The organism is Micromonospora sp. CA-259024, assembly GCF_050936255.1.
Classification (GTDB): Bacteria; Actinomycetota; Actinomycetes; order Mycobacteriales; family Micromonosporaceae; genus Micromonospora.
In genome coordinates this window covers 1476178-1588572 of sequence record NZ_JBNJND010000002.1, presented here as the reverse complement: position 1 = coordinate 1588572, position 112395 = coordinate 1476178, and the positions used below count along the sequence as shown (strand labels likewise).

The 112395-nt window shown below is 69.3% G+C and carries 105 protein-coding genes, 2 tRNA genes, 3 rRNA genes and 1 other RNA gene (2 of these 111 cut by a window edge); 55 read left to right on the top strand and 56 right to left on the bottom strand.

Translation table 11 applies throughout. The features are described from left to right. Window positions 1-193, bottom strand: the 5' portion of a protein-coding gene (locus ACQEUX_RS26825) for a DUF4259 domain-containing protein (RefSeq protein WP_433053914.1). The gene continues 182 nt to the left of window position 1, outside the view; the window shows 193 of its 375 coding nt (coding positions 1-193); it begins with the start codon at window positions 191-193; its stop codon lies beyond the left edge, outside the window. Between the two features lie 599 nt (window positions 194-792). Between ACQEUX_RS26825 and ACQEUX_RS26820 the strand changes: the two genes are divergently transcribed. The 3 genes from ACQEUX_RS26820 (at window position 793) to ACQEUX_RS26810 (ending at window position 3779) form a co-directional block, all read left to right on the top strand. Then, window positions 793-1224, top strand: coding sequence for a hypothetical protein (locus tag ACQEUX_RS26820; protein ID WP_433053911.1), 432 nt, complete (start codon window positions 793-795; stop codon window positions 1222-1224). Window positions 1225-1564: 340 nt separating this feature from the next. Continuing rightward, entirely contained in the window at window positions 1565-2170 is a 606-nt protein-coding gene (locus ACQEUX_RS26815; protein WP_433053908.1) for a hypothetical protein, read from the top strand. Window positions 2171-2531: 361 nt separating this feature from the next. Beyond that, complete coding sequence (locus ACQEUX_RS26810; protein WP_433053905.1) at window positions 2532-3779, top strand: epoxide hydrolase family protein; 1248 nt, start codon at window positions 2532-2534, stop codon at window positions 3777-3779. 88 nt (window positions 3780-3867) lie between these two features. On the opposite strand, the gene ACQEUX_RS26805 is transcribed toward ACQEUX_RS26810, so the two are convergent. The 3 genes from ACQEUX_RS26805 to ACQEUX_RS26795 all read right to left on the bottom strand — a co-directional run bounded on the left by ACQEUX_RS26805 (window position 3868) and on the right by ACQEUX_RS26795 (window position 6300). Next, window positions 3868-4914 (bottom strand): hypothetical protein, encoded by a 1047-nt coding sequence (locus tag ACQEUX_RS26805; RefSeq protein ID WP_433053902.1) that lies wholly within the window; start codon window positions 4912-4914, stop codon window positions 3868-3870. A 95-nt stretch (window positions 4915-5009) separates the two neighbouring features. After that, window positions 5010-5384: a cupin domain-containing protein gene (locus ACQEUX_RS26800; RefSeq protein WP_433053899.1), complete on the bottom strand. Its 375-nt coding sequence runs from the start codon at window positions 5382-5384 to the stop codon at window positions 5010-5012. A gap of 157 nt (window positions 5385-5541) precedes the next feature. Continuing rightward, the gene (locus ACQEUX_RS26795) at window positions 5542-6300 is read right to left on the bottom strand and encodes a class I SAM-dependent methyltransferase (RefSeq protein ID WP_433053896.1); all 759 of its coding nucleotides are present in this window, start codon (window positions 6298-6300) and stop codon (window positions 5542-5544) included. A 560-nt stretch (window positions 6301-6860) separates the two neighbouring features. Between ACQEUX_RS26795 and ACQEUX_RS26790 the strand changes: the two genes are divergently transcribed. Next, window positions 6861-8387 (top strand): non-reducing end alpha-L-arabinofuranosidase family hydrolase, encoded by a 1527-nt coding sequence (locus tag ACQEUX_RS26790; protein ID WP_433053893.1) that lies wholly within the window; start codon window positions 6861-6863, stop codon window positions 8385-8387. 158 nt (window positions 8388-8545) lie between these two features. Here the strand turns inward: ACQEUX_RS26790 and ACQEUX_RS26785 are convergent, their stop codons facing one another. Both ACQEUX_RS26785 and ACQEUX_RS26780 read right to left on the bottom strand, forming a co-directional pair. Then, the gene (locus ACQEUX_RS26785) at window positions 8546-9037 is read right to left on the bottom strand and encodes a class I SAM-dependent methyltransferase (protein ID WP_433053890.1); all 492 of its coding nucleotides are present in this window, start codon (window positions 9035-9037) and stop codon (window positions 8546-8548) included. Window positions 9038-9305: 268 nt separating this feature from the next. Continuing rightward, entirely contained in the window at window positions 9306-10793 is a 1488-nt protein-coding gene (locus ACQEUX_RS26780) for an MFS transporter (RefSeq protein WP_433053887.1), read from the bottom strand. 360 nt (window positions 10794-11153) lie between these two features. Here ACQEUX_RS26780 and ACQEUX_RS26775 point away from each other — a divergent pair, with 360 nt between their 5' ends. Then, a complete protein-coding gene (locus ACQEUX_RS26775; RefSeq protein WP_433053884.1) occupies window positions 11154-11909 on the top strand; it encodes an SDR family NAD(P)-dependent oxidoreductase in 756 nt (251 codons plus the stop codon). A gap of 77 nt (window positions 11910-11986) precedes the next feature. Here ACQEUX_RS26775 and ACQEUX_RS26770 read toward each other — a convergent pair whose 3' ends face one another. Continuing rightward, window positions 11987-15217 (bottom strand): S8 family peptidase, encoded by a 3231-nt coding sequence (locus ACQEUX_RS26770; protein WP_433053881.1) that lies wholly within the window; start codon window positions 15215-15217, stop codon window positions 11987-11989. 180 nt (window positions 15218-15397) lie between these two features. Here ACQEUX_RS26770 and ACQEUX_RS26765 point away from each other — a divergent pair, with 180 nt between their 5' ends. Together ACQEUX_RS26765 and ACQEUX_RS26760 are read left to right on the top strand one after the other, a co-directional pair. Beyond that, entirely contained in the window at window positions 15398-15898 is a 501-nt protein-coding gene (locus tag ACQEUX_RS26765) for a sigma-70 family RNA polymerase sigma factor (protein ID WP_433053878.1), read from the top strand. Next, window positions 15891-16592 carry a hypothetical protein gene (locus ACQEUX_RS26760; protein WP_433053875.1) on the top strand — a complete coding sequence of 234 codons (702 nt, stop codon included), beginning with the start codon at window positions 15891-15893 and terminating at the stop codon, window positions 16590-16592. Before ACQEUX_RS26765 ends, ACQEUX_RS26760 begins: the two co-directional genes overlap by 8 nt. Window positions 16593-16748: 156 nt before the next feature. Here ACQEUX_RS26760 and ACQEUX_RS26755 read toward each other — a convergent pair whose 3' ends face one another. After that, window positions 16749-17411: a hypothetical protein gene (locus ACQEUX_RS26755; RefSeq protein ID WP_433053872.1), complete on the bottom strand. Its 663-nt coding sequence runs from the start codon at window positions 17409-17411 to the stop codon at window positions 16749-16751. A gap of 121 nt (window positions 17412-17532) precedes the next feature. Between ACQEUX_RS26755 and ACQEUX_RS26750 the strand changes: the two genes are divergently transcribed. From ACQEUX_RS26750 to ACQEUX_RS26740, 3 genes are all read left to right on the top strand, one after another. Beyond that, entirely contained in the window at window positions 17533-18810 is a 1278-nt protein-coding gene (locus ACQEUX_RS26750) for a HupE/UreJ family protein (RefSeq protein WP_433053869.1), read from the top strand. A 144-nt stretch (window positions 18811-18954) separates the two neighbouring features. Then, window positions 18955-20928, top strand: a complete 1974-nt coding sequence (locus ACQEUX_RS26745) for a fibronectin type III domain-containing protein (protein WP_433053866.1) — start codon at window positions 18955-18957, stop codon at window positions 20926-20928. 91 nt (window positions 20929-21019) lie between these two features. Beyond that, window positions 21020-22087 (top strand): WxL protein peptidoglycan domain-containing protein, encoded by a 1068-nt coding sequence (locus tag ACQEUX_RS26740; RefSeq protein ID WP_433053863.1) that lies wholly within the window; start codon window positions 21020-21022, stop codon window positions 22085-22087. A 12-nt stretch (window positions 22088-22099) separates the two neighbouring features. Here ACQEUX_RS26740 and ACQEUX_RS26735 read toward each other — a convergent pair whose 3' ends face one another. Continuing rightward, complete coding sequence (locus ACQEUX_RS26735) at window positions 22100-22792, bottom strand: YoaK family protein (RefSeq protein WP_433053860.1); 693 nt, start codon at window positions 22790-22792, stop codon at window positions 22100-22102. Window positions 22793-23016: 224 nt separating this feature from the next. Here ACQEUX_RS26735 and ACQEUX_RS26730 point away from each other — a divergent pair, with 224 nt between their 5' ends. Continuing rightward, on the top strand, window positions 23017-23988 hold the full coding sequence (locus ACQEUX_RS26730) for an NADP-dependent oxidoreductase (RefSeq protein ID WP_433053857.1): 972 nt from the start codon (window positions 23017-23019) through the stop codon (window positions 23986-23988). Between the two features lie 4 nt (window positions 23989-23992). Here the strand turns inward: ACQEUX_RS26730 and ACQEUX_RS26725 are convergent, their stop codons facing one another. The 5 genes from ACQEUX_RS26725 to ACQEUX_RS26705 all read right to left on the bottom strand — a co-directional run bounded on the left by ACQEUX_RS26725 (window position 23993) and on the right by ACQEUX_RS26705 (window position 28265). Further along, window positions 23993-24583 carry an HAD family hydrolase gene (locus ACQEUX_RS26725; RefSeq protein ID WP_433053854.1) on the bottom strand — a complete coding sequence of 197 codons (591 nt, stop codon included), beginning with the start codon at window positions 24581-24583 and terminating at the stop codon, window positions 23993-23995. A gap of 44 nt (window positions 24584-24627) precedes the next feature. Further along, window positions 24628-25884 (bottom strand): RNA polymerase sigma factor, encoded by a 1257-nt coding sequence (locus tag ACQEUX_RS26720; protein ID WP_433053851.1) that lies wholly within the window; start codon window positions 25882-25884, stop codon window positions 24628-24630. Window positions 25885-25886: 2 nt separating this feature from the next. Continuing rightward, window positions 25887-26234, bottom strand: a complete 348-nt coding sequence (locus ACQEUX_RS26715; RefSeq protein WP_433057155.1) for a YciI family protein — start codon at window positions 26232-26234, stop codon at window positions 25887-25889. Between the two features lie 116 nt (window positions 26235-26350). Further along, window positions 26351-27562 carry a low temperature requirement protein A gene (locus tag ACQEUX_RS26710; protein WP_433053848.1) on the bottom strand — a complete coding sequence of 404 codons (1212 nt, stop codon included), beginning with the start codon at window positions 27560-27562 and terminating at the stop codon, window positions 26351-26353. A gap of 43 nt (window positions 27563-27605) precedes the next feature. Beyond that, window positions 27606-28265 carry a winged helix-turn-helix transcriptional regulator gene (locus tag ACQEUX_RS26705; protein ID WP_433053845.1) on the bottom strand — a complete coding sequence of 220 codons (660 nt, stop codon included), beginning with the start codon at window positions 28263-28265 and terminating at the stop codon, window positions 27606-27608. A 72-nt stretch (window positions 28266-28337) separates the two neighbouring features. On the opposite strand from ACQEUX_RS26705, the gene ACQEUX_RS26700 reads away from it, so the two are divergent. Further along, entirely contained in the window at window positions 28338-29060 is a 723-nt protein-coding gene (locus ACQEUX_RS26700) for a hypothetical protein (RefSeq protein WP_433053842.1), read from the top strand. A 58-nt stretch (window positions 29061-29118) separates the two neighbouring features. Here ACQEUX_RS26700 and trpS read toward each other — a convergent pair whose 3' ends face one another. From trpS to ACQEUX_RS26685, 3 genes are all read right to left on the bottom strand, one after another. After that, on the bottom strand, window positions 29119-30177 hold the full coding sequence (gene trpS, locus ACQEUX_RS26695; protein ID WP_433053839.1) for a tryptophan--tRNA ligase: 1059 nt from the start codon (window positions 30175-30177) through the stop codon (window positions 29119-29121). A gap of 89 nt (window positions 30178-30266) precedes the next feature. Further along, entirely contained in the window at window positions 30267-30443 is a 177-nt protein-coding gene (locus ACQEUX_RS26690; RefSeq protein WP_433057327.1) for a hypothetical protein, read from the bottom strand. A 4-nt stretch (window positions 30444-30447) separates the two neighbouring features. Beyond that, window positions 30448-30918 carry a PRC-barrel domain-containing protein gene (locus tag ACQEUX_RS26685; RefSeq protein WP_433053836.1) on the bottom strand — a complete coding sequence of 157 codons (471 nt, stop codon included), beginning with the start codon at window positions 30916-30918 and terminating at the stop codon, window positions 30448-30450. Between the two features lie 175 nt (window positions 30919-31093). On the opposite strand from ACQEUX_RS26685, the gene ACQEUX_RS26680 reads away from it, so the two are divergent. The 4 genes from ACQEUX_RS26680 (at window position 31094) to rrf (ending at window position 37281) form a co-directional block, all read left to right on the top strand. Further along, window positions 31094-31348 (top strand): SCO4848 family membrane protein, encoded by a 255-nt coding sequence (locus ACQEUX_RS26680; RefSeq protein WP_433053833.1) that lies wholly within the window; start codon window positions 31094-31096, stop codon window positions 31346-31348. Window positions 31349-32076: 728 nt separating this feature from the next. Beyond that, window positions 32077-33591, top strand: a 16S ribosomal RNA gene (locus ACQEUX_RS26675). Window positions 33592-33968: 377 nt separating this feature from the next. Further along, window positions 33969-37079, top strand: a 23S ribosomal RNA gene (locus ACQEUX_RS26670). 85 nt (window positions 37080-37164) lie between these two features. Continuing rightward, a 5S ribosomal RNA gene (gene rrf / locus ACQEUX_RS26665) occupies window positions 37165-37281 on the top strand. The 16S, 23S and 5S rRNA genes sit together here, the layout of an rRNA operon. 494 nt (window positions 37282-37775) lie before the next feature. On the opposite strand, the gene ACQEUX_RS26660 is transcribed toward rrf, so the two are convergent. Next, a complete protein-coding gene (locus ACQEUX_RS26660) occupies window positions 37776-39596 on the bottom strand; it encodes a VanW family protein (protein ID WP_433053830.1) in 1821 nt (606 codons plus the stop codon). A gap of 182 nt (window positions 39597-39778) precedes the next feature. On the opposite strand from ACQEUX_RS26660, the gene nudC reads away from it, so the two are divergent. Together nudC and ACQEUX_RS26650 are read left to right on the top strand one after the other, a co-directional pair. Beyond that, window positions 39779-40699: an NAD(+) diphosphatase gene (gene nudC / locus ACQEUX_RS26655; protein ID WP_433053827.1), complete on the top strand. Its 921-nt coding sequence runs from the start codon at window positions 39779-39781 to the stop codon at window positions 40697-40699. A gap of 116 nt (window positions 40700-40815) precedes the next feature. Next, complete coding sequence (locus ACQEUX_RS26650; protein WP_433053824.1) at window positions 40816-41535, top strand: FkbM family methyltransferase; 720 nt, start codon at window positions 40816-40818, stop codon at window positions 41533-41535. Here ACQEUX_RS26650 and ACQEUX_RS26645 read toward each other — a convergent pair. Then, window positions 41528-42814, bottom strand: coding sequence for a lipopolysaccharide biosynthesis protein (locus tag ACQEUX_RS26645; protein ID WP_433053821.1), 1287 nt, complete (start codon window positions 42812-42814; stop codon window positions 41528-41530). The genes ACQEUX_RS26650 and ACQEUX_RS26645 overlap by 8 nt on opposite strands. A 245-nt stretch (window positions 42815-43059) precedes the next feature. Here ACQEUX_RS26645 and ACQEUX_RS26640 point away from each other — a divergent pair, with 245 nt between their 5' ends. The 3 genes from ACQEUX_RS26640 (at window position 43060) to ACQEUX_RS26630 (ending at window position 45700) form a co-directional block, all read left to right on the top strand. Next, the gene (locus tag ACQEUX_RS26640; protein ID WP_433053818.1) at window positions 43060-43797 is read left to right on the top strand and encodes a methyltransferase domain-containing protein; all 738 of its coding nucleotides are present in this window, start codon (window positions 43060-43062) and stop codon (window positions 43795-43797) included. Window positions 43798-43891: 94 nt separating this feature from the next. Next, entirely contained in the window at window positions 43892-45505 is a 1614-nt protein-coding gene (locus ACQEUX_RS26635; protein ID WP_433053815.1) for a hypothetical protein, read from the top strand. 36 nt (window positions 45506-45541) lie between these two features. Continuing rightward, window positions 45542-45700, top strand: coding sequence for a hypothetical protein (locus tag ACQEUX_RS26630; RefSeq protein ID WP_157563198.1), 159 nt, complete (start codon window positions 45542-45544; stop codon window positions 45698-45700). On the opposite strand, the gene ACQEUX_RS26625 is transcribed toward ACQEUX_RS26630, so the two are convergent. Further along, a complete protein-coding gene (locus tag ACQEUX_RS26625) occupies window positions 45685-46872 on the bottom strand; it encodes a glycosyltransferase family 4 protein (RefSeq protein ID WP_433053812.1) in 1188 nt (395 codons plus the stop codon). The genes ACQEUX_RS26630 and ACQEUX_RS26625 overlap by 16 nt on opposite strands. A 128-nt stretch (window positions 46873-47000) precedes the next feature. On the opposite strand from ACQEUX_RS26625, the gene ACQEUX_RS26620 reads away from it, so the two are divergent. After that, window positions 47001-51215: an alpha-(1->3)-arabinofuranosyltransferase gene (locus ACQEUX_RS26620; RefSeq protein ID WP_433053810.1), complete on the top strand. Its 4215-nt coding sequence runs from the start codon at window positions 47001-47003 to the stop codon at window positions 51213-51215. On the opposite strand, the gene ACQEUX_RS26615 is transcribed toward ACQEUX_RS26620, so the two are convergent. Beyond that, window positions 51104-52303 (bottom strand): acyltransferase family protein, encoded by a 1200-nt coding sequence (locus ACQEUX_RS26615; RefSeq protein WP_433053808.1) that lies wholly within the window; start codon window positions 52301-52303, stop codon window positions 51104-51106. The two genes, ACQEUX_RS26620 and ACQEUX_RS26615, sit on opposite strands and share 112 nt — an antisense overlap. 79 nt (window positions 52304-52382) lie before the next feature. Here ACQEUX_RS26615 and ACQEUX_RS26610 point away from each other — a divergent pair, with 79 nt between their 5' ends. Further along, window positions 52383-53546: a DUF3068 domain-containing protein gene (locus ACQEUX_RS26610; protein ID WP_433057153.1), complete on the top strand. Its 1164-nt coding sequence runs from the start codon at window positions 52383-52385 to the stop codon at window positions 53544-53546. 53 nt (window positions 53547-53599) lie between these two features. On the opposite strand, the gene ACQEUX_RS26605 is transcribed toward ACQEUX_RS26610, so the two are convergent. Further along, the gene (locus ACQEUX_RS26605) at window positions 53600-54343 is read right to left on the bottom strand and encodes a class I SAM-dependent methyltransferase (protein WP_433053805.1); all 744 of its coding nucleotides are present in this window, start codon (window positions 54341-54343) and stop codon (window positions 53600-53602) included. Window positions 54344-54726: 383 nt separating this feature from the next. Between ACQEUX_RS26605 and ACQEUX_RS26600 the strand changes: the two genes are divergently transcribed. Then, the gene (locus ACQEUX_RS26600) at window positions 54727-55350 is read left to right on the top strand and encodes a DUF6230 family protein (protein WP_433053802.1); all 624 of its coding nucleotides are present in this window, start codon (window positions 54727-54729) and stop codon (window positions 55348-55350) included. A gap of 79 nt (window positions 55351-55429) precedes the next feature. Beyond that, a complete protein-coding gene (locus tag ACQEUX_RS26595) occupies window positions 55430-56806 on the top strand; it encodes a DUF6114 domain-containing protein (RefSeq protein WP_433053799.1) in 1377 nt (458 codons plus the stop codon). Window positions 56807-56866: 60 nt separating this feature from the next. Here the strand turns inward: ACQEUX_RS26595 and ACQEUX_RS26590 are convergent, their stop codons facing one another. After that, a complete protein-coding gene (locus ACQEUX_RS26590) occupies window positions 56867-58537 on the bottom strand; it encodes a DUF885 domain-containing protein (protein WP_433053796.1) in 1671 nt (556 codons plus the stop codon). A 128-nt stretch (window positions 58538-58665) separates the two neighbouring features. Here ACQEUX_RS26590 and ACQEUX_RS26585 point away from each other — a divergent pair, with 128 nt between their 5' ends. Next, entirely contained in the window at window positions 58666-59646 is a 981-nt protein-coding gene (locus tag ACQEUX_RS26585; protein WP_433053793.1) for a DMT family transporter, read from the top strand. Between the two features lie 363 nt (window positions 59647-60009). Here the strand turns inward: ACQEUX_RS26585 and ACQEUX_RS26580 are convergent, their stop codons facing one another. Together ACQEUX_RS26580 and ACQEUX_RS26575 are read right to left on the bottom strand one after the other, a co-directional pair. Further along, window positions 60010-61080 (bottom strand): PHP domain-containing protein, encoded by a 1071-nt coding sequence (locus ACQEUX_RS26580; protein ID WP_433053790.1) that lies wholly within the window; start codon window positions 61078-61080, stop codon window positions 60010-60012. Window positions 61081-61109: 29 nt separating this feature from the next. Next, the gene (locus ACQEUX_RS26575) at window positions 61110-61871 is read right to left on the bottom strand and encodes a M23 family metallopeptidase (RefSeq protein WP_433053787.1); all 762 of its coding nucleotides are present in this window, start codon (window positions 61869-61871) and stop codon (window positions 61110-61112) included. A 62-nt stretch (window positions 61872-61933) separates the two neighbouring features. Here ACQEUX_RS26575 and ACQEUX_RS26570 point away from each other — a divergent pair, with 62 nt between their 5' ends. From ACQEUX_RS26570 to ACQEUX_RS26555, 4 genes are all read left to right on the top strand, one after another. Further along, complete coding sequence (locus tag ACQEUX_RS26570; RefSeq protein WP_433053784.1) at window positions 61934-62326, top strand: hypothetical protein; 393 nt, start codon at window positions 61934-61936, stop codon at window positions 62324-62326. Window positions 62327-62437: 111 nt separating this feature from the next. Continuing rightward, on the top strand, window positions 62438-62605 hold the full coding sequence (locus tag ACQEUX_RS26565; protein ID WP_167454701.1) for a hypothetical protein: 168 nt from the start codon (window positions 62438-62440) through the stop codon (window positions 62603-62605). Between the two features lie 117 nt (window positions 62606-62722). Then, complete coding sequence (locus ACQEUX_RS26560; RefSeq protein WP_433053778.1) at window positions 62723-63250, top strand: tRNA adenosine deaminase-associated protein; 528 nt, start codon at window positions 62723-62725, stop codon at window positions 63248-63250. 145 nt (window positions 63251-63395) lie between these two features. Beyond that, window positions 63396-63842, top strand: a complete 447-nt coding sequence (locus ACQEUX_RS26555; RefSeq protein WP_433057151.1) for a nucleoside deaminase — start codon at window positions 63396-63398, stop codon at window positions 63840-63842. Between the two features lie 14 nt (window positions 63843-63856). On the opposite strand, the gene ACQEUX_RS26550 is transcribed toward ACQEUX_RS26555, so the two are convergent. Both ACQEUX_RS26550 and ACQEUX_RS26545 read right to left on the bottom strand, forming a co-directional pair. Then, entirely contained in the window at window positions 63857-65011 is a 1155-nt protein-coding gene (locus ACQEUX_RS26550) for a sensor histidine kinase (RefSeq protein WP_433053775.1), read from the bottom strand. Then, window positions 65008-65664: a response regulator transcription factor gene (locus ACQEUX_RS26545; protein ID WP_433053772.1), complete on the bottom strand. Its 657-nt coding sequence runs from the start codon at window positions 65662-65664 to the stop codon at window positions 65008-65010. The genes ACQEUX_RS26550 and ACQEUX_RS26545 overlap by 4 nt, the downstream gene beginning before the upstream one ends. A 186-nt stretch (window positions 65665-65850) precedes the next feature. On the opposite strand from ACQEUX_RS26545, the gene ACQEUX_RS26540 reads away from it, so the two are divergent. Genes ACQEUX_RS26540 through ACQEUX_RS26525 form a run of 4 tightly spaced genes read left to right on the top strand, consistent with a single transcriptional unit; the run spans window position 65851 to window position 69387 of the window. Next, window positions 65851-66375: a hypothetical protein gene (locus ACQEUX_RS26540; protein ID WP_433053770.1), complete on the top strand. Its 525-nt coding sequence runs from the start codon at window positions 65851-65853 to the stop codon at window positions 66373-66375. Beyond that, window positions 66372-67454 (top strand): peptidoglycan-binding protein, encoded by a 1083-nt coding sequence (locus ACQEUX_RS26535; protein WP_433053767.1) that lies wholly within the window; start codon window positions 66372-66374, stop codon window positions 67452-67454. Before ACQEUX_RS26540 ends, ACQEUX_RS26535 begins: the two co-directional genes overlap by 4 nt. After that, entirely contained in the window at window positions 67451-68152 is a 702-nt protein-coding gene (locus ACQEUX_RS26530; protein ID WP_433053764.1) for an ABC transporter ATP-binding protein, read from the top strand. The genes ACQEUX_RS26535 and ACQEUX_RS26530 overlap by 4 nt, the downstream gene beginning before the upstream one ends. Before the next feature lie 32 nt (window positions 68153-68184). Beyond that, complete coding sequence (locus ACQEUX_RS26525) at window positions 68185-69387, top strand: ABC transporter permease (protein WP_433057149.1); 1203 nt, start codon at window positions 68185-68187, stop codon at window positions 69385-69387. An 84-nt stretch (window positions 69388-69471) separates the two neighbouring features. Here the strand turns inward: ACQEUX_RS26525 and ACQEUX_RS26520 are convergent, their stop codons facing one another. From ACQEUX_RS26520 to deoD, 3 genes are all read right to left on the bottom strand, one after another. Continuing rightward, complete coding sequence (locus tag ACQEUX_RS26520) at window positions 69472-69927, bottom strand: acyl-CoA thioesterase (protein ID WP_433053761.1); 456 nt, start codon at window positions 69925-69927, stop codon at window positions 69472-69474. Then, window positions 69924-70562 carry a TetR family transcriptional regulator C-terminal domain-containing protein gene (locus tag ACQEUX_RS26515; RefSeq protein ID WP_433053758.1) on the bottom strand — a complete coding sequence of 213 codons (639 nt, stop codon included), beginning with the start codon at window positions 70560-70562 and terminating at the stop codon, window positions 69924-69926. Before ACQEUX_RS26515 ends, ACQEUX_RS26520 begins: the two co-directional genes overlap by 4 nt. 133 nt (window positions 70563-70695) lie before the next feature. Further along, the gene (gene deoD, locus ACQEUX_RS26510; RefSeq protein WP_030328147.1) at window positions 70696-71403 is read right to left on the bottom strand and encodes a purine-nucleoside phosphorylase; all 708 of its coding nucleotides are present in this window, start codon (window positions 71401-71403) and stop codon (window positions 70696-70698) included. 75 nt (window positions 71404-71478) lie between these two features. Here deoD and ACQEUX_RS26505 point away from each other — a divergent pair. From ACQEUX_RS26505 to ACQEUX_RS26495, 3 genes are all read left to right on the top strand, one after another. Then, a tRNA-Ser gene (locus tag ACQEUX_RS26505) sits at window positions 71479-71565 on the top strand. A gap of 213 nt (window positions 71566-71778) precedes the next feature. Beyond that, the gene (locus ACQEUX_RS26500) at window positions 71779-72624 is read left to right on the top strand and encodes a DUF5131 family protein (RefSeq protein ID WP_433053754.1); all 846 of its coding nucleotides are present in this window, start codon (window positions 71779-71781) and stop codon (window positions 72622-72624) included. 82 nt (window positions 72625-72706) lie between these two features. Beyond that, on the top strand, window positions 72707-73801 hold the full coding sequence (locus tag ACQEUX_RS26495; protein ID WP_433053751.1) for a three-Cys-motif partner protein TcmP: 1095 nt from the start codon (window positions 72707-72709) through the stop codon (window positions 73799-73801). Between the two features lie 66 nt (window positions 73802-73867). On the opposite strand, the gene ACQEUX_RS26490 is transcribed toward ACQEUX_RS26495, so the two are convergent. The 12 genes from ACQEUX_RS26490 to ACQEUX_RS26435 all read right to left on the bottom strand — a co-directional run bounded on the left by ACQEUX_RS26490 (window position 73868) and on the right by ACQEUX_RS26435 (window position 83788). Then, window positions 73868-75085 carry a tyrosine-type recombinase/integrase gene (locus tag ACQEUX_RS26490; RefSeq protein ID WP_433053748.1) on the bottom strand — a complete coding sequence of 406 codons (1218 nt, stop codon included), beginning with the start codon at window positions 75083-75085 and terminating at the stop codon, window positions 73868-73870. A 16-nt stretch (window positions 75086-75101) separates the two neighbouring features. Next, window positions 75102-75311, bottom strand: a complete 210-nt coding sequence (locus ACQEUX_RS26485) for a helix-turn-helix domain-containing protein (RefSeq protein WP_210885060.1) — start codon at window positions 75309-75311, stop codon at window positions 75102-75104. Window positions 75312-75792: 481 nt separating this feature from the next. Beyond that, complete coding sequence (locus ACQEUX_RS26480) at window positions 75793-77352, bottom strand: hypothetical protein (RefSeq protein WP_433053745.1); 1560 nt, start codon at window positions 77350-77352, stop codon at window positions 75793-75795. Continuing rightward, the gene (locus ACQEUX_RS26475) at window positions 77349-78326 is read right to left on the bottom strand and encodes a bifunctional DNA primase/polymerase (RefSeq protein WP_433053742.1); all 978 of its coding nucleotides are present in this window, start codon (window positions 78324-78326) and stop codon (window positions 77349-77351) included. The genes ACQEUX_RS26480 and ACQEUX_RS26475 overlap by 4 nt, the downstream gene beginning before the upstream one ends. A 30-nt stretch (window positions 78327-78356) precedes the next feature. After that, window positions 78357-78656 (bottom strand): hypothetical protein, encoded by a 300-nt coding sequence (locus ACQEUX_RS26470; protein ID WP_433053739.1) that lies wholly within the window; start codon window positions 78654-78656, stop codon window positions 78357-78359. Then, on the bottom strand, window positions 78656-78952 hold the full coding sequence (locus ACQEUX_RS26465; RefSeq protein WP_433053736.1) for a hypothetical protein: 297 nt from the start codon (window positions 78950-78952) through the stop codon (window positions 78656-78658). The genes ACQEUX_RS26470 and ACQEUX_RS26465 overlap by 1 nt, the downstream gene beginning before the upstream one ends. After that, window positions 78949-79188 (bottom strand): hypothetical protein, encoded by a 240-nt coding sequence (locus tag ACQEUX_RS26460; RefSeq protein WP_433053733.1) that lies wholly within the window; start codon window positions 79186-79188, stop codon window positions 78949-78951. Before ACQEUX_RS26460 ends, ACQEUX_RS26465 begins: the two co-directional genes overlap by 4 nt. Before the next feature lie 147 nt (window positions 79189-79335). Beyond that, entirely contained in the window at window positions 79336-81516 is a 2181-nt protein-coding gene (locus ACQEUX_RS26455) for a cell division protein FtsK (protein ID WP_433053730.1), read from the bottom strand. A gap of 304 nt (window positions 81517-81820) precedes the next feature. Next, window positions 81821-82288, bottom strand: coding sequence for a DUF3307 domain-containing protein (locus ACQEUX_RS26450; protein ID WP_433053727.1), 468 nt, complete (start codon window positions 82286-82288; stop codon window positions 81821-81823). 92 nt (window positions 82289-82380) lie between these two features. Further along, window positions 82381-83172: an ABC transporter permease gene (locus ACQEUX_RS26445; RefSeq protein ID WP_433053724.1), complete on the bottom strand. Its 792-nt coding sequence runs from the start codon at window positions 83170-83172 to the stop codon at window positions 82381-82383. Then, window positions 83169-83543, bottom strand: coding sequence for an RRQRL motif-containing zinc-binding protein (locus tag ACQEUX_RS26440; protein WP_433053721.1), 375 nt, complete (start codon window positions 83541-83543; stop codon window positions 83169-83171). The genes ACQEUX_RS26445 and ACQEUX_RS26440 overlap by 4 nt, the downstream gene beginning before the upstream one ends. Further along, a complete protein-coding gene (locus tag ACQEUX_RS26435; RefSeq protein ID WP_433053718.1) occupies window positions 83543-83788 on the bottom strand; it encodes a DUF6284 family protein in 246 nt (81 codons plus the stop codon). The genes ACQEUX_RS26440 and ACQEUX_RS26435 overlap by 1 nt, the downstream gene beginning before the upstream one ends. A gap of 402 nt (window positions 83789-84190) precedes the next feature. Here ACQEUX_RS26435 and ACQEUX_RS26430 point away from each other — a divergent pair, with 402 nt between their 5' ends. Together ACQEUX_RS26430 and ACQEUX_RS26425 are read left to right on the top strand one after the other, a co-directional pair. Beyond that, window positions 84191-85057 (top strand): GntR family transcriptional regulator, encoded by an 867-nt coding sequence (locus tag ACQEUX_RS26430; RefSeq protein ID WP_433053715.1) that lies wholly within the window; start codon window positions 84191-84193, stop codon window positions 85055-85057. Then, complete coding sequence (locus ACQEUX_RS26425) at window positions 85054-85794, top strand: HAD family hydrolase (protein WP_433053712.1); 741 nt, start codon at window positions 85054-85056, stop codon at window positions 85792-85794. The genes ACQEUX_RS26430 and ACQEUX_RS26425 overlap by 4 nt, the downstream gene beginning before the upstream one ends. Window positions 85795-85866: 72 nt before the next feature. Here the strand turns inward: ACQEUX_RS26425 and ACQEUX_RS26420 are convergent, their stop codons facing one another. The 4 genes from ACQEUX_RS26420 to ACQEUX_RS26405 all read right to left on the bottom strand — a co-directional run bounded on the left by ACQEUX_RS26420 (window position 85867) and on the right by ACQEUX_RS26405 (window position 89608). After that, window positions 85867-86520 (bottom strand): hypothetical protein, encoded by a 654-nt coding sequence (locus ACQEUX_RS26420; RefSeq protein ID WP_433053710.1) that lies wholly within the window; start codon window positions 86518-86520, stop codon window positions 85867-85869. Between the two features lie 28 nt (window positions 86521-86548). Further along, window positions 86549-87553 carry a hypothetical protein gene (locus ACQEUX_RS26415; RefSeq protein WP_433053707.1) on the bottom strand — a complete coding sequence of 335 codons (1005 nt, stop codon included), beginning with the start codon at window positions 87551-87553 and terminating at the stop codon, window positions 86549-86551. A 268-nt stretch (window positions 87554-87821) separates the two neighbouring features. After that, complete coding sequence (locus tag ACQEUX_RS26410) at window positions 87822-88694, bottom strand: YDG/SRA domain-containing protein (protein WP_433053704.1); 873 nt, start codon at window positions 88692-88694, stop codon at window positions 87822-87824. Between the two features lie 338 nt (window positions 88695-89032). After that, entirely contained in the window at window positions 89033-89608 is a 576-nt protein-coding gene (locus ACQEUX_RS26405; RefSeq protein ID WP_433053701.1) for a TetR/AcrR family transcriptional regulator, read from the bottom strand. Window positions 89609-89692: 84 nt separating this feature from the next. On the opposite strand from ACQEUX_RS26405, the gene ACQEUX_RS26400 reads away from it, so the two are divergent. The 4 genes from ACQEUX_RS26400 to ACQEUX_RS26385 all read left to right on the top strand — a co-directional run bounded on the left by ACQEUX_RS26400 (window position 89693) and on the right by ACQEUX_RS26385 (window position 93007). After that, window positions 89693-90325, top strand: a complete 633-nt coding sequence (locus ACQEUX_RS26400) for an NAD(P)-dependent oxidoreductase (protein ID WP_433053698.1) — start codon at window positions 89693-89695, stop codon at window positions 90323-90325. A 2-nt stretch (window positions 90326-90327) separates the two neighbouring features. Then, on the top strand, window positions 90328-91146 hold the full coding sequence (locus tag ACQEUX_RS26395; protein ID WP_433053695.1) for an SGNH/GDSL hydrolase family protein: 819 nt from the start codon (window positions 90328-90330) through the stop codon (window positions 91144-91146). A gap of 101 nt (window positions 91147-91247) precedes the next feature. Continuing rightward, window positions 91248-91895, top strand: coding sequence for a hypothetical protein (locus ACQEUX_RS26390; protein WP_433053692.1), 648 nt, complete (start codon window positions 91248-91250; stop codon window positions 91893-91895). Next, complete coding sequence (locus ACQEUX_RS26385) at window positions 91892-93007, top strand: NYN domain-containing protein (RefSeq protein ID WP_433053689.1); 1116 nt, start codon at window positions 91892-91894, stop codon at window positions 93005-93007. Before ACQEUX_RS26390 ends, ACQEUX_RS26385 begins: the two co-directional genes overlap by 4 nt. A gap of 288 nt (window positions 93008-93295) precedes the next feature. Here ACQEUX_RS26385 and ACQEUX_RS26380 read toward each other — a convergent pair whose 3' ends face one another. From ACQEUX_RS26380 to ACQEUX_RS26365, 4 genes are all read right to left on the bottom strand, one after another. Next, window positions 93296-93790: a hypothetical protein gene (locus tag ACQEUX_RS26380; RefSeq protein ID WP_433053686.1), complete on the bottom strand. Its 495-nt coding sequence runs from the start codon at window positions 93788-93790 to the stop codon at window positions 93296-93298. 32 nt (window positions 93791-93822) lie between these two features. Beyond that, complete coding sequence (locus tag ACQEUX_RS26375) at window positions 93823-94437, bottom strand: hypothetical protein (RefSeq protein WP_433057147.1); 615 nt, start codon at window positions 94435-94437, stop codon at window positions 93823-93825. 175 nt (window positions 94438-94612) lie between these two features. Continuing rightward, a complete protein-coding gene (locus tag ACQEUX_RS26370) occupies window positions 94613-94807 on the bottom strand; it encodes a DUF397 domain-containing protein (protein ID WP_433053683.1) in 195 nt (64 codons plus the stop codon). Then, window positions 94798-95565, bottom strand: coding sequence for a helix-turn-helix domain-containing protein (locus ACQEUX_RS26365; RefSeq protein WP_433053680.1), 768 nt, complete (start codon window positions 95563-95565; stop codon window positions 94798-94800). The genes ACQEUX_RS26370 and ACQEUX_RS26365 overlap by 10 nt, the downstream gene beginning before the upstream one ends. 199 nt (window positions 95566-95764) lie before the next feature. Here ACQEUX_RS26365 and ACQEUX_RS26360 point away from each other — a divergent pair, with 199 nt between their 5' ends. Next, window positions 95765-96007: a flavin reductase gene (locus ACQEUX_RS26360; RefSeq protein ID WP_433053677.1), complete on the top strand. Its 243-nt coding sequence runs from the start codon at window positions 95765-95767 to the stop codon at window positions 96005-96007. Window positions 96008-96014: 7 nt separating this feature from the next. On the opposite strand, the gene ACQEUX_RS26355 is transcribed toward ACQEUX_RS26360, so the two are convergent. Then, on the bottom strand, window positions 96015-96845 hold the full coding sequence (locus tag ACQEUX_RS26355; protein ID WP_433053674.1) for a class I SAM-dependent methyltransferase: 831 nt from the start codon (window positions 96843-96845) through the stop codon (window positions 96015-96017). 130 nt (window positions 96846-96975) lie between these two features. Here ACQEUX_RS26355 and ACQEUX_RS26350 point away from each other — a divergent pair, with 130 nt between their 5' ends. After that, a complete protein-coding gene (locus ACQEUX_RS26350; RefSeq protein WP_433053671.1) occupies window positions 96976-97380 on the top strand; it encodes a YbaB/EbfC family nucleoid-associated protein in 405 nt (134 codons plus the stop codon). An 84-nt stretch (window positions 97381-97464) separates the two neighbouring features. Here ACQEUX_RS26350 and ACQEUX_RS26345 read toward each other — a convergent pair. Beyond that, window positions 97465-97549 (bottom strand) — tRNA-Ser (locus ACQEUX_RS26345). Window positions 97550-97631: 82 nt separating this feature from the next. On the opposite strand from ACQEUX_RS26345, the gene ffs reads away from it, so the two are divergent. Both ffs and ACQEUX_RS26335 read left to right on the top strand, forming a co-directional pair. Further along, window positions 97632-97721, top strand: an RNA gene (gene ffs, locus ACQEUX_RS26340) — signal recognition particle sRNA small type. A gap of 181 nt (window positions 97722-97902) precedes the next feature. Beyond that, window positions 97903-100674, top strand: a complete 2772-nt coding sequence (locus ACQEUX_RS26335) for a DNA polymerase III subunit gamma and tau (RefSeq protein WP_433053668.1) — start codon at window positions 97903-97905, stop codon at window positions 100672-100674. On the opposite strand, the gene ACQEUX_RS26330 is transcribed toward ACQEUX_RS26335, so the two are convergent. Beyond that, complete coding sequence (locus ACQEUX_RS26330) at window positions 100671-101348, bottom strand: DUF998 domain-containing protein (protein ID WP_433053665.1); 678 nt, start codon at window positions 101346-101348, stop codon at window positions 100671-100673. The two genes, ACQEUX_RS26335 and ACQEUX_RS26330, sit on opposite strands and share 4 nt — an antisense overlap. Before the next feature lie 202 nt (window positions 101349-101550). Here ACQEUX_RS26330 and ACQEUX_RS26325 point away from each other — a divergent pair, with 202 nt between their 5' ends. The 7 genes from ACQEUX_RS26325 to ACQEUX_RS26295 all read left to right on the top strand — a co-directional run bounded on the left by ACQEUX_RS26325 (window position 101551) and on the right by ACQEUX_RS26295 (window position 108835). Next, on the top strand, window positions 101551-101859 hold the full coding sequence (locus ACQEUX_RS26325; protein ID WP_238433593.1) for a YbaB/EbfC family nucleoid-associated protein: 309 nt from the start codon (window positions 101551-101553) through the stop codon (window positions 101857-101859). An 8-nt stretch (window positions 101860-101867) separates the two neighbouring features. Further along, a complete protein-coding gene (gene recR / locus ACQEUX_RS26320) occupies window positions 101868-102461 on the top strand; it encodes a recombination mediator RecR (protein WP_433053662.1) in 594 nt (197 codons plus the stop codon). Between the two features lie 324 nt (window positions 102462-102785). After that, the gene (locus tag ACQEUX_RS26315; protein ID WP_433053659.1) at window positions 102786-104447 is read left to right on the top strand and encodes an ABC transporter substrate-binding protein; all 1662 of its coding nucleotides are present in this window, start codon (window positions 102786-102788) and stop codon (window positions 104445-104447) included. An 85-nt stretch (window positions 104448-104532) separates the two neighbouring features. Next, window positions 104533-105537, top strand: coding sequence for an ABC transporter permease (locus tag ACQEUX_RS26310; RefSeq protein ID WP_433053656.1), 1005 nt, complete (start codon window positions 104533-104535; stop codon window positions 105535-105537). Then, window positions 105534-106496: an ABC transporter permease gene (locus ACQEUX_RS26305; protein ID WP_433053653.1), complete on the top strand. Its 963-nt coding sequence runs from the start codon at window positions 105534-105536 to the stop codon at window positions 106494-106496. The genes ACQEUX_RS26310 and ACQEUX_RS26305 overlap by 4 nt, the downstream gene beginning before the upstream one ends. Window positions 106497-106561: 65 nt before the next feature. Then, the gene (locus ACQEUX_RS26300; protein WP_433053650.1) at window positions 106562-107575 is read left to right on the top strand and encodes an ABC transporter ATP-binding protein; all 1014 of its coding nucleotides are present in this window, start codon (window positions 106562-106564) and stop codon (window positions 107573-107575) included. 156 nt (window positions 107576-107731) lie between these two features. After that, complete coding sequence (locus ACQEUX_RS26295) at window positions 107732-108835, top strand: ABC transporter ATP-binding protein (protein ID WP_433053647.1); 1104 nt, start codon at window positions 107732-107734, stop codon at window positions 108833-108835. Window positions 108836-108868: 33 nt separating this feature from the next. Here ACQEUX_RS26295 and ACQEUX_RS26290 read toward each other — a convergent pair whose 3' ends face one another. Beyond that, complete coding sequence (locus tag ACQEUX_RS26290; protein WP_433057145.1) at window positions 108869-109258, bottom strand: hypothetical protein; 390 nt, start codon at window positions 109256-109258, stop codon at window positions 108869-108871. Next, complete coding sequence (locus tag ACQEUX_RS26285; RefSeq protein WP_433053644.1) at window positions 109234-109890, bottom strand: HNH endonuclease family protein; 657 nt, start codon at window positions 109888-109890, stop codon at window positions 109234-109236. The genes ACQEUX_RS26290 and ACQEUX_RS26285 overlap by 25 nt, the downstream gene beginning before the upstream one ends. Before the next feature lie 107 nt (window positions 109891-109997). Here ACQEUX_RS26285 and ACQEUX_RS26280 point away from each other — a divergent pair, with 107 nt between their 5' ends. Continuing rightward, window positions 109998-111497 (top strand): MFS transporter, encoded by a 1500-nt coding sequence (locus ACQEUX_RS26280; protein WP_433053641.1) that lies wholly within the window; start codon window positions 109998-110000, stop codon window positions 111495-111497. Between the two features lie 41 nt (window positions 111498-111538). On the opposite strand, the gene leuA is transcribed toward ACQEUX_RS26280, so the two are convergent. Next, a protein-coding gene (gene leuA / locus ACQEUX_RS26275) for a 2-isopropylmalate synthase (RefSeq protein ID WP_433053638.1) crosses the window boundary here: on the bottom strand, window positions 111539-112395 show its final stretch. 895 nt of this gene lie beyond the right edge of the window; 857 of the gene's 1752 nt are visible here — the last part of the coding sequence; the start codon falls outside the window, past its right edge — the gene reads right to left on this strand; the stop codon is at window positions 111539-111541.

Below are 112395 nucleotides of genomic sequence, written 5' to 3'. Positions count from 1 at the left end.
AGTTCTGTTGTGCAATGAGGTGGAGCAGTTCGAGGTTGCAGGGCACGGCGACGCCCCAGTACTCGTCGGGCTCGATCTCGACGGGGTCGCCGGACATCGCCTGGGCGACTTCGGTGATGAGTCGGTCGGTCACGATCCCCAGATGGTCGGCCGCGGTGTCGTTGTCGAAGTTGCCGTTTCCCCAGTTTCCCATTGGTCCTCCGCCTGTCGTGCCCGCTTGTCCTGGGATTGAACCAGGCCGGTACGACCCGTGGCAGCGGCGGAGTGGGGCCCGCGCAACGACTAACTTGATCAACGGGGCGACGTAGTCGGCCAATTCGCCACAAGACTGCGCTCTTCAAGGGGTGGATCGAACCGGCCACGCCTTTGTTCAGAACCTCCGACGCGGACACTACGAACTCGGACTCGACGCGTCACCCGCGACCCGGGTGGCTGCCGCGTTCACCGATCTGGCCCGAGCGATCTGACCAGTGCCCGCTGACGCGGCTCGGCGTGCCCACCGATCCGCCAACACAACAGCGCCGCTTTTCCTGGGGCGATCACCAGATCGCCGCGCGGGCGGACGGCTCGTCAGGCGGGGGATCGCGGCGCTCGGGGTCGAGGTGGACGAACGAATGGCGACCGTGGCCAGGACGATTCCGTACGCGCCCACCACGAGACATACCTATGGCTCGCTCGACGGATATGAGCGCGGCGCCGGCGCGCTGTCGCACCGCCCGAACCAGTGCTGGGTCGATCGGTGCGCAGGCGAGAGATCCGTGTCGGGAGCTCCGTCGTCTCGCGTCTGCGATCATGCTCTTCGTGCGGGACGAGAACCTTGTGGGATTCTGGGACAGCAGTCCGTACGACTACGGTTCGATGGAGTCGAGCTGGGTCTGTCTTCGGCGGGACGGCACTGGCTGGACAGCGGTTGCCAACACCGGCAGTGCGGCGGTAAGCCAACTCACCTGGGATTGCCCCCGCGACGGCGAGGTCGAGCTGCGGTACACCTGGACAGCCTCCGGGAGCTGGGCTCCCGGCACACCGTTCATCCTCGCCGAGATCGACGAGGAGGGCCCGTACGACGAACTGGTGCGTACGCGTTATTCGGTCGGCACCGAGACGCCGCCGCTGGAGGATGCGCCAGTCACCGCCCTGCACCTGGACGAGAAGGTCGAGTTCACCCACCGCTTCGCGCTTGCGAGCCGGGAAACCGACCACCCGGGCCCGGCAGCCGAGGATTGAGCGGGATCGGCCAGGGGCTGACCGCCTGCTTGGGGTCATAGGCACTCGTCAAGCAGCGCGGCGATGAACGACCTGGGTTCGATGTTGGTTGGCCGGTCGCTGACCTGACCGTCACCGAGCTCGACGACCCTCCAGGTCCACGGTCACGAAGGGCGGGCCCAGCGCGCGATCAGAGGTATGACCTGACGAGGCCGGTTCGCCACTTCCCAGGCAGCTGTCCGGCCGTCGCGTTCGGGAACGAACCCGACCTCTCCACGCTCCCCTAACCAACTCCTCGACGCCCGAGTTGAGTGCGCTCGGTCATGCCGATTGGTGAATGCGTTCGAGTTAGCATTTCCGTATGGAATCAGGGGCCGGTGCGATTGCCGCAGGAGTACCGGACCCCGCCGACCTTCGACGGCGGGTCGCCCGCGGTCGCGGTCTGGTCGTCGTCCTTGACGAGACCGTCACGATGCCGGCTGCCACGGCCGCTGCGCGGGCGTTACGGGTTGCGCTCCAGCCCGATATGGCCGTCTTTGCCTCCGCGGGACGCCAGGGGCCGATCGTCACTGTGCTGCAGCTTGTCAGCGACTCGGAAGCCGCCACCGTACGCCCGGCTCTGGAGAACCTTGTCGCCGAGTTCCGCCGGGTAGCAGCCGCGCTCGTCGAGCAGATGGAGGCTGGTTCGTCACCTGTGAGCGACGTCGACGCGGACCCCCCGGAGTCTGTGCGATATCACGGCGCGACCTGGTACCTGTACCCGCACGGAGAGCACTGCCAGTTCGAGAATTCGGCAAGCGGCGAGGTCGTCGAGGCCAACATCTATGCCCCCGACCTCGTCGATCCGTACTTCCTGTTGCAGTACGCGAAGACCTCCGGCCGGCATGGTGCTGTCGTCGATGCCTGCGTGGAGGGTTTCCACGATATGTGTCGTCTACTCGATCACGCTGGAATTGCCTACGGCTAATGGCCATGGTCGACTGGCTGTCTGGAGCACGCATCCTCGCGGCCAGCACCCCAGCGGTTGTGCTCAGCTGCAGACCATGACAGCGGGTACGGCGCAAGGCGAAACTCCAGTCGCTGGAGGTGCCGGTCCGTCCCGGAAGGCCATGCGGAATTGCTTGTATGGCATCGGACATGGGGAAAGGCGTCCTACGCTCTGGGCAGGCGGGGCCGCGTACGCCTGCTGGCCTGGCACACGTTCGGGCAGTGTCTTTGTCGATGCCTCTCGGCACGCAGGAGCCGGGGCATGCCATTCGTCCGGCGGTATGCGGGCAGGAGGGCACCCGGTCGACCTCAGAGGCATTCAAAGCGGAAGGGAGACCCGCGTGGCCGTCAAGACGGAAGCGCGAACGGGCGCCGCAGAAGTGCGCCCATTCAATATCGAGGTCCCTGAGGCGGATCTTGAGGATCTGCGCGCCCGCATCAGGGCCACGCGCTGGCCGAACAAAGAGACCGTCAAGGATGACTCGCAGGGTGTGCCGCTCGCGCTCATGCAGGACCTCGCTCGGTACTGGGCGACCGACTACGACTGGCGCAAGTGCGAGGCACGGCTGAAAGCTCTCCCCCACTTCGTCACCGAGATCGACGGCGTGGAAATCCACTTCATCCACGTTCGCTCGAAGCACGAGGACGCGCTCCCGCTGGTCGTCTGCCACGGCTGGCCCGGGTCGGTCATCGAGCAGTTGAAGATCATCGACCCTCTCACGAATCCGACGGCGCACGGCGCCGGCGCATCGGACGCCTTCCACGTCGTGATCCCGTCAATGCCCGGTTACGGGTTCTCCGGTCAGCCGATCACGACTGGCTGGGATCCCGTGCACATCGGGAAAGCCTATGTCGAGCTGATGAAGCGGCTCGGGTACACACGGTTCGTCGCGCAGGGCGGCGACTGGGGCGCAATCGTCGTCGACGCGATGGCCGGCGGCCGCGCCGACCCGGCGGCCGCCGAGCCCGCGCCACCGGAGCTGGTCGGTATCCACACCAACATGCCCGGCGCGGTTCCGCCGGACCTCTTCCTCGCGGCCTTTGCCGGCAGCCCGGCGCCGGACGGCCTCTCCGACGAGGAGCGGGGCACCTACCAGCAGCTGCTCGGATTCTTTGGGACGCACGTGGCGTACGGTCTGATCATGGGAACGCGGCCGCAGACCCTCTACGGACTGGCCGACTCACCCATCGACCTCGCCGCGTTCATACTCGACCACGGCGACGGGACCGGTCAGCCCGGCCTGGTTCAGCAGGTCCTCGAGGGACGTCTGCAGAAGCCGAGCGACCTCACGCGCGACGACATCCTGGACAACATCACGCACTACTGGCTGACCAACAGCGGGGTGTCCTCGGCGCGGCTGTACTGGGAGAGCAAGCTCCCCTTCTTCTCCACCAAGGGCGTGACGATCCCGGTCGGCGTGAGCATCTTCCCCGACGAGATCTACCGGGTCCCGCGCAGCTGGGCGGAGCAGGCATACCCCAACCTCGTCCACTACAAGCGGCACGACAGGGGCGGGCACTTCGCAGCCTGGGAGCAGCCACAGCTGCTCTCGGAGGACGTCCGCGCGACGTTCCGATCGCTGCGCTAGCCAATGATCCAAGGAGGATCGCTGAGCGACCTCTCTATTGCGTGATCGGGCTGGGGCGCGCCGCCGCATGGTGGCGCGCCCCAGCACGTCAGGCCAGCTGCTTGGCTCGGGTAGCCGTCACCGTCGCGGTGCCGGTCGTCGAGAGGCCGGAGATCAGGTACGCCCGGTAGGTGCCGCCCGGCAGCACGGTCCACAGGTCCGGGGTGCCGTCGGCGTTGATGTCGGCGGCCTGCAGCGTGCTGATCGCGACGCCGGTGTTCCAGTTCGCCGCCACCTGGTACTGGACATGGGTCAGCGTGCCGGTGCCGTCGCCGTTGTCGACCATGGTGACCCCGGTCCACAGGTACAGGTCACCGGTGCCGGCGTTACGCAGGAAGAGTGCGACCCCCGAGGCGGTCTCGGTGCTGGCGAGGGTCCAGTTCTGCCAGTCGGTCCCACCGGTGGGCGTGGAGTTGGTCAGGCCGGTGACGCCGTAGTAGAGGCCCGGCGCGAAGTAGTTGGTGTGGTAGCCGAGCCGGTAGCCGTTGGTGGCGTCGCCGGCGATGCCGAACAGATCCGGGATGCCGGTGTCGACGCCGTCAGCCTGGAAGGCGTTCGCCAGCAGCAGGGGGATGTTGCCGTTGGCGTCGATCAGATTCTCGTATCCGATCGTGACCTGGTTGTTGTACGGGCTGGGCATCGTGCCGTCCCCGGCGCCGCGGAGGATGCCGCCGATACCGGCCGCGACGCCGGTCGGGTAGTAGTACATGAAGTCCTGGCGGTCGACACCGAAGAAGCGTCCGGTGAGGATCTGGGCGCCGTCGAAGTCGGTCGGGGATTCGTTACTGACGCCGTTGCCGAGTAGGCCGATGTTGGTGGCCGGCGTCTGCACCTGGCCGGTGCCGACGCCGGTCCGGGGGGACTTCACGCCGAGCGCCGACCACACGCCGGAGCCGAGGTCAGTGCCCGGACCGCCGCCTGCGACCAGGTCGGGGACGCCGTCACCGTTGAGGTCCTTATCGACCGGTCCGGCGTTGACGGTCGGTGTGGGCTTCACCGCTGCCTGGGCCGGCAGGGCCGGGGCGAGCGCGGTCAGCGCGAGCGCCACGGGCGCGGTCCAGGCGAGCAGGCGGCGAGAACTGAAGGAGTGCGACAAGGGTGCCCCCGTGTTGTGAGGAGTGTGCCGCTCGGACACTACTCAACGGGGGCAACGGCCACCGCCCCATTTCGTCCGGCTTCGGGGATCCACGCTCACTCCACTTTGGTGAGAAGGGGCTTGCCCTTCTCGACGACGTACGTCGCCAGTTCGACCGCAACGTCGTTGCCGACGTTGCGCGCCTGGTGGTGAACGCCGTACGGCACGGTGAGAGCGTCACCGGTATTGCACACCACCGGTGGTTGGCCCTCGATTGTGTATTCCAGAGATCCCTGAAGAACGCAGATGATTTCTTCGCCGGGATGGAAGTGCTTGAACGGGGGCGAGTCCGGCGTGAATTCCACACGAGTCTGGATGACCTCACGTCCTGGAATGCTGAGGTCGTGTCTCTGCAGATCGATGCGCCAGAGTCCGGGCGCTGCCTCTACCGCTGTTGGGCTGATGCCTTTGGGTCGGCTTCTTCCACTCATCACGGCCTCCTGTGAGCCGTCATGCGGACGGCGGCCACTCCGGTAGTGCTCGTTTTGAGGATAAGTGGCCGAAAACCCACCGGGGCGAGGATGCCGAACAGGGGCGACTGAGTGCGAAGGCGTGCGAACAGATCCTGCCGGTGCCCGGTTCCTCGCATCAGCGTAGTTCGAGCGTGAGCAGCGGCTCAGCGAACACGGGTGCTGGTGCGCCGGGGTCTGCGGCAACAGTCTGCTCCAGTCGGCGGAAGCCAGTCTCCAGTTCGTCCGGACTGAGCTGCGCGAAGAATGAGAGGGTGCGCAGGCGCAGCCGTTCGAGCATGTCCCCGTAGGTGCCCGAGGACGGCTCGGTGACCGTGTCGAAGCTGACAACGCGCCAGCCGAGCGACGTGAACCCAGCGATGACCTCGTGCAGCGGCTGAAAGAGGGCGGCGTCCACCTCGTAACCGTTGGGGAAGTGCTCCAGCCACCACGGTCGGGGGTGGTGGTCGCTGAAGTTCGCGCGCAGTAGTAGCCGCCCACCGGGCCTGAGCACCCTGGTCAGCTCCTGGGCTGCCCGGGTCTTGTCCTGGACGTGGTGCCAGGACAGGAACAGGAGAGCGTAGTCGGCGCTGTCGGACGGCACCGGCATGTCCTCGGCGGCGCCTGCCAGATACCGCACACCGGGATGCTGGGACCGCGTCCGCGCGACCTCGCGCATGCGGACCGACGGCTCGATGCCGGTGACCGGCCCGAACGCGTCTGCCAGCGCGGGGGTGAACCTGCCGGTCCCCGAGCCGATGTCCAGACCCACCAGCGGGCGTCGGTCGGGAAGTACCGCTTCAAAGGCGTTGATCCATACCCCCAGTTGCTGCTGGGTGAGGGCCCGGCCGCGCGCGTAGTCCTGGTACTGCTCCGTGTCGTAGTCGACCGACCTCATCGCACCTCCCGCGTCAGTCCGGCGAGCCGCCGGCATTGGCTTGATATATCGAGCCGATACATCGGGACGATATTCGTCGGTGCGTCACCCCACAAGGTGTCTGTGCGAACGGAGCTTCACGGAGGACCCGCTGGGCGCGGATGTGGTCATCCCCGGCCGACCGCGCGGCAGCGCCCTGTCCCGGTCGCCGATCATGGGCGGGCGTCGATGTTAGCGCCAACCAGGCGTGTTCCTCTTCAGATGCCTCGTGGCGGTCGGGGGTGCTGCCTGCGGGAATCGGTCATGAGCGGTCACGCCAGGGGCTGCGGCGGTGCATCCGCTGATGTTCCTGACAGATTACGACTTGACGAACGACATGTTATCGCTCACAGTCGATGCCTAAGGACGACGACACCATTGGCTTACCGGGCGAGCCTGCTTCGTCGATCTCGAATCAAGTGCGCGCCAGGCCATGCGGACTTCTTGTTAACGCTAACGCTTCCGACGCATGTGCCCGACCGCGCGTCGCGGTGTGCCCAGCTTCGGGTAGCCGTTCGGCTCTTGGTCACTGGAGGAGGATCATGTCTGCCCTTGATAGGTCTCCATCGATTGCGCCGCCGCCGTCGCGGCGGCGGTGGTGGTCGCTTCGGGTCTTCGCCGCCGGCGTGCTGGCGGTGGTGGTCGGTGGTGCCGCCGCGGCAGTGGTGTCGACGCCAGCAGCAGCGGCGACGGTCGACACGAGCGCGTGGTACGTGTTGATCAACCGCAACAGCGGCAAGGCCCTGGACGTGTACAACCTCGCCACGAATGACGGTGCGCGGATCACGCAGTGGGCGCGGAACAACGGCAACCAGCAGCAGTGGCAGTTCGTGGACTCGGGCGGTGGCTACTACCGGTTGAAGTCGCGGCTGTCCGGCAAGGTGCTGGACGTCTACAACTTCTCGACCGCCAACGGTGCCAGCATCGTTCAGTGGACCGACGGCAACGGGACCAACCAGCAGTTCCGGCTGGCCGACTCCGACGGTGGCTACGTCCGGCTGATCAACCGGAACAGCAACAAGGTGGTGGAGGTGCAGGGCGCCTCGACCGCCGACGGCGGAAACATCGTGCAGTACGACGACTGGAACGGTGCCAACCAGCAGTGGCAGCTCGTCCGCGTCGACGGTGGAGGCAACCCCACCACGCCGCCGCCGACGGGCACGTGTGATCTTCCGTCGACATACCGGTGGTCGTCGACGGGGTCGTTGGCGAACCCGAGGTCGGGGTGGGTGTCGTTGAAGGACTTCACCGTCGCGCCCTACAACGGCCGGCAGCTTGTCTACGCCACCACGCACGACTTCGGCACGTCGTGGGGTTCGATGAACTTCGGTCTGTTCACGAACTACTCGGAGATGGCCTCGGCCAGCCAGAACGCGATGAACTCGGCTACTGTCGCGCCGTCGTTGTTCTACTTCGCCCCGCGCAACATCTGGGTGCTGGCCTATCAGTGGGGTGGGCCGGCGTTCTCGTACCGGACGTCGAGTGACCCGACCAACCCGAATGGGTGGTCAGCGGCGCAGACGTTGTTCACCGGGAGCATCACCGGCTCCGGTACCGGGCCGATCGATCAGGCGCTCATCGGTGACGGTACGAACATGTACCTGTTCTTCGCCGGTGACAACGGCAAGATCTACCGGGCCAGCATGCCGATCGGGAACTTCCCGGGCAGCTTCGGCAGCAGCTACACGACCATCATGAGCGACACGACGAACAACCTGTTCGAGGCCGTGCAGGTCTACAAGCTGCAGAATCAGAACCGCTATCTCATGATCGTCGAGGCGATCGGCTCCCAGGGACGCTACTTCCGCTCGTTCACGGCCACCAGCCTGGGCGGGTCGTGGACCCCGCAGGCCGCGACCGAGAGCAACCCGTTCGCCGGGAAGGCCAACAGCGGCGCGACCTGGACCAACGACATCAGCCACGGCGAGTTGCTCCGTACCAACGCCGACCAGACGATGACCGTCGACCCCTGCAACCTGCAACTGCTCTACCAGGGACGTTCCCCCAGCTCGGGCGGCGACTACGGCCTGCTGCCCTACCGGCCGGGTCTGCTGACCCTGCAACGCTGACCGCATGACACAGGTCCCAACCACACGTTCCTGACGCGTACGGCCAACGGCCGCGACCAGGACCTGGTGAAACCGCTCGGGCGGGCTCGGTACGAACCGAGCCCGCCCGAGTCACGCAGCGGATGTGCGGTGCCAGAGGCATCGCGAACAGCTCAGCCTCACTCGGTGGGTGTCCCGGTGACGCAGGTGAGCACCCGCCCCCGGCCGCGGGTGGCGCTCGATCTGGTCGTGTTGAAACCGTGGGCTTCGAGGAGCAGTTCGGTCGCGGTGAGGTTCGCTGTGGCGTGTGCGGCCGTGGGTCGCTCGCCGAAGACGTAGAGCCGTCCTCCCGGTGCCAGCAGGCTCCGCATCCGATCGATCTGCTGCGTCCCGTCGCCCAGCCAGAAGAGGCTGACGTTCACCGCGAAGATCTTGGTGAAGTGGTGGGCTGGCAGGTCGGCCGACTCCAATCCGGCGTGTCGGATCTCGACCTTGCCGACGCTGATGTGGCCGCTGTTTCGTGCGGTCGCCAGCCGCACCATCGTCGCTGCTCGGTCGATCGCGACGATCCGGCCGGTCGTGAGTCGGCTGGCGACCAGGGAGACGGCCGTTCCGCGACCGCATCCGATCTCCAACACCTGGTCGTCGGGTGCGACGGCCATCGTCTCCACCGCCCATCGCTGCCGGTGGCCCGCCGTCGCGTGAACCGGTTTGTCCGGTACGGGCGTGGTGCGAGCGCCGGAGAGACCCGGATCGCGGGTCGGCAGCGTGCCCCTCACAACGTCACTCGCCGGTGCCTGCTCTGCTCACACTCCTGATTTCACCTCGCCGGAAGGATCGGTGCACCGTGTCCTCGGTCACCGGTGCAGTGATGCGAGACCTGTTGCAGAGGCTCGTCGACCCGCCGCACTCGGGATGACGGGCGCGGAGGTGCAGCGATCAGTGCACGGCCACCGGCTTGGCGTCCGGAAGGTCGTCCGCCGCCGCCGGGACATGCTTCGGCGCGCCGGCGTTCACCATGACCGCCGAGACCAGGGCTGCTGCGGCCACGAAGCCGACGGCGACCCAGTACGCGACCGAGTAGCCGTGCATCAGCGCCTCGTTCTGAGTGTGACGCTGGGCCGCCGGGCCGCCGTGGGCGACCAGGTAGGTGGCGGCCGAGCTGGTCGCGATGGTGTTGAGCAGCGCGGTGCCGATCGAGCCGCCGACCTGCTGGGACGAGCTGATCATCGCGGACGCGACACCGGCGTCCTTCGGTTCGACGCCGTGGGTGGAGATGCTCATCGCGGGCATGAACGCGGTGCCGATGCCGAGCCCGATCACCGCTTCCGCGAATGCGATCTCCAGGAAGCTGCTGTCCGCGTCGAGCAGAGCGAGCAGTACGAGACCGACCACGGTGACCAGGTAGCCGCCGACCATGATCGGCCGGGGGGCGATCCGGTGCGCGAGTCGGGCGCCGATCTGCGTGGCCCCGATGGCCTGCGGCACCGCCATCGGCATGAACGCCAGGCCGGCCATGACCGGCGACCATCCCTTGACCTGCTGGAAGTAGTAGCTGAGCAGGAGGAACATTCCGAACATGCTGACGACGGCAAGACCAACCGAGAGGTACGCGGCGGCCCGGTTGCGTTCGGTCAGGACGCGCAACGGCAGGAGTGGGGACGTGACCCGCGCCTGCACCACGATGAAGGCCGCCAGCAGCAGCACGCCACCGATGAACGATCCGATGGTGACACCCGCCGACCATCCGTGGCTCTCGGCGGCACTGAACCCGTAGACCAGGCCGACGAGCCCGAGGCTGGCCAGTACGACACCGGGGATGTCGAGCCGGGCGCGGTGGCGCTCGCCGTCGTCGTGGACGGTGCGACCGGCGCCCAGGATCCCGATGATCGCGATCGGGACGAGGACGAACATCGCGAAACGCCAGTTCAGGTACTGGGTCAGCAGGCCGCCGAGAATGAGGCCGACAGCGCCACCGGCGATCGAGACCGCGCTGAAGACACCGAAGGCCTTCGCCCGTTCCCGTGGCTGGGTGAACGACAGGGAGATCAAGGAGAGTGCGGCCGGTGCGAGCAGGGCCGCGAACACACCCTGCAGCGCCCGGGCGGTCAGCAGCATCGCCGCGTTGGCCGCCAGACCGCCGATCGCCGAGGCGATCGCGAAGCCTGCCAGCGCGATCAGGAAGGCACGCTTGCGCCCGATCATGTCACCGATCCGGCCGCCGACCAGGAGCAGGCCGCCGAAGGCCAGACCGTACGCCGTGACCACCCACTGCCGGCTTCCATCGCTGAAGTGCAGCGCCTGCTGTGCCGAGGGGAGCGCGATGTTCATGACAGCCCCGTCGAGCACCACCATCAGTTGGGCGATGGAGATGAACAACAGGGCTTTCCACCGCTGAGATCCCGGAGCGGCGTGACGTCTAGGCATGACTGTTCCTTAAAGGTGGTTTATCCGCGTTTGCTCGGTCTGCCCAACGCTAGCGACATTATGGAACGGCCACCAAAGAATGTGCGCGTGGTTACAGGACCGATGCAGCTGGACGACCCTCGCAGTTCCCCTGCAAAAGGGCGCGTTGCGAGGGTGTTTAGCGCGAAAAGCGCACGATTCGCTCGCCCAGGCGACGCTACTGTGAGGACCGTTACTTTGTCGAACGTTCCAGAAACGGATAGCGTTCCGGCTCGCGAAGCCCTGCGGGTTGCCCGGACACGATCGACCCATCCGGCTCCCCCGCGCGGATCTTCGGCCCGGCCGCGCAGCGGCTTACCAGTCGAGTGAATGTGAGACGAGATGTCCGGACGGTTGGATTCGAAGGTGCTGGTCGTGACCGGCGGTACGCAGGGCATGGGCCTGGCGTTCGCACAGCGGGCGGCCACGGAGGGTGCCCGCGTCGTCATCGGCGCCCGGGACAAGGATCGGGGCGAGGAGATCGCCGCCGAGATCAGGAAGGCGGGCGGCAACGCGCTGTTCGTACCGACCGACGTGACGGTCGAGGAGGAGATGGCGCGGCTCGTCGACACGGCGGTGTCGGAGTTCGGGCGACTGGACGGCGCCTTCAACAACGCCGGCGGCGGCCCGATGGCCAGCGTCCGCGAGACCGACAGTGACAACTGGCACCGGTCGCTCGACCTCAACCTGACGAGCGTCTTCTACGGCCTCAAGTACGAGCTCCCGGCGATCATCGCCTCCGGCGGTGGCGCGATCGTCAACAACGCCTCCGTCTCCGGCATCAAGGGCGACGCCACCCAGGCCGCCTACAACGCGGCGAAGCACGGTGTCATCGGCCTGACGCGCTCGGCGGCACTCGACGTGGCGCGTTCCGGTGTCCGGGTCAACGCCCTGGTCACCGGCCTGATCGACACCCCGCTCTGGCAGGGCGTCGTCAGTCAGGCCCCGGAGGTCGCGGAGCGCTACCTGTCGATGCAGCCGACCGGGCGTGCCGGCACGTCGGACGAGGTCGCCGCGCTCACCGCGTTCCTGCTCAGCGACGAGGCAACCTTCATCAGCGGTGCCGCCATCGCCATCGACGGTGCCTTCACCGCCTGAGGCGTTGACGACCACATCCCACCCCGGTCCGGGGTGGCGGCCGCCCCAGCAGCCGCCGCCCCGGACTCGGCGGTGAGTCAGGCGATCCGGTAGGCCCGCTGGATCGTCTGGGTGACCGTGTTGCCGGCCGTGTCGGTCGCCGTCAGTCGCAGGGAGACGAATCCCGCCCGCCGTGGATGAGTGATGAGGGCGACGTCCCGGAGCACCGGCAACGCGACCCATGTCCTGCCGTCGTCGAACGAAGCGGACGCTCTGAGCGTCCGGTTCGATGCGGCCGCGGAGCCCGCCTGCCGGTCCAGCACCACGGGGATGGCCGTGCTCCGGCCCGCTCGGGCCGTGTTGGTGTCGTCGAGCACGGGCATCGGCCGGGCCGTCGTCAGGGGCAACCGCTCGGGCGACGTCGTGTGCGCCGAGGTGAAGGTCCAGGCCACCGAGACCGACGTCGACAGGGTGTCCGGGGCGCCGCGGGTGATGGTCGCCTCCAGCCGGTAGGTGGCCTTGCCGGCCGGCACCGCGAAATCGGCCCACGGGCTGTCCGAGGTGCCGATCTCCTTACCGTTGCGCGACAGCCGGAACCGCACCGGCCGGTCGTCGCGGGTCGCGGGACGACCGGTCGCGTCACCGAACAGGGGCAGCGACGCGATCGAGATGGTGTCGCCGTCGCGGCCCGCGTACCCCAGGGGCGACAGCGTCGGTGCCTGGGCCACGGTGGGGCCGAAGGGCGCCGCGTTCCAGGTCCGGGTGTACGACCTGCCCGACGTGAAGGTCGACTCCTGCGTCGTGAGGTTGTCCCCCTCGACGAGTGTGGACGTCCAGGTGATGCCGCCGTCGGTGTTGTAGTACTCGGTGCCGTGGAACGGCAGGTCGACCGGCGTACTCGAACCGATCGGGCCCGAGCCGCCGGGCGCCGACGCGCGGTGGAGCCGGACCGCGGTCGCGGTCGCGGACTGGCTCCGGTAGGTCGCCCTGACGGTGGCGAGGTTCTTTGGCGACAGCTTCTTGGCCAGACCCGTGAACATGTCGCCCTGACGGACGTACGCCAGGTCGTACGTGTAGGGGCTGTTCCGGAAGGTGCCGTCCTTGCCCGGACGGGCGAGCCCGACGCCCAGCGTCGCGGTGAACTCGGGAGCCGCGACGACGGGCCCGATCCGGCCGAAGAAGACGTCCGTGGCGGACCCCCCGCTGAGCTGCACGCCGGGATAGCGGAAGCCGTCGTTCCAGTTCGCGCTCACGTTGATCGAGGTGGGTGCGGCGTCGCGCTCCGGCACCGTCAATGCGACCGGCCTGGCGCTATGGGCGTCGACCGCCTCGGTGATCGGCCCGCGTACGTCCAGGACCGGCTGCGCGAGCAGGGTCGACACGGAACCCTCGTGGATGGTGCTGTACAGCGCGTAACGCCCCTTCGGTAGCCGCAGGGTGCTGCCGCCCGCTGCCACGGTGAGAGTGCTGAACTCGCCGGTGGTCAGGTTCGCCGCCACGGTCGTGTACTCGGTGGCCGGCTTGCCGTCGCGTCCGGTGTGGTTGAGCCGTACGTCGTAGCTCTCGATCTCGCGGTTGAGCGCGAACGGCGTCCGTACCCGCAGGTCGCCGGCGCCGGTCGCGGTCAGCGCTCCCTGGTAGACGCCGTCGGGGGCGTCCACCCGGGTGTCCACGGTGATCGTCGCCTCGGCGCGGCCACCGGCCGGCACCACCAGCGTCGCCGGGCTGACGGTGATCATGCCGGCCGGAGCCGGTGCGACGGCCAGCGCCAGGGTGATCGGCGCGGAGCTCGTGTTGCGGTAGCCGACGACCTGGTTGACCGGGGTGTCGTCGGCGTGCGGCCAACGCTGGACCGGGAAGTCGATCGCGGCGAGGTCGGCGGCGATCGGCTGGGCGACCGCCCGGCCGATGTCCAGCCGGCCCGCGCCCTGCTCGTAGAGGCTGTCCTCACCGGTCGGCTTCGCCGAGTCCATGAGGGCGGCCTTGAGCTGCTGGCCGGTCCAGTCCGGGTGCTGTCCGGCGAGGATCGCGGCAGCGCCCGCCACGTGCGGGGTCGCCATCGACGTGCCGGACATGGTGGCGTAGCCGCCGCCGGGGGCACCCGCCACGATGTCGACGCCCGGCGCACTGATCTCGGGCTTGATGTGGTTGTCGCCGACGCGGGGACCCCTGCTGGAGAAGTACGCCCGCTGGTCGTCCGCGTCGACCGCGGCGACGGCGAGGGCGTCGTCCGCCGAGGCCGGCGAGGAGACCGATTTCGGCTTGCCCTCGTTGCCGGCCGCCGCCACGAAGAGCGTGCCGTACTGGTGACTCAGCTCCTGAACGGCGGTCTCCAACGGGTCGAGGCCCGGCGCGTCCGTGCCGCCCACGCTCATGTTGACGACCCGGGCCTGCGGCGCGACCCACTGCATGGCGGTGATGATGTCCGAGTCCTGGCACTCGGTGGTGGCGCAGACCTTGCCGACGATCAGCTTCGCGCCCGGGGCCACGCCGCGGTACCTGCCGCCGGACGCGGCGCCGCTACCCACGATGGTCGACGCCACGTGGGTGCCGTGGCCGACCGCATCACGGGGATCGTCACCGCCGGTGAAGTCACGGACCTCAGTGAGGTGCCCCGCGAAGTCGGGGTGGCTGGCGTCGATTCCGGTGTCCAGGACGCCAACGGTGACGCCGGAGCCGTCGAAACCCGCCTGCCAGGCCGCCGGGGCACCGATCTGCGGCACGCTGCGATCGAGGAACACCCGCCGCTTGCCGTCCAGCCAGAGGTGGCTGATCCCGGCGGCGAGGGTGCGCGCGGACGACGTCCCATGGGTGAGTGACCCCCAGAGCGTGACCCGGTCGTCCCGGTCCGCCCGTACCGCGAGCGCACGGGCGGCGGGCAGGTCCGCCCGCACCCGTGCGTCACCCCCGACGACCGCGGTCCGCGCCCGCGCCACCATGTTCTCCGGGTACGCGACCAGCAGCGGCAGCTCGGCTGCCCGGTCGTCGTAGCCGAACTCGCCGAGCGTGGTGAGGTCGAACAGACGTCGGTCGAGCCGCCCGTCCCGCAGCAGCGGCATCGCGTCCACCGGGATGACGTACTGGTGACCAGCCTCCCGGGTGGTCACGAACCGCATGCCGGCCCGCCCCGGTCCTCGCTGGATCTCCGGGTGACCGTCCGCGTCCACCGTCACCCGGTCACCGGTGATCAGGGTGAAGGTGCCGGGAGTGCCGGAGGTCCTGACCTCCGGTCCAGCCTGCGCACTCGCCGGTTGAGCCGTCAGGCCCGCCGCGACCAGCGCGGTCGCGAGTACGCCGGCCGTCAGGGCACGTCGTTGCCGTCGTCGCACATCGTCCTCTCCGCCACGGGCCTCTCCCGGGACGGCACGATGACGCCTGGCCAGGTCGTTGGGTTGATCACTCCGGTGTGATGGCGGCCACAAACTTCCCCCGCGCCGACACGGCCGGTCGACCCCGACGGGTTGCATGCGCGGTGACCAGGGGACACGGCATTGGGGGGCACCGGGCGGATGCGTGATGCCGAGGAGTTCGACGCCCTCTACGCGGCCTGCGCGGGTCGGGTCGTGGGCCATGTCTACGCGCTGACCGGCAACCGCGCCGAAGCAGAGGACGCCGTGGCCGAGGCGTTCATGCGGGCCTGGCAGCGTTGGCAGACGGTACGGGAGACGGACAGCCCGGAGGCCTGGGTCCGCCGGGTGGCCTCCCGGATCGCGGTGAGCAGCTGGCGCAAGGCATTCAACCGGGTACGCGCACACCGCCGGGCGGCCGTCGATCAGGGCGTGCCCGGGCTGAATGAGGACCACGTCGCCCTGTTGCAGGCGCTGCAGCGGCTGAGCGCCAACGAGCGCCGGGCCGTCGTGCTGCACCACCTCAACGACCTCAGCGTCGCAGAGGTGGCAGCCGAGATGCAGGCTCCCGTCGGAACCGTGAAGACGTACCTCGCCCGGGGTCGGAGAGCGATGGTCGGGTTGCTGACCGATGCGCACCAGGAGGGGACCTTCCATGGCTGATCCGCGCGATGACCTCACCGCGATCGTCGACGAGGTCCGGCGAGTCACCACGCTGCCGGGAGCGCAGACGTTGCGCCACCGCAGCGACCAGCGACGGCGGCGCCGGGTGACCGCCACCGCAGCGGGGCTGGCCATCGTGGCCCTTGCCACGGGCGCCACCTTTTTGCAGGTACGGGCCGACGTCGAGACTCCGGTTGTCGGTCCCGCGAGCCAGGCCCCACCCTCAGTCGTCCCATCCGTGACCGCGTCAGCCGGACCGCAGGAGATCCTCGGCGGTAAGCGCCAGGTCCAGATCGTGATGCCGGGCATGGCTGGGGCCATGTTGGCGATCGGCCGTGGCACCGACCAGGTGCGGGCCACCAGCGAGCAGGGCGCCGACGGCGGGTCGCTGTGGGTCCTGCGCCCCGAGGGGAGCAGGTACCGGATCGTCCTGGCCACACCTTCCGGTGCCGGTGCGGTCTGCATGACCGTCGTGCACGACGCTGCGCCGGGCAGCGTACGCGGCCGGGTGTGCGACACGGCCGCTTCGACCCAGCTCTTCCGGATCGAGCAGGTCGCCGACGGCAGTTACTCGATCTTTCAGGGCAAGCGCTACGTCCAGGTGGTCGACGGCACCAACGCTCTGGTCCCTGATCTGCCCGAAGGGCTGACCACCACGTACGAGTTCGAGGACCGCGGGCCCGCCCCGCGCTGAGTTGACGGGGTTCCACGCGGGCTGATCGTGACCGGGTCGACCCCACTGCAACACAGCAGGGGGTGGGCCACATCCGGCTGCGTAACTCTCAGGCCGGTGCGGAGGTCCTCGGCCTCCGCACCGGGCCCCGCGGCTCCGAGGCCGACCGCCCGATCGTCAGAGCCAGACCACGATCCCGGTCAGGTCGTTGAGGACCGCCGCCACGCCCGCCCTGATGGCGTTCGCGCAACGCTCGGCGGTGAACGAGTTCGGGTCGTACGTCGAGGACATGCCGAGCCCTTCGCCACGGAACGAGGCGCCGTCCCAGTCGACCGATGTGACGTTGTGGGTTGGCTCGGCCAGCTCCGCGCCCACCACGAGGAACTTCTCGTCCAAATGGTTCGGGGTGACCAGAGCGAGCGCGTCGATGAGGTCGTTGCCCGCGCTGACGATGAGGTCCGGACCCATCTCCATCGCCTTGGCGATGCTGGGAACGGCGTCGTGCGCATTGCCGACGACGATCGTCCTGAGGTCGACGTGCTCGTCGTCGGCCCACTCCTTGACCGCCTTCACGAGGGCCTTGGTCGGGTTGTCGTCGCCGGCGGTGAGCAGGACGACCCGGTAGTCCTTCGGCGGGTGGACGTCGGCCCACGAGCCGGGTTGCGGCGTGATGGTCGCTTCGGGAGCGGGCGTCGTCGAGGGGTCGACGAACCCTGGGCCGAGAGTGCCGATGGCGCTGGGCGCGGGGTGTGGCTGTGACCAGTCGTCGCTGGAGCTGCAAGCGGTGACCAGCGCGGCGGTCGCGGCCAGCATGGCAACGGCCCGAAGCGGGGGGCGCAAAGTGATCGTCCTCCGGGTGGTGGCGGAAAGTGCGCGTACTTCTTCGTATTCCTATCTCAATTCCGCCTGTCGGTAATCGGGGGGTGGCCGTTCAGGGCTTTTGTTTTCCGGCGGTTCGTCGGTGCGCGGGCTGGTGTTCACCCACGGCATGCAACGTGCACTGGCCAACCGAGGGAGTCGCATGTTGGGGCGCGTCCGCCGTACCGTTATCGTCGTCGCTGTCGGGATCGTCGCGGCGGTGATCCCATTTTTGGGCGCCGGAACGGCGTCCGCCCACGGTTTTTCGTCGACTGTGTACGCCAAAATCACAGCGGGAGACGAGGGTCACATTCGCACGGCGTTAGAGCTCGAATACGACCTCCTCGTCGTGTCTGCCGCCGATTCCGGTGACAACGATCCGCTCTTTCAGGCGGGAACGGCCGCATTCGAGGCGGGGGACGCCGAGGCGCAGGTCGCGGCCCTGAAGAGCCACGCATCGACGGTCCTCACGTATGTCTCCGACCGTTTCTCGGTGACCGCGCGGAGCGCGGACTGCCAGCCGACCCAGGTTGGCGACCCGACGATCGGCGGGCGCGACGGCGTGCCGTACGCGACTCTGCTGCTCGACTGGACCTGTCCCGAGCGGGTCGACGAGCACGAGGTGCGCAGCGGTCTCTTCGCTGACGACGAGGGCTACGTCAAGGGCACGAAGACGATCGTCACCTACGAGATCGACGGCCGTTCGGGAAGCGCGGCCCTCGACGCCGCCAACCCCTCCTTCTCGACCGGGCAGGCATGGTACGAGCGCTTCGGGGAGTTCTTCCTGCTGGGCGCCGAGCATCTGCTGTCCGGGATCGACCACATCCTGTTCCTGCTGGCGCTCATCGCCGGGTCGCGGCGACTTCGAGAGATCGTGCTCGCGGCCACCAGCTTCACCCTGGCGCACTCGGTGACGTTCATGCTCGCGGCCCTGGGCCTGGTCGAGGTGCCGGGAGCGATCGTCGAACCGATCATCGCGTTGTCGATCGCCGTCGTCGCCGGCTGGCACCTGTGGGGGATCTGGCGGCGCGGTGGTCACGCGACCGACCTGGAGACGGCCGGACGCGGGCACTTCAGCCTGGACCGTTCCGGCTGGATCCGCCTCGGTGTGGTGTTCTGCTTCGGCCTCGTGCACGGGCTGGGCTTCGCGGGCGCGCTGGGCATCGATGAGGCGTGGTCGTGGACGCTGCTGTGGTCCCTGCTGGTGTTCAACGTGGGCATCGAGGTCGTTCAGTTGGGCATTATCGCCGTCGTCTTCCCGCTGCTGCTCGTGCTCCGTCGCCGTGCGCCGAAAGCCGGCCTCTGGGCGACCGGCGCTGTTTCGGCGGCCGTGTCCATTATGGGGATGGTCTGGTTTGTGCAGCGCGTTTCTGGATCGTGAGTAGGGCTAAGTACCTCGGGAAGTGCAGCCATTCGCAAGATCGCGTTCATGGTCGGTTCATCGGGCAACGAAAGCTTTGGCTTGCTTCCCCAGCGTCGGGTGAAGACACAATCCATTTCTCTATTTGAAAAGGGAACAATGTCGATGACATTGAGCACCTCGACACGGGCCTCCGCGCTCGTGCGACGGCGCGTTGTCGCCGGGGTCGTAGCCGGATTCCTGGGAATGGGCGCGGCCCTCGGTAGCGGCCTGACGTCCGCCGCCAGTGCTGCCGACCCCACCACGGTGTCCGGCATCGTCCTCGGCGTCGGCGCCAACGAGACCCAGCGCATCGTGAGCTGGTACTCGTCCGCCGACACCGCGCAGAAGATCCAGCTCGCCCCGACCGCCGAGATCGTCAACGGTGAGTTCCCGGCCAGCGCTGTCAGCTTCGACGCCGTTGGTGCCGCGAACACCTCCACCACCGGCTTCAACCGGCACGCCACGATCAGCAACCTGAGCGAGAACACGGCGTACTCGTACCGGGTCGGCTCCGAGGGCAACTGGTCTCCGGCGTACGCCTTCAAGACCCAGGACTTCGAGGGCGACTACGACTTCCTGTTCTTCGGTGACCCGCAGATCGGCTCCTCCGGCGACCGGCTGAAGGACCAGGCCGGCTGGGAGGAGACCCTCAAGGTCGCCACCGCCGCCAACCCGAACGCCGAGCTGCTGGTGTCCGCTGGTGACCACGTCGAGAGCGCCAACGACGAGGGTCAGTGGACCTCGTTCCTGGCCCCCGACCAGCTGCGGCAGTACCCGCTCGTGGCCACCATCGGTAACCACGACGTCGGCGGCAAGTCCTACGAGCAGCACCACTTCACCCCGAACACCGACCGCTCGTCCCAGTACTACAACGGGGACCAGGCGACCCGGTCCGGCGGTGACTACTGGTTCATCCACAAGGACGTGCTGTTCATCGACCTGAACAGCAACAGCTACGCCAACCCGGCGGACGGCTCCCTGGGCGGCGACGCGGCGCACGTCGCGTACATCACCGACGTCATCAACAAGCACGGCTCCGAGGCCAAGTGGAAGGTGCTGGTCTTCCACCACTCCATCTACTCGCCGGCCAGCCACTCGACCGACACCGACAACAAGCAGCGGCGGGAAGATCTCACCACGACCTTCTCCAACCTCGGCGTCGACATGGTGCTGCAGGGGCACGACCACAGCTACTCCCGTAGCTACTCCATCAAGAACGGCCAGAAGGAGAACCCGGCCGAGCAGCCCGGTGCTGCCGACGTGTTCCCCGGCCCGGGCGGCGTCATCTACGTGACGGCGAACTCGGCCTCCGGCTCGAAGTACTACGACATCAAGAAGCCGGACAGCACCGGCACGGGCATCCGTGGCAACGGCCCGGACCCGCTGGACCCGGCCAAGTTCTGGTACAACTCGACCCAGAACCAGGAGCACGTCCGCAGCTACGTCAAGGTGCAGGTGCGCGGCGACAAGCTGGTCCTGGCCAACGTGCGCAGCGGCACCTGCGCGGCGCCGAACGCGGCCGTCGAGAAGGGCCTCTCCTGCGTCAACACCCCGGACGGCCAGCCGATCGGCTCGATCACCGACAAGGTCACGGTTCACCCGTACCACGGTGACGGCCAGGCCATCCAGGTCAACGTGCCGAACCCGGCTCCGGGTGAGTTCGGCTGGACCATCGACGGCTACAACGGCCTGGTCGACCTGGGCACCGCTCAGGAGCGCGACGGCACCTACTTCGAGGCGGCCGGCAAGATCAACCCGATCCTCGTGTCGGACAGCCGCCGCTCGCTCGCCCCGTGGTCGATCTCGGCCAACGTCGGCGACTTCCAGGACGCCGACAAGACGTTCTCCGGCTCCTACCTGGGCTGGACCCCGTACGTGCTCGACGGCGGCGCGGGCGCCGAGGCCGGTACCCCGGTCCTGTCGTCCTTCGACGACCAGGGCAAGGGCCTCTCGGTCTCCAGTGGCCTCGCCGCGGCCGCGCAGGGTCACCCCCGGGGCGGCGCCAAGCTCGGTGCCGACCTGGGCCTGAAGATCCCGGACAGCATCGCGAAGGGTAGCTACCGCACCACCCTCACGATCACCGCGCTGAGCAGCTGACCGACCTGTTCCACCGGGCGGGGTAGGCACCTTCGGGGGCCTACCCCGCCACCCATTTGCAGTCCTCCCAAGATCACCACAAGGAACCGACATGTACCCGTCCGTAACGCGCTGGAAGACACTCGCTCGTACGACCGCGCTGTCCCTGCTCGCCGTCATCGCGGCCGCTGGCGTCGGTGCCGGCCCTGCCCAGGCGGCGGAGGGCAACGTCGCCTGGACGGTCCGGACGGCCTCCAACGGCTACGGCGAAGCCCGGTCCAGTTACAGCTACAACGTCAACCCCGGTGGCGCCGTCGAGGACGCCATGGTCGTGGCCAACCGCGGCCCGGCGCCGCTGACCCTGTCCGTGTACGCCGCCGACGGCTTCACGACCAACGCCGGTCAGCTCGACCTGCTCACCAAGGACAAGAAGTCCGTGGCGGTCGGTGCCTGGGTGAAGGCGAACGCCAGCAGTGTCGTGATCCAGCCCGGGAAGACCGCGCAGGTCCCCTTCAAGGTCAGCGTTCCGGACAACGCCACGCCCGGTGACTACGTCGGCGGCATCCTCACCGCGCTGACCCAGGCCGACCAGGCCGAGGGCATCAACGTCGACCGGCGCCTCGGTATCCGGATCAAGTTGCGGGTCGGCGGCGAGCTGAAGCCGAACCTCGCGATCGAGGACCTCCACGTGACGTACGCGGGTTCGTTCAACCCGTTCAGCAAGGGTGACGCCACCATCACCTACAAGGTCCACAACGTCGGCAACGCCGCGCTGTCCGGGCAGCAGGCGGTGTCGGTCTCGGGCCCGTTCGGCATGCTGCGGGTGCGGGCCGGGGACATCGCCGCGCCGCCGGAGCTGCTTCCGGGTGAGAGCTGGACCGTGAAAGTACCCGTACACGGCGTCGCTCCCGCCGTCTCGCTGGCCGCGACCGCGACCCTGACGCCCCTGCTCACCGACGCTTCGGGTTCCACCACCTCGCTCAAGCCGGTCCAGGTCACCGCGCACGGCTGGGCCCTGCCGTGGATGCTGGTGCTGGCGCTCGTCGTGCTGATCGCGGTACTCGTCGGGGCGTACCTGTACCGGCGGCGCAACCGGACGCAGCGCAAGGCGCGCGAGGACGCCCGCGTACGCGACGCCGTCGAGCAGGCGCTGCGTGGTCAGGAGCCGCAGACGTCCTGATCGCGGCGCTCGTCAGCGCCGCGGTGCGGCCGGCGGCGGCACCGCGCGGCGGGTCAGGCCGACAGCGGCCGCGATCACGGCGAGGACCAGCACCGCCGCCGGCACGGGTGCCCAGGTCGGAGCCGCGCGCAGCGCCACCGTGCCGAGCACGGCGCCGACCACCAGCCCCGCCAACCGGCCGACACCGCCCAGGTCGGCGAACCGGTGCGGGTCGACGACGCGGCGCCGGACCAGCTCGGTCAACGAGCCGGTCAGGTAGGTGGTCGACGCACCCCGGATGCCGGCGCCAACGGTGATCACGCTCTGCACGCCGCTCGCCATGGCCGCCATCCCCAGCAGCACGAGCCCGAAGCCGTACCCGGGCCGTGCCGCGCAGGCGACCCAGCCGACCGTGAACCCGAGCAGCAGCACCGCCTCGACCCCCGTCACCACGGCGGTACGGCGATTCCACCCTGGCGGGGTGTGGCGCAACGGCACCGTCGCACCGGCCACCCCCACGGCGTAGCCACCAACCGCCACCACCGCACCCGCGAGCGAGCGGGCGTCCGCCGTGGCGAGCGCGTGGCCGAAGTGCACCAGGTTGCCGGTGATCACGCTGGCGAAATACCCGTTGAGCCTGGTCAGGCAGATCACGTCGATGCATCCGGAGGCCGCGGCCAGCGCCACCAGGAGCCAGTCCGTGGCGCGCGTCGACGGTGCGTGCACGCTGCCCCTTCCCGTCGGTCCCGCTGCCGGTGCGACTGCCGCGCCCGCCGGCGTCGACTGACTCCGGGTACGCGCCATTCCCGTGCCAGCCCCGGCTACTCCCCTTCGGGGGGCACCGGGAGCGGACGGTCGCCCTTGTGGGTGAACGGCGCTCAGCCTCGGGCCACGCCAGTCCCCGAGCCGGCATGCTGCGACGGTGACGCCGGCGCGGAGAGGGAATCCACATGGTTGACGGGGATGTGCCAGAGCGGATGCAGGCCGCCGCCTTCGACGAGTTCGGTGGACCGGAGGTGATCACCCTGCGGAAGCTGCCGGTGCCGGAGATCGCCGACGACGAGGTGCTGATCAAGGTCTGGAGCGCCGGCGTGGGGGTGTGGGACGCGTACGAGCGGCAGGGTGTGCTGGTGCCGGAGGGCTCCTCCCTCCCAATCGTGCCCGGCTCGGACGGCGCCGGAACCGTCATCGCGGCGGGCAGCCAGGTGACCAACGTGGCGGTGGGTGACCTCGTCTACGTCTCCGCCACCACCCGGCCGAAGGGCGGCTTCTACGCCGAGTACGCGGCAACCAAGGCGCAGTACGCGGCGAAGCTGCCCGACGGTGTACCGGCGGAGCACGCCGGTGCCATGCCCACCGACGCGCTGACCGCGCTCGCCGGGCTCGACGTCCTCAGCCTGTCGGCCGGTGCCTGGTTGCTGATCTTCGGTGCGAGCGGCGGTCAGGGCCACCTGGCCCTGCAGTTGGCCAAGCGGCAGGGGCTCAACGTGGTCGCGGTTGCCTCCGGGGCGGACGGCGTGGCGCTGGTGACCCGGCTCGGTGCCGACGTGTCCCTCGACGGCCACGGCGACCTGACCGACGTGCTCGCCCGGATCCGGGACGCGGCACCGGGCGGGGTGAACGCCATCCTCGCGATGGCCGGTGGCAAGACGCTGGACCGGCTCACCGAGGCGCTGGCCGACGGCGGCGTCGTCGCGTACGCCCACGGGGTGCAGCCGGAGCCGCGCGAGCGGCCCGGCGTCGTGGTCCGGGCGTACGACGGGGTAGCGAACCCCCAACAGTTGCAGCGCCTCAACGAACTCATCGAGGCGGGGCCGTTCGTGGTGCACGTCGCGGAGACGTTCCCACTGGGCAAGGTGCGGGAGGCGCACCAGCGCCTGCAGACCTCCTTCCCGGGCAAGCTCCTGCTGACGGTGGCCTGAGACCTCAGCTCGTGCGCTGTTGCGGCACGCGTACCGATGCCATGCCGGCCGCGGTCGCGGCCTGGATGCCCAGGTCGGTGTCCTCGAAGACCAGGCAGGACCCCGGGGGTACGCCGAGGTGCTCCGCCGCGAGCAGGAACGCCTCCGGGTCGGGCTTGGCGCGCGTGTAGTCGTCGGCACAGACCAGCACGTCGAACCGGTCCAGCAGGCCGAGCGCGTCGAGGGACGCGGTGACCGAGGCGCGGGTGCTGCCCGAGACGACGGCGAACGGGACCCGCCGGTGCGCGTCGTGGATGTGCGCGAGCACCTCGGGTACGGCGGCGAGCTGCGGCAGCAACTCCTGGTAGTAGCTCTCCCGGCGCTCGACCACGGTCGCCACCGGCATGCTCAGGCCGTGCTGCTCGTTCAGGGCGACGATGATGTCGGCGGTCGGCCGCCCACCCCAGGCGTAGAAGAGGTCCTCCGGGAACTCGCAGCCCCACTCGTCCAGGGCCCGCTGCCAGGCCACGTAGTGCAGTGGCATCGAGTCGACGATGGTGCCGTCGCAGTCGAACAGGTACGCGGCGAACTCACCCGGAGGCAGAGGCAGACTCACCCGGGGAAGGCTACAGCGCGCCGCCGCCCCACCGGGAGCTCCGCTCACTCGGTCGTGACGGATCTCAGCTGACTGAGCAGGTACGCCTTCTCCGGTTCGGTGCCGACCAGCGCCAACGCGCTGCGGTACGCCGCTGCGGCCTCGTCGTGTCGGCCGAGCCGGCGCAGCAGGTCGGCCCGGGTCGCCGGATAGGGGTGGTAGCCGCGAAGCCGCGGGTCGTCGGCCAGCTCGTCGAGCAGGGCGAGCCCAGCCTCCGGCCCGTCCCGCATGGCCACCGCGGCGGCCCGGTTGAGTGCGACGATCGGCGAGGGCACCAGGCTGAGCAGCACGTCGTAGAGCGCCACCACCTGGGGCCAGTCGGTGCCGGCCACGTCGGCGGCCTCGTCGTGCAGCGCGGCGATGGCGGCCTGCACCCCGTACGGCCCAGGCGCTCGGCCGGTCAGCGCGACCACCACCAGCCCACGCCCCTCCTCGATCATGGGACGGTCCCAGCGTCCGCGATCCTGGTCGTCGAGAAGGATCATGGTGCCGTCCGGCCCGGTACGCGCGTCGCGTCGAGCGTGGATGAGCAGCATCAACCCGAGCAGCCCGGCGACCTCCCGCTCGGCGGGCAGCAGCCGACGCAGGATCCGGCCCAGCCGGACGGCCTCCTCGGCGAGGTCGATCCGTTGCAGATCCGGGCCGGAACTGGCGGCGTACCCCTCGGTGAAGACCGAGTAGATGGCCTGGAGCACCGTGGGTAGGCGATCGGGCAGCTCGTCGGCGCCGGGCACCCGGAACGGGATGCGCGCGTCGCGAATCTTCCGTTTGGCGCGGACGAGTCGCTGGGCCATGGTCGCGGGTGGCACCAGGAAGGCCCGCGCGACCTCGGTCGTGGTGAGGCCGGCGAGGAATCGCAGGGTGAGAGCACCGCGGTCCTGCGCGGCCAGAGCCGGGTGCGCACAGGTGAAGAAGAGCGCCAGCCGGTCGTCGGGCAGGTCGCGGTCCGCGTCGGCGGGTGGGGCGGGGTCGGCCCGCTCGGCCTCCGCCCGGAGTACGGCGAGCCGGGTCGCCAGCACCTGGTCACGGCGCAGCCGGTCCACGGCGCGACGCCGGGCTGTGGTGAGCAACCAGGCGCCCGGCCGACTCGGGACGCCGTCGGTCGGCCAGTGCACCAGCGCCGCCTCGATGGCCTCGGAGGCGACCTCCTCCGCCAGGTCGAGATCGCCGAAGCGCTGCACGAGCGAGGCGAGCAGTCGGCCGCGCTCCTCCCGGAACACCGCCTCCACCGAGGACCCGACGGTTGCCCCCGCACCCGACACGGTCAGACCCGCACCTCGATGTCGGCGATCGGGCGGACCTGGACCGACCCGCCGCCGGTGGCACCGGGACTGCGGGCCGCCCAGTCCAGCGCGGCGTCGAGGTCCGGCACGTCGATGATGTCGTACCCGCCGAGCAGTTCACGGGTCTCGGCGAACGGCCCGTCGGTGATCGTGCGCTCCCCTGCGGGGCCGACCTGCACCGTCGTGCAGGTGGTCAGGTCCTGCAGGGGATGCCCCGAGACCCAGATGCCGGCGTCCTTCATCTCCCGGTCGTAGCGGATCCAATCCTCGAAGGTGCACCCGTTGTCGACGGCTTCCCCGTCGGTCGCGGGACTCATGAACAGCAGCATGTACTTCACGTCTCGGCTCCTCTCGGTGCGGCGTGTCGCCGTACAGCATGACGACGAACGAGGCTTGGGGATATCGACACGGCCTCAGGACTTTTCCTGGCCCGGACCCCGTGAGTTCACGGAAGGAGTGGCTGCGCCGGGGCGGTCCGCTCGTCGCGCCGGTCCATCCGCCGCTCGTACCAGGTCACCCCGATCAGGAAGACGGTCAGCAGGGCGAGCGCCGCCAGCGGGGGCAGGGATCGGCCGATCGGCAGCAGGGCCAACGGCAGCAACGCGGCGACGACCTGCGTCGGATACACGGCGCGAACGGTCAGCCGGCGGAAGACCAACCTGCTGAGCAGGTAGAGGGCGGTGCCGCCGTAGAGGGCGGTGGCGGCCGTCCAGCCCAGCCGATCGGGATGGGACGGCTCCTCGGTGAGCTGACCGATCACCTCCTCGATGCCGAGCGCGACGTAGATGGCACCGATGATCAGTGGGGAGTGCCCGAGGCCGTACGCGTCGCCGGCCACATCGGCCCGCCGTTCACCCGGCACGTTGGTGACGGCCTCCCGTGCGGCCGGCGCCAGCCGATCGAAGTAGAGCCACCACAGGCAGACCGTGCTGGTGAGGCCGAGCAGTGCGGCTGTCACGGCTGCGCCCACCGGTGCCATCGCCCGTGGCCCTGCGCCGGCGGAGATCAGCGACTCACCCAGCGCGATGATGAGCACCAGGCCGAACCGCTCGGTGAAGTGGTCCACACTGCGCAGCTGCCACGGCCGGTAGGCAGACGCGATCCGGGCACCGCCGATGTCCACCAGAAAGGCGACCGTCCAGAGCAGCGTCTGGGCGACGCCGCCGAGCAGCGCGCCGCCGATCAGCGGGAGCCAGGCCAGCACCACCGGCACGGTGAAGAACCGCAGCGTCGAGCGCAGCGGTGGGTTCGCCGTGCTCACCCAGAACAGGATCACGAGCTGCACCGCGCGGCCGACCACGTAGGCAAGCGCGAGCGTGAACGGCGCGTCGAAGAGCCCCGGCCCCTGCTGCCACGCGTCCGGCAGCACCAGTGCGGCCACGAAGATCGCCGCCATCGCGACCAGGGTGGCCGCGCGGACCACGCCGACGTCCGGGCGGACCAGGTTTCCCAACCAGGTGTACGGCCCCCAGGAGTAGAGCAACAGCAGCAGGAGGAGGAGCCCCTGGGCCAGGGTGAGCGCGGTCGGCGACCCGGCCATGAACGTGATGACCCGAGTGAGCGCGAAAACGAAGACCAGGTCGAAGAAGATCTCGAACATCGTGGTCCGGTGCGTCTCCGCAGCCGGAACGGGACGAACGCCGGAAATCCCCCTCATCCTCGCATTCTGCGCCATGATTGATGGCGAGCCGGCCGACGGTTCACCCGGTCCCCCCGCCGGGGGCTGCCGCGAAGAGCTGGAAGAACCGTTCGGCCGTCGGGACGTCGCCGTGTACCTCGATCTCACCCGCCGACATCGCGGACCGCAGCGGCGTGCCGTCGAACATCAGGTGCCGCAGAACCGTCACCGCGCCGGTGACCGTGACGTCGGCGTGGCCCGTCCGGCCCCGGGCCACGCTGATCCCGCTCGGCGTCACCTCGACCTCGAACGCGTCGGTGCCCACCTGCAACCGGAGTCGAGCGGTCACCGGCGCGACGGCTGGCGGACGGTAGAGAGCCTTGAGGAGCAGCATGAAGGCGTCCGTGCTCATCTCGCCGTCCGACTCTGCGGGCAGGCCGGCGCCCCACCGCGACAGCTCGATCAGCGTCGACTCCAGTTGCTGACCGCGTCCCGTCAGCTCGTACGCGTGCACGCTGGCCGGCGGCCCGAGCTGCACCCGCCGTACGATGCCGGACTGCTCCAGCTCCCGCAGTCGCTGGCTGAGCACGTTTTGGCTGGCCTTCGGCAGGCCGGCCTTCAGGTCGCCGAACCGCTTCGGGCCGAAGATCAGCTCTCGGACGATCAGCAGCGCCCAGCGCTCGCCGACGATGTCCATCGCTCGCGCCGCCCCGCAGGCGTCCTGGTAAGTCCGCTGAGTCACCGCTTCATCGTAGTCGGCGTTGACTGGTCGGTGCTAATGTCGGATCATCTGGTCCTAACCTAGGAGTAAATCGTGGATGCACTTCTCGCCCGGGTGATCGAGCGACACGGCGGCCTCGACCGGTGGAACGCCGCGTCGACCGTCACCACCCGGATCACCTACGGCGGCCCGTTCTGGGCATTCAAGGGCCGGCCCGACTTCGACGGCACCGAACTGGTCGAGGCCGACCTGCACAGGGAGCAGATCCGGCACGTCCACGAGGGCACCGGCCGGGTCACCGAGTACGACCGTCAGGCCGACCGGGTCACCGTCACCGCGGCGGACGGCAGCCTGATCGAGGAGCTGACGAATCCCCGGGCCTCCTTCGCCGGCTACACCCCGGAGAGCCAGTGGACGCTCGTTCAGGCCGCCTACTTCCGCGGCTACGCCACCTGGCACTACCTCGTCGAGCCGTTCCTGTTCACCTGGCCGGGCGTCGAGGCGCACGAGGTCGAGCCGTGGAAGGAGGGCGACGAGGTGTGGCGCGGGCTGCGCGTCACGTTCCCCGAGAACGTGGACACCCACAACGACACCCAGCTGTACTACTTCGACGACAGCTGGCTGCTGCGGCGCATCGACTACCAGCCGGTGGTCAACGGCTTCTCCCCGACCGCGCACTACGTCAGTGGGGCGGTCGAGGTCGACGGGCTGGTCGTACCGACGCGACGCCGGATCCACATCCGCCAGGAGGACCGCACTCCGGACCTCTCCTGGACGCCGATCACGCTGGACCTGGCGGACATCCGCATCCACTGAGGCCCCCGGTGGTGCGGCGGCGAATCCGGCGTTACGTCGCTTTCCGGACGCCTCGGCCTCAGGTCGAGGCGTCCGTTCGGCGTCGGCTCCGCTCAGCCCGCCGCCGCACCTGCTGGTACGCGCCGGTCAACCCCATCGCCCGGCGTACCTCGATCAAGGTCTGGCGAACCTCCTGGCGGGTGCGCTCGGTGCCCTCGACGATCAGCCGGTCGACCAACCCCGGGTCAGCCTCGATCTCCGCCCGGCGCTGCCGGATCGGAGCCAGGAACCCCTCGAGTGCGACGACCAGGCGTTCCTTGACCTCCACGTCGCCGACGCGCCCAGCTCGGTAACGCCGGGCCAGGTCGGCCACCTCCTCCCGGTCCGGATTGAAAACCTCGTGGTACGCGAACACCGGGTTGCCCTCCACCGTGCCCGGCACATCGGCCCGCACCCGGTTCGGGTCGGTGTACATGCCGAGGACCTTGCGACGCACCGTGGCCGCATCGTCGGACAGAGCGATCGTGTTGCCCCGGCTCTTGCTCATCTTGGCCGCGCCATCGGTGCCCACCAGGCTCGGCGTCTCCGCCGCGATCAGCTCGGGCACCGGGAAGACCGGGCCGTACAGGTGGTTGAACCGCCGGGCGATCTCCCGGGTGACCTCGACGTGCGCGGCGTTGTCCCGGCCGACCGGGACCACCTCGCCCTTGACACAGAGGATGTCCGCTGCCTGGAGCACCGGGTAACCCAGCAGCCCGTACGGCATCTCCTCCTTGCCGGCATCGCGAGCCATGTCCTTGAGTGAGGGCACCCGTTCCAGCCGGGGAACGCTCACCAGGTTCTGTAGGAGGGTGTTGAGGTCACCGACCTCCGGGATCGCCGACTGGAGGTAGAAGGTGGCCCGTTGCGGGTCGACGCCGGCAGCGAGGATGTCGGTCACCATCTCGCGGGCGTTGCCGGAGACCCGGTCGATGTCCTCGCGGCGGTTGCGAGTGGTGAGCATGTGCAGGTCGGCGATGATGAAGAAACTCTCGTAGCGCCGGTGCAGCCGCACCCGGTTGGCGATGCTGCCGACGTAGTGGCCGAGATGCAGGCGGCCGGTGGGCCGGTCGCCGGTGAGCATTCGTGCGACGGACATGGTGGTGTGCCTCTCGTATCCGAAAGTGGGTCACGCGTGGGCGCGCGCCGAGCGGGGCGGATTCAGCCCCCTCGGTCAGCGGGATCGACTCAGCGAGCCGTCCGCCATCGCGCGCCGGCGCGGAACCGCAGACCACCGGCACGGAGGACCTTCAGGAGTTGCTCACGGCCATCGCCGGAGCTGGTCGGGATCCGGGGCGCCGCACCGAGCGGAAGGCCGTCGACCATGTCGATCGCCTCCTGCGCACAGTTGCCCATCCGGACCACGACCTCACATTACCCGCGGTACCGCGGCGGGAGGGGGCACGTGGGTGTCGGCGTAGTAGGTGCCGACGCGTTCCCGATACGCCGGGTCGGCTGAATCCGTATCGAACGGCGGCGCGTCCTTGATCTCCTGCCGGGTCCGGTCCACGTGCACGACGCGCTCCTGGTGGTCCACCTGGGCCACCGTGCCGGCCGGCAGCAGCACCTTCTGGCCGAAGATCCATGTCCCGGTGTCCACCACCAGGTACCCCGCGTCGGCCTCGTCGCTCGCCTCGTCGATGGTGCCGACGCGGCCGTCGCTCGCCTGCACCTGGTAGCCCACCAGGTCCACCGGCGTGCCGGGGCCGGGTGCGTCCGGGCCGTCGTGTCCACCGTCCTCGCCGTCCGGCGGTGTGACCGAGGGGGTGGTCTGGGCGTACCCGCCAGCGAGGGCGGACGGATCACGCCAGGCCCAGGGATTGAAGATCGAGGGTTGCACGGGGCACCTCCGGGGAACGGTCCTCAGCTGTCCTCTTTCGCAGTGCCCACCCCGCTGCCGACGGAAACAGACTGCTGAGGGGGACGCGCCACCCCGGCGGCCCGGTTGAGGGGTGTCGCCGGTTCGCGTCCGGGACGGGCCTGGTGAACAGCTGGCGCTGGCATACTCGGCTGCCATGGTGCTGTCGCGAGGGTGGGCTTTCTTCCTGGTCGGAGTCGGGATCTGGACCTGGGTGATCTGGCCGAGGTTCGCGGTCGCCATCTGGCAGGACCCGCGGTCCTGGTCGTCCGGCACGGTGGCCGACGGCGCCACGACGAGCTTCCTGTGGGTGCACGCGCTCCTGATCGCCGCCTCCCTGGCCATCGGGACCACCGTCGGTGTCCTTGGTGTTCGGGCCTGGTTCGCCGCCCGTCGGCGGCAGACGTCCTGACATCCCCCGCTGGGGTCTGGGCTGGTTTCCGGTGGCGCCGCCGATGGCAAAGCTGGCCCGGACCGTCCTGAGCTGCGGAAACGGTTCAGGACCCCGAGTGTGACGCGGGACGCTACCCACGGATTTGACGATCAAACCCACGGACGCGTAACTTTCTCTCTGCCAGCGCGGAACGGGGCAAACGGGACGAAAGTTCTGGAGCACCGAAATGGGCTGGCAGCCGGGTCACGGAGGGGTTCGCTCCTGCGAGACACGGTCCGGGCGGGGCTCGCCTGATCGGCCGCGAGGCGGATTTGGTGCGGCGAAGCCGACCGGGTAAGGTTCACGACCGGCAGGGAACCGGGCGAGACTGCGGGACACCGCAGCGGCCGGCCTGCCGAATCCGACGACCTGACGCAGCGGTTCGCTGCTGCGTGAGTGCGCCGGTGCCAACCCGTACGAAGCATGACAGACCGGGACACACGGTTTGACACAGCGAAGACGGTGAGGTAACGTAGTAAAAGTGCCCGGCGCGAGAGCGACGGGGACGCGGTACGAAAAGCCCCGAGATGGGGTTCCACTGAGGTGGGGCTTTTGATCGGTGTGTGGTTGTTCTTTGAGAACTCAACAGGGTGCTTGTAAAGCCAGTGCCAATTATGATTTATACCCCGGACTGGTCAGTTTTTCTGGCTGGTTGGGATTCCTTTGGCAACATTTGTTTGTTGTCAGGATGCTGTTCAACTAATTTTTTGTTGGAGAGTTTGATCCTGGCTCAGGACGAACGCTGGCGGCGTGCTTAACACATGCAAGTCGAGCGGAAAGGCCCTTCGGGGTACTCGAGCGGCGAACGGGTGAGTAACACGTGAGCAACCTGCCCCAAGCTTTGGGATAACCCCGGGAAACCGGGGCTAATACCGAATAGGACCTTCGGCCGCATGGCTGGGGGTGGAAAGTTTTTCGGCTTGGGATGGGCTCGCGGCCTATCAGCTTGTTGGTGGGGTGATGGCCTACCAAGGCGACGACGGGTAGCCGGCCTGAGAGGGCGACCGGCCACACTGGGACTGAGACACGGCCCAGACTCCTACGGGAGGCAGCAGTGGGGAATATTGCACAATGGGCGGAAGCCTGATGCAGCGACGCCGCGTGAGGGATGACGGCCTTCGGGTTGTAAACCTCTTTCAGCAGGGACGAAGCGAGAGTGACGGTACCTGCAGAAGAAGCACCGGCCAACTACGTGCCAGCAGCCGCGGTAAGACGTAGGGTGCGAGCGTTGTCCGGATTTATTGGGCGTAAAGAGCTCGTAGGCGGCTTGTCGCGTCGACCGTGAAAACTTGGGGCTCAACTCCAAGCCTGCGGTCGATACGGGCAGGCTAGAGTTCGGTAGGGGAGACTGGAATTCCTGGTGTAGCGGTGAAATGCGCAGATATCAGGAGGAACACCGGTGGCGAAGGCGGGTCTCTGGGCCGATACTGACGCTGAGGAGCGAAAGCGTGGGGAGCGAACAGGATTAGATACCCTGGTAGTCCACGCTGTAAACGTTGGGCGCTAGGTGTGGGGGGCCTCTCCGGTTCCCTGTGCCGCAGCTAACGCATTAAGCGCCCCGCCTGGGGAGTACGGCCGCAAGGCTAAAACTCAAAGGAATTGACGGGGGCCCGCACAAGCGGCGGAGCATGCGGATTAATTCGATGCAACGCGAAGAACCTTACCTGGGTTTGACATGGCCGCAAAACCTCCAGAGATGGGGGGTCCTTCGGGGGCGGTCACAGGTGGTGCATGGCTGTCGTCAGCTCGTGTCGTGAGATGTTGGGTTAAGTCCCGCAACGAGCGCAACCCTCGTTCGATGTTGCCAGCGCGTTATGGCGGGGACTCATCGAAGACTGCCGGGGTCAACTCGGAGGAAGGTGGGGATGACGTCAAGTCATCATGCCCCTTATGTCCAGGGCTTCACGCATGCTACAATGGCCGGTACAATGGGCTGCGATACCGCGAGGTGGAGCGAATCCCAAAAAGCCGGTCTCAGTTCGGATCGGGGTCTGCAACTCGACCCCGTGAAGTCGGAGTCGCTAGTAATCGCAGATCAGCAACGCTGCGGTGAATACGTTCCCGGGCCTTGTACACACCGCCCGTCACGTCACGAAAGTCGGCAACACCCGAAGCCGGTGGCCCAACCCTTGTGGAGGGAGCCGTCGAAGGTGGGGCTGGCGATTGGGACGAAGTCGTAACAAGGTAGCCGTACCGGAAGGTGCGGCTGGATCACCTCCTTTCTAAGGAGCACCTTCCGACGAAAGTCGGTAAGGAGCCCGCGGCCTACGAATGTTGGGTCGGGGTGCTCAGATGGCGGAGACACTGGCAAGTTTTGCCCTGGCAACGGCCGGGTTGCGTCTAGTACAGCTGCTCTTCGGGGTGGTGGGAACGAGGTGACCGGTGCGGCTGGGGGAGAATGTAAGCACCCTGTTGGGTCCTGAAGGAACAACCGTTGGTTGTTTTTTCGGAGCCGTAGCGAGCCTGTGGGTTCGTGAGGTTGCCAGGCATGGCCTGGCCCCACATACCGCTGGTCTGAGGACTGGGTTTGGTGTGGGGCGGATCGGGTTGTGGGTTGGTCGTTTGTTGAGAATTGCACAGTGGACGCGAGCATCTTTGTGGTCAAGTTGTCAAGGGCGAACGGTGAATGCCTTGGCACCAGGAGCCGATGAAGGACGTGGGAGGCCGCGATAGGCCTGGGGGAGCTGTCAACCAAGCTGTGATCCCAGGGTGTCCGAATGGGGAAACCTGGCACCAGTCATGTGGTGTCACCCACACCTGAACACATAGGGTGTGTGGAGGGAACGCGGGGAAGTGAAACATCTCAGTACCCGTAGGAAGAGAAAACAATTTAGTGATTCCGTGAGTAGTGGCGAGCGAAAGCGGATCGAGGCTAAACCGGCTGCGTGTGATACCTGTCAGGGGTTGCGTGGTCGGGGTTGTGGGACCCCGCTGAGTGTACTGACATGCACTCGAGGAGTTACAAAGTCAGTGGCTAGTCGAACAGTCTGGAATGGCTGACCGTAGACGGTGAGAGTCCGGTAGGTGAAAGTTGCTGACCTTCTGTGGGTGTTCCCGAGTAGCGGCGGACCCCTGAAATCTGCCGTGAATCTGCCAGGACCACCTGGTAAGCCTAAATACTTCCTGGTGACCGATAGCGGACAAGTACCGTGAGGGAATGGTGAAAAGTACCCCGGGAGGGGAGTGAAATAGTACCTGAAACCGTTCGCCTACAATCCGTCGGAGCCTTGCGGGGTGACGGCGTGCCTTTTGAAGAATGAGCCTGCGAGTTAGTGGCATGTGGCGAGGTTAACCCGTGTGGGGGAGCCGTAGCGAAAGCGAGTCTGAATAGGGCGATTCAGTCGCGTGTCCTAGACCCGAAGCGGAGTGATCTAGCCATGGGCAGGCTGAAGCGCGGGTAAGACCGCGTGGAGGGCCGAACCCACCAATGTTGAAAAATTGGGGGATGACCTGTGGTTAGGGGTGAAAGGCCAATCAAACTCCGTGATAGCTGGTTCTCCCCGAAATGCATTTAGGTGCAGCGTCGCGTGTTTCTTGCCGGAGGTAGAGCACTGGATGGTCTAGGGGGCCCACAAGCTTACCGAAATCAGCCAAACTCCGAATGCCGGTAAGTGAGAGCGCGGCAGTGAGACTGCGGGGGATAAGCTTCGTAGTCGAGAGGGAAACAGCCCAGATCACCAGCTAAGGCCCCTAAGCGTGTGCTAAGTGGAAAAGGATGTGGGGTCGCATAGACAACCAGGAGGTTGGCTTAGAAGCAGCCACCCTTTAAAGAGTGCGTAATAGCTCACTGGTCAAGTGGTTCCGCGCCGACAATGTAGCGGGGCTCAAGCACACCGCCGAAGCTGTGGCATTCACATTTTATCCTCGCTTGGACTTGATTCCTTGTGCAGGTGTGTGGATGGGTAGGGGAGCGTCGTGCCGCGAGTGAAGCAGCGGGGTGACCCAGTTGTGGACGCGGCACGAGTGAGAATGCAGGCATGAGTAGCGAAAGAAGGGTGAGAAACCCTTCCGCCGGATGACCAAGGGTTCCAGGGCCAGGCTAATCCGCCCTGGGTGAGTCGGGACCTAAGGCGAGGCCGAGAGGCGTAGTCGATGGACAACGGGTTGATATTCCCGTACCCGCGAAAGAGCGTCCCTGATGAACCTCGTTGTGCTAACCACCCGATCCATCCAAGACCTTCGGGTTGAGGGTGGGGAGCGTGGGAACCTGATGGGTAGTAGTCAAGCGATGGGGTGACGCAGGAAGGTAGCTGAGCCCGGCCGGTGGTTGTGCCGGGGTAAGCGTGTAGGCCGTGTTGTAGGCAAATCCGCAACACATATAGGCTGAGACGTGATGCCGAGCCGATTCAGGTGAAGTCAGTGATCCTATGCTGCCGAGAAAAGCCTCTAGCGAGTTCTTAGCGGCCCGTACCCCAAACCGACACAGGTGGTCAGGTAGAGAATACCGAGGCGATCGGGCGAACTGTGGTTAAGGAACTCGGCAAATTGCCCCCGTAACTTAGGGAGAAGGGGGGCCGGAGACGTGAAGCCCCGCGCGGGTGGAGCGTTGTATGGCCGCAGAGAGCAGGGGGAAGCGACTGTTTACTAAAAACACAGGTCCATGCGAAGAAGTAATTCGATGTATATGGACTGACGCCTGCCCGGTGCTGGAACGTTAAGGGGACCTGTTAGCTCTTCGGGGCGAAGCGGAGAACTTAAGCGCCAGTAAACGGCGGTGGTAACTATAACCATCCTAAGGTAGCGAAATTCCTTGTCGGGTAAGTTCCGACCTGCACGAATGGCGTAACGACTTCCCCACTGTCTCAACCACAGGCCCGGCGAAATTGCAGTACGAGTAAAGATGCTCGTTACGCGCGGCAGGACGGAAAGACCCCGGGACCTTTACTATAGCTTGACATTGGTACTCGAATTAGCTTGTGTAGGATAGGTGGGAGCCGGTGAAGTCCATACGCCAGTATGGGTGGAGGCAATCTTGAAATACCACTCTGGTTGATTTGGGTATCTAACTTCGGACCGTTATCCGGTTCAGGGACAGTGTCTGGTGGGTAGTTTAACTGGGGCGGTTGCCTCCTAAAAGGTAACGGAGGCGCCCAAAGGTTCCCTCAGCCTGGTTGGCAATCAGGTGTTGAGTGCAAGTACACAAGGGAGCTTGACTGTGAGACTGACAGGTCGAGCAGGGACGAAAGTCGGGACTAGTGATCCGGCACTTGCGAGTGGAAGCGGTGTCGCTCAACGGATAAAAGGTACCCCGGGGATAACAGGCTGATCTTCCCCAAGAGTCCATATCGACGGGATGGTTTGGCACCTCGATGTCGGCTCGTCGCATCCTGGGGCTGTAGCAGGTCCCAAGGGTTGGGCTGTTCGCCCATTAAAGCGGTACGCGAGCTGGGTTTAGAACGTCGTGAGACAGTTCGGTCCCTATCCGCCGTGCGCGTAGGATACTTGAGAAGGGCTGTCCCTAGTACGAGAGGACCGGGACGGACGAACCTCTGGTGTGCCAGTTGTCCTGCCAAGGGCACGGCTGGTTAGCTACGTTCGGAAGGGATAACCGCTGAAAGCATCTAAGCGGGAAGCCTGCTTCAAGATGAGGTATCCCACCCACCTTTGGTGGGGTAAGGCCCCCAGCTAGACGACTGGGTTGATAGGCCGGAAATGTAAGCCCGGTAACGGGTTCAGTTGACCGGTACTAATAGGCCGAGGACTTGACTACTAAGCTGCTACGCGTCCACTGTGCAACTCTGAACAAGCGAACACCCGTGAGTGTGTGCCGGGGTTGTTTGATATGTTCATAGAGTTACGGCGGTCATGGCGGAGGGGAAACGCCCGGTTACATTCCGAACCCGGAAGCTAAGCCCTCCAGCGCCGATGGTACTGCACTCGTGAGGGTGTGGGAGAGTAGGACGCCGCCGGACAATCTTTCAGAAAGGGTCACCCCCAACGGGGTGGCCCTTTCTGCATATCCGGAAGTAGTCGAGTGACCCGGCATCACGGGAAAACGCGGTATCCGCGACCGTAGGACACCCCGATATCAGCAACCCGCGGGTAGATCACGGAGTTCTGGCGGCGGTGTGGCCAGTCACGGGATTGCACGTAGCACGGCTGCCACACCTCATCACCCCGCCGGCTTCCATGCCGAAGACTTGATCGACTCGACTTCGTTGATACCGGGGTGTCGGCTGCTGCAGAACACCCCGGTATCAGCGACACCGAGTCGATCACCGACGGCCAGGCCGTCGAGGGGGGCTCAGGGCGGCCTTGTCAGAGCAGGTCTGAGGACCGAGGGCGGCCTTGAGTGTCAGGGCGGGTCGACGACCGAGAGCGGGCCTGAGACCCAGGGCGGGCCTGAGGACCGAGGGGCGGCCTTGAGACCCAGGGCAGGTCTGAGGAGCGAGGGCGGGCGTGAGACTCAGGAGGGCTTCGGCCCGCAGACGTAGCGGGGCTCCGCGTCGTAGCGCCAGGTGAACTTCTCCCGCTTGACCACCACGCCACCCTTCTTGATGACCCGGAAGGCGTCCTGGGTGAAGCCGTTGATGCCGTTCGTCGCGATGCACGAGGGGCCTGGTTCGAGATGGATCAGCTTCGGCGTGGTGATGTTGCGGCGTGGCCCGTACTCCGTCTTCACGCTGTCGTAGATCTTCGTGCTCCAGATCGACACGGTAATCGTGCTCGACGTGTACGACGTGTCGATGAGCACGCCGTGCTCCGTGTTGTTGCGGAACTTGAAGTCCAGGCTCGGCCAGAAGATGGTCGACTCGATGACCGCCGGGTACCGGTCGAACCAGTACGAGTGCGGCTTGTGCTCGACGTCCTCCAGCCCCGCGTAGTAGGTCGCGTTGAACAGGGTGGTGGTGAACTGCGAGGTGCCGCCGCCGACGCCCGGCACCAGCTTGCCGTCGAGGATGACCGGTGCGTCCCGGTAACCCTGGGCGTAGCCGCGCTCGCCGGTGTGCCCGTTCAACGAGAACGTCTTCCCGGGCAGGACGATGGTGCCGTCCACCTCCTTCGCGATGGTCGCGATGTTCTGGCTTCGCGACGAGGCCATGCCACCGGTGAAACGGGTGGTGAAGGTGGACACCTGCTCCTTGATGCCCAGGCCGGCCAGCTTCTCCGCGGTCAGCTCCGGTTGCGTCGGCTTCAGCTCCCCGGTCACCTCGCGGCCGTCCGGCTTCGGCAGCACCGCCAGCAGGTCCCGGCTCAGGGTTGCCGTGTCCAGTTGCTGCCCGGGCCGCCCCTCGGTGACGGTGGGCCGGCCACCGGAGATGGTCATCGCGGCGTCCTTCGCCGGCACCTCGATAGCGGCCAGGTCGTCGCCGAGCGCCGCCCGCAGCCGCTTGACGTCCACCGACGGGCTCAGCTTGCCGGTCTTGTCGGCGGTGAACCGCAGGCTCTTCGCGATGGCGGCGGGCGGGACCTTCACCGAGCCCTTGTCGGTACGCAGGGTGACCGGTGCGGCGACCGCCGGCCTCGCCAGCTCGGCCACCAGCCGGTCCAACTCCTCCGGGGTGGTCGCCGGGTGGCTCTCCACCAGCGGCACGGTGACCGGCGTGCCGGCCAGCCAGCCGGCGCGAACCACCTCGGCGGAGCGCTGCGGATCCAGGGCCAGCCCCGGCTTGGGCCGCACCACCTTCGGCGTGGTGCCCTGATAGGTGATCGCCGGCATCGTCATCCCCTGCGCCTGGGTGCCGAGCACCTTACGGAGCGCCTCGTCCAACCGGCCCACATCAACGGTGACCACCGGGTCGACCGTGCGGGAGCCGACCAGGCGGCTGACCGGGTGCGCGTCGGCCGCCGCCGCTGCCGCGACGGTCGCGGGCACGTCGACGGCCAGCCCCACGTCCGCCGGGTTGATCTCGGCGGTGCGTCCGTCGACGCTGACCTTCAACGGCCTGGCGAGCGTCGCCGCCCGCCGGTCCAGTTCCGCCCGCAACTCCCGGTCGGCGTCCGCGCGGCTCCGGCCGCCCAGCTCGGTGCCGAGCACGCTCGTGCCGCGGGGGACGTCCCCGGCGTACGCCCAGGCGCCGGCGCCCGCCACGGCGGCGAGCACGCCACCGGTGACACCGGCGGCGAGCAGGATCCGCACCCTGCGGGGGCGGCGCGACCCGCCGCCCTGCTCGCCGGGGGCGGGTGCCGTCACCGGCCCCGGCCCGTCGTCCGGCCAGGTGACCGCGGTGACCTGCACGGTGGGCCGGTCGTCGGCGGGTGGACTCTTTTCGCCGTACAGCGTCACTGCAACCTCGATCGCCAGGGTGCCGCGGGAGGTCCGCCCTCCCGGAGGCACCTACGGTAACCAATGCCCGGCCGTCCTTGCCGGCTGCGCCCACCAGGCCCTGCTACCGCGTGTCGCCCGGCGTGTCGTACGAGCCCGGGGGCGGTGCCGGTGCCGGGGCACTGACATGGCACGGTGGCCGGGTGGACACTGCGGAGCGGGTGTTGGCGTACGGCGGCGGTTGGCTGGACCGGGCGGGCGCCCTGCGCACCGATCCCACCCGGTTGGGCGCGCTGCTCACCGAGCCGACCACCGTGGTGCTGCCGATGTGGCGGGATCGCTGTCTCGTCGACGGGGACGGCCCGGTGCGGCTCACCGCGGAGCGCGCGTCTCTGGTCCGGTCCGCTGCCGGTGACACCGTCTTCCTGGGGCTCGACGGGGACGTCGCGGTGTTCGCCGTGGACCTCTCCGCGCTCACCGAGCGGTCGGCCACCGAGATGGCCGGTGCCGTGCGGTCCGTCGACGTACGGGCACTGGTCGGGCGGCTCGAGCCGGGCGACGCGGCCGTCCAGGCGTACGCCAGGGGGTTGCTGCACTGGCACCGGCAGCAGCGCTACTGCGGGACGTGCGGTGCGCCGGCCGTCGCCGACGGTGGCGGGCACGTGCGGACATGCACCGGCGGGGAGTGCGGGCGACTCCTGTTCCCCCGGATCGAACCGGCGATCATCGTGTTGGTCGAGGCACCAGGCTCGCCCGGGCGCTGCCTGCTGGCCCGGCACGCCGGTGCACCCGAGGACGCGTACTCGACGCTGGCCGGCTTCGTCGAGGTCGGCGAGAGCCTGGAGGACGCGGTCCGTCGGGAGATGGCCGAGGAGGCCGGCGTGACCGTCACCGACGTGACCTACCAGGGATCGCAGGCATGGCCGTTCCCCGCCGGCCTGATGGTGGGCTTCCGGGCCACCGCCACGTCCGACGAGGTACGTGTCGACGGCGAGGAGCTGCTGGAGGCGCGCTGGTTCACCCGCGCGGAGCTGCGGGAGCGGGTGGCTTCCGGCCGTACGCTCGGTCGGGTGGACGCGATCGACCACCGCCTTCTGGAGGACTGGTTGTCGGCAGGGTCCTGAGCGGTTGGGCCGGTGTCGCCTCGGTGGTCCGCACACCTGTTCAGCTGTGCCGCTGACCATTACCCTTTGCGCTCATGCCGTCTTCGACCGGTCTGCTGACCGCAGTGAGTTCGCACGTGGCGTCGCTGCTGCCTGATCGGGTCGTCGCGGGAGCCATCCGGGCGGTCTATCCGCGGGTCGAGCCGGAGCTGGCACGCCTGGCGGAGTTCATGCCGAAGGGCGGCACCGCGCTCGATGTCGGCGCCTGGTACGGGCCGTGGACTCGACGCATGCGCAAGCTGGCGGACCACGTCGTCGCCATCGAGCCGAACGAGGAACTCACGCGAAGTGTCGCGGGTGCCTTCCCCGAGGTGCGGGTCATCCGGGCGGTGGCGTCCGACCACGAGGGAAGCGCCGAGCTCTTCCTGCCGGACAGTGGCCCCGCGGTGGGCACCTCGTCGCTCGAGTACGGAGCCGGTCGTACGGTGACCGTGCCCCGGGTGACGATCGACGGCCTGGGCCTCAGCGACGTGCGGTTTCTGAAGATTGATGTCGAGGGGCACGAGTTGCCGGCGTTGCGAGGCGCGGCCGAGACGATTCACCGAGATGGCCCGGTGCTGCTGGTGGAGGTCGAGGAGCGGGTCCAGCCGGTGGCCCCGATCATCGATCTGCTGGACGAGTGGGGTTACCGGGGCTATGTGCTGCCGGGCCGGGAATGGTTGCCGCTCGTTGACTTCGACATCCGCGGCCATCAGCGCGAGGCGATAGCACGGGTACACCAGAGCTTCGCGCGACGAGTCGTGTTCCCTCGGCCGCGTTACGTCAATTCGGTCCTGTTCAAGCGAGACGTCAGCTGACCCGGTCAGCGAGGTCCGGAGGTCCGACGAGGTGCGGCACCGGCTCCGACACTGGGCCGTGCCGCCGCGCCGAGGTGCGGACGACGACTGCCAGGGCGAGCGCGGAAGCCGCCGCAGCGGCGGTGGCGGTCCACATGATGCCGACGAAGGTGTGCGGCGCCACGAAGACCGCCACGAGCACGAGCACGGCCGCCGCCACCCAGAGCGGCACCGAGGGCCAGCGGGCGCCGCTCGCGATCTGCGCGTTGATCAGTACGAAGGCCAGCGCGTAGAAGGCGCCGGTGGCGGCGAAGAACGGTGCGTATCTGCCGAGAGCCGCGTAGTCCTGCCCGCCCACGAGCCGGAAGGCGAGACCGCCGGCGAGCGCGGACGCGATGACGAGTGCGGCACCGCAGATCCCGACGACGGCGTAGGCGGCCCGCCGCATCTTGCTGTCCTGGCGGGCCATCCGGGGAAGTGCCAGCACGGTGACCACCTGTGGTGCCCAGAGCGCCCCTTTGGTGAGCACGGTCCCGACGGCGTAGGCGCCGGACTCCGCCGGCGACAGCAACTGCCGGGCCAGGATGAGGTCGGCGTACGACGCGACCAGCATCGCCAGGGTGGCGCTACTGGCCGTCATGACCTGCCTCAACCCCAGGGCTGGCCTGCCTGCCGCGCGGGCTCCGGTCGCGGGACCTCCGGTTGCCGTCGTCCCCGATCCGGCTGCCAGACGCAGGATCGGCAGGGCGACATAGGAGCAGACGAGACTGGCCAGCAACGATCCGACCAGTCCGGCACCGAGGGCGAGCCCACCGATCACGCCGACGTAACGCCCGATGGCCAGCACGCCCATGCCGATCGCCAGGCGCAGGAAACGCTGGTCCCCCTGCAACTCGCCGAGCCACCTGGCGGCCAGCACGACGGGAAGCGTCATGCCCACCAGCAGGACCACCACCTCGACCGGCAGGTGCAGGGTGGTGACGATCAGGGGAATGGCCGCGACCAGGATGCCCGCGGTCACGGCCGCCGTGGTGAGGGTGACGCGCGCGGTCGGTGTGTGCGGCTGACGTGCCCGGTGCACGGCGACGGCGGTCTGGAGACCCGCGCCGGCCACGCCGGCGATGGCGACGAGAGCCTGCACGGTCGCCAGTGCTCCGAGGTCGGCGGCGGTGAGGTGGCGGGCGCCGAGCATGGGCACCAGATAGGCCAGTCCGTTGGTCATGGTCGCGGCGGCCATGACGGCGCCGCCGGTCACCGCCATCCGGGCGGCGTCGGAAGCCGGTGCGGTCGTCCCTCTCATGCCGGCCGTCTGACTCCACTTCTCCCCGCCGCCGTGACGAAGGGGTGGGCAACCGTCGGGCGCCAACAGGGTACAGAGACGAGCGGGGCGGCGTGGGGCGGTAGTAGGTCCATCTGACCAGTCGACCTGCGCCTGCGGACGGGCTAACGTCTCCCGGCATGACCGGTTCGGGTGGGGTCACCATGACCGATATCCCGGCGTTGTCAGCACACCGTCCCGTCCTGGCCCACAAGTAGGAGCCAAGCGTGAAGCTCCCCGGTGCCCACCGCGCCGACCTGGCACGATCGGTGCGCCTGTTCCGTGCGTTTCGCGTGGAGCAGACCGATCCCGATTTCTTCTACGGCCTGCTCGCGCAGGACACCGTCGACCAACTCCAGACGTACGCCGATCTGACCGGTGCCGTCGTCCTGGATGTCGGAGGAGGTGCCGGCTACTTCGCCGAAGCACTCACCCGGGTCGGTGCGCGGATTGTCTGCGTGGACTGCGACGCGGGCGAGATGTCCGCGCGGGGTGAGGTCGTGCCGGGCGGCGTGATGGGCAGCGCGCTCGAGATGCCCGTTCGCACCGGTGGGGTCGACGTCTGCTTCTCCTCCAATGTCCTGGAGCACGTGTCGCAGCCGTACGTCATGGCCGACGAGATGCTCCGGGTGACCCGCTCCGGTGGCACGATCTTCCTGTCCTTCACCAACTGGCTCTCGCCCTGGGGCGGCCACGAGACATCGCCGTGGCACTATCTGGGCGGGCACCGTGCGGCGCAGCGGTATGAACGCAAGCAGGGCCGGCGGCCGAAGAACGTCTTCGGCGAGAGCATGTACGCGGTCTCGGTCGGCGAGATGCTCCGCTGGGCCCGGCAGCAGTCCGAGGCGGAGGTCGTCGACATCCTGCCGCGCTACCTGCCGGCGTGGGCCAAGGGAGTTGTCCGCGTGCCTGGCGTACGCGAGGTCCTCACCTGGAACCTGGTCCTTGTCCTCCGTAAGCGCTGACCAGGCTGGTCCGAGCCCGGGGGCCCCGGAGAGACCGGAATCTCCGCCTGGTCGGCTGCGTCTGCACGTCGCCGCCGCAGTGACCGTGCTCCTCGTGCTGGCACCGCTGACCCGACCGGGTTACGTGCTGCGGTACGACATGGTCTTCGTGCCCCGGCAGCCGCTGCGCTGGGACCTGTTCGCCTCGGGTGACGCGCTACCGCGTGCCGTTCCGCAGGACGCGGTGGTCTCTCTGGTCAGTCTGGCGGTGCCCGGCTGGCTGCTGCAACGGATCGTGCTCGTCGCGATCATCTGGGTCGCGGTGGTGGGTGCGGGCCGGCTGGTTCCGGCGCGGCGAGAGCTGACCCGCCTCGTCGCGGCCATCGGGTACGCCTGGACGCCGTTCCTGGCCGAACGGTTGCTGTTGGGGCAGTGGGGTCTGCTGCTGGCGTACGCCGCACTGCCCTGGCTGGTCCGGGCCGCGATCGGGCTGCGCGAGGGCCGGCGCGGGGCGCTGCCGCGGGTGGTGGTGGCGGCTGCCGCCGCGGCGATCACTCCCACCGGAGGCCTGTTGGCCCTGACGACGGTCTCGGTTCTTCTCCTGGGCCGCGGTGGCCCGGGCAGACGTGCGTTCGGCGCGGCGTTCGGTGCCGTGGCCGTGCTCAACCTGCCCTGGCTGGTCGCAGCCGCGGTGACCACCGCCGGTGGCCGTTCGGATTCCGATGGTGTGGCGGCCTTCGCCGCCCGTGGCGAGAACTGGGCCGGCCCACTCGCCGCGCTCGCCGGCACGGGTGGGATTTGGAACTCGCTGACAATGCCGGCCAGCCGTGGCGCGCTGCTCGTGCCGGTCGTCACGGCCGGGCTGCTCGTCCTCGCGGCCCTCGGCTTTCCGGCGCTGCGCGACCGCTGGCCGACGGGCGCGGCGATCCGACTCGGCGTGCTGGCCGTCGGCTCGTTCGCGGCTGCCGCCACCGCGACACTGCCCGCGGGTGCGGCCGCACTGCGTTGGCTGGTGGCGGAGGTGCCCGGCGCCGGGCTGCTCCGCGACGGGCAGAAGCTCCTCATTCCGTACGCGCTCTGCCTGGTGCTCTGTGCCGCGCTCGGTGGGGAACGAGTGGTAGCGCGTCTTGAGCACCCCAGGGACCGTCTGGCCCTGATCGGGCTGGTGCTCCTGCCGGTGGCGGTCCTACCCGATCTGGCGTACGGGGTGGCCGGCCGGTTGCATCCAGTTCGGTACCCGCAGGAGTGGGACGTTGTCGCGCGGACGGTCGCCCGGGAGCCGGGGCCGACTCTCTCGTTGCCGATGAGCATGTACCGGTCGTACCGCTGGAACCAGGGCACGGTGGTGATCGATCCGCTGGCGCGCTACCTCCCGGTGGAGGTGATCACGGACGACACCCTTCTCGTTGGAGACCGGAGGGTGGACGGGGAGAGCGGCCGGGTGGCGCAGCTCCGTGGGGCGCTCGCCGAACGGCGTTCCCTGGCCGGCAGCGACCTGCGGTGGGTCGTGGTTCAGCACCGGTCGGGAGGAACAGTCCCGCCGCAGGTGCTGGACGGTCTCCAGGTCATCCACAGTGGGCCGGAGCTGACGCTCTACCGGAACGCGGCGGCGCCGGCGGCTGGCACCGAGCAGCGCGGCGGGTGGCCCCTGATTGTCGGCCTCTGTTCCGCGCTGGCGACCCTCCTGCTCGCGATCGTGAGCCTGTTGCGCCGCCCTACCGCGTGGTAACGTGCCGCCACGCATGTCGATGGAGGAGGGTGCACAATGCCAAAGCCGCTTACCTTGATGCTGGCCGCGGTGGTCGGTGCGGTGCTGGCGGTGGTGGCGCTGGGTGCCATGACCCAGCAGCTCGTCGTTTCGTCGGGCACCGCGGCGAGCACCTCCGACGACAACGGTGACCCCCAGCACTACGGCGTCAGGTAGCCTTCCGCCGACTTCGGCCCGCCGTCGACGACGGCCCGGACGAGGTCGGCGAAACGGTCTCCCGATGCCGACCAGGTGAAGCGGGCGGCGTGCGCCTGCGCCGCCTTTCCCATCTCATGACGAAATATGTCGTCGGCCAAAAGGCTCCGCACCTGTGCGACGAAGTCAGTCGTATCGTGGGCGAGTAAACCGGTCTCCCCGGCGACGATTGCCTCGGCGACACCGCCCGCGTCGTGAAATGCCACGGTGGGCGTACCGACTGTTCCCGCCTCGACAATCGTCAGGCCCCATCCCTCTTTCAGGGAAGGCGTCAGGGCAACCCAGGTCGAGCACAGCAATTCGTGTTTTTCCGGCTCCGTCACGAAGCCAGCGAATAGCACTCGGTCACCGATGTCCAAAATGTCCACGAGGTCGCGTAGCCGCGTTTCCCACCATCCCTGTCCCGCGACGGTCAGTCGCAGGCCAGGAAATTCGGGGGCGAGTCGTGCCACCGCTTCCAGGGCAATCTCCACCCGCTTGTGGGGGACGAGGCGGCACAGCACCAGGAGAGAGGGGTAAGGGGTACGAGGGGCGGTGTCGGGCGTTAATGCGGGAGTTCCGTTGTACACCACCGTGACACGGGCTGGGTCGACGCCGAGCAATGCCAGTTCGTTGCGGGTCGCGGCGGAGACGGTGACGTAACGGCACCGGCGGTAGACGCGCGTCGCCAGGTTCGACTCGATCCACCATCCGATGCGGGCGCCCCAGGTGCCGAGGACCACCGGCCACTGCTCACGGTGGACGTGGTGGACGAGGATGATGACGGCGCAGCGCGCGTACAGCGGGGAGAGGAAGGGCAGCCCGTTGCAGACGTCGACAATCAGATCGGGTCGGCCGAGCGATCGCGGCGCCAATGGGCCGAATCCGACAAGGCCGGCGAGGTAGACGAGCGCCGCCCGCAGGTAGACGGTGTGCCGGCCGCCCCGACGGACGATTCGTAAGCCGGACTCCGTCGTCTCCTCGTTGGGTGCGCCGGGATGGCTGGCGCACAATAGCGTCGCACGGTGCCCGTGTGCTATCAGCTCGCCGGCGATCCGCTCGACGTACACTTCCGAGCCGCCGCCCTCGGGATTGCGCGTGTCACGCCAGTTGAGGAACAGTACGTGCCGTCCGGGGCCGTCGAGGGTCTGCACCCGCTGCTCCTACTGCCGAGTAGTGTTCGCGATCGCGCCACCCTAAGGCGCTCGTGTGCGAACCCGCAATGGGTTGATGCAGCAGTCCGATGTGCCCCGTGCGGCCGGCAGCAGACGGGAGAGGCTAAATGCGCAAGGAATCGCAACCGGCGGGAGAGTCGGTGCCCGGCGGCGCCTCCTCGGCGGTATGGCGATTGCGCGCAGTAACGGTCTGCGTCGCGCTCACGGCGTTGGCGTTCCTTCAGGAACCTGGCAAGATCGTGATGGACACCAAGGTCGATCTTGCGACAAATCCCGTCGGATGGCTCGAACGCGCAATGCACGTCTGGGATCCAGCGGGGTCGTTCGGTCAACTACAGAACCAAACGTACGGCTACCTATGGCCGATGGGACCATTCTTCGCAGCCGGCGACGCCGTGGGTATGCCCGCATGGGTGGTGCAGCGTCTCTGGTGGGCCCTGCTGATGTGCGTCGCCTTCGTCGGGATCATCCAGCTGGCTGAGCGGCTGGCCATCGGCACGCCGGCCGCCCGGATCATCGCGGGAGTCGCGTTCGCACTCTCCCCGAGGATCGTCACCGAACTCGGCCCCATCTCGGTCGAGGCGTGGCCCAGCGCGATCGCTCCCTGGGTGCTCGTCCCCCTGATCGGGCTGGCCCGCGGCGCATCGCTGCGCCGTGCCGTCACCTGGTCCGCGCTGGCCGTGGCCTGCGCCGGCGGTGTCAACGCCACAGCCGTTCTCGCGGTCGTACCCCTGGCGGTGCTCTGGCTGGCGACGCTGCCGTCGATGCGACGTCGCCTCATCGCGATCGTCGCGTGGGGCGCGGCGGTCGCCGCCGCGACCGCCTGGTGGTTGGTGCCGTTGCTGGTGCTCGGCCGGTACAGTCCGTCGTTCCTCGACTACATCGAGACAGCCCCCGTGACCACCCGGGTGACCGATCTGGCGACGACGATGCGCGGAGCCTCGCACTGGCTCGCCTACGGTCGGTCGTGGGACGCCGGTGCCCAGCTCGCACTCGACGGCCCACTGATCATCGCCACTCTCGTGATCGCCGGCCTGGGTCTCGCCGGCCTCGCGCGAAGCGGAATGCCGCACCGGCGCTTCCTCGTCACCGGCCTGCTCGTCGGCATCGCCCTGGTCGGGATGGGGCATGTCGCCGCCGTCGACGGGCTCTTCGCCGAGTCGCAACGGTCCTTCCTCGACCGGGCGGGCGCGCCGTTGCGCAACGTGCACAAGTTCGACGTGGTGGTGCGGCTGCCGCTGATCCTCGGTCTGGCCCACCTACTGGGCACGGTGGCCCGCACCGCCGCGGTGGCCGGTCGCCGGTGGCACTCGGCGCAGAAGCGGGCGATCGTGGTGAAGGTCGTGGCGCTGACCGGGATCGCCGCCATCGCGAGCCCCGCCCTCGCCGGTCAGCTGCCGATCAAGGGCAGCTTCGACGAAATTCCCAGCTACTGGCATGCCGCGGGCAGTTGGCTGGACGCCAACCTCGGGCGCGACCGGGTGCTGGTGGCGCCGGCCGCCCGGTTTCCGAACTACCAGTGGGGCAGCCCGGCCGACGAGATCACCCAGCCGCTGCTGAAGAGCTCATGGGCGGTACGCAACTCGATCCCGCTCACCCCGCCGACGACGATCCGACTCCTCGACGCCGTCGAATCGGTGGTGGCCACCGGCGCCGGCTCGGACGGCCTGGCCGATCTGCTCGCCCGTTCCGGAGTGCGGTACGTCCTGCTCCGGTCGGACCTCGACTACGGCGCGTCCCGTGCGGCCCGTCCGGTGCAGGCTCGGCAGGCCATCGCCCGATCCCCGGGGCTGCGGTTGGTCGCCGCCTTCGGCCCGATGGTCGGCGGAGGCCAAACCTTCGGCGGCTACCGCGACCAGGGCCTGGACGTGCCCAACCGTGCGCTGGAGGTGTACGAGGTCCAGCAGGTGGTGCAACCGGTGGTGGCGTACGACGCCACGGCGATCTCGACGGTGGTCGGCGGACCGGAGTCGCTGCTGGACATCGCCGCGGCCCGCAGGCTCGACGCGGCACCCACGGTGCTCGCCGGTGACCTGCCGAACGGTCAGGTTCTGGGACCGGTGCTGCTGACCGACGGCATGCGTCGTCGGGAGGTGAGCTTCGGACTGCTGCACGACAACGCGTCGGCAACCACCGAAGCTGACCAGCGAACCCTGCTCAGCGGAGTCGCCCGCGACTACCTGCCGCCGTGGGGAGACGAGTACGCCACCGTCACGCGCTACGTCGGGATCAGCGGGGTCACCGCCTCCAGTTCCTGGGCGCAGGCGCACCCGTTGACCGGGTCCCGCCCAGCCCACCACCCGTACGCGGCGATCGACGGTGACCCGTCCACCTCCTGGCGAACCGCCCCCAGTGCCCCCACCCGCCAGTGGCTGGAGGTTGAACTCGCCGAGCCCAAGAAGGTCTCGGAGGTGCGGTTGCGGTTCGACACGGAGGCCGACGCGCTGCCCACCAGAGTGACCGTGCGCAGCGGCCCGGAGCGGGTGACTGTCAATTCCTTCGATCCGACACTGACCGTGCGGCTTCCCGGCGTGCACTCCAGCACCCGGATCAGGGTCACCATCGAAGCGGCGTTGCCGACCCGGACCGGGCAGGGTCGGATCGGTATCGCCGAGATGGAGATCCCCGGGATGCAGGCGGCCCGGACGCTCGTCACACCGCAGGGCCCCGACACCGAGCAGCCCGCGACGGTGGTGCTCACCTCGTCGCCGACCGTCGACTCCTGCTTCTTCATCGACGACGCGCCGCGTTGCGGCTCGGGCGTGGGCCGCGCGTCGGAGGACGGCGCGCGGCTCGACCGGACGGTGGTTCTGCCGACCGGTGCGTCGTACGTCCCGGCGATCTGGGCGCGACCGAAGGCCGGGCCGCAGCTCAGCGCGCTGCTGGACGCGGAGGTGGCGAAGTCGTGGCCGCTGACGTTGCCGCCGCGCGCCACCGCCTCGTCGAGCGCGGTGCCCGATCCGGCGGCCCGTCCCGGTGCCGTTCTCGACGGTGACCCAGCGACGGCCTGGCTGCCGGCGGCGGAGGACGAGGGTCCCTGGCTGAAACTCAACTGGCTGACCACTCGCACGATCAACGGGTTGCGATTGTCGTCGGCGGACTCGGTCGCCCGAGCGCGCCCCTGGCGAGTCACCGTCATCGGCGACGGGGGCGTACGCGGGGGCACCGTCGGCACGGATGGGGTGCTCAGGTTCGACCGGCCGCTGCGCACCGACGAGGTCACGATCCTCTTTCGCGCGAACACCTCGGTGAAGAGCTTCGACCCGTACAAGGGCAGGTCGGAGCGGCTGCCGCTGGGTATCGGCGAGGTGAGCGCCCTGCCCGCGGGACCGCCGATCGCGGTGAATCTCGATGAGCGCGTGTCGTTGCCGTGCGGCAGCGGACCAACGCTTCAGGTCGCCGGGGCGCAGGTGCGGACCGCCGTCACGGCAAGCCGCCGGGACCTGCTGGAGCTCAGGGAGGTACGAGCCACGGCGTGCGGCGCGACGGTGTCGAAGCCACTGGAGTTGCCTGCTGGCGAGCTGCGGGTGGTGGCCACCGGGAGTGATCTGGCCACACCGACCAGGCTCGTTCTGGACCCGGTCGGCCGCTCCGGTCCGACCGCGACGCCGAGCCCCGTACGTATCGTCGACTGGTCGGCGACCGAGCGGCGGCTGCACGTCGCCGGTAACCCGGGCGGCACGATCCTCGCGGTGCGGGAGAACCAGAACCCCGGCTGGCAGGCGACCGTGGCGGGACGCAAGCTCGCGCCCATCGTCGTCGACGGGTGGCAGCAGGGCTGGCTACTTCCACCCGGTGTGGGCGGCGACGTCGTACTCCGTTTCACACCGGACCGGGTCTTCCGGGTTGGCCTGGTGGCGGGCGCGGTGCTACTCGGGGCCGTTCTGCTGCTCGCGGTGCTGCCGACCCGCCGACCGGCGCGGCCGTTCCCGGTCGCGCCGGGGCGGCGCCGGCGAGAGTGGCTGCTACCCAGCGTCGTCGGCGCCGCGGCACTGCTGAGCTTCGGCGGACTCTGGGCCTTCGCGCTGGCGACCACCGGTGCGGCGGTGCTGGTCACCCTCGGGGTCCTCGCACCACACCTGTACCGCAGTGAGCTGCGTAGACTTCGTCGGGTCAGCCGGCTGGTGGCATGGCTGTTCCCGGTCCTCTGCTTCGCCGTGGCGGGCTGGATCTCGCTCGTGGATCCCCTCCATCACACGTCCGCAGCACCTCAGCTGGCGGCGTTGGCCGCCGTCACCGCACTGTGGTGCTCGGTCGCCTTACCCGCGCGGCGCCTTGCGGCGGCCGATCCCCAGCGCAGCGCAGGCCGCTCGACGACGTAGTAGCTGACCGCCGCGAACGCGATCGCCCCCGCGAGGGTGAGCGCGTAGACCCGCAACGGATTGCCGGTGAAGTAGGCGCGGTCTTCGACGCGGTAGATCAGGTCGAGCACCAGCGGGTGCCAGAGGAACATCCCATAGGAGAGTGTGCCGAGCCACCGGACCGGCGCGCTGCCGAGTGCGAGCGACATCAGCGTGGTAGGGCCGAAGACCAGGGGGACCATGATCATTACCGCGACGCCCACGTAGAGCCCCAGTTGCGCGGCGAACTGCCCGGCCGTCGGGGCAGCGAGGCCCCGCGGCCCGGTGACTGAGGTGCTGGCCACGGCGAGCAGCCCGAGCGCAATGCCCCAGCAGGCCAGTGGCGCGGAGCCGAGCTGGTCGAAGACCTGCCACGAGCGGGGTGCCGTCGACGTTCGAAGGGCCACGTGGATCGTGGCGAGGACGATGCCCGCGGCGAACCACAGTGCGTACGACGGGAACCACATGATGTGCAGGCCGGTGTCCAGGAGGCCCGTTCCCATCGCCACGATCCAGCCCACGGTGATCGCCAGACCGGTTCCCGCGAGCCACACCGTCCGGACGGGTCGCCACCGCCTCCCCACGAGTGCCGCCGCCGCGAACGGCAGCGCCAGGTAGAAGAGCACCTCGGTGGCGAGGCTCCAGGTCTGGCCCAGCCCGCGCCGGATCTGCCCGTGCTCGTAGATCTGGGTGAAGGTGGCGTGCCGCAACCAGTCGCCCAACGGCGCGACGCCGCCCTCCGGAAGCGCCGTGAGGCAGACGATGACCACGAGCCAGTACGCCGGCAGGATGCGCGTCGCCCGCTTCCAGTAGAAGCGTCGGGCACCTGGCGTCGCGGAACCGGTGGCGGCCGCACGCGCCCACGGGCGAAACAGCAGGAAACCGGAGAGTACGAAGAAGAGCGCGACCGCGAAATCCATCATGGCGATCCAGCCGCCCCAGGTCTCCCTGGTGGTGACGCCCGTGATGAATCCGACGTGTTGGGCAATCACCGCAGCCGCACCAATTACCCGCACCCCGTCGAGGGCCGGCAGACGCGGAAGCGCGGGGGCGGAGAGGGCAGTGAACATCAAGCTTCCCGGGGGTCGCGGAGAGAGGTGACTGGAGAGTAACGTGCCGCCATGCCAGAGGCGTCCACTCGTGACGTCGATGTCTTCAGCGCTTGGCTGGCTGGCGCCTTTTCGCCTTGTCATTGAAGGAGGAGCAGTGAAGAGGATTGTCGGCGCCATGCTGTTTGGCCTTGGCGTCCTGCTGGTCGTCGCCGCTGTGGGGCTGCCACTGTACGTCGCACCCGCGGTCAGTCAGTTGCCGTACGACCTGGATCGGTCGGAGTCCGTGGCAGAGTCGGCCAACGCCGAGTTCCTCCAGATCAAGGCGGGCGCGGCGAATGTCGAGCGGGGCGGTCTACGGTCGACTGTCGAGGTGGTCCCGCAGCCGAAGACCACCGACGAGAAGATGACCGGCGACCTCAAGGGCAAGGCGGTCGTCTGGGACGTATTCCAGTCGGTGCGGCGCATGGACAATAGCGAGATCATCAGCGAGTACAGCACAGAACTCGCCATTGACCGCGTTAGCGGTGCGGCCGCCAAGTGGGATCCTGCCTGGCTCGATGACGGCACCGGCCAGCCCGCGAACTACGCGGGCCAGGTCTACAAGTTCCCGTTCGGCACCGAGAAGAAGGACTATCCGGTCTACGACCGTGAAATTCGCAAGACGGTTCCGGCGCAGTTCAAAGAGGTCACCGAAGTGCGCGGGGTCGAGGCCTACCGCTTCGAGCAGACGGTCCCCGAGTCGCAGTTGGTGCTGGCCGAGAGCAACCTCAAGGTGCTGCTGGCACGTTTCGCCCCCGGGGCCACGACCGCCCGACTCATGTACACCAACACGCGCAGCTTCTGGGTAGAGCCGGTCACCGGCTCGTACGTGGACGTCCGCGACCAGCCGCGCAAGGTGCTGGTGCCGGACGTGGGACCGCCGACCGTGCTGCTGAACGCCGACTTCCGCTACAACGAGGCGACCGTGATCGCCAGTGCCGAGCGCGCCGCGGACAACGCGGCGTCCATCAAGCTCGTGCGCCTCTGGGGGCCGATCACGCTCGGTCTGCTCGGCCTGCTGGCGATCGCCGGCGGCGTACTGCTGGCCTTGCGCGGTGGTGTCAAGCGTGCCGACGCCGAGCAGGTCGAGGACGAGCGGGCCGGCAGTCACCGGGCCGACGACGACGGTGAGGTCGCCCAGCCGGACGCGCCAACCGCCGACTCGACCGAACGAACGGTGCCCGACCAGCGTTCCGCGGCTGAGCGTCCCGCCGCGCTCTGAACCCTGAGCTACCAGTTCGGTGGGTCCGGTTCGCCGGGCCCACCGAACTGCTGTCAGCGCTTGACGGCCAGCACCACAAGGATCGAGGCGAGCGAAGGCCGGCGGCACATGGCCGCGTCAAACCAGGCCATGCTCGACGGGACCCCGTGGAACCCGGCGCCTCGCAGGGTGACTGGCTCGAATCCTTCGCGACGTAGCAGGTCGAGCAGTGCGGTGCGGTTGAACAGGCGTAGGTGCCCGACCGGCATGGTGTCGGTCTTGAGGCGACGCAGCGCCCCGGCGCCGACCTCGGTCGACCGCGTGGAGGTCTCGTAGAAGATCGGCTGGACGCCAGCTAGGAAGAGTGCCCGGTTGTACCAGGCCTGCAGGTTTGGCGTGGTGAGGACGAGGTGGCCGCCCGGCCGAAGCACGCGCGCACACTCCTCCAGCAGGTGGTCGGGGTCGTACAGGTGCTCAAGCACCTCACCCGCGTGCACCAGGTCGATCGAAGCGTCCGGCAGGGGCAGTCCGTCGTCGAGGTCGCAGCGGTGGAACTCGAACGGCAGCTCGGCTGCCCTTGCGAGTTGGTGCTCCGAGTAGTCCACCCCGATCCAGCGGATGTTCCGCTCGGCGGACGTGGACGCGAGATGGGCCAGGAAACTGCCATCGCCGCACCCGACGTCGAGGACGGTCGCCTGCGATGCCGAGTCGGCGGCTATCGCGGAGAAGATCAGGTCGGTTGCGACGTACTGGCGCTGCCGCAACGGGGGTGACTGGCTGCCCCAGCCCTGGGGGCCGTAGTAATCGATCAGCGGCACGCCGCAGAGCATAGCCATCCAGCTGCGCTTGAGGGAGGGGTCGCGCGGCGTCGACCGAGCCCTGGCGTGGCTGCCCGCTTTACACTCGTTACTAATTTGTAATCGGTCGATGCAGTGGTGACTATCAGTTGCTGGAACTCAGGTAAATGCCGGCTTTGGTACAAATTCCACCGCCCTCACCTCTCGCCGCCTTGACGGAACGTTACGCGGCGCTGTCGTCCGATCATCGCTCTGTTACTGGCGGGTAATCGGGGGGTTGTGAGCTGCGCCTCGGCGGGTGCACCATCAGGCGCGATGGTTACCAGCCGGTAATAGATGACGGACCCGGTGGGGCCGCCAGTTCGGGACCGGCCACCCGCACGCATCCACCTGAGGAGGAACCTGTGCAGGATCGGTTTGACAGTCAGGGGCGTACCCGGTGGTGGCGGTTCGCCGCCATGATGGTGCCCGCCACCGCCGCCGCCGGCGCCATCCTGTTTGGAATGTCGACCGGCGCGATCGCATCCGACATCACGGTCTCCGGACAGACGTTCAAGATCGGCGCGGACCGCCTCGAGGGCGACGGCTTCAAGCAGTACGGCGGCATCGTCCGGGAGAAGGGCAAGGACGGGAAGTCCGGTCAGGTCCACCCGGTCGCGCTCTCCGAGATCAGCAGCGCCGAGCTGTACAGCCTCTGCCAGTCCGTCCGCGCCGATCTGCCGGGCCTGCCGGTGGTGCTCACCATCAACGCCGGTGAGGGCAAGGAGCCCGCCCGCGCCAAGGACCTGCTGATCGCGATGGACTCGCTGAACGGGAATGCGACCTTCACCAACATCAGGATCGGCCGGGACGCCACCGACCTGAACCCGACGGCGCAGGCCGGCTCGTTCGGCCAGAACTCCGACCACGTCACCATCACCAACCTGCAGCAGGTGTCCCGCTACACGACAGCGGCCACGTTCAACCTGGTCGGCCTTCGGCTGAAGGTCAACGTGGGCGACGACGCCAAGGGCAAGGAGTGCTTCTGAGGTGAGCTCGGGCCCGCGGTGTGCCCCCACCACCGCGGGTCCGACCCGTGTCCCCGTCCCGCTCGGCCAGGAGGAGCACGTGACAACCGCGAACCCGTCCCACGTCCGGCCCGGTGGCCCGGCTCAGGCGTGGCGGTTCTTCCGCCGCTGGCAGCGGAGTCGGCCGTTTTGGGGCGGACTGCTCACCGCCCTGGCCGGGCTGGAGATGTTCGCCTCCACCCGAATGACCCTCAACGGCCTCAGCTTCCACAGTGGTGCGGGCGGCCTGCTCTCGCTGCTGATCCCGGTCATCCTGGTGACCTGCGGCCTGTTGCTCTGGTTCACCCCGGCGCAGCGCCTGTTCTACTCGGTCGTCGCGGCGGTCACCGCGGTCTACTCGCTGATCGGGCTCAACCTCGGCGGCTTCTTCGTCGGTCTGCTGCTCGGCATCGTGGGCAGCGCGCTCTCCTTCGCCTGGACGCCAACCCACTCCGCACCGCCCAGCACCGAACAGGCCGACGTCGAGCAGGTCGATCACCCGGCGGTCCAGGCGTCCGACGAGGGTGCGCCGCCCGAACGGCCGGGACGGTCCGCTGATCCGCGTGCCTTCGGCATCACTCTCATGGTGCTCGGCCTGGCCGCCGCCGGCCTGGCCATCCAACCCCGAGCGGTGCAGGCCGCCCCGAGTCGGCAGCCGACCGCCTGTCCCACCCCGTCCCGGGCCGTCACTCCGTCGCCCAGCCGCAGTGCCGCCACACCCACACCGAGTCCGAGCCCGGAGCGGAGCGGCAACGTGATCACCGACATCCTGGACGGGATCGGTGATCTGCTCACGGGCGGACGGCGCGAAGAGACCGCGACACCGTCGGCGAGCCCGACCGGCACGCCCTCGGCGCAGCCGACCGGCACACCCACGGCCCGCCCCGGGGCCGCCAACTGCCCGTCGCCGGCCCCCGGCAGCGCGGCCCCGGACAGGCCGGGCACGGCGGCCCCCGACAAGCCGGGCGCGGTGGAGCCGGGCAAGCCGCTGCCGCGCATCGCCGCCGATCCGGACCTGCCGAGGGTGGCTCGGACGCCGTCCAAGCTCACCGGATCGTCGGTGCGGATGACCGGGCTGCGGTTCGAGGGCATCATCGACCTGCACACCGATAAGGGCGACCTCACGGTGCTGAAGTTCAGCATGCGGGAGGCGGTGACCGACGACTTCCTGCTGCGCGCCGACGGCCCTGCGGGGCGCAACCAGCGGTACGCGACCGACCGGCTGACCGTCACCGGTGACGTGGCCTTCTACGCCACCCGGTTCGTCGGCCGACTGCTCGGCATCAAGATCACGTTGACTCCGGATCTGCCACTACCGGACGGCATTCCGGTCACCTCACCCATTCCGATCACGTTCACCGATCCAGCCATCGACCTGGCGTACGTCACCAGTGACACGCTGACCGCCCGACCGGCGTTGGCGCTGACCCTCGGCTGAGCGCGCGGCGGCGCGCGGCGGCGGACTCGTCGTACCGCCGCGCGCGCGACCGCCGCCGGATCAGAGTCGGGCCAGCGCCCGGCGCAGCGGGTCGAGACCCAGCGCGCCCAGGTCCAACGCCTGCCGGTGGAACTCCCGCAGGTCGAAGTCCGCGCCCTTGCGGGCCTTGGCGTCGTCGCGGGCCTGGAGCCAGATCCGCTCACCCACCTTGTACGACGGTGCCTGCCCCGGCCAGCCCAGGTAGCGGTTCAGCTCGAAGCGCAGGTTCTCGTCCGGCACCCGGCAGTGCGCCCGCATGAACTCCCAGCCCAGCTCGGGCGTCCACCGCTCGCCCGGGTGGAAGCCGAAGGGGTTGTCCTTCGGGATCTCCAGCTCCAGGTGCATGCCGATGTCGACGATCACCCGTGCCGCGCGCATCGCCTGGCCGTCGAGCATGCCCAGCTTGTCGCCCGGGTCCTCCAGGTAGCCCAGCTCGTCCATCAGCCGCTCGGAGTAGAGCGCCCAGCCCTCGCCGTGCCCGGAGACCCAGCAGAGCAGCCGCTGCCAGCGGTTGAGCAGGTCCGCCCGGACGGCGGTCTGCGCCACCTGGAGGTGGTGACCCGGCACGCCCTCGTGGTAGACCGTGGTCACCTCTCGCCAGGTGGAGAAGTCGCTGATGCCCTGCGGCACCGCCCACCACATCCGGCCCGGGCGGGAGAAGTCCTCGCTGGGGCCGGTGTAGTAGATGGCACCGTCGCTGGTCGGGGCGAGGCAGCACTCGATGCGGCGAACCTGCTCCGGAATGTCGAAGTGGGTGCCGTGCAGCTCGGCGATCGCCTTGTCGGCGAGCGCCTGCATCCAGTCCCGGAACGCCTCCTTGCCCTGGATCGTCCGGGCCGGGTCGGCGTCCAACGTGGCCACCGCCTCGTCGACGGTGGCACCGGAGCCGGCGATGCGCCCGGCGACGACCCGCATCTCCGCCTCCAGGCGGGCCAGCTCCGCGAAACCCCAGGCGTACGTCTCGTCCAGGTCGACCTTGGCGCCGAGGAAGTACTGCGAGGCCAGCTCGTAGCGCTCCCGGCCGGCGGCCTGCTTGTCCCGGCCGTGCGGCGCCAGCTCGGTACGCAGGAACTGGCCGAACTCGGCGGTCGCCGCGGTCGCGGCCGCCGCACCCCGGCGCAGCTCAGCGCCGAGCGTGCCCTCCGCGCCCAACCGCTCGACCAGCCCGTGGAAGAAGTTGTCCCCGGCCGGGTCGACCCAGATGTCGCACTGCTTGGCCACCTCGACCAGCTGCACCTTCGAGCTGATCTGGCCGGCGGCGAGCGCCTCGCGCAGCGTGGTCTTGTAGCCCTCCAACGCGCCCGCGAAGCCGTTGAGCCGGGCGGCGACGTTGGCCTGCTCGTCGGTGGTCGCGGTCGGCATCAGGTCGAACACCATGCGGATCTCGTGCAGACCACTGGTGATGACGCTCACCTCGCTGGTCACCTCGCCGGCGTCGTACCGGGCCAGGTCCAGGCCGAGCCGTTCCTGCATGGCCTCCTTGGCGGTCCGTTCCGACTCGGTCGCCGGCTCGGTCACCTCCAGCTCGGCGAGCGTCCGGCGGGTGAGGTCCGCGCGTGCCCGGTAACCGTCGGGCGAGAGGTCGTCGAGCTGATCGTCATGGCCGGCGATGCCGACGAAGGTCGCGCCGGTGGGGCTCAACGGCGCCCACTCGGCCACGTATCGGTTGGCGAGTTCATCAATTCGTCCCACGCTGCGACCCTACGTGACCATCCCGCCTCCGTGTCGACGACGTTTGTCGTTCGAGCAACAGGTTGCGGCAGGGCGCGACGTCCGAAAGGGGCGCGACTTTGTCGGACGGCTACGGCAGAGTGTCAGGGGTGAACACGGACACCACTCCTGACAAATCTCCGGTCCGCGCCTGGCTGCCGGGTTTCGTCGCCCTCGCCGCGATCTGGGGTTCGAGCTTCCTCTTCATCAAGGTCGGGGTGGCCGAGCTGCACCCGGTCCAGCTCACCCTCTACCGGGTCGTCGCCGGTGCGTTGACCCTGCTGGTGGTCCTCGCCGTGCTGCGCGACCGGCTGCCCCGCGAGCCGCGGGTCTGGGCGCACCTGACGGTCGTCGCCGCGTTCGGTGTCGCCGTGCCGTTCACCCTCTTCGGCTACGGCGAGCAGCGGGTCGAGTCGATGCTGGCCGGCATCTGGAACGCCACCACCCCGCTGATCGTGCTGCCGCTGGCAGTGCTGGTCTTCCGCACCGAGCGGCTGACCGTGCGCCGCGCGGTCGGGCTCGGGCTGGGCTTCCTCGGTGTGCTGGTGGTGCTCGGGGTCTGGGAGGGCATCGGCGGGGCGCACTTCACCGGGCAGTTGATGTGCCTGGGCGCCGCTGCCTGCTACGGCGTCTCCATCCCGTACCAGAAGCGGTTCCTCGCCGGCAGCGCGCACTCCGGCCTCTCGCTCTCCGCCGCGCAACTGCTGCTCGCCGCCGGGCAACTGGCCATCGTCGCCCCGTTGGTCGCGGGCACGCCGCCGCTGCCCACCGAGTTGTCGACGGGAGTGGTGGCAAGCGTGCTGACCCTCGGCGCGCTCGGCACGGGGCTGGCGTTCGTCATCAACATGCGCAACATCCGACTCGCCGGTGCGAGCACCGCCTCCACCGTCACGTACCTGATCCCGATCTTCGCGGTGCTGATCGGTGCCGTGGCGCTGGACGAGCGACTCAACTGGCACCAGCCAGTCGGCGCACTCATCGTGTTGCTCGGGGTCGCGGTCTCGCAGGGCGTGCTCGGCCGCCGGAAGCCCCGCCCGGTGGTCGGCGTCGGCGCGCCCGCCGCGCCAGCCGCCGAGCCCGCCCGCCGCTGAGGGTGCCGCCCGCCGCTGGTCCGCACCGGACTCCGCGCCGCACGGCGGCGAATCCGTCACGGCGGAGGCCGCCGCCCGGCCGTGTCGGGGCCGCCCGGCCCGCGTCGGGGCCGCCGCCCGGCCTGCGTCGGGCGTGGCGGCGCGTCGCTGGTCGCCGGCCCATCCGGTACGTGATCGACTCGGCTTCATTGAAATCGGGGTGTCCGTCGGACCAGGATGCCCCGATTCCAGCGAAGGCGAGTCGATCAACGCCGAGGTGGTCGGCAAGGCGAGTCGATCGACGCCGAGGTGGTCGGCAAGGCGAGTCGATCGACGCCGAGGTGGTCGGCGAGGCGAGTCGATCGACGCCGAGGCCGCCGCCGATCAGGGCCGGTCGTGCGTCCAGGCCACCAGCTGCTTCGCCGACCAGGTATTGACGACGCGGTCGGCCGGGACGCCGCAGAGGGCGGCCCGCTCGCAGCCGAACCGCTGCCAGTCCAGTTGGCCGGGCGCGTGCGCGTCCGTGTTGATCGCGAACCGGCAACCGGCCTCCAGGGCGCGCCGGATCAGGCGTTTCGGCGGGTCCTGCCGCTCCGGCCGGGAGTTGATCTCGATGGCGGTGTCGTGTTCGGCGCAGGCGGCGAAGACCGCGTCCGCGTCGAAGTCACTCTCCGCCCGGGTCCGGGCCCGGTGCCCCCGATCACCCGGGCCGGTCACGCCGGCCGGGCGGGACGACACCATCCGGCCGGTGCAGTGGCCCAGAATGTCCAGGTGCGGGTTGGCGACCGCGGCCAGCATCCGCCGGGTCATCTTCGACCGCTCGTCGTTCAGGCCGCTGTGCACCGACCCGACCACCACGTCCAGCTGTGCCAGCAGCTCATCGTCCTGGTCCAGCGAACCGTCGGCGAGGATGTCCACCTCGATCCCGGTGAGGATGCGGAAACCCTCGGGCAGCGCCGCATTGACCTTCGCCACGTGGTCGAGTTGCCGGCGCAGCCGGTCCGCGGTCAGCCCCCGGGCCACCTTCAGCCGTGGCGAATGGTCGGTCAGCACCATGTACTCGTGGCCCAACTCCACCGCGGCGAGCGCCATCTCCTCGATCGGCGAACCGCCGTCGGACCAGTCCGAGTGGGTGTGACAGTCGCCCCGCAGGGCGGTGCGCAGCGCCGTCGCCTCGGCGTCCAGGTCGCTGCCCTCGGTCGCCACCAGCCGACGCAGGTAGACCGGCTCCTCACCGGCCAGCGACTCCGCCACGCAGCGGGCCGTGACATCACCGACCCCGGTCAGCTCGGTGAGCGTGCCGTTGCCGGCTCGCTCGGTCACCTCGGCCGCCGGCAGGCCGGCCAGCGCCGTCGCCGCCGACCGGAACGCTCGTACCCGATAGGTGGCCTCGTTCGCCCGTTCCAGCAGGAACGCGATCCGGCGTAGGTCGGCGATGGGGTCCCGGGCCTTCATCCCACCGAACCTAGTGGGTGCGAAGCCGGTCAGGGAGCCTTCGGACAGCCGTGTTCGCGGTGCCACGCGGCGACCTCGGCGGCCGGTTCCCGGTTGCCGCCGCGCCGCCAGGAATCCAGGTAACGCGCCGGCCAGAGCACCCCGCGCCGGATCCACCAGCCGTCCCTACCCGTACACGGCGGGGAGATGCCGAAGTGCACGTGGCAGACGTTGTTCGCGTTGCCGGTGCGCCCCACCTTGCCGAGCTGCTGCCCGGCGCGGACCCGGACGCCGGCGTCGACACCGCTGGCCACGACGCTCAGATGCGAGCCGTAGTAGCGCACCCCGTCGTCACCGAGCAGGGAGACCGACAGACCCCCGTTCTCCGGGCCCTGCGGTCCACGCTTGGTGTACCGGTCGACGCGGCTCACCTCCAGCACCGTCCCGTCGGTCACCGCGACGAACGGCTCACCGCAGTCGGCGAAGAGGTCCGTGGCCGGGTACGCCCCGTGCGTCGGGTGGTAGCTGACGTCGTCGGCGCGTACCGGAAAGACATGCCGCAGCCCGGTGCGGGGTGCCGCCGTCGACGGGCTGGTCGACGACGGTGTCGGGGTCGGGCGGGTCGCGGTCGGTGTGGCCGGCGGCGACGCCGGCTGGTCGGCGGTCGCCCCGACCGCGGGCGGCGTCGGCGTGGCGCCGTCGGGCGGCACCCCCGGCCGGGTGGTCGCGCAGCCGGCGGCCAGCACCGGGGCGAGAAGCAGCAGGATCGGGTACGCCGGACGCGCGCGGCGGCGGATCGTCGGCGACGGCATCCGGTCATCCTGGCAGAGCCGGTACCGTGGGCACGAGCGGCGCGCGTGAGGGGGCAGCCACGGTGACCATCGCCCGACCCGAGCCTGGCCCGGATCCCGGTGCCGTTCCACGCCCGGTGGCGCGTACCCCCTCGGGGCTCTTCCCCGCTGGGCCGCCGCCTCGCCCGACCTACCGTGAGCCGCACCCGATCACCGGCGGCGGTGTCGCCGCTGGCGGCGGCACGGCGGCCGGCTGGATGTTGCTGTTCGGCCTGCTCGGCACCGATGTGGCCGGCTACGCGTGGTGGACGGTGGTGGCCGGCCTTCTGGCGTGGCTGACCGCCCTGGTGCTCGTCCGCTACGGCGACCGCGGGGTCGCCACCGGAGTCGCCATCGTCACGGCCGGTGGCTGGAGCATCGCCGCCGCTGTCGTGGCGGTTCGCTGGGCGACCAGTGGTGACTGGCCGCTGTGGTAACCGTCCCGAAACGGCTCTGAAACGGCTGTCGATGACTGCGCCGCGTGCCCGGTTGGCTGCGTAGCGAACGCCGTCTTGACGTGGCCGCCGAGACTCGGCACGCTCGGCACCATGGCCTGGACCACTCCGCGACAGGACCCTGATCGCAGCCGTCGCCGCCTGCAGTTGTTGGCCGAGTTGGCGGGTGCCCGGGCGGTCCGCCAGCGCAGTCGACCACAGCGGCAACGCACCGAGCGTCTGCGCCAACTGATCGCCACCCGCCGTCGGGTAGCCGGCTGATCCGACTTTGTCAGGAATGACCGGCCCTTCGGGGCGTTGACCGGTCGCCCGCCGACCCGACCGGCTAACGTGCACGCGTAACAAGTCGACGCTGTGTCGAGGGCTATTGGGGGGACCGTGTCGTACTTCGCTGCGGCCGTGGTGCGCGACGACAGTGGCTGGACCGCCGCCGAGGTCAGCCTGCGTGGCGCCACCGACATCGATGAGGTCGCTGACCGGCTGCGTGACGTCGACCAGGAGGCCGACGTGTCGCTGCTCTTCGTCGAGGCCGACGACGCGTACCTGGTGATCCTGCGTCTCGACGAGGGTGAGGACCTGCGGGTGTTCGGTTCGGACTCCGCGTACGCCGAGGAGTCCCAACTGGGCTCCCTGCTGGTCGGTGACCTGAAGACCTCGGTCACCGGGCTCGACGGCGACGACGAGCCACGTCCGCCGACCACCGGTGACGAGGAGAGCGAGCAGCCGGTCGTCGACCCGGAGGCGGACCCGGTGGGTGATGCCGATCTGCTGGCCAACCTGGGTATCTCCGCGCAGAAGCTGCTGAGCCTGTGCGCGCACGAGGGGATGCTGCCGGCGGACGTCACCGCCGAGATCTGCCAGGTGCTCGGCTGCGCCGACGAGGTCGAGGAGCTGCGTGAGGTCTGAGCCGGCCGACGCCACCGATCCGTCACTGGAGACGATCCGGCCCGGGCAGCCCACCCCCGGCGCCGTGGGGCGCGCCGGGCCGGGCGCCCACGAGGGCCTGGCCGACCCGGGCGAGGTCGGTCGGCGGCAGCGACATGAGCTGTGGATGCGACGGGCTCTGGAGGTCGCGGTCACCGGCCCCGCCGTCGACGCCGCGGGCGCTGCCGACGTGGACGACGTACCGGTGGGTGCGGTGCTCTACGGCCCGGACGGGACCGAGCTGGCGACCGGCCGCAACGAGCGGGAGTTGACCGGTGACCCCACCGGGCACGCCGAGGTGCTGGCGCTGCGCCGGGGCGCCGAGCGGGCCGGCCGGTGGCGGCTGGACGGCTGCACCCTGGTGGTCACCCTGGAGCCCTGCACCATGTGCGCGGGAGCGCTGGTGCTGGCCCGGGTCTCCACCGTCGTCTTCGGCGCCTGGGAGCCGAAGACCGGCGCGGCCGGCTCGCTGTGGGACGTGCTGCGCGACCGCCGGCTCAACCATCGCCCCGAGGTCTACGGCGGCGTGCTGGAGGCCGAGACCGCAGCCGTTCTGCGTGCCTTCTTTCGCTGACCCGCCAGGCGGACTCAGGCCGGGGGCAGGCTGACCGTGACCTCCAGCCCGCCGCCGTCGCGCGGTCGGGCGGTCACCGTGCCGCCGTGTGCCCGGGCCACCGCCCGGACGATGGAGAGCCCCAGGCCGAACCCGCGCCCGCCGCCGATCCGCTCCCCGGAGAGCCTGCGGAACGGCTCGAAGATGGCCTCCACGTCGTAGCCGGGCACCACCGGGCCGGTGTTCCGGACGGTCAGCGTCGGGCGGCCGTCCCGCAGCCCGGTGCTCACCCGGACCCAGCCGCCGGACGACACGTTGTGCCGCAGCGCGTTCTCCACCAGGTTGGTGGTGAGTCGTTCCAGCAGCACCGGGTCGCCGTGGACCATCGCCGGCGCCAGCTCCCGGGTCACCGTCGGCCCGCCCGCACCCACGCCGGCCTGGTCCAGCACGTGGTCGGCCAGGTCGGCCAGGTCCACCCGGGACCGGGCGGTCACCTCGTTCTCCGAGTCGGCCAGGGTGAGCAGCCCGTCGATCAGCCGTTCGTGCCGCTCGTTCACCGCCAGCAGCGACTCGCCCAGCCGGCGTACGTCCTCGGAGGCGCCGGTCCGGGTGACGGCCAGCTCGATGAGCGACCGGTTCAGCGCCAGCGGCGTACGCAGCTCGTGCGAGGCGTTCGCGACGAAGCGGCGCTGCCCGTCGAAGGAGCGGTCCAGCCGTTCCAGCATCTCGTCGAAGGTGTCGGCCAGCTCGCGTACCTCGTCGGGCGGGCCGGGGAGCGAGATCCGTTCGTGCAGGCCGCGACCGCCCACGGCGATCCGCCGGGCCGTCCCGGTGATCTGGTGCAGCGGTTGCAGCGCCCGGCCGGCGATCAGCCAGCCGAAGGCGATGGCCACCACGGAGACCAGGCCGAGTGCGATCCCGCCCTGGGTGAGCAGCGAGTAGAGCGTCTGGTCCCGGGCGTCGCCCTGGGCCTTGTTGATGATGAGGCGTAGTTGCTCGGCCTGGTTGCCGGAGAGCTTCGTTCCCACCTCGGGGATGATGGGCTTGACGTCGCGCAGCGCCACCCCGAACGGCTGCGCCGTCCGCTGTTCGACGAGCACGTAGGTGACCGCGAGCAGGACCAGCCCGGCGACCAGGAAGAGGCCGCCGTAGATCAGGGTGAGCCGGGCCCGGAGCGAGAAGCGCTTCACGGTACCCGGTATCCCACACCGGGCACGGTCTCGACCACCGGCGGTTCGCCCAGCTTGCGGCGCAGCTTCATGACGGTGACCCGGACGACGTTGGTGAACGGGTCGATGTGCTCGTCCCAGGCACGCTCCAACAGTTCCTCGGCGGAGACCACCGCGCCGTCGGCCCGCAGCAACTCGACCAGCACGGCGAACTCCTTGCGGGACAGCGGCACGTACCGGCCGTCGCGGTGCACCTCGCGACGGGCCGGGTCGACCAGGACGCCGGCCCGGGTCAGGGTGGGCGGTGCCGCCCGCCGGGTCCGCCGGCTCAGCGCGTGCACCCGGGCGGAGAGTTCCACCAGGGCGAACGGCTTGGTCAGGTAGTCGTCGGCACCGAGCGCCAGGCCGGCCACCCGCTCCCGCACGGCCGCCGCCGCGGTGAGCATCAGCACCCGGGTCTGCCCTCCGCTGTCCACGATCGCCCGGCACACCTCGTCGCCGTGCACCACCGGCAGGTCCCGGTCCAGGACGACCACGTCGTAGTCGTTGACGCCGAGCCGTTCCAGCGCCGCGTCGCCGTCGTACGCCACGTCCACCGCGAACGCCTCGCGGCGCAGCCACTCGGCGATGCTCTCGGCGAGCAGGCTCTCGTCCTCGACTACCAGCACTCTCACTCGGCAATAGTGCCCCGGGCCCGGATAACGCCACCGTAAACGTTGGTGGTTACGCCCGGGATACGCCCCTTGTCGTCAACTGACCGGGACGCCCGACGGGTTCCTTTGGGCGTCCCGGTCGGCGGGTTCCGTCGGCCGGATCGCAGTGCCCGGCGGTTGCGCCGGGCCCGGGAGAGGAAGCGTGCGATGCGACGAGGACTGTTCGCGCTGCCGCTGCTGCTCGTGTTGGCCGTCGCCGGCTGCGGGCCGTCGAGCGACGAACCAGCGGTGGCGACCGCCGGCGGCGGCGGGGCGCAACCGGCGTCCGCCAGCCCGGCGGCCCAGCTCAGCGACGACGAACGGCAGCTCAAGTTCAGCGAGTGCATGCGGGAGAACGGGGTGGAGATGCCGGATCCGGAGCCGGGCGGCGGTCGCCTGTTCCAGTTCGGCAAGGACACCGACCCGCAGAAGGTGCAGGCGGCGATGGAGCAGTGCCGCCAGTACCTGCCCAACGGTGGGGAGAAGCTCAAGCCCGGCCCGGAGCAGGTGGAGCGGCTGCGCAAGCTCGCCGTCTGCATGCGCGAGAACGGCGTGCCGGAGTTCCCGGACCCGTCGGCGGACGGTGGGATCCAGCTGCAGCGCGACCAGATGAACCTCAAGGACCCGAAGGTGAAGGCCGCATTGGAGAAGTGCCAGCAGTACGCACCGAAGATCGCCGGAGCCACCCGATGAGGGCTCGCCGCCTTCGGCTCCGGACGGTCGCGCTGACCGTCGCCGTCGTGGTCGCGGCGGCGGCCGGCATCGCTGCCGCGGTCGGTTTCGGCGGCACGGACCGGGGTACGGCAGCGGCCAGCACCACCCCGCCGAGCACCGCCACGGTCACCCGCCAGACGCTGACCGACGCGCAGGACGTGGACGGGGAGCTGGGCTACGGCAGCACCCGGACCGCCACCGCCCGGTTCGGCGGAACGATCACCGGCTTGCCGGAGACGGGCACGGTCGTGAAGCGGGGCGGCCGGCTGTACGCGGCGGACGACGACCCGGTGCTGCTGCTCTACGGATCGCTGCCGGCGTACCGGGTGCTCGAACCGGGCGTGGAGGGGGCGGACGTCGCGCAGTTCGAGCGGAACCTGCGAGCGCTCGGCCACGACGGCTTCACCGTCGACGACGAGTACACCGGCAGCACCGCCGACGCCGTCCGGGAGTGGCAGGAGGATCTCGGGCTGCCCGAGACGGGCCGGGTCGAGCCGGGCCGGATCGTCTACGCCGACGGCGCGGTGCGGGTGGAGAGCCACCAGGCGGCGACCGGGGACGTGGCGCAGCCCGGCGAGGCGGTACTCACGTACACCGGCACCAGCCGGCTGGTCACCGTCGAGCTGGACGTGGACGACCAGCGGCTGGCGAAGGAGGGCGGCGCGGTGAGCGTCGCCCTGCCGGACGGCGACCCGCTGGCCGGAAAGGTCGAGTCGGTGCAGACGGTGATCGAGGCCGGCTCAACCGGCGCGACCGGGCAGTCCACCGAGGCCGAGACGAAGATCGAGGTGACCGTCTCGGTGACCGACCCGGCGAAGCTCGCCGGGTACGACCAGGCGAGTGTCGAGGTCACCTTCACCGCCGCCGAACGCCCCGACGTGCTCACCGTGCCGGTGGCGGCGCTGCTCGCGCTCGCCGAGGGCGGCTACGGGGTCGAGGTGGTCGACGACGGCCGGAGCCGGATCGTCGCGGTGACCACCGGGCTTTTCGCCGCCGGCCGGGTCGAGGTCAGTGGCCCGGAGATCGCCGAGGGCATGACCGTGGGGGTGCCGGCGTGACCGGTGACGCCGTGGTGCTGGACGGGGTGAGCCGGACGTACCCGGGCGGGGTCGCCGCGTTGCGCGAGGTCTCGCTGCGGATCGGGTACGGCGAGCTGGTGGCGATCGTCGGCCCGTCCGGTTCCGGCAAGTCGACGATGCTGCACCTGATCGGCACCCTGGACCGCCCCTCCGCCGGCCGGGTACGAATCGACGGGTACGACGTGGCGACCCTGCCGGACCGGCAGCTCTCCGCGCTGCGGGCCCGCCGGATCGGCTTCGTCTTCCAGCAGTTCCACCTGGCCGCCGGCACGCCGGTGCTGGACAACGTGGCCGACGGGCTGCTCTACGCGGGCGTACCCCGAAGGGAGCGGCGACGGCGCGCGGAGGCGGCGTTGAACCGGGTCGGGCTGGGCCACCGGCTGACCCACCGACCGCACGAACTCTCCGGCGGTGAGCGGCAGCGGGTGGCGGTGGCCCGGGCGGTGGTCGGCGAGCCGGCGGTGCTGCTCGCCGACGAGCCCACCGGCAACCTCGACTCGGTCGCCGGCGCGGCGGTGCTCGCCCTTCTGCATGACCTGCACGCGGCCGGCACCACGGTCCTGGTGATCACTCACGACCGGGAGATCGCCGACGGTCTGCCCCGGCAGGTGCGGATGCGCGACGGCCGGGTGGTGGCCGACCCGGTCGCCGGCCCGTTCGTCGAGGAGGTGCGCTGATGGCGACCGACACCCACCTACGGCTGGTGCCGGTGGACGCGCGACCACGGCTGACGCCGGCCCGGCTTGGCCCGGGCGACGTGTTCCGGGTCGGCGGGGTGGGGCTGCGCACCCGGCCGCTGCGCGCGTTCCTCTCCGCGCTGGGCATCGCGATCGGCATCGCCGCGATGGTCGCGGTGGTCGGTCTCTCGTCGTCGTCCCGCGCCGACCTGGACCGCACGCTGGACCGGCTCGGCACCAACCTGCTGACCGTGGCACCCGGGAACACGCTCTTCGGTGATCAGGCGAAGCTGCCGGTGGAGTCGGTGGCCATGATCGGCCGGATCGCGCCGGTGACCAGCGTGGCCGCCACCGGCCAACTGCCGGACACCCCGGTCTACCGCAGTGATCGCATCCCGTCCGGCGAGACGGGCGGCATCGCCACCCGGGCCGCCCAGCTCGGGCTGCTCGGCACGGTCGGCGCGACGGTACGCAGCGGCACCTGGCTGAACGAGGCCACCGAGCGCTATCCGGCCGTGGTGCTCGGCGACGGCGCCGCCCGACGGCTGGGGCTCGGCGCGGCCGGACCGGACGTGCAGGTCTATCTGGGTGGGCGCTGGTTCAGCGTGGTCGGCATCCTCGCGCCGGCCCCGCTCGCCCCGGAGCTGGACAGTTCGGCGTTGGTCGGCTGGCCCGCCGCAGCGGCGTACCTCGGGTTCGACGGACACCCGACCACGGTCTACACCCGGTCCCGGGAGGCCTCGGTGGAGGCGGTCCGGGACGTGCTCGGCGCAACCGCCAACCCGGAGGCGCCGAACGAGGTGCAGGTCTCCCGACCGTCGGACGCGCTGGCCGCCGCGGCGGCGACCGACGAGGCGTTCACCGGGCTGCTGCTCGGGTTGGGTGCGGTGGCGCTGCTGGTCGGCGGGGTCGGGGTGGCCAACACCATGGTCATCTCGGTGCTGGAACGGCGGGCCGAGATCGGCTTGCGGCGGTCGCTGGGTGCTACCCGGGGGCAGGTCCGGGTGCAGTTCCTGGCCGAGTCGCTGTTGCTCTCGGCGCTCGGCGGCGCGGGCGGGGTGCTGCTCGGCATCCTGGTCACCGCCGGCTACGCCCTCTGGCGGCAGTGGCCGACCGTGGTGCCGGTCTGGGCGATGGCCGGCGGCGTCGGCGCGACCCTGCTGATCGGTGGTCTGGCCGGTCTGTACCCGGCCGTTCGCGCCGCCCGGCTCGCCCCCACCGAGGCGCTGGGCTGAGTCGCCCACGCCGGGGTCTCCTTCGGGTGCGTCCGTTGTTGCCACGACGACAGCGGACGCACCCGAAGGCGTTGCCGAAGCGCGTCAGGCGGTGGGGCGGAGCAGGGTGGTGGCCACCGCCCGGGCAGCCTCGGTCCACGGCGTGGGCCGCAGCGTCGCCGGGTCGAGGCGGACGATCGCCCGCCGTCCCTCGGCGTGCAGCGTGTCGCCGTCGACGGAGCGGAACTGGAAGGCGTACTCGGCGCTGCTGGTGCCGAAGTGTTCGAGCCAGAAGTGCACCGCCACCGGGCCGGTGGTGGCGATCGGCGCCCGGTAGCTGATGGTGAACTCGCGGACCGCGTGGAACAGGTCAGGCGGGGTGGCGCTGCCCCGGTAGGCCAGCCCCCGCTCGGTCCAGTACGGCGTCAGGGCCCGTTCCAGCAGCACCGCGTACCGCGCGTTGTGCAGGATGCCCATCGCGTCGAGGTCGTCGAAGTGCACGGTGACGTGCTCGACGTGCCCGAACTGGACGGTGGGCTGGTCGGCGACGGCGTTGGTCATGAGGGGCCTTCCGTTAACAGGGTCGGTCGGGGGCAGAGCGCCCGCAGGCGGTCCAACAGAGCGGCGCGGGCGTACCGGTAGGTGGCGTCCGGGTCGAGCAGCCGGGAGTTCATCGCGGCTGCCATCCCGAGCGCGTCGATTTCGTACGCCAGCTGCGGGACGTCGAGGTCGGCGGGAAGTTCACCGGCGTCGACCGCCTGCTGGACGAGGCGTTCGAGGTACGCCGTCCACTGGCTGTGCGTCTCGGTGAGCCGGTCTCGGACCGGGCCGGGGCGGGCGTTGAACTCGAACTGGGTGTTGGCGAAGAAGCAGCCACCGGGCAGCACCCGGGTGGCGTAGAAGTCGAGCCGCGCGTCGTGCAGGGCGCGGAGCCGCCGTACGCCCCGCGGGGCGAGGTGCGCCGGCGCGACGATCCGCTCCTGCCAGAGCGTCACGGCGCGGTCGATCGCGGCGAGCTGTAGCGCCTCCTTCGACCGCCAGTGGGCGAAGAGGCCCGACTTGCTCACCCCGAGCGTGTCGGCGAGCTGGGCGAGGCTGAGCCCGTCGAGGCCGGCCTGGGTGGCGAGCACGACGGCCGCGTCCAGCGCGGCGTTCCGGGTGCGCTCGCCCCGGGCGAGGCGTCCGTCGACGGTCATGCGGACACCGTAACGAACTAGCACGACCGGTCGTATTGTTTTGATGGGTGACCGTCGTCACCCGACCCCGCCCCCAACAGCGCACCGCCCCGCCGTCCGGACGGACGACGGGGCAGCGGGGTGCGACGAAGGGTCAGGCAATGATGGTGTCCAGGGCGATCTCGACCATCTGGCTGAAGGTCTGCTCCCGCTCCTCCGACGTGGTCTTCTCGCCGGTCTTGATGTGGTCGCTGACGGTCAGCACGGTCAGCGCGCGGGCCTTGAACCGGGCGGCGATCGTGTAGAGCGCCGCCGACTCCATCTCCACCGCCAGCACGCCGTAGTCGGCGAGGGTGTCGTAGAGGTCCGGCCGGTCGGTGTAGAAGGCATCCGCCGCCAGGATCGGCCCGACGTGCATGGAGATGCCGCGCCGCTCGGCCACCTCGACCGACGTGCGCAGCAGCCCGAAGTCCGCCACCGGGGCGTAGTCGATCAGCCCGTCGAAGCGCATCCGGTTCATGTTCGAGTCGGTGGACGACCCGATGGCGGCCACCACGTCGCGCAGTTGAAGGTCCGTGCTGAGAGCGCCGCAGGAGCCGACCCGGATCAGCGTCTTCACGCCGTACTCGTTGATCAGCTCATGGGCGTAGATGGAGGCGGACGGCATGCCCATGCCGGAGCCCTGGACGGAGACCTCGACGCCGTTCCAGCGGCCGGTGAAGCCCAGCATGCCCCGGACCGTCGAGTAGCAGGTGGCGCCCTCGAGGTAGGTCTCCGCGATCCACTTGGCCCGCAGGGGGTCGCCCGGCATCAGGACCCGCTCGGCGATCTCGCCCGGCTTCGCGCCGATGTGCGTACTCATGGCAAAGATCCTGCCAGGCCGGCTCGGGCGATACCGGTTCGGCGTCGGAACCAGTGGTCCTGTACCCTCGTCGGCGGTGGCGTGTCCGAGCGGCCTAAGGAGCACGCCTCGAAAGCGTGTGAGGGTTAACGCCCTCCGAGGGTTCAAATCCCTCCGCCACCGCTCTGTAGTGCGAGAACGCCCGGTTGATCCGCGAGGATCAACCGGGCGTTCCGCTTGTGGTCTCAGTTTCGGTCTCAGTTGGGATCCTTCGGCGCCAGACCCCGCCCGCCTGCTGCTTCGGCCGGCCGTACGGCTAGTCCGGTCGAACGCGCTGCCCTCGGCCCCGTGAGGCGTTGTACGGATGACATAAGCCATCTCACACCCGTATGAGACGTGACGGTAGGTGACCCTTCCGTTCCGTACGGATGTTCGACAAGATGTGTGATCAGAGGAGGTGATGACGTGGCGGATCGTAGTTCCATCGAGTGGACAGAAGCTACGTGGAACCCTACGACCGGATGTGATCGCATCTCCGCGGGTTGCGACAACTGCTACGCCCTCGCCCTGTCCAAGCGCCTCAAGGCCATGGGCTCGGCTAAGTATCAGAATGATGGCGATCCACGAACGTCTGGGCCGGGATTTGGCGTGACGGTCCACGCGGACGCGTTAGAGATCCCGCGTCGGTGGCGAGACCCGCGGCTCGTGTTCGTCAACTCGATGTCTGATTTGTTCCATGCCCGGGTGCCGTTGAGTTACGTGCAGCAGGTGTTCGAGGTTATGCGTGAGACGCCTCGCCATACATACCAATTGCTCACCAAGCGGGCCGCAAGGCTGACGAAGGTGGCCCACCAGCTCGACTGGCCCTCAAATGTATGGATGGGCGTTAGCGTCGAGGGCGCCAGCGAGGTGGGTCGCATTGATGACTTGCGGGAGGTGCCCGCCGCCGTGCGCTTCGTCTCCGCTGAGCCCCTGCTAGGCCCGCTCCTTGATCTGAATCTGGACGGTATCGATTGGCTGATCGCCGGCGGCGAGTCTGGGCTCAACTGCCGTCCGGTGGACGCGGCATGGGTGCGAGCGCTGAGAGATCAGTGCGTCGCAGCCGGTACTGCCTTCTTCTTCAAGCAGTGGGGTGGCCGCACGCCGAAGGCCGGCGGCCGGCTTCTCGATGGGCTTGAACACTCTGCGATGCCCGCGGTTGGCTGTAGGGGTGCTCAGGAGATGGAGGCTGCCCGCAGCTGAGACGTGCAGCCCTAATCGGGAGTTCCATCGGAGCGATTGCGGTGGGACACTGATCCATGACCTTGAGTAGTCAGGAGGGCTGATGCCGGTCAGCGGTGAGGTTCCATGGCCATGTGCGCCGCATACGGGTGCTAAACACGACATCTACCGCCGCTATCTTGAGCGATGGTTCCCGATCCTGCTCGCCGGCTCTAACGCATACCCGTCGGTCACCTATGCGGAGGGCTTCTCTGGCCCAGGCGTCTACAGCGGTGGCGAAGACGGTTCGCCCGTCATCGCGATGCGGGCGCTCATTGAGAAGGTCCCGCCGAACAAGGGTGTTGCTCGCTTCGCCTTCGTCGACGATGACCGGCGCTGCGTCTCGATGCTGTGGGACACCCTCAGGGCCGCCTTCCCTGACCGTCCGCGCCCGGGCGAGGCGATGCCAGTGAAGATCGTCGAGGGAACGTGTGCCACACACTTGGAGGCGACTCTCGACAGCATGAAGGCATGGGGTCAGCCGATTTTTGCGAACCTTGACTCCTGGGGCAACGCCCCCGTGCCGTATCGGCTTTTAAGGCGTCTCGCCGCGAACGTCTCAAGCGAGGTCATCGTCACCCTGTTCCCTCAGCACTTCGTTCGCTTCGTCAGCAACCTGGGCGAAGCGGCTGATGAGGTGTTCGGGGGAGATTCAAGCTGGCGAACGGTCGCCGACCTGGCTCCCGCAGCAAAGAGTCGGCATATCCTCACCTGCTATCGCCAAGCACTGCACAACGCGGGCTTTCCGTACTTACTGGACTTCGAGCTCATCCCCCAGAAGGGGCAACCTCTCTATCTCGTCTTCGGCACTCGCCACCGTCTCGGGATGCAGAAGATGAAGGACAGCCTCTGGGAGGTCGACCGTGCCCAAGGCGTCGGCTTCCGCGATCCTCGGGACGAGCAGGCCGAGACGTTGTTCGCCTTTGATGAACCCCAACTCGGGCCACTGACCCGGCTGCTTGCCCACAAACTTCGGGAGAGCGGACCTGTGCGGGTGCAGGAACTGCGCGACTTCGCACTGTTTGAGACCGTTTACCGACCGGAGCACGTCATCGAAGCGTTGAAGCCGCTTAGGGACCAAGGCGCGCTCAACATCGATGGTGGGGGCCCATTGCGGATAGCATCACTGGTCTCGCTGGCGCCAGCACCGTCCCGCTAGGCCCTAGCCTTACCGCTCCGGTGGCCTGGGCTAGCACCAACGCTGCCAGCCCAGGCCGCCCTTCTGCTAGTCGCCGGGGTCTTCAGCGTCCCAGAGCAGGCCGCCAATCCGTTGAGCGATGTCTCGTCGGACTTGAGCGGTGAGGTGCTGATATCGGGTCGCCATTGCAGAGTTGGACCAGCCCATGATGCCCATGACGGCCCGCTCGGCGACGCCGAGAATCAGCAGCACCGTGGCCGCGGTGTGCCGAGCATCGTGTAAACGGCCGTCTCGCAGCCCGGCAAGCTTGAGCAGCCGTTTCCACTCGTCATAGTCGGTGCGTGGGTTGACAGGGGTGCCGGTCGGCGTGGCGAACAGCCAGTCACCGTCCTCCCATAGTTGGGCGGCGGTGAACCGCTCCTGGTCTTGCTCATCACGGTGCCTGCGGAGCAGCGCCACCAGCTCGTCGGGGAGCCCGATGCTGCGCCGACCTGCCCGAGACTTGGTCTCGGCGGTGTCCGCGCGCACCTGGCGACGGTCGGGGCAGTGCCCGCCGTGCTTCCGGCCGCATGGTGAGCGGCACCCGTGCTCCCACCTTGGCCGCTGCCGGCCACGCCGTACGGTCAGGGTTCCAGCGCCGAGGTCGACGTCCGACCAACGCAGGCCGAGCGCTTCCCCTTGGCGTAGGCCGAGGGCGAGTGCGACCGCCCACCGCACGCTATTGCGCCGGCCACGGGTGGCGGCCATGAGCCGCTGTACTTCGGCGACCGTGTACGGCTCGACCTCGCTTTCTGGCAGGCGTGGTGCCTTGGCGAGGCTGGCCGGGTTCTTGGCCAGGTGGCCCCGGCGCACTGCCTCGTTGAGCGCGGTCCGGACCGTGCGGTGTGCTTGGTGAGCGGTCGCCGGGGCGCTGCCAGTCTCTTGCATCCGGCGGTAGAACCGTTCCAGATGCTCGGGCTCCAAGCGTTCGATCCGGTGGGCACCGAGACCGGGAATGAGGTGCCGGTAGACAGCAACCCGGTAGCCGGCGAGGGTGTTCTCCCGCACGGCCGGGGCAGCGATGTTCTCTACCCAGTGAGTGAGCCAGGTCTTCACCGTCCAGCGCTGGCCGGCCTTGCGGACCGTGCCGCTGTCTCGCTCCCGTTCCAAGAGTCGGACCTTCTTGATGACCGCAGCTTCCGTCTTGCCCCGGACGTGGCGGCGATCCGGCGATCCGTCGTCCTTCACCCCGACCGTGACCCGGCCGTGCCACGAGCCATCCGCACCCAGGTAGATACTGGATGCGCCGTTCGGCTTGCGTCCCATTGGCTGTCTCCTTTCGTCAGGCGGCGCGGTCGAGGTGGTTCGGCTCGGCGAGCAGGTTCCGCACGTACTCGTCCAGGCAGAACGTGGGCACCCGGCGGAGACGGCCGATGGTGACGGTGCGAATCTGGCCGGCCTTGATGAGGGCGTACATGGTTGTGCGGCCGATCCCGAGTCGTTGGGCGGCTTCTTCGATGGTCAGAACGACGCGAGTTTCTGGCGTGGGCACGGCTTCTCCCCGTGGTTCCGCTGGGTTGAGAGCGCCGGTGGCGGGCGTTCTCGTCGGGCGAGGGTTAGTTGCTAGGTGCGACAGGCGAATGGATGGCGGCCGTTGGGACGGGCGGCTGAGGTCGCCGTAGGGCCAAGATTCCGACCGGGCTGGGGTGCTGGCGTGGGTCGGTTCGGCTCAGGCGCTCTCAGCGGGCCGGTCTGCGCGGGTCGGTCGCGGTGATCGGTGCTCGTTGCGGGAGGGGCTGAACCATCTCCGCATCTCCGCATCTCCGCAAACATGGCTGTGAGCTGGGCGAATGCTTGCGGAGATGGTCGGAGGTGGTGAGGGGTCATCTCCGCAAAGAGCCGGGATCTCCGCAGTTGGTTGCGGAGATGCGGAGATCGATAGTTCTCTTAGTTCTGATCTCCGCAGGGTGTTTTCCCTGGTGATAGGGGGGTCGGTGCGGAGATGCGGAGATGCGGAGATGGTTCAGCGGGTTTCACCCCTCGTGGTGCTCGACCCAGAACACGGACCGGTCGCCGCGGTCGTTGCGGCCGGCGCGGACGACGTGTTCACCGCGCCACCGCCCGGCCTGCCCGGTGAGCAGCCGGCCGAGTTGCAGCGGGTTGGGTAGCCGGCCGTTATGGGTGGTGATGAACTGCCCGTCCCACGGGTCATGGGCGTCGCTGCCGAGGTGCATGGGCTCGCCGTCTTGCCGCAGTTCGGCGGCGGTCATCGCACGGCCGCCGTGGCGGTCGTGCCAGCAAGTGAGGAACGCGCGCCAGCGCGTTTCGTCTTCATCGATCTCACGAATGTCAGCGGCGTTGGTCAGGAATCCATCGATGCCGTGGTGGGCGAGGAACCCGCCGAGGGCTTGCGCCCACGGGGTGAACTGCCGCATCGACAACCCCGACACCCGAGGTGCTCCCCGCCGCGTCCAATCGAGCACCAGCACCAGCAGGTGCCACAGAACGGTCAGTTGGTTCGCCGGGTCGGTAATCCACTGGTCAAGGTGGGGGATGCCAAACCCGCGCTGGTCGCGCAGCTCGGGGCGGGGCATGTCCGGGTCGAGGCGCACCCGCACCGTGCGCGACGCCATGTCCCCACCGACTTGCAGATTGTTGCCGGTGGCCATCCAGAGCCGGTCGTTGACGGTGGCGACGTTGCGCGACGCGCCCAACTGCCGGTCGGACCACACGCCGGAGGTGACGAGCTGGGCGAGCACGGCCGAGTCGATGACGGTTCCCTCGGCCAGGTTGTCCCAGATGACCACGCCGACCTGCTCGGCTAGCACTGCTGTGATGGACTTGCGCAGTTCTTCATCGGAGTAGGCCCAGGTCATGACCCGCTGCCCGTAGAGCATCCCCGGCCCCGCCGTCAGGATCGTCTTACCCGATGAGGGCATGGTGGCGTCGATCAGCGCGAACGGAGTCAAGCTGCGGGTGAAGTGCCGCAGGATCGGCGTGGCCAGCAGCGCCACGTAGTTCGCCCGGTCAGCAGCGGACGCCCACGGGAAGTCCCGCAGGAACCGATCGAGCAGGAACGTGCGCGCCTCCGTCACCTGCTCCGCCGTCGGCTCGTCCGGCACCGGCGGAAGCGCCACCTTGGACGCCAGGTAGAGGCCGGTCGCCGGGTCGTAGCCCGGTTGCTGCAACAGGGTGCCGTCACGGCGCAGCACCGGGGCACCAATGATCCCACGCAGCGGCGGCACACCCGGCCACGTCTTCCCGGCCAGCACCGACGACAGGATGTCCCGAGGCGGGGTCACCTCGTCTTCGTAGACCTCGGGGTCGCCGGTGTCGCTCTTGCGGGTCTTGAGCCGGTACACGTAGGCGTGCTCGGCCAGCAGCCCGGCCAGCCCGGCGGGGTTGACCATGCTGGCCGACACCGGCAACGGCGAGTCCTCATCGGCGGCGGTTGCCAGCCCACCGGAGACGGCTTCCATGTGCACGAGGGCACCGGCGGATACGTAGGTGTCGGGGAGCAGCCCGTCGACCAGCGCGGCTTTGAGCACGCGGATGGTTTCGGGGCCGGAGCCGATCTGCAACCGGGTGTTCATGCCGCCGCCCTCCCCACCCCGGCCAGGGGGCGCGGGTTGTTCGCCCCGGTCCGCAGTCCCGACGCGATCGTGCGAGCGACCTCCCCGACCGGCAGGCCGAGCGACAGCGCGGCGGGTTCCAACACGGCGCTCACGTCGGCGTCGGTGAGCGCGCCCCCGGCGACGAGCTGCCCGAGCGCTACCGCCGAGGTGAACAGGGCGTGATTGCGCTGCCCCTCCGGGGCGGTGGTGAGGTGGGCGACCTGCCGGCGGATCGCCGCTGCCAGGTACGCGCCGCGCCGGTCCGGTGGCAGCGCCACCGGGGCGGGCCGGTGGGCGGGTGGCGGGGTAGGGGCGAGCAGCCCTGCCACCCACGCGGGCAGCGGCGCCGGGTCACAGTCCAGCGCCACCTCGTACGGGTGGCCGGCGGCGGCGGTGCTGCCGGCGGCGACGACGTAGCCACCGTGGGCGCGGGTGTCGACCTTCCAGCCCAGCCCTCCCCGGTCGCCGGTGGTGTTGCGCAGCTGCGGCCCGGCGGGGTGGCGGTAGTAGAGGTGGCTGCCGCCGCTGGCCGTGGTCACGGTGTACGTGGCGTCGATACCGCCGTGCCGGGCGGCGAGGGTGGCGAATACGTCCAGGCCGTCCCGCGCCCCGGCCCATGGCTGCGGCGGGGTGTCGCCGCCGTGTTTGGGCACGTCGAGGTCGACCACGACCAGGCCGGAGGGGCCGCAGGCAATTCCCACGCCGTAGGGGCGGGTCGACCACGCGCGGCGGATGCGCTCGGGGTCGGTGGTGGCGCGTTCCTCCCAGCCGACGTGGCGGCCGGCGATGCGGCAGCGCGGATCGATGCGGGTGCAGCGTTCGGCGGTGCAGCGGTTGGGAAACGCGGGTCGCTTGGCGTGGTCCGGGTCGTCGGGTCGGTCGTCGGGACGCAGGGGGAAGACGTGCCAGCCGCGGGCAGCGTGCGCGAGCGCGGCGGTCAACAGGTCAGGCATGGGGCATCTCCCAAGGCTCGGGGGGATGGGTCAGGCCGGGCGGCGCTGGGCGCGAGCGGCAGCGAGGTCGATCAGCGCACCGCCCGTGGCGTCCGCGCTGCCGGTGGGCCGCTGCCGGCCGGCGGCGACGCTCAGGCGCAGATAGAGCCGGTAGCGGCCAGCGTCGGCACCGATCAGCGGTCGACGGGTGCCGTGCTGGGTGATGTGTCCGGCGTCGGTCAGGGCGGCGGTGGCGGCGTCCAGCTCGGCCGGCGTGCCGGTAAGCCACACCTCCAACCCGGACAGCCGGGCGTCACGCGGCGACGGGCCATCCCGGCGCGAGCCGGGCATCACGCAGCCCGCCCCGGTCGGGGACGGCTTGCGATAGCGGCGCGGGTGACGGCCTGGCGCAGGTCACCGAGCAACCCCACCAACTGCCGCCGGGCGGCCAGCTCGCCCGGGGCGAGCGCGACCCTGACGCGCACCTCGGCGTGCTCCCGCCCGGTCGCGGTGCGCACCCTGACGAGCACGGCGCGGGAGCGGCCGGCGACGTCGACCACGATTTCGTCGGATCGGTGCTCACCAAGGCCGCAGCGGTGGTCTTTGCCGCACCAGTTGGTGTGCCCGTCGCGGTTGCGGCGGGTCATGGGTGGCCGTCGCGGTACTCGGCGCGGATGAAGTCGATCAGGCGGCGGCCGACGCGGACGCGGATGCCGGTGCCGTCGCATCGGTGGCAGTCGCGCCGCGTGCCGATCGTGGAGCGGTGGTAGCGGGCACCGTGGCAGCGTCGGCAGCGTCCCCACGGGGACGCGGCACACACGACCAGGTAGCACGCTGCGTAACCGAGGGTGGCGAGGCTAGCGAGCAGCAGGATGGGGGTCATGGAATGCCTCCACAGGCCGAAATTAGGGTGTGCAGCGCCGACGCCGCTAGGAACTAGGGCGCTGGCCAGGATTGGGATGGGTTGCTAGCGGGGCCGCTAGGTCTAGCGGAGGGTGGCGCTAGACCTAGCGGCCGATCGCTGTCCGCCTTAGGCGGCTTTGTCGCCCCGGCGCTTGTTACGCTCCGCAACCGCGTCGGTGATGTCGGCCCGGTCGATGCCGCGCCGGTTCGCGCCCTTGCCGGTGGCCGGGTCGGTGCCCCACACCTGCCCGGTGGTGATGCCGTAAGGCTTGAGTGCGGCGGTGAGCTGGTCGCGGGTCAGCTTCCCGTAGGCGTCGGCGTTCAGCTCGGCCAGGCGCTCGGTCAGCGTCTCGGCCCACACCTTGCTCTCGGTCGCGGGTAGCACGGTGAGGATGTCGTCGAGCAGGGTGTCTCGCCGCGCCGCCGGGGTGGCCGGTGTCTGCCCGATCGCGTGGCCGGTCAGGGTGCCGGCCGCCTCCCGCAGGGCGCGCGCCCGGTCGGTGATCTTCTCGGCGGTCGGTCCGTCGACGTAGAACGTCCGGACGATCTGGGCGTCGTCGGCCGCGCCGACCAGGTAGCCGACGCCCTTGTCTTTCTTGGCGAACATCGTCGCCCGGATGCCGTTCTTGTACGCGGAGGTGCCGAGGATCATGTCGTTTTCGATCTGGCCCATGACCCGCAGGCAGAACCGGGTACCGGCGTTCGCGCTGACGCCGGTGGGCAGGCTCTTGGCGTCCGGCCGCTGCGTGGCGACCACGAGGATCACGCCCAGGGCGCGGCCGAGCTTGATGATTTTCTCGGCCAGCTCGCCGGCTTCCTTGCCGAACTCCGGGTGGCTGAACAGCTCTTGCACCTCATCGAGGGCCACCACGAGCCAGTGCAGGCCGAGCTTCTTGCGCCGGGCCAGCTCGGGGGTGACCTTGTTGTCCGGGCACACCGTCTTCGGTAGGCCCTTGATGATCGCGGCACGGCGCTGGCATTCCTTGCGCAGCTCCCGCAATGCCAGCAGGCCCTCTTCGGCGGTGTCGTCGTCCTGCCCGGACGCGTACCGGGCGGACACCTTCTCCAAGGGGTCGAGGCCGCCGGTGCCCTTGAAGTCGAAGCACCACAGCTCCGCGTACGGGTCGAGGGCTGCGGCCAGCATCGGGACCTGCGTCGCGGCTGTCTTGCCGTAGCCGGGAATCGACCCGATCAGCACGTTGGTGTAGGGCAGCTCGAAGGAGATGACCCGCCCGCGCGGGTCGGTGCCGAACGGCACCGGCTTTCCGAGGTCGAACCCGCCGGATGCCTTGAGCAGCGGCCAGACGGCCGGCTTGGTCGCGGCCATGTCCTGATCGCCCACCCAGAGCAACAGCCGCCCGGGGTGTACCTCCGGCTGCCCCTCCGGCCACACGCACCCGAGGGGGCGGGTGAGGCCGGCGGCGAGCCGGTCGCGGCGCTCGATCACGTCCCCGGCGGTCACGCCCGGGGGTAGGTCGATATCCGCGCGCCAGCCGGGGCCGTCGCGCACGATCGGGGCGGTAAAGCCGATCGCCCGGTGGCCCTGCTTGGCTATGGCCTGACTGATACCGGAGATCCCGAGCACGGCCAGGGCGCGCACCACCACATCGGAGGTGAGCCGGGCGACCCGGGGCACCACCACGGCGGTATCCAACAGTGGCCTGTCGGCCGGCTGGCCGAGCAGCCCGCACAGCGTGACCAGCATGGCCAGCACCGCCCACCGCGCCCACGGCGGAGCGAGCGCCACCGCAACGCCACCTGCGAGGGTGACCGCGAGGCTGAACGTGACCACGATGCCGCGCCAGCGCACCCGCCGGTCCCGCTGCCGCGAGAGCTTGAGGTACAGCTCGCCGTCTTTGCTGGTGGAGGTGGCCTGCCGGTGCGGCTCGCCTTCCCAGTCGAACAGCCACCGGGTAGCCCCGGACACCATCCGCCACGCACCACCGGGGGCGCGGCAAGCGAGCTTGCCGGCGTACTTCGGCAGCCGAGTCGAGTGGTAGCCAGTGGTGTGCAGCAGATGCCCCACCGCCCAGCGCATCACGTCGCGCAGCTCGGCCCGCGAGCGCAACCACGCCGGCAGGATCGGACGCCGCTGCCCCGCGCGAACGCCGTCGAGGGTGAACCGCGGGGAGCGCTGCGCGGCCGGCGAGTCGACCAACAGCGGCCCGCCGTCGTCGTCGGAATCGGGGGTGCGTGCGGCGCGGGCCGCGTCGAGGTCGAGCACCTCGGCGTCCGGCCCGGCCGGGTCGGTGAGGTCACGCTCGGCGGCGTGCCAGTCGAAACGGTCGTCATCTCGTGGGGACGTCATGATGAGGGTTCCTCCAACGGTCGGGAGATCGGAAAGAGGGGCCGGGGCGCGGCGGATGGTTTGCGAGGCCTTGAGGCCGCGCCCCGGGCGGTGCGATGTGCCGTGGTAGGTGCCTTCCTTGCCGGTCAGACCTCCCACTGCACGCCGCAGGAGGTGCAGACCATGTACTTCTTGCCGTTGATGTAGGTGATGTGGAAGGCGGGGTGCGGGCAGCTAGACATCGGTCGGTCCTCTCGCTGTGCCGTCAGGCGGTCTGGCGGCCACCGCACGCCACCGGGTGATGAGCCGGTGGCGACGGGGGCGGTCAGACCGCGCAGAACAGCGCGGCGACGAACAGGAATCCGATGTGCCAGGACTGGTCCAGGGCGTAAGCGCCGGTGCCGAGCGAGGGGTTGTCGTCGCGGCCGGGTCGGGGTGCGCCGAGGGCGTAGAAGCGGCCCGCGCCGAGGGCGTTTGCGATGTGCCGCAGGGGGGTGCGTCGGTCGGCGATGTAGTGCGACACCGCCGAGACGGTCAGCCCCACGGCCAAGCCCCACGGGTCCAACCGCATGCCGGTTGCCAGCAGCATCGCGCACAGCGCGGCGGCGGCGGTCAGGGTGTAAGTGGCGACGTGGGCGGCGCAGGCGAGTCGGCCGATCCAGCCGGGCTGGCCCTTGGTGTCGGCCTGCCACTGGGTTTGCACCCAGTGATCGGCGATCTGGTGGGCGACGTAGAGGGTGGCGAACACGGCGGCGAACGCGCCAGCGTGCGCGCCGGTCGGGTCTGCGAACATGGGTGGTCTCTCCCGGAAGTCGATGGCTGAGGGGTTGAGGTCCGGCGGCACGGCACGGGTTTCCAGGCCAGGGGCCGTGCCGCCGGGCGGCGCTAGTCGTGCGTGCGGACGAGGTGCGCGAGGGCGGCACCCATGCCGAGCACCGCGACCGGGAGGCAGGCCACGGCGGTGGTGATCCACCACGGGGCCGAGGTGACTCCGGCGGCCTCCAACAGGTGGTAGGCGACCTGCCCGAGTGCACCAATGGCGAGGGAGCCGAGGGCGGACCACTTGGCGAACGTCCGCGCCCGGTCCGGCACCCGACCCGACAGCCAGACGTACAGGGCGTACGCGCCGTACGTCTCCACGCCGATCGGGAGCGTGATCGCGGAGTTGATGGAGAAGCTGTCCCAGATGCCCGGGAGCGGGTGCACGATGCCGAACCCGGTGAGTCCACCCAACCCGACCCACCCGGACCAGATCGCGACGAACGCAGGCAGGGCCAGCAGCACCACCGGCCACGCCACCGCCGAGCGGGTCGGCGCGGGCGGGGCGGGCGTGTCCGGGCGACTGACTGGCGCGACCTGCTCGACCGGTGCGGGCGGCGTGATCTCCGGCGCGGGCAGCAGGTCCGGTACGACCGGTGGCGCGGCCTCAGGCACGGCCGGGGCGGGTGCCGGGTCCGGGGTGGCCGGCGCGGTGGTGTCGGCCGGCGGCGGGGCGGGCGTGGTCTTGAGCAGCGTCAGCAGTTCGCCAGCCTTCGGCGCTCCGATGCGGAACTCCCGCATGAGCCGGTTCCGCGACGGGAACGCCTCCCCGTCGGGCAGGTCGAGGGCGCGGGCGGCGGGCAACAGGTCCTCGATCGGTTGGGGGTAGCGGGTGCCGTTGATGGTGGGGGCGGTCATGCTGCGTCCTCCTGGGGGAAGGCGCACGCGAGGCATTCGCCCAGCGAGCGCGGGATGAAGTACGGCCGCACCTCGTGGCAGATGCGGCAGGTGCGGCGGGCGGTGAGTGCCTTGTCGATGGCGGCGCGCTGCGCGGGGGTGGCGGTGCGCTTTGGTCGGGCGAGGTCGACCCGGTAGAGGCAGGCGGTGCGGGTGCCGCCGATGCCGCGCCAGAGCACCTGCGCGGCGATGGGTTGACCACCGGGGCGTAGGCCGGCGGCGGTCAGTTGCCGGCGGGTGGCGTAGCCGGGCGGGGCGCCCTTCCACCAGTAGGTGGGGATGCCGTACTGCGTCCCGTCCGGGTCGTGAAAGGCGGTGCGGATGCGGGCCATCAGGCCGCGCGGCGCGGGTCGGTACGGGCGGTCAGGTCGGTGGCGGCGCGGGTGACGCGTGCCTCGGCCCGGCGCAACCGCCGCCAGTCCAGCGGCGACGGGCCGCCGTGGTCCTCGGCGTAGAGCAGCGTGATTTCGGCGTCCAGGACGTCCAGCTCGGCCGCGATCAGCGGCCACTCCGAGTCGATCGCGGCCAGGTCGGCGGCGGTCGGTTCGGCGGTGACGGGGGCAAGGTGCGTGCGCACGGGGAAACTCCGGTGAGTCGATGAAGTGGGGGAAAGCCCGGGGTGCGACCAGACCGGCCGCACCCCGGGTGAACAGGAATCAGGGGCAGAAGCAACCGCGCGCCAAACCCGGCCCGCTCGCCCCGCTCGCCCGGGATCTACCGGGGTCGGCCACCGTGTGGCTCAAGGCGGGGATGCCGCAGACGGATCTACGCGGCGCTTCTGCTGTGAAGTTCTCAATGAACGACCACACGACCGGCCCGTGAGCGCGCAGCGCAAAGCGCCACCTTCCCCGGCTTCCGCTCGGCTTGTCGTGCCTGGCTAGCCAGGTACAACGAGATGAACGTAGGCCGGCTTGGCTAGTCAGGTCAAGAGGGCGCGGCGAACTTTCCTAACTTGGCTAGTCAGCGCTACCGTGAGCGGGTGAGCGAGAACCTTGACTTCCTCGGCGAGCTGGATCCCGACGACCCCAAACAGGCCTCGCAGCAGATCGCGAACAAGCTGCGGGCGGCCATCCTCACGCGGCGACTAGCGCCGGGCGACAAGTTGCCGTCCCAGCCCGAGCTAGCCACCCGCTATGGCGTGGCGCGAGAGACGGTCAAGCGAGCCTTAGACCTGCTGCGGGCAGAGCGGCTGATCGTGTCCCGGCAGGGCAGCGGCGCGTTCGTCCGCGCGCAGACACAGCGAGCGGTTGAGCTGCGTCCGCACATCGAAGCCTCGTTCGACCGACCTCACGTCACCATCGACTTCGCCGGGTTCTCCGGAGAGACGCTCCGCGACGCGCTCGCCGAAGCGCTCGACAAGGTGCGCGTCGGCCGGCTTGCGCCAGAGACGATCGCGGTGCGGATCCTGATCTCCGACATGGCTGTGCCGATGGCGCTGCCGTCGCGGGCCGAGACGCAGGCAGACGACCCAGCAGTACGCGAACGCGCGGAACGGATCACCCGCCGGGCCGCAGACGGAATCATCGACCAGGTTGCCGAGCTGGGCGACCTCGGGCTTATCCGGTCGGCCACCGTTGAGGTGCGCCTGCATCGGGCGTCTCCGCTGTTCAAGCTCTACATCCTGAACGGCGAAGAGGTCTTCTACGGCTTCTACCCGGTCGTTGAGCGCACCGTCTCGATCAAGGGTGAGCCCATGGCCATCTACGACCTGATGGGCAAGGACGTGCCACTCTTCCACTACGCCGTGACCGACGACGACGCTTCCCACGGCACGCAGTTCGTGGAGGCGTCCCGCCAGTGGTTCGACTCGGTGTGGTCGACCATCGCGTACCGGTACGACGGATGAGCGCCGATCTCGGCCGCCTGCTCGGCGAGGTTGACGCGGTGCTGCTCGATTTCGACGGCCCAGTGTGCAGCATCTTCGCCGGATACCCGGCGCCCCAGATTGCCGCCGAGCTGGTCGACGTGCTGCGGCGGCGCGGGGTCAATGTGCCGTCGGACCTGGCCAGCGAGCCGGACCCGCTTGAGGTGCTACGCCGTACCGGGGCGACCGGCGACCAGGGCGTCACTCGGGCGGTAGAGGATGCTCTTTGTGCAGCCGAGCACCGCGCCGTCGAGACTGCTGAACCGACGCCGTATGGCCGGGAGGCGATCGTGGCGGCTCGGCAGGCTGGGTTACCGGTGGCGATGGTCAGCAACAACTCGGCGGGCGCGGTAGCTGCCTACTTGTCAGCACGCCGGCTCACCGCGCATGTGTCTCTGATAGTCGGCCGGGCTTACGCCGATCCGGCCCGTATGAAGCCGAACCCTGCGCCGATCCTGCAAGCCGTGCAAGCCCTCGCGGAGCCGCCGCACCGGTGCCTTCTAGTTGGTGACTCAATGTCGGACATCGAGGGGGCGCGGGCGGCTGAGACGCGGGTAATTGGATACGCCAACCGGCCGGGCAAGCTTGCCGCATTCCGGGCGGCCGGAGCGGACGTAGTCATTACTAGCATGGGCGAGCTCGCACGCCTGCTGATTGAGCGCCCCGGGGCTAGTGGCAGAACGGTGCAAGGGCCAACGGCATCGCGGGTTGCCGATTGATGACGGCTGGGCCGCGGAGTCATTCATGCAGAATCTCGCCTCGCATAAGTAGGAGAGATACTGCATCTCTCTCTAATCAGAGTCAAAGGTCGTCGGCCGCAAGTTAGTGGCTGATGTATCAATACCCGCAATGGCTGCCTGGTCCTCTGCTTGCTCCTGAAGCTGCTCACGCCTTTGCCTTGCCCTCGCCTTATCTGAACGAAGGTACTGACCACCTTCAAAAACCCTCAGGTATGCCGAGTACATCCGACGGATCGCCATGATGAACAAGACTAGGACGTAGCTACCAAGCGCCAAAACGACGCAGGTTGCGAGGCGGTCCAACTTAGCGTCCGGGTTGGGCCTGATGCCCGAGGCGACTACCAGCACCGCAGCCTCTAGTGCTGACGCCAAGGCCCCCGCCATCAGGTGAGCTGCCGTTTCGCGGAAGTGCCTCCGCGTTGTCGCGTCGAACGGCCGTCGACCTTCGATTCGGTCACGGAAGGCGGCAAGCTGCGTAAATGCGCCGAACATGATTCCCGCAATTAACGCACTTGCCCCTGAAATGGCGCTCGGGTCCGTGAGACGCCATCCTCTGAGATACGACAGAACGCCCACGACTATGGGCACGAGCACCACGATCGACCGCGCTGCCCAGTCCGGGGAAGAATTGGGTAGCTGCATCGATCGGAAATGATCGCGAATTAGAGGGCGAAGGTCGAATCGGTCGAGAATACTCTCTCGCATGGCGTACCTCCCAGTGGCCTTCTAGAGCCTACTCCGGGGGTACGACATCTGAGCCCAATGCTAAGTTCGGAAGCAACTCTTCGGCCGTATCAATCACTTGCCGAAAGAAGTTATCATCCGATACCGGCGATGCGCCTAGATCGTAGATCCACTCCGTTATGTCCTGCGCTGGCCGAAGGCTTTTGCTCCTCTGATTGGCACCCTCCACTCGCAAGACGCTGTCTTCAAATTCGACCGGTATCCTTCTCCCGACAGCGATTGCCGCTAGTTCGTTGGCGAGCTGACCGAGATCAGATGCTTCGCTGTCTTGGTTTCTACGGCGCTGCCACCAGTCCAAGGCCCTCTGCTGCAAGCTTGTCTGCAACGACGAGCCCCCAGAAATGCCGACTTTCAGTGTGATGTCTTCCACTACGGGGTCGTCGTCGCTTGCCCGCGAGTAGCGGACAACTTCAAGTTCCTTGACGATTCCGTTGCGGATAAAGTCCGCCACGGCAGCTTGATCCGCGATGCCTTCCTCTACCTTGAGCCGGTATCGTCCTTCTCCGATCACGTCGAAACCCTTGATGACCCGCCTGTACGGGCAGGTGCGACCCCGCACCTCGACCGCGAGCAACGCGACGAAACCAGAAGGCGGCGTGACTAGCACGCTGCGATAAGGGTTAGTGACTGCAAGGTTGGTGATGTCTTGATCGCCGTTAACCCCGTCAGGGTCAATTAGGGTGCCGTCCTCGCCATAGGTTCCGTACAGGAACTTAAATTTCAAGTTGTTGGACACCCTGTCGACCTGCGTATAACGGATCACATTGCCGCTCGGCGGGACCTGGCTGCCGTCCTCAGTGATTCTGGGCGGATCCGGCAACTTGACGTTCTCGCTGAGGCGCGAAGTAAGGTCGGGCTTCAGCACGTCTAGAAAGTGCGATTCTTTCAGGTTGCCGAAGTCAAGATTGGCGTGGCGGCTGCCAGCACGTAGCCTGACAGTGAAGAGCCTGTAACCGTAGCGGGGCACAACAACTCCGATCAAGGCGAGCAGCATCGAAGCCGCGAGGGCATCTACCTTGGGTCTTCGACACGTTACCGGTTGGAGTCAAGAAGGCACTAGGCCTAGGACGGCCAGCAACGCGCGTCCAGACGGGCCAGCAGGAAACGAGGCGGCAAGCGAGCCCGGTTCCGTCTCATCCTCCGTCTCGTTCGCCCCTGTTCAGCGACGTCCGCAACAGACGGATCAAAGGCCATCCACCCTCTTCACGCCCGCTCTGGAACCGGACTGAACGGACAGGAGCAGACTTGGAAAGCGTGCCGGTCTACGACTTGTGATGTTTCCGGTGGTGAGCCAGCTGCGTCCAGTCCAGAGAGTGGCCGGCCACAAGGCGGAGCTTCCCGAGTTCAGCATCCGTCCCCGCCTGCCTGACAACGCCGTCAGCATCGACGTAGATGGCGCCAGTGTCGAAGAGCAGGTGATCGTTGGGGCAGAGACACAGGACGTTGCTGGCCACGTCGGGGCCGTTGTGAGGTTTCCCCAGAGCACGTATGTGTGCTGCCTCTACGTATGGGCCAGCTGGAGTCGTCAGCTGGATGCCACAGACCTGGCACTCATATCCGTGCAGGCGCTTGACCCCGTTGGACACGGCCGTGCTTCTAACTAGGCGCTGGATGGTGGCTTCGGTACGTGCGGCGGGCTCGCCCGTAGCGCCATCGGCGCTCGTGGGCGGCGGGTCAGCGCTTTCGAGCGCAACCAGGCGGTAGCGCCAGATCTTGAAGCCATCCTTGCCGGTGTCGTGCCAGTGGTCGACTACCCGGAACAGACCGTCGTACCGGAGTCCAACCTTGGGGGAGTACTTCGGATCTCCACCGGCGCCCCTGACCACCCGGACAGGGTTGCCGTCGATCTGGCTTCGAGCGAGTCCGAGGTTGCCACGGGTTAGCTGCTGGTCTGCGATCTGCCGCTTGGTGGCTGGATCATTGCCGCCCTGACCTGTGTAAACAATCTCCGTGCCGTAGTCCTCGTCATCTACGTAGCCGCCCGAGACCACAATCGACTCGGCGCCGTCCTTGCCTCCGCAGATGCCGGCCTGGTTGGGCCGGTGCACTCCGGAATCGGCGAGCTCATCCCGGTTCTTGAAGGTTGAACCGGGTGGGTAGCCAGGGATATCGCCGTAGGTCCGTTCGGAAGCCATGGCGGCACGATAGGGCAAGGGGCGGACGTCCGCGGGGCGCCGAGGCGCTGGCGTGGCAGAGGTGGTCTCAGTTGCGGTCTCGTTCGCCGCGGTACACGGGTGTATGCCGCCAGTCGTCGGGGGTCATCACGCCTGCCCGCGGCCACTACCGGACCACGGCGGATACATGATCGCAGACCTCGAAAGCGTGTGAGGGTTAACGCCCTCCGAGGGTTCAAATCCCTCCGCCACCGCTCATGAAGTGCGAGAACGCCCGGCAGATCCGCGAGGATCGGCCGGGCGTTTCGTCGTTTCGAGATCGCTGGTCTCATCGATCTCGGACTGCTGCCGGCGCAGGATCAGATCAGTGGGCGGACAGCCGCCCGGGCCAGCATCTCGGCGAACGTGCGCGGGGCCGCGACCGCGTCCGGCCCGTTGGCGTAGTAGCGCAGGAACGCCTCGTGGAAACACGCGCCGATCAGTAGAGACGCGGCCGCGTCCGGGTCCGCGTCCGCGTTGATACGCCCGATGGCCTGCTCGGCCCGAAGGTAGGTGGCGAAGATGGCGACCGCCTTGTCAGGGCCGCCGCCGTGCCGGCTCATCGCGACCCGGTGCGCCGCCATCCGCTGCGGGTCTGCGAGAAGCGCCCCCAGCATCGGGATCGACTGCTGGTAGAAGTCCAGGACCGCCTGCGCGAGTTCGGCGAGGTTGTCCTCGACGTCGCCTGCACCGGGGAGGACGGAGACCCGGGACAGGCCGGGCAGTCTCTCCTGGAGGACGGAGAGCAGCAGTCGTTCCTTGTCTTCGAAGTACTTGTAGAGCGTGGGCTCCGAGACCTTCGACGCCTGCGCGATCTCTTTGGTCGTGGCCAGTGCCACTCCCCGTGTTCGCAGAATCTGCGCAGCCGCGTCAAGGATCCGTTCCCGGGTGCTCATGCCGCCTCATCTCGCTGATTGACAGGTTAGTGATTACTAGCCCAGTATGGGGGTTAGTAATCACTAACCCCCCGGAGGGTATGTATGCGCGTCACCGTCTTCGGCGCGACCGGCGGCACCGGACAACACCTCGTGCGTCAGGCACTCGCCGTCGGCCATCACGTCACCGCCGTCGTCCGGGACCCGGCCCGCCTGCACCACGCGGACCACCCCCGACTCGAACCCGTGATTGCCGACGCGATGGACCCCGATGCAATTGCGGCAATCCTGACCGGCCAGGACGCGGTGGTGTCCGCACTGGGGCCCCGCGCCAGAGGTGATGTGTCCGTGTGCACCGACGGCGCCCGCGCGATCATCTCCGCGATGCGCGCCGCAGGGACCCATCGCCTGATCGTCGTCACCGCCAGCGGACACATCGTCGATGCGGGCGACGGGCCGGTCACCCGCGTCGTCGTCAAACCATTGCTGCGGCGATACCTCCGGTCGGGGTTCGCCGACTTCGCCCGCACCGACCAAATCGTTCGCGACAGCGGCCTGGCCTGGACGATCATGCGACCGCCACGCCTCACCAACGGCAACCATCGCCCCTATCGCAGTGCCATCGATCGAAACGTCCGCGGCGGTATCACCATCGCTCGCGCAGATCTCGCCCACGCCATCCTCGCCGCGCTGGACGCCCCGACCACCGTTGGCCACACCATTGGGTTGGGGTACTGATCATGAAGAAACGAATCCTCATCGTCCTGTGCCTGCTGCTCGTCGGCGTGCTCGGCGCTGGGGGCGCCGTCGGATACCTCACGTTCGTTCGGCCGCCCGTCAACCCGCCGGCCGAAGCCTGCGCCGACGGGCGCACGTCAGACTCGCGTCCCGTCGTCGTCGCTGCCGGCGCCAGCATGACCCAGGGCACGCTCGGCGCGGACTGGGTGGGCGCACTTCGTGACCGGCCCGAACATCGCGGATATGAGTTCGTGAACGCCGGCGTCAACGGCAGCACCAGCGCCGACCTTCGGCAGCGGGTCGATACCGACATCCTGGCGTGCCACCCGAACGCGGTCACGATCCTCATCGGCACCAACGACGTGCGCGATGGCGTCTCACTGGATCAGTACCGGGACAACCTCAACGCGATCGTGGACCTCATCAAATCCCGTGCCACCGCCCGAATCGTGCTGATGTCCCTGCCCCCGCTCGGAGAGGACCTGGACACCGCGATCAACCGAAAGCTCACCGCATACAACACCGCGATCAAAGAGACCGCCGCCCGCGCCCAGGTCGACTACCTGCCCGTGTACGAGCAGATGGTGGAGTTCCTCCAGCGGCGCGGCAGCGACCCGACGCCGTACGACTTCAGCTTTGCACTGGCGTTCGGTGCGGCGACCCAGCACTACCTGTTCGGACATAGCTGGGACGAGGTCGCCCGTAACGGTGGACGTGAACTGCTCGTCGACCACATCCATCTGAACGACCGGGGCGGAGCGGTCATTACCGATCTCGCCGCCCAGTGGCTGTCCACAACAGGCCTCGGGCGCTCCGAGTGATATCCCGACGGCTCTCTGTCGTCAGAAGCATGCCACCGGCTCACTCGGCCAGGGGATGCGGCTGGCTCGGTCGTGGGAGTCGGTCGCATCGGCGTGCGGCGATGCTGGAGCACGTCAGCCGACGGGTGGTCAGAAGGAGTGACATGTTCGGGTCTAGTTTCCGTGCGACGGCGTTGGCGGCGGTTGTGGCCGCGGGGGTGACGGCGTCGCCCTCTGTCGCACAGGCTCAGCAGCCCGAGGCGTTAACCGCCGCAGCCGGACGGTCGGCCGTCGCCGGAATGGGGCATTTCGTGTACGACGAGCCTAATGTGGTGGGGCACCGGATCTGGTTCGGCGTCCACGCGGTGACGGCCGCAAACGGATCGGCGTACGGCACGTTCATGTACCGGCACGAGCGGCCGGACGGCACGCTGGTCGCGCAGGGCCGAGCCGACGTGACGTGTCTGAAGGTCACCGGAAACGTCGCCCTGTTCACCGCGATCGTCCCCGAGGGCCAAGGCGCTGTGAAGAATCATGGCTACTACGTGAAGATCATCGACGGTGGGAGAGGGCCGGACCAGATCGTCGATGCTCAGGCGCAGAACGGGAGCGAGCGGCCGCCCACCGGCTGCCTCGACCCCGAGACGGACCTCCCGCCCGAATTGCCCCCGAGGCCCCGGTACGTGGTTCTCGTTGGCGGATACGCGATGCAGAGCGGAGCAGGTGCCGAGGTTCTCCCTGCGGAGCGCTGGGAACGGCCGCAAGCATGATCTGGCGTTGGTGGGCGCACTGGCCGGCGTGGTCCGGTTACGCGGCCGCAGCCTTTTCGCTGCTGTACGGCGGGTTGGGGCTGTACTGGTGGGCCGGTGGGGACGGGTTCCCGTTCGCGCCGATCGACCCCGCGTACGCGTCGGGGTCCATTCTGGAAGGTAGCCGCGTCGACGTCGTCGCCCCGGTCATCGCCGCAGTCGGGCTGCTCGGTGCGGTCGTCGCGCTGGCGATGACGCGACGCGCCCGGCCCGGTCGCCTGTCCGCGGGGCTGGTTGTTTTCGGATGGGTAATGGCGATCGGGCTGATCCTGGTCATCCCCGACTACACCCTGATCGCCCTCATCGCGTTCGCGCCGCTGCTGCTGGTTTTCGCCTTCACCGGCGTGCCAGGCGACCAGGCCGGTATCGGTGACATTCTCTACTGGCACCGGTCGAACCTGATCATCATGTTTGTTGGCGGTCTGCTGTGGGCCGCCGCCACCCTCGCCTACCGTCGGCGGGTCCGGGCCGCCTGTGCCCACTGCGGCCGCCGCCAGGGCGCCGATGGCGGGCCGTCAAGGCAGGCTCTGCGGCGGTGGGGCGGATGGGCCGTCGCGGTCGCCTGCCTCGCCCCGCTGCCGTACGAGGTCACCAGGATCGCCTGGTCCCTCGGCTATCCACTCGGCATCACCCCGGATTTCCTGCGGATGATGCAGGACACGCCGGGAATGCTTGCGGTCGGGCTCGGCTGCGCGGTCGCGTCAGTGGTCGGCGGCGTGCTCACCCATGGTCTGGTGGGACGGTGGGGCGAGGTGTACCCCCGCTGGGTCTGGTTCAGGGCCGGCAAACGGGTCCCGCCCGCCCTCGCCGTCGTCCCAGCGTCGATCGTCTCGGTAACGATCATTCCGGCCGGGCTGATGTTGCTCTGGACGCCCGAAGCCCGGGGAACCTGGGCCCTCTACGTTCCGAGCCTCTTCTGGGTTGCGTGGGGGGTCGGACTTGGTGCTGCCACGTTTGCCTACTACCTGCGTCGGCGCGGGGCCTGCCGCCGCTGCGGCTGGGGCCACGAATCGGGCCAGGAATCAGGACCGCCGGTCACCGAACCAGCCCCGGCGAGCACGACGAGACGATGATGCGTCTACCGCCACCGCCGGTGAGATGCGAGAGCGCCCGGTCGATCCGCGAGGATCGGCCGGGCTCGTTCACCGTCTGAGCAGCCTCTCCACCCCGTCGAGCAGCCGTTGCAGGCCGATCTCGAACAGGCTGTCGACGTTGAGGTCGATGGCCGACCGGGCAAACCGGGCCAGGTGGCGGCGGTCCACTCGTACGACTTCTGGCGGTCGCTCCGCGGGTGACGACGACGCTGGTCTGACGCGTCGAGCGGGCCGGTCCACTCCGGACCGACCCGATCGACGCACGGTTCAGCAGGGGCCAACGCCCTCGTCGAAGAGGCGGCGGGCCCAGTCGGCGTACCCGGCGATGGTTTTTCGGACCGTGCGTCCGTCGTGCAGGAAGAGGTACGCGCGGTCGCCGCTGCGGGCGAGCAGCCCGTCGAGGCGGTGCGTCCCCTGTGGAGCGGCGAGCCGCGTCACCAGCGGATAGCGGGCCCAGACCTCGTCGACGGGTGAGCCCGCCGTTATGCCCTCCGGTGTCCGCATCGGGTCGCCGACCCAGAGCAGCACCAGTTTGTCCTCCACGAAGACCGGGCTGACCGTGTCGTGGCCGGCGAGCACCGGCCCGCACGCGTCCAGGTCGGTACGCAGGATGCCGCGTCGGGTCAGCTCGTCCTCGGTGGCACCGAACTCGATGTTGCGCAGGCCGTTCAGGTCGATGATCTCGACGCTGCCGGCGGGCCGGCCGTCCGGGATCGTTCTGGTTGGCGGTACGCCGCTGCCCGCGATCGAGGCAGCCGTCATCAGCCCGGCAATAAACGCAAATTGTCGCAATTTCATGGAATCCCCCAGTCCCCAACGGAACGGGAGCGTTCAGGTTGCTGCCGGTCGCCGGATTGCTGGTTTTCCCACTGCTCGACCAGCTCATCCCAGTAGTCGGCGCTGAGTCGACGGCGTCCGTGCGCCAGCCAACCGTCGGTGTTGCGCTCCAGGTGCAGCCCCAGTTCGGCGAACGGGTCGATCCATGTTCCCGGCTCGACACCGAGCCGCGTCAACGCCGCGTTGATCGGCCACTGCTCGCGCGGCGCGTCCAACACGTCGTCGAAGCGTGGACCCCAGGACAACGACCCACCCAGCCACACCGCCGCCGACTGGTAGCCGGCGCCACCGCCGAACTCCGCCTCCAGGTACGCCACCGGCCCCAGCACCGACCAGTGGGTCAGCAGCCCGACCAGCGGCGGCGACAACACCAGCCCGAACGGATGCTCGGCGCTGCGGTCGTCCACCGCGTAGTCGGGCAGCGACCCGGTCAGCTCCACCACCAACTGCGGGGTGACCGGCAGCAAGGCGAAGTCCTGGCGCAGCTCGCCAAGGACCGCGTGATCCAGCTCGGCGGTCTGCTCGCGGAGCAGTTCGGCGTCCGCGACCACCGCGCTGAGCTGGTAACCCATCGAACCCCCGCCGTCCACAGCCTGTGGATAGAACATGTGTACGACGGAGTCCAAGACCCGTCGGCCCTCGACGCTACCCGCCCCTCCAGCCCTCGCGATCTTGCACTTGCTGACGTCGATTCAAGCGAAATGCCCCGATCCGTCCAGACAGAAAGTGCAAGATTGCCGGATCGATTTACGCCGCGGGCCGGGTGAGCTGGGCGATGAAGGCGCGCCAGGCTGTTGGCGCGAAGGTGAGCGGTGGGGCGGTCGGGTCCTTGGAATCCCGTACGCCGATGACGCCGGGCAGATTGTCGGCGACCTCGACGCATGCGCCGCCGTTGCCGCTGCTGCGGCTGCTCTTGCGCCACCGGGCGCCGTTCAGCTCCATGACTCCGCCACTTCCGTGATGAGATCGACCGACTGCCAGTGGGACAGCGCCTCCCCGCGCACGTTCTCCCATGCCGCCATCATGGCCGCGATGTCGTCGGGGTCGCTAGCCACTTGTCCCTGGAGTTGGTTGTCGAGGTAGCCGGCGACCCGGTGGTCGTGGCTGTGCGCGATCACGAACGGCCCGTTGAGGCCGGCGTAGGCGCCGACCGCGCTGGGCACGACGTGCACCCGGATGTGCGGCTCGGCGCATGCCGTCGCCACGGCCAGCAGTTGCGCGCGCATGGTCGACCGGCCGCCGATCGGGCGACGGAGGACCGTCTCGTCGATGACCGCCGTGAACTGCGGCGGGTCGTCCCGCTTCAGCACACCCTGGCGGCCGAGTCGGACCGTGAGATGCCGCTCGATGTCGTCCCGGGGGATCAGGCCCGCGCCGCTCAGCACGGCCCGGGCGTACGCCTCGGTCTGCAGCAACCCCGGCAGGACGGTCGATTCGAACCAGCGGAGCGACACCGCCTCGCGCTCGATCTCCTGCCATGGACGGAACCAGATGGGATCACGACGTCTTGAAGTGTCCGGCCAGATGTCCGACACGTCCTTGTGGAGGGCTTCCGCTGCCGCCAGGCGGTGCCGAGGATGCGGGATGCGGCCCTCGGTCAACCACCGCCCGACGGTCTTCGGGTCGACGCCGACGGTCTCGGCGAGGGATTCGGTGGTGTGCCCGGTGTCGCTGAGCGCCACCCGAAGCGCGTCGTTCACGGCCCCTCCATCGGATGTCTCGAATATCTGAAGACCATATAGCTACGCGGTGTATCTGTCTGGTGACGCGCTTGAAGGTGGTCCACAGAAGACGGCGCGACCGGTGGAGGCGCAGGAGCCCGGCGGTCGGCGTCAGTCCGGGTGCCGCCCCGACGGGGAGGCGGGGCGGCACCCTTCCAGCGCCGAAGGAGGCCCGTCCATGCCCCGCCGCCGCCACCGGGATCACCTACCGACCCGCCCCACCTGGCGCTGCGCGGCCTGCGGCATCGCCTGGCCCTGCTCGGCGGCCAAGCTACGACTGCTCGGCGAGTACCGGCACGATCGGCTGGCGTTGACCGTCTACCTCGCCACGCTCCAGGCCGAGGCCGGCGCACAGCTCACCGAGGTCGACCCGGTCCGGCTGACCGAACGTTTCCTCTCCTGGGCCCGTGCTCGCGGCTGACGGGGTGTCAGGGACGCCAGATCACGACGACGATCTCTCGTCGCCGTTCGGCGAAGCGGCCATCTCGTGCCGCGCCGGAGAGGACGTGACGCAGGTCCGCCTCGAAGGCGGGGAGTTGGTCGGCGAACAGGTGCGGCGCTGAGCTGGACAGGGAGAACACCGCCGAGGTGATCTCGTCCACGGTGCGCTCCTCGACCATCCCGCCGCCGACCTCGATCCGGGTGGGACCGGTGAAGCCGGCGTCCCGCATGATCACCTCTTCGCCGCTGGGGAGGCCGGTGGGCAACGACCCCTGCCCGGCCCGGCGGACCGGTCCCAGGTAGCTGGCGACCAACTCGTCGATCTGCCGCCAGGGTGGTCGGGGATATGGCAGCGGGTCGTCGTCGGTTACGCCCTGGTGAGTGCTGGCGTGGACCTGGACCCAGGCCCCGTCGGGCGTGAGCATCTCGCGGACACGACCAGCCACGAGCGGACGATCCATCCAGTGGAACGACTGGGCGAACGCGGCCACCCGGAACGTACCCAGGTCGCCTGGCAGGGCCTCGGCGCGCAGGTGTCGCCACTCGATGTTGGTCGCCCCGGCCTCGTCGGCTCTGCGCCGGGCCTCAACGAGCATGTCGCGGTCGGCGTCGACACCAACCGCAGCCTCGACCAGGGGCGCGAGCAGCAACGTCAACGAGCCCGGCCCACACCCGACGTCCAGAAGCCGGCCGGTGCCATCGAGGTCGAGCGCGGTGCCGATGGCCTCGGCGAGGCTGGGCGGGTAGGGCCGGCGGCCGACGCTGTAGTGACTGGCGCTGCCCGCGTACAACGTCTCGTCCCACTCCCACGTCGCCATGACCCTGATCAGACCACGTTCGTGGACAGTGGCCGCGCGTGCCGCATGTTAATCTGCTGCCGCTAAGCATGATCACCTTGAGTGACTGAGGGGACGCATGGTCGCCAGTGATCCAGGCGCAGGTGGCCTGTTGGACCCGGACGGCGCCATGGATCGACTGGCCGAGTGGAAGGGCCGCGTCGATCAGTTGGCGGCCGCCACCGCGACCATGAGTAACCGGCTTGAGCACCTGCGAATGACCGCCGCCGACGACAACGGGCTGGTGGAGGTCACGGTCGACTCCACGGGGACGTTGGTCGACCTGCGGCTGGGCCAGCGGATCCAACGGGTCGCACCGGAGGTCGTCGCCAGGACGATCATGGACACGATCGGTGTGGCCAAGCGACAGCTGGCCGACCGCTCGCAGGAGATCATCACCGACACCCTGGGGGCCGAGTCCCCCGCAGCACGCGGGCTCGCCGAACGGGTGGGGCAGCGGTTGCGCGCTGTCGATCCACCGGCGGACGACACCGGCGACCAGTACCACCGACGGTGAGTGCAGGGCGCGCGCCCGACCGTACAGACGAGTCAGGGCCGGTCCCCGTGGGGCCGGCCCTGTCGTTGGTGCTGCTCAGGCGAGCGGAGGATACGAGATTCGAACTCGTGAGGGTGTAAACCCAACACGCTTTCCAAGCGTGCGCCCTAGGCCTCTAGGCGAATCCTCCGCGAGCCAGGATACAGGCACCCGTCGGCCGGGCCACCCCACCACCCCCTGAAGATCGACGGGCGGTCGGGTAGGCTTGGCGTCACCTCCCGTGCGGCGGTATCTCGTGAACCTCCCCAGGGCCGGAAGGCAGCAAGGATAAGCGAGCTCTGCCGGGTGCACGGGAGGCCTTTTTGTCTGTGGGCCGGTTGATCCACTCGACATCCGTGATGTCGTGGCATCCCGGGCACGCGGACACCTCGGTTTCCAGGAAGCCGAGTCGATCAAGCGCAGCAACCCAAGGTGCCCGGCGGGGTGGGTGGTCACCCGCGCTCGACCGGCGCAGAATGGCTCGGTCGAGAGGAGGCGGGACGAGTGACGCTGGCGCTCTACCGCAAGTACCGGCCGCGTACCTTCGCTGAGGTCATCGGTCAGGAGCACGTGACCGAGCCGCTGTCGCAGGCGCTGCGCAGCGGGCGGCTCAACCACGCCTACCTCTTCTCCGGCCCGCGCGGCTGTGGCAAGACCTCCAGCGCCCGGATCCTGGCCCGCTCGCTCAACTGTGAGCAGGGCCCCACCCCCGAGCCGTGCGGCAAGTGTGAGTCCTGCCGCTCGCTGGCCACCGACGGCGCGGGCTCCATCGACGTGATCGAGATCGACGCGGCCAGCCACGGCGGTGTCGACGACGCCCGTGAGCTGCGTGAGCGTGCCTTCTTCGCGCCGGCCAGCAGCCGCTTCAAGATCTACGTCATCGACGAGGCGCACATGGTCTCGACCCAGGGCTTCAACGCCCTGCTCAAACTGGTCGAGGAGCCTCCGGAGTACGTCAAGTTCATCTTCGCCACCACCGAGCCGGAGAAGGTCCTCGGCACGATCAGGTCGCGGACCCACCACTACCCGTTCCGGCTGATCCCGCCGAAGGTGCTCCGCCCGTACCTGGAGCAGCTCACCCAGGCCGAGGGCGTCGCCGTCGAGCCGGCGGTCTTCCCGCTGGTGGTCCGCGCCGGTGGTGGCAGCGCCCGGGACAGCCTCTCGGTGCTCGACCAGCTCATCGCCGGCGCCGGCCCGGAAGGGGTCAGCTACGCGCGGGCCGCCGCCCTGCTCGGGGTCACCGACGCCGCGTTGATCGACGAGATGTGTGACGCGCTGGCCGCCGGGGACGGCGCCGCCGCGTACGCCACCGTCGACCGGGTGGCCGAGGCCGGGCACGACCCGCGCCGGTTCGCGTCGGACCTGCTGGAGCGGCTACGCGACCTGATCGTCATTCAGCAGGTGCCGGACGCCGCCGCGAAGGGCCTCATCGACGGCCCCGCCGACCAGATCGAGCGGATGGCCGCTCAGGCGTCGCAGCTCGGCCCCGGCACGCTCTCCCGCTGCGCCGACATCGTGCACGACGGCCTGGTGGAGATGCGCGGCACCACCGCGCCCCGCCTGCTGCTGGAGCTGATCTGCGCCCGGATGCTCCTGCCCGGCGCGGACGACTCCACCGGTGGCCTGCTCCAGCGCCTGGAACGGATGGAACGCCGGCTCACCCTGAGCGGCACCGACGCGCCGCCGGCCGCCGCCACCCACCCAGGGGTACGCCCACAGCCAGCCACCCCGGTCCCGGCTGCCGCCAGCCCGGCACCCGTCAACGCCCCGACCTCGGCACCGCCCTGGGCCGTCGACCCGGCGACGTCCTCGACCCAGAGCCCTTCGGTGTCGGCTGCGCCGGGCGCCGGCGCTCCCGCCTCGGCTGCCCGGGTCGCGAACGCTGCGGCCCCCGACTCGCCGATCCCGACGTCACCTGGTGTGCCGACCTCCGCCGGGTCGGCACCCGCTGATCAGGCCGCACCCGCCTCGCCCTCCGGGCCGGGCACCGGCTCGCCGGCCCCGCGTCGCATGGTGCCGCCGTCGGCGGTGCTCCCCGACCCGGCCACGCCGGAGCCGCCCCGACCGGGTGCGCCGGCCGCAGCGCTGGACGCCGTCGCGGTCCGCCGCGTCTGGCCCGACGTGGTCGGCAAGGTCAACCGGACCAACAAGCGGATCGCCGCCCTGATGCGCGACGCGGTGGTCCGCGAACTCGACGGCGACATGCTCGTGCTGACGGTGAAGTCCACCGTGCTGGCCAAGATGATGGCCGACCACGCGGCTGTGCTCACCGACGCGCTCTACGAGGAGTTGGGCGGGCGCTGGCAGATCCGTTGCGAGGTAGCCGGCGAGCGCGGCGGCGTGTCGCTGTCCGGTCCGCAGCGCTCGCAGCCCGCCGCGCCGGCCCGACCCGCCGCACCACCCCCCGCGCCGGACGGGCCACCCACCCCGACGAGCGCGCCGAACCCGACCGGCCCGACGAGCGCGCCGAACGGCAACGCCGCTGCCGGCCCGACGAGCGCGCCGAACGGCAACGCCGCTGCCGCCCCGACGAGCGCGCCGAACGTCAATCCCCCGGCCTCCCGGCCGCCCGCCGCGACCCCGACCGCCACTGTCGGCCCGACCAACGCGCCGCCCGCCGCGCCGGCTGATGACGAGGACGACTGGCCGGAGGCGGCCCGACCCGGCGGTGGCGCGCCCGCTGCCGAGGCGACGGATGACGAGGCCTGGCCGGAGGCCGCCCGTCCGGGCGGCGCGTCGGCTGAACACGACGCTGACACCGCACCGGTCCGCTCCGGCTCGACACCCGCACCGACCGGCGCGAACGGTGGCGGCGCGAACGGCGGTAGCCCGCACGGCACCGGAGCAGGCGGTTCAGGTGCCCCCGGTGCTGTGGCCGGCGGCGGTAAGCCGGGCGTGCGGGGCAACCCGACACCGGCGGCCCGGCAGCCGGCGACAGCCGGTGGTGCGCCGGTGAGCAGCGCCATCGCCGCTGCCCGCGCGGCGGCGGCGGGGCGCGGTGCGCGTACCGGAGGGGCGACCCGGCCCATCGCGGACGCCGAATGGGCCGGCGAACCGCCCTACGACCCGGACTTCGACGGCCCGTCGCGCGGCGGTCGGCCGGGTGGCACGGCGCCGGCGGCCACCCCGGCCTACGAAGGGTTCGATCCGGGCGACGAGCCGTTGGACGAGGTCATCGACGAGAAGACCGCCCGGGAGTCCAGCGAGGAGCAGGCGGTACGGCTGCTCCGCGAGACGTTCGGCGCCGAAAAGATCGACGAGGTCGACGCCCGCTAGTTCGTTGCGGCCGACCGGGTGCGCTGCGTCCGGTCAACCGGCGTCTCGGCCAGCAGGACGCCCAGGCAGCAGGCCCAGAGTGGGAAGGGCAGCACGGCGACCCGTTCCATGCCGCCCACCCCGATCCCGACGCCCTGTTCGGCGAAGAACAGCAGCGTCCCGACCAGCGCGGTGAGCCCGGCGGTGAGGGTGAGTCGGCGGCAGCGGCCGAGCATCGTGGTGCCCGGTGCGAAGCCGGCGAGGAGTAGGCCGACGTTGCCCACCCCCATGATCAGGAATGCGCCGAGGACGTGCAGGTTCTCGTCGACGTCGGCCGGGTAGACGGCTGCCAGGGCGTACCCGGCGGTGGTCAGCAGCAGGAGGGTCTGGGCCGCGCGCACCACGCCACCGCGACCGAGGAGTCGCCAGGTCAGCAGGAGCCCGGCGGCGAGCAGCAGGGCCGTGGCCAGCACGGCGGCGTTCATCAGTGGGTGCCAGGGCGAGCAGACGTAGCGGGGTCGACTGCTGTCCCAGAGGCCGCAGTGGGCGTTGCCGAGGTCGCTGATGTTGTCGGTGGCCCAGCTGTAGGTCGGTTGTCGCCAGCGCAGCCCGGTGACCAGGCTGGCGACGAGGAAGATCGGTACGGCCGCGACCCAGCACAGCGCGCCGACCCGGCCGGTGCGGTTGAGGTTCATGCCCACGAGCAGACCAGCGGGGTGGTTTGCGGCGCACTACCCGCAGATGGTCGATTCGGGGTAGTGGCAGCCGTACCCGGAAGGCCCGGCGTGGGCGGACGCACCGGGCGGGGCGGGGTCGGTCCCAGCGGATAGGCTGGGCGGCGGTCGAGCAGACGAGTGCGAGAAGGAGCCATCCGTGCGCCCAGGTGGACAGCCGAACATGCAGCAGATGCTGAAGCAGGCGCAGAAGATGCAGCAGCAGATCGCCGCCGCCCAGGCCGAGCTGGCCGAGGCCGAGCTGACCGGCACCGCCGGCGGTGGGCTGGTCACCGCGACCGTCTCCGGCGCGGGTGAGCTCAAGGCCATCAAGATCGACCCGAAGGCCGTCGACCCGGACGACGTGGAGACGCTGGAGGATCTGGTCGTCGCGGCCGTGCACAACGCCGCCGAGGCGGCACGGGAGCTGACCGAGCGCAAGATGGGCCCGGTTGCCGGCGGCATGGGCGGCCTCGGCCTGCCCGGTTTCTGAGCCGGCAGATGTACGAAGGTGCCATCCAGGATCTGATCGACGAGCTGGGTCGGCTGCCGGGCGTGGGCCCGAAGAGCGCCCAGCGGATCGCGTTCCACGTCCTGTCGGCGGATCCGGCCGACGTCAACCGGCTGGCCGGCGCGCTGCGCAAGGTCAAGGAGCTGGTGCGGTTCTGCACGACCTGCTACAACGTGGCCGAGTCCGAGCAGTGCCGGATCTGCCGCGACCCGCGCCGCACCGACGAGGTGCTGTGTGTGGTGGAGGAACCCAAGGACGTGGTGGCCATCGAGCGGACCGGTGAGTTCCGCGGTCGGTACCACGTGCTGGGTGGCGCGATCAATCCGCTGGAGGGGATCGGTCCGGACAATCTGCGCATCCGCGAGCTGATGACCCGGCTGAGTGGCGGCGAGGTGCGGGAGCTGATCCTGGCCACGGATCCGAACACCGAGGGCGAGGCGACCGCCACCTACCTGGCGTTGATGGTGAAGCCGATGGGCATCTCGGTGACCCGGCTGGCCAGCGGGCTGCCGGTCGGCGGCGACCTGGAGTACGCCGACGAGATCACCCTCGGTCGGGCCTTCGAGGGCCGCCGGGCCGTCTGAGCACGTTCACGTACGACCGATGGTCGGCACCCGGCCCGGGTGCCGACCATCGCCGTGTCGACTCGCGTCACTGCCCGGAATTGATCTGACACCTGCCCCCTCATCGGGCCTGTTCGACGTAACAGTTTGGCATCGCGGGTGCAGATTGATCGGTTTTCGCCCCCTCTCACCTTCGAATCGAATGTCAAGCAGCGATTGAGGCACGATCCGATACCAACCGTCCACCCAACGGTTTCCGGCTGGACGCAACGGGAGCTATGGTCACCGCCATCGGTGACCCCTGTCACCACGTTGTCCGTACCCCCAAGGACGAGGTGAAGCACGATGCGTGCACCCAGGCCGAAGGTCGCGATCGCGGCCGTCGCGGTCGCGGCCCTCGCGGTAGCAGGCTGCGCCGAGAGCAACCGCGATGACAATCCCAGCGGTAGCAAGAAGGACACCCTCGTCTTCGGCGTTGCCGGAGACCCGAAGGTGCTCGACCCGAGCTTCGCCAGCGACGGTGAGTCGCTGCGTGTGGCGCGCCAGGTCTTCGAGACCCTGGTCCGGCCGGAGGAGGGTGGCACCAAGGTCACTCCTGGTCTGGCCGAGACCTGGACCCCGGACGCCGCCGGCACCACCTGGACCTTCAAGCTCCGCTCGGGCGTGAAGTTCCACGATGGCACCGACTTCAACGCCGAGGCCGTCTGCGTCAACTTCAACCGCTGGTACAACGCCAAGGGCCTCATGCAGAGCCCGGACGTGACCGCGTACTGGCAGGACGTCATGGGTGGCTTCGCCACGAACGAGAACGCGGACCTGCCGCCGAGCCTCTTCAAGTCCTGCACCGCCAAGGACGCCACCACTGTGGACCTGGCGTTCACCCGGGTCTCCAGCAAGATCCCGGCCGCGCTGATGCTCCCCTCGTTCTCCATCCACAGCCCGAAGGCGCTGCAGGAGTTCGACGCCAGCAACGTGGGCGGCACCGCGGAGGACATCAAGTACCCGGCGTATGCGACCGAGCACCCGACCGGCACCGGGCCGTTCAAGTTCAAGGCCTGGGACGTCGCGAACAAGACGCTGACCCTGGAGCGCAACGAGGACTACTCGGGCGCGAAGGCCAAGCTGAAGACCCTGATCTTCAAGACGATCTCGGACGAGAACGCCCGCAAGCAGGCGCTGCGCTCCGGTGACATCCAGGGTTACGACCTGGTCGGCCCGGCCGACGTCGACCCGCTGAAGGGCGAGGGCTTCAACGTCCTCACCCGCCCGGCGTTCAACGTGCTCTACCTGGCGATCAACCAGAAGGGCAACCCGAAGCTCGCCGACCTCCGGGTCCGGCAGGCCATCGCGTACGCCCTGAACCGTCAGCAGCTGGTCACCTCCAAGCTGCCGCCGGGCGCCAAGGTCGCCGACAACTTCATGCCGGACACCGTCGAGGGCTGGAACGGCGACGTCACGAAGTACGCCTACGACCCGGCCAAGGCGAAGGCCCTGCTGGCCGAGGCCGGCGCGTCGAACCTGACCCTGCGGTTCCACTACCCGACCGAGGTCACCCGGCCGTACATGCCGAACCCGAAGGACATCTTCGAGTTGCTGTCGGCGGACCTGAAGGCGGTGGGCATCACCGTCGAGGCGATCCCGCTCAAGTGGAGCCCGGACTACCTCAACGCCACCACCTCGGGCGACAAGCACGACATCCACTTCCTCGGCTGGACCGGTGACTACGGCGACGCCTACAACTTCATCGGCACCTTCTTCGACCGGCCGAAGGACGAGTGGGGCTTCAACAACAAGGCCCTGTTCGACCAGTTCAAGGACGCGGACACCACCGCCGACATCGCGGCCCGGACCGAGAAGTACAAGGCCCTGAACAAGTCCGTGATGGACTTCCTGCCCGGTGTGCCGATCTCGCACTCGCCGCCGGCGATCGTGTTCGGCAAGGACGTGACCGGCGTCAAGGCGAGCCCGCTCACCGACGAGCGGTACGCGACCGCCGAGTTCAAGTAAGTCCTGATCTGACGCAGCAAGGAACGCGGGCGGGCGCTGTCGCACAGCGCCCGCCCGCAACCCTCCGCACCCCTTCGAGGCCGCCGTGTTCCGGTTCATCGTCAGGCGCCTGCTTCAGCTGATACCCACGCTGTTCGGGCTCTCCCTCCTGCTCTTCATCTGGCTCCGCCGGCTCCCCGGCGGCCCCGAGACCGCCATCCTCGGCGAGCGCGGCACCCCCGAGATGCGTGCCGCGATCCGTCGCAACATGGGTCTCGACGAGCCCATCCTGGTGCAGTACGGCCGGTTCGTGCGCCGGATGATCCGGCTCGACCTGGGCACCTCGACCTCCACCAAGCGGGCGGTCACGACGGAGTTCATCGAGCGCTTCCCCGGCACCGTCGAGCTGACCATCACCGCGATGGTGATCGCCATCGGTGTCGGCATCCCGCTGGGCTATCTGGCCGCCCGTCGTCGCGGCCGTTTCCTGGACCACGCGTCCGTGGGCGGCTCGCTGATCGGCATCTGCATCCCGGTCTTCTTCCTGGGCTACGTGCTCAAGGCGATCTTCTCGGAGAACCTGCACTGGTTCCCGTCCAGCGGCCGGCAGGACCCGACGCTCGGGGCGACCCGGGTCACCAACTTCTTCGTCCTGGACGGGCTGATGACCCGGGAGTGGGACGCGGCGGCCGACGCCCTCTGGCATCTGGTGCTGCCCAGCATCGCGCTGGCCAGCATTCCGCTGGCGATCATCGTCCGGATCACCCGGGCGAGTGTGCTGGAGGTGCTGAACGAGGACTTCGTCCGGACGGCCGAGGCCAAGGGCCTGACCGAGCAGACGGTCCGTCGGCGGCACGTGCTGCGCAACGCGATGCTGCCGGTGGCCACCTCGATCGGTCTGCTCGCGGGTGGACTGCTCTCCGGCGCCGTGCTGACCGAGACCGTCTTCGCCTTCAGTGGCATCGGAGCCTTCGTCGCCGAGGCCATCGGCCAGCGCGACTATCCGGTGCTGATGGGCTTCATTCTGATCATCGCGGTGGTGTACGTGCTGGTGAACCTCCTGGTCGACCTCTCCTACAGCTTCATCGACCCGAGGGTGAGGGTGCGATGACGCTCAGCCCGGGCAAGAAGCGCGAAAAGATCGACCGGCTCGCGGAGTTGGCCGCCCGTGACGACGAACGGGGGGTCAGCCTCTGGCAGGAGGCGTTCCGCCGGCTGCGCGGCAACCCCGCCGCGATCGTCGGCGCGATCATCCTGGCGCTCTTCGTGCTGGTCGCGGTGGTCGGGCCGTTCCTCGTGCCGTACGCGCCCACCGACACGGTCGGCATCCGGGAGGGGCTGATCAAGCCGGGTGTCATCCCCGGCCCGACCGGCGATCACTGGTTCGGTTACGACCACCAGGGTCGCGACGAGTTCAGCCGGATGATCGTGGGTGCCCGGCAGACCCTGCTGGTCGGCGTGGTCTCCACCCTGATCGGTCTGGCGATCGGTGCGTTGATCGGTGGCGTATCCGGTGCGGCGGCCGGCCTCGGTGGCCGGTGGGGGCGGTGGATCGACACCACCCTGATGCGGTTCATCGACATGCTGCTGGCGATGCCGAGCCTGCTGCTGGCGGTGAGCATCGCCGCCCTGCTCGGGGCCAGCCTGACCACGGTGATGATCGCGGTCGGCGTGGTCTCGGTGCCGGTGTTCGCCCGGCTGCTGCGCGGCTCGATGATCTCTCAGGCCAACAGCGACTACGTGTTGGCGGCGACCTCGCTCGGCGTCAAGAAGTCGAAGATCGCGCTGACCCACGTGGTGCCGAACTCGCTCGCACCGGTGATCGTGCAGGCCACCCTGACCCTGGCCACCGCGATCATCGAGGCCGCGGCGCTCTCCTTCCTCGGCCTGGGTAACCCGGACACCGCCGTACCGGAGTGGGGGGTCATGCTCGCCGACGCGCAGCAGTACCTCGGCATCCGGCCGTCGCTGGCGATCTACCCGGCGGTCGCGATCATCATCACCGCGCTCGGCTTCACCCTGCTCGGTGAGGCGATGCGCGAGGCCCTCGACCCGAAGCTGCGGAAGTAGGCCCTCATGTGTGAAGCGCGAGGAGTGAGCTTGCGAGCCCCGCAGTCGCGAACGGAAGGCCGGTAATGGCACTGCTCGAAGTGGACGACCTCTCCGTCACGTTCGCCCGGCGCAACCAGCGTGCCGTGCACGCGGTCGACGGCGTGTCCTTCTCCGTCGACGCCGGTGAGGTGGTCGGCCTGGTCGGCGAGTCCGGCTGCGGCAAGAGCGTCACCTCGCTGGCGATCATGGGTCTGCTACCGAAGCAGCCCGGGCTGCGGGTCGGCGGCAAGGCCGTCTTCGACGGCACCGACCTGCTCCAGCTCGACGACCGGTCGCGGCGGGACATCCGCGGCCGGGACATCGCGATGATCTTCCAGGACCCGCTGTCCTCGCTGAACCCGGTGATCCCGATCGGGTTGCAGGTGACCGAGGTGCTCGCCCGACACCGGGGGATGAAGGGTGAGGCTGCGGCGAAGGAGGCGGCGGCCCTGCTGGACCGGGTCGGCATCCCCGACCCGAAGCGGCGGCTGAAGGAGTACCCGCACCAGCTCTCCGGTGGAATGCGCCAGCGGGCGCTCATCGCGATGGCGGTGGCCTGCCAACCCCGGCTGCTGATCGCCGACGAGCCGACCACCGCGCTGGACGTCACCATCCAGGCCCAGATCCTGGAGCTGCTCAAGGAACTGGTCCGGGACTCCGGCACCGCACTCCTGATGATCACGCACGATCTCGGTGTGGTGGCCGGCATGTGCGACACCGTCAACGTGCTCTACGGCGGTCGGGTGGTGGAGACGGCCCGTCGTCGTCCGCTGTTCCGCCAGCCGCGTCACCCGTACACCGTGGGTCTGCTCGGTTCGGTGCCGCGCCTGGACGCCGGGCGGGGCGAGAAGCTCAACCCCATCCCCGGTTCGGTCCGCGACCTGCTGCCCTGGCCGGACGGCTGTGCCTTCGCCCCGCGCTGCGCCCGACGGACCGACGAGTGCGTGGGTGAGCCGCCGGAGTTGGTGCACGCGCACGACGGACGTAGCTACCGGTGCGTCAATCCGGAGCCGGTGCCCGGCACGGTGCCCGCCCCGCGCGAGGAGGAATCAGCGTGAGCGAGCGTAGCGAGCGAACCATCTGGCACAGCAGCGTGGCGTCTCGCGCCGGCGCGGAGCGAAGCGGAGTGCTGGCGTGAGCGAGCGTAGCGAGCGAACCATCAGGCACAGCAGCGTGGCGTCTCGCGCCGGCGCGGAGCGAAGCGGAGTGCTGGCGTGAGCGACAACGACATCCTCGTCGAGGTACGCGACCTGAAGGTGCACTTCCCGATCAAGCGGGGAGTGCTCTTCGACCGGGTGGTCGGCCAGGTGAAGGCCGTCGACGGGGTCGACCTGAGCATCCAGCGTGGCAAGACGTACGGGCTGGTGGGCGAGTCGGGCTGCGGCAAGTCGACGCTCGGCCGGGCGCTGCTCCAGCTCACCCCACCGACCTCGGGCGAGGTCAGCTTCGACGGTGTCGAGCTGACGACGCTGCCGTCCGGCAAGCTGCGCAGCATGCGTCGCCGGATGCAGATGATCTTCCAGGACCCGATGTCCAGCCTCGACCCCCGGCAGAACGTCGAGTCGATTCTGACCGAGGGCCTGCAAACCCACGGGATCGGCACCGACCGCACCGACCGGCGGCGGATCATCGGTGAGACCCTGGACGCGGTGGGGCTGCCCCGCTGGGCGTTGTCCCGCTACCCGCACGAGTTCTCCGGCGGGCAGCGGCAGCGCATCGGCATCGCCCGCGCGCTGGTGCTCGGGCCGGAGCTGATCGTCGCCGACGAGCCGGTCTCGGCGCTCGACGTCTCGATCCAGGCCCAGGTGGTCAACCTGCTGGACGAACTCCAGGACAGCCTGGGGCTGACCTATCTGGTGATCGCGCACGACCTCGCGGTGGTTCGGCACATCTCCGACACCGTCGGCGTCATGTACCTGGGCGCGCTGGTCGAGGAGGCGCCGAGCGACCGGCTCTACACCGAGCCGCTGCACCCGTACACCCGGGCGTTGATGTCCGCGGTGCCGGTGCCGGACCCGGACGTCGAGGACCGCCGGGAGCGGATCCTGCTCGCCGGTGACCTGCCGTCGCCGGCCAACCCGCCGTCCGGCTGCCGCTTCCACACGCGGTGCCCGTGGGCGCAGCCCACCCGCTGCGCTGACGAGCGGCCGGTGTTGCGGGAGATCGGTGCCAGCCGGGTCGCCTGCCACTGGGCCGAGCAGATCGCCAGCGGCGAGTTGCGCCCGCACCAGGTCAGTGCGCAGATCGTGCGCCCCAGTGATGAGGGGGACGCGCCGGGCGTGGTCTCCGCACCGAGCGAGCCCGGCTCGTACGTCTGAGACTGGACGCGGTGCCGGCGGCGTCGGAGGTCGTCAGCCCTCGGGACGGTGCAGCAGGCCCACCGCGACGCCGTGCACCGCGTCCAGCCCGGCCGGGTCGGCCAGCGCGACCGACGCGCCGGTCACCGCGTACCACTCGTCCGCGTCCTTGTACTGCACCCGCAGGGTGACCTTGCCGTCCGCGTACTCGGTGCGCAGGGTCAGGTCGCCGGTGACGACGCCGACCTCGTCGGTCATCACGCCGCCGGGGCCGGGCACGATGTCGGTGGTGCGGCTCTGCGGGCCGGCCGCGCCGCCCGAATCCGCGACCATGCCGGCACCCGGGACGGCGGCGGGGGCCTCGGCGGTGCCGTCCGCCGTCATGCCGGCGGCGGCCGGGCCGATCTCCCCGGCGGCGGTCACGACTCGCTCCCCACTGAACAGCCCTCCAACATCTCGGTCAGGGCGGCCTTCTCGGCGCCGGTCACCGTCAACCGCCAGTGGTGCTTGACCGTCACCCAGTCTTCGGCGTATTTACACCAGTACGACCGGTTGGCCGGCTTCCACTGGGACGGGTCCTGGTCACCCTTTGCCCGATTAGAGGACGCGGAAACCGCGAAAAGCTGCGGACGGGTGGTGTCGTTGGCGAAATCGCCGCGCTTCGCGTTGTCCCACTCGTCGGCACCCGAGCGCCACGCGTTGGCCAACGGCACCATGTGGTCGATGTCCACGTCGGAGGGATCCGAGAAGCTGCGGCCGTCGTACACGCTCTCCCAGCGCCCACCGACCACGTTGCAGCCAGAGAGCTTCACATCCTTGCCGTCGCGCTGGAGGATGGTGTCCCGGACGTCGCAGTTCTTGCCGGTGTCCCGCCAGTGGGGGAAGCGCTCCCGGCTGTAGCCCTTCATCGAGCCGGCGGTGGCGACGGTGAGCTGGCCGAGCTGCTCGACGGCGTTGCCGCCATCGCTCGGCGGCGCAGTGTCCGGCTCGTCCTGCGGGACGCAACCGGCCACGCCGAGCGCCAGCGCCGCGGTGAGCGCGGCCACCGCCGCTCGCGGTCCTGATCTGGTACGCACAGACGACACCTCTCCAGCTTGGGGGGTTCCGGCGATTGCGCACAGTACCCGGGGATGGTTTCGGCGTTTCGTGGCGTCTCCCACATGATGCAAGGCAGATTGGTGGGATGACCGAACCCGTACCGGCGCCTGCCCTCCGGATGGGCACCGCCGCCGGCCGGGGGGCACTGCTCGCCGCCGTACTCGCCTCCGGCATGGTCTTCCTGGACAGCACGGTCGTCAACGTGGCGCTGCCGAAGCTCGGGCAGGACCTCGGCGCGAGCGTGTCCGATCTCCAGTGGACCATCAACGGCTATCTGCTGATGCTGGCGGCGTTCGTGCTGCTCGGCGGCGCACTCGGGGACCGCTTCGGTCGGCGACGCATCTTCCTTATCGGCGTGGTCTGGTTCACCGCCGCCTCCGTGCTGTGCGGGCTGGCCCAGGGCACCGGTTGGCTGATCGCGGCCCGGTTCCTCCAGGGCGCCGGTGGCGCGCTGCTCACCCCCGGGTCACTGTCGGTGCTCCAGGCCAGCTTCCACCCGGACGACCGGGGCCGAGCGATCGGCGCCTGGGCCGGACTGTCCGGAGTGTCCACCGCGCTGGGCCCGTTCATCGGGGGCTGGTTGATCGACGCGCTGTCCTGGCGCTGGATCTTCTTCCTCAATCTGCCGATCGCCGTGCTGGTGGTGCTGGCCGCGCTGCGCTGGGTGCCGGAGAGCCGGGACGAGAGCGCCTCCCGGACCGAAGGGCGGGGACGGACCCGACGGCGGTTCGACGTGGCCGGAGCCCTGCTCGGCGCACTCGCGCTCGCCGGCGTCACCTACGCCCTGATCGACGCGCCGGCACGCGGCTACGACTCGGCCGAGGTGCTGATCGCTGCTCTGGTCGGAGTGCTGTCCGCGGTGGCCTTCGTCCTGCTGGAACGGCGACGCGGCGACGCGGCGATGCTGCCCACCGGGCTCTTCAGCAGTCGACTCTTCTCGGTACTGAACCTCTTCACCGTGGTCGTCTACGCGGCGCTCGGCGGCTTCACCTTCTTCTTCGCCGTCTACCTGCAGAACGTGGTCGAGTGGTCGGCCTTCCGCACCGGCATCGCGTTGCTGCCGATGACCCTGCTGCTGTTGGCCGGGTCGGCCCGGGCCGGCGCGCTGTCCGCGCGGATCGGCCCACGGCTGCCACTGACCGTCGGGCCGGTGGTGGCCGCTGCCGGTCTGCTGCTGTTGCGCGGCGTCGGCCCGGGCGCGTCGTACTGGCGGGACGTGCTGCCCGGGGTGCTGCTCTTCGGCATCGGACTGACCCTGGTGGTGGCCCCGCTCACCGCGTCCGTGCTGGCCGCCGTGGAGGACCGGTTCTCGGGAGTGGCCAGCGGCTTCAACAACGCCGCCTCCCGGGCCGGGGGCCTGCTCGCGGTGGCCGCGCTGCCGCTGCTGGTCGGCCTCTCCGGCGGCGGGTACGAACAGAAGGCCGAGCTGACCGACGCGTTCCGGGGCGCGATGGAATGGTGTGCCGGTCTGCTCGTGGCCGGTGCGGTGCTGGCCCTCGTGCTGGTCCACCGACCGCCCCGGGCGGCCCCACCGTCACAGCCCTGCCACTCACTCCCCGCCGCGACACCCCCGAGGTCGAAATAAGGAAGGGCCCCCGATCGGGGGCCCTTCCCCTACGCCTTCGCTCAGCGGCGGGCGCGGTTGACCGCGCTGGTGACCGCCTTGATCGAGGCGGTGACGATGTTGGCGTCGGTGCCGACACCCCAGACCGTCTTGCCGTCCACCTCGCACTCCACGTACGCGGCGGCCTGCGCGTCCCCGCCGGAGGAGAGCGCGTGCTCGTGGTAGTCGAGCACCCGGACGCCCACACCGACCGACTGGAGCGCGTTGACGTACGCGTCGATCGGGCCGTTGCCGACCGCGGCGAGCGAGCGCTGCTCGGCCCCCACGCCGACCTGGGCCTCGATCTCGACCTTGCCGTCGGTGGTGCCGATCGTGTAGCCGGCCAGCCGAACCGCCGGGTCGGGCTGGTGGTCGAGCAGGTAGTGCGTCGCGAAGATCTCCCACATGGCGCCCGGGTCGACCTCGCCGCCGTCGTGATCGGTGACCTGCTGCACCACCCCGGAGAACTCGATCTGGAGCCGGCGGGGCAGGTCCAGCTGGTGCTCGCTCTTCATGATGTACGCGACACCGCCCTTGCCGGACTGCGAGTTGACCCGGATGACCGCCTCGTAGGTGCGGCCCAGGTCCTTCGGGTCGATCGGCAGGTACGGCACGGCCCAGGTGTGCTCGTCCACCGGCACGCCGGCCGCCTTGGCGTCGGCGGCGAGGGCCTCGAAGCCCTTCTTGATGGCGTCCTGGTGGGAGCCGGAGAAGGCGGTGTAGACCAGGTCGCCCGCGTACGGGTGGCGCTCGTGCACCGGCAGTTGGTTGCAGTACTCGACGGCCCGACGGACCTCGTCGATGTCCGAAAAGTCGATCATCGGGTCGATGCCCTGGGAGAAGAGGTTGAGCCCCAGTGTCACCAGGTCCACGTTGCCGG

Bases quoted from the DNA above. Each gene is read 5' to 3' on its own strand.
- ACQEUX_RS26410 (WP_433053704.1), bottom strand. From the start codon at position 88,694: ATGGCTTCCGAACGGACCTACGGCGATATCCCTGGCTACCCACCCGGT.
- deoD (WP_030328147.1), bottom strand. From the start codon at position 71,403: ATGAGTACGCACATCGGCGCGAAGCCGGGCGAGATCGCCGAGCGGGTC.
- ACQEUX_RS26795 (WP_433053896.1), bottom strand. From the start codon at position 6,300: ATGAGGTCGGTCGACTACGACACGGAGCAGTACCAGGACTACGCGCGC.
- ACQEUX_RS26780 (WP_433053887.1), bottom strand. From the start codon at position 10,793: ATGCCTAGACGTCACGCCGCTCCGGGATCTCAGCGGTGGAAAGCCCTG.
- ACQEUX_RS26370 (WP_433053683.1), bottom strand. From the start codon at position 94,807: ATGGAGCTGAACGGCGCCCGGTGGCGCAAGAGCAGCCGCAGCAGCGGC.
- ACQEUX_RS26715 (WP_433057155.1), bottom strand. From the start codon at position 26,234: ATGCTGCTGTTCATGAGTCCCGCGACCGACGGGGAAGCCGTCGACAAC.
- ACQEUX_RS26420 (WP_433053710.1), bottom strand. From the start codon at position 86,520: ATGCGAGAGAGTATTCTCGACCGATTCGACCTTCGCCCTCTAATTCGC.
- ACQEUX_RS26540 (WP_433053770.1), top strand. From the start codon at position 65,851: ATGCGACGAGGACTGTTCGCGCTGCCGCTGCTGCTCGTGTTGGCCGTC.
- ACQEUX_RS26405 (WP_433053701.1), bottom strand. From the start codon at position 89,608: ATGAGCACCCGGGAACGGATCCTTGACGCGGCTGCGCAGATTCTGCGA.
- ACQEUX_RS26535 (WP_433053767.1), top strand. From the start codon at position 66,372: ATGAGGGCTCGCCGCCTTCGGCTCCGGACGGTCGCGCTGACCGTCGCC.
- ACQEUX_RS26470 (WP_433053739.1), bottom strand. From the start codon at position 78,656: ATGCCCGGCTCGCGCCGGGATGGCCCGTCGCCGCGTGACGCCCGGCTG.
- ACQEUX_RS26820 (WP_433053911.1), top strand. From the start codon at position 793: ATGCTCTTCGTGCGGGACGAGAACCTTGTGGGATTCTGGGACAGCAGT.
- ACQEUX_RS26740 (WP_433053863.1), top strand. From the start codon at position 21,020: ATGTACCCGTCCGTAACGCGCTGGAAGACACTCGCTCGTACGACCGCG.
- ACQEUX_RS26315 (WP_433053659.1), top strand. From the start codon at position 102,786: ATGCGTGCACCCAGGCCGAAGGTCGCGATCGCGGCCGTCGCGGTCGCG.
- ACQEUX_RS26380 (WP_433053686.1), bottom strand. From the start codon at position 93,790: ATGACGGCTGCCTCGATCGCGGGCAGCGGCGTACCGCCAACCAGAACG.
- ACQEUX_RS26455 (WP_433053730.1), bottom strand. From the start codon at position 81,516: ATGACGTCCCCACGAGATGACGACCGTTTCGACTGGCACGCCGCCGAG.
- ACQEUX_RS26745 (WP_433053866.1), top strand. From the start codon at position 18,955: ATGACATTGAGCACCTCGACACGGGCCTCCGCGCTCGTGCGACGGCGC.
- ACQEUX_RS26385 (WP_433053689.1), top strand. From the start codon at position 91,892: ATGATCTGGCGTTGGTGGGCGCACTGGCCGGCGTGGTCCGGTTACGCG.
- ACQEUX_RS26515 (WP_433053758.1), bottom strand. From the start codon at position 70,562: ATGACCGTCGACGGACGCCTCGCCCGGGGCGAGCGCACCCGGAACGCC.
- ACQEUX_RS26775 (WP_433053884.1), top strand. From the start codon at position 11,154: ATGTCCGGACGGTTGGATTCGAAGGTGCTGGTCGTGACCGGCGGTACG.
- ACQEUX_RS26490 (WP_433053748.1), bottom strand. From the start codon at position 75,085: ATGGGACGCAAGCCGAACGGCGCATCCAGTATCTACCTGGGTGCGGAT.
- ACQEUX_RS26305 (WP_433053653.1), top strand. From the start codon at position 105,534: ATGACGCTCAGCCCGGGCAAGAAGCGCGAAAAGATCGACCGGCTCGCG.
- ACQEUX_RS26330 (WP_433053665.1), bottom strand. From the start codon at position 101,348: ATGAACCTCAACCGCACCGGCCGGGTCGGCGCGCTGTGCTGGGTCGCG.
- trpS (WP_433053839.1), bottom strand. From the start codon at position 30,177: ATGTCCGTCGCACGAATGCTCACCGGCGACCGGCCCACCGGCCGCCTG.
- ACQEUX_RS26730 (WP_433053857.1), top strand. From the start codon at position 23,017: ATGGTTGACGGGGATGTGCCAGAGCGGATGCAGGCCGCCGCCTTCGAC.
- ACQEUX_RS26415 (WP_433053707.1), bottom strand. From the start codon at position 87,553: ATGCTGCTCGCCTTGATCGGAGTTGTTGTGCCCCGCTACGGTTACAGG.
- ACQEUX_RS26425 (WP_433053712.1), top strand. From the start codon at position 85,054: ATGAGCGCCGATCTCGGCCGCCTGCTCGGCGAGGTTGACGCGGTGCTG.
- ACQEUX_RS26395 (WP_433053695.1), top strand. From the start codon at position 90,328: ATGAAGAAACGAATCCTCATCGTCCTGTGCCTGCTGCTCGTCGGCGTG.
- ACQEUX_RS26630 (WP_157563198.1), top strand. From the start codon at position 45,542: ATGCCAAAGCCGCTTACCTTGATGCTGGCCGCGGTGGTCGGTGCGGTG.
- ACQEUX_RS26680 (WP_433053833.1), top strand. From the start codon at position 31,094: ATGGTGCTGTCGCGAGGGTGGGCTTTCTTCCTGGTCGGAGTCGGGATC.
- ACQEUX_RS26645 (WP_433053821.1), bottom strand. From the start codon at position 42,814: ATGAGAGGGACGACCGCACCGGCTTCCGACGCCGCCCGGATGGCGGTG.
- ACQEUX_RS26520 (WP_433053761.1), bottom strand. From the start codon at position 69,927: ATGACCAACGCCGTCGCCGACCAGCCCACCGTCCAGTTCGGGCACGTC.
- ACQEUX_RS26475 (WP_433053742.1), bottom strand. From the start codon at position 78,326: ATGCCTGACCTGTTGACCGCCGCGCTCGCGCACGCTGCCCGCGGCTGG.
- ACQEUX_RS26710 (WP_433053848.1), bottom strand. From the start codon at position 27,562: ATGAGGGGGATTTCCGGCGTTCGTCCCGTTCCGGCTGCGGAGACGCAC.
- ACQEUX_RS26615 (WP_433053808.1), bottom strand. From the start codon at position 52,303: ATGTTCACTGCCCTCTCCGCCCCCGCGCTTCCGCGTCTGCCGGCCCTC.
- ACQEUX_RS26400 (WP_433053698.1), top strand. From the start codon at position 89,693: ATGCGCGTCACCGTCTTCGGCGCGACCGGCGGCACCGGACAACACCTC.
- ACQEUX_RS26460 (WP_433053733.1), bottom strand. From the start codon at position 79,188: ATGACCCCCATCCTGCTGCTCGCTAGCCTCGCCACCCTCGGTTACGCA.
- ACQEUX_RS26300 (WP_433053650.1), top strand. From the start codon at position 106,562: ATGGCACTGCTCGAAGTGGACGACCTCTCCGTCACGTTCGCCCGGCGC.
- ACQEUX_RS26355 (WP_433053674.1), bottom strand. From the start codon at position 96,845: ATGGCGACGTGGGAGTGGGACGAGACGTTGTACGCGGGCAGCGCCAGT.
- ACQEUX_RS26280 (WP_433053641.1), top strand. From the start codon at position 109,998: ATGACCGAACCCGTACCGGCGCCTGCCCTCCGGATGGGCACCGCCGCC.
- ACQEUX_RS26800 (WP_433053899.1), bottom strand. From the start codon at position 5,384: ATGAGTGGAAGAAGCCGACCCAAAGGCATCAGCCCAACAGCGGTAGAG.
- ACQEUX_RS26440 (WP_433053721.1), bottom strand. From the start codon at position 83,543: ATGGCCCGCATCCGCACCGCCTTTCACGACCCGGACGGGACGCAGTAC.
- ACQEUX_RS26760 (WP_433053875.1), top strand. From the start codon at position 15,891: ATGGCTGATCCGCGCGATGACCTCACCGCGATCGTCGACGAGGTCCGG.
- ACQEUX_RS26325 (WP_238433593.1), top strand. From the start codon at position 101,551: ATGCAGCAGATGCTGAAGCAGGCGCAGAAGATGCAGCAGCAGATCGCC.
- ACQEUX_RS26445 (WP_433053724.1), bottom strand. From the start codon at position 83,172: ATGACCGCCCCCACCATCAACGGCACCCGCTACCCCCAACCGATCGAG.
- ACQEUX_RS26765 (WP_433053878.1), top strand. From the start codon at position 15,398: ATGCGTGATGCCGAGGAGTTCGACGCCCTCTACGCGGCCTGCGCGGGT.
- ACQEUX_RS26495 (WP_433053751.1), top strand. From the start codon at position 72,707: ATGCCGGTCAGCGGTGAGGTTCCATGGCCATGTGCGCCGCATACGGGT.
- ACQEUX_RS26555 (WP_433057151.1), top strand. From the start codon at position 63,396: ATGCGACGGGCTCTGGAGGTCGCGGTCACCGGCCCCGCCGTCGACGCC.
- ACQEUX_RS26375 (WP_433057147.1), bottom strand. From the start codon at position 94,437: ATGGGTTACCAGCTCAGCGCGGTGGTCGCGGACGCCGAACTGCTCCGC.
- ACQEUX_RS26575 (WP_433053787.1), bottom strand. From the start codon at position 61,871: ATGCCGTCGCCGACGATCCGCCGCCGCGCGCGTCCGGCGTACCCGATC.
- ACQEUX_RS26580 (WP_433053790.1), bottom strand. From the start codon at position 61,080: ATGAAGGCCCGGGACCCCATCGCCGACCTACGCCGGATCGCGTTCCTG.
- ACQEUX_RS26465 (WP_433053736.1), bottom strand. From the start codon at position 78,952: ATGACCCGCCGCAACCGCGACGGGCACACCAACTGGTGCGGCAAAGAC.
- ACQEUX_RS26620 (WP_433053810.1), top strand. From the start codon at position 47,001: ATGCGCAAGGAATCGCAACCGGCGGGAGAGTCGGTGCCCGGCGGCGCC.
- ACQEUX_RS26565 (WP_167454701.1), top strand. From the start codon at position 62,438: ATGGCCTGGACCACTCCGCGACAGGACCCTGATCGCAGCCGTCGCCGC.
- ACQEUX_RS26815 (WP_433053908.1), top strand. From the start codon at position 1,565: ATGGAATCAGGGGCCGGTGCGATTGCCGCAGGAGTACCGGACCCCGCC.
- ACQEUX_RS26480 (WP_433053745.1), bottom strand. From the start codon at position 77,352: ATGAACACCCGGTTGCAGATCGGCTCCGGCCCCGAAACCATCCGCGTG.
- ACQEUX_RS26790 (WP_433053893.1), top strand. From the start codon at position 6,861: ATGTCTGCCCTTGATAGGTCTCCATCGATTGCGCCGCCGCCGTCGCGG.
- ACQEUX_RS26610 (WP_433057153.1), top strand. From the start codon at position 52,383: ATGTCTTCAGCGCTTGGCTGGCTGGCGCCTTTTCGCCTTGTCATTGAA.
- recR (WP_433053662.1), top strand. From the start codon at position 101,868: ATGTACGAAGGTGCCATCCAGGATCTGATCGACGAGCTGGGTCGGCTG.
- ACQEUX_RS26390 (WP_433053692.1), top strand. From the start codon at position 91,248: ATGCTGGAGCACGTCAGCCGACGGGTGGTCAGAAGGAGTGACATGTTC.
- ACQEUX_RS26450 (WP_433053727.1), bottom strand. From the start codon at position 82,288: ATGTTCGCAGACCCGACCGGCGCGCACGCTGGCGCGTTCGCCGCCGTG.
- ACQEUX_RS26360 (WP_433053677.1), top strand. From the start codon at position 95,765: ATGCCCCGCCGCCGCCACCGGGATCACCTACCGACCCGCCCCACCTGG.